77 protein-coding genes (1 of these 77 running past the window's edge) are annotated in these 85,305 nt (G+C 66.2%); 32 read left to right on the top strand and 45 right to left on the bottom strand.

The window, feature by feature from the left end; all coding sequences use genetic code 11:
* Nucleotides 1-93: 93 nt before the first annotated feature.
* Nucleotides 94-342, bottom strand: a complete 249-nt coding sequence (locus AC5RWA_RS09500; RefSeq protein ID WP_079596936.1) for a hypothetical protein — start codon at nt 340-342, stop codon at nt 94-96.
* Between the two features lie 105 nt (nt 343-447).
* Complete coding sequence (locus AC5RWA_RS09495; protein WP_079596937.1) at nt 448-1,266, bottom strand: Cof-type HAD-IIB family hydrolase; 819 nt, start codon at nt 1,264-1,266, stop codon at nt 448-450.
* 116 nt (nt 1,267-1,382) lie between these two features.
* On the opposite strand from AC5RWA_RS09495, the gene AC5RWA_RS09490 reads away from it, so the two are divergent.
* A complete protein-coding gene (locus AC5RWA_RS09490; protein WP_494057405.1) occupies nt 1,383-1,814 on the top strand; it encodes a LexA family protein in 432 nt (143 codons plus the stop codon).
* A 36-nt stretch (nt 1,815-1,850) separates the two neighbouring features.
* The gene (locus tag AC5RWA_RS09485) at nt 1,851-3,149 is read left to right on the top strand and encodes a Y-family DNA polymerase (RefSeq protein ID WP_494057404.1); all 1,299 of its coding nucleotides are present in this window, start codon (nt 1,851-1,853) and stop codon (nt 3,147-3,149) included.
* A 42-nt stretch (nt 3,150-3,191) separates the two neighbouring features.
* Here AC5RWA_RS09485 and AC5RWA_RS09480 read toward each other — a convergent pair whose 3' ends face one another.
* The 6 genes from AC5RWA_RS09480 to AC5RWA_RS09455 all read right to left on the bottom strand — a co-directional run bounded on the left by AC5RWA_RS09480 (nt 3,192) and on the right by AC5RWA_RS09455 (nt 11,276).
* Complete coding sequence (locus tag AC5RWA_RS09480; protein WP_494057403.1) at nt 3,192-4,028, bottom strand: alpha/beta fold hydrolase; 837 nt, start codon at nt 4,026-4,028, stop codon at nt 3,192-3,194.
* Between the two features lie 76 nt (nt 4,029-4,104).
* The gene (locus tag AC5RWA_RS09475; protein ID WP_494057402.1) at nt 4,105-5,064 is read right to left on the bottom strand and encodes a lipid kinase; all 960 of its coding nucleotides are present in this window, start codon (nt 5,062-5,064) and stop codon (nt 4,105-4,107) included.
* Between the two features lie 194 nt (nt 5,065-5,258).
* The gene (locus tag AC5RWA_RS09470) at nt 5,259-6,860 is read right to left on the bottom strand and encodes an APC family permease (protein ID WP_494057401.1); all 1,602 of its coding nucleotides are present in this window, start codon (nt 6,858-6,860) and stop codon (nt 5,259-5,261) included.
* Between the two features lie 119 nt (nt 6,861-6,979).
* Nucleotides 6,980-8,533 carry an aldehyde dehydrogenase family protein gene (locus tag AC5RWA_RS09465; RefSeq protein ID WP_494057400.1) on the bottom strand — a complete coding sequence of 518 codons (1,554 nt, stop codon included), beginning with the start codon at nt 8,531-8,533 and terminating at the stop codon, nt 6,980-6,982.
* A gap of 31 nt (nt 8,534-8,564) precedes the next feature.
* Entirely contained in the window at nt 8,565-10,277 is a 1,713-nt protein-coding gene (gene betA, locus AC5RWA_RS09460) for a choline dehydrogenase (protein ID WP_494057399.1), read from the bottom strand.
* A 414-nt stretch (nt 10,278-10,691) separates the two neighbouring features.
* Nucleotides 10,692-11,276: a TetR/AcrR family transcriptional regulator gene (locus AC5RWA_RS09455; RefSeq protein WP_079596944.1), complete on the bottom strand. Its 585-nt coding sequence runs from the start codon at nt 11,274-11,276 to the stop codon at nt 10,692-10,694.
* Between the two features lie 261 nt (nt 11,277-11,537).
* On the opposite strand from AC5RWA_RS09455, the gene AC5RWA_RS09450 reads away from it, so the two are divergent.
* The 8 genes from AC5RWA_RS09450 (at nt 11,538) to AC5RWA_RS09415 (ending at nt 20,023) form a co-directional block, all read left to right on the top strand.
* Nucleotides 11,538-12,716 (top strand): ABC transporter substrate-binding protein, encoded by a 1,179-nt coding sequence (locus AC5RWA_RS09450; protein WP_494057398.1) that lies wholly within the window; start codon nt 11,538-11,540, stop codon nt 12,714-12,716.
* Nucleotides 12,717-12,951: 235 nt separating this feature from the next.
* Nucleotides 12,952-13,971 (top strand): VOC family protein, encoded by a 1,020-nt coding sequence (locus tag AC5RWA_RS09445; protein WP_079596946.1) that lies wholly within the window; start codon nt 12,952-12,954, stop codon nt 13,969-13,971.
* Nucleotides 13,972-13,977: 6 nt separating this feature from the next.
* Nucleotides 13,978-14,937 (top strand): fumarylacetoacetate hydrolase family protein, encoded by a 960-nt coding sequence (locus AC5RWA_RS09440; protein ID WP_494057397.1) that lies wholly within the window; start codon nt 13,978-13,980, stop codon nt 14,935-14,937.
* Entirely contained in the window at nt 14,934-15,971 is a 1,038-nt protein-coding gene (locus tag AC5RWA_RS09435; protein WP_494057396.1) for a cyclase family protein, read from the top strand. The genes AC5RWA_RS09440 and AC5RWA_RS09435 overlap by 4 nt, the downstream gene beginning before the upstream one ends.
* A gap of 63 nt (nt 15,972-16,034) precedes the next feature.
* Entirely contained in the window at nt 16,035-17,159 is a 1,125-nt protein-coding gene (locus tag AC5RWA_RS09430; RefSeq protein WP_494057395.1) for an FAD-dependent oxidoreductase, read from the top strand.
* Nucleotides 17,156-18,235 carry an amidohydrolase family protein gene (locus AC5RWA_RS09425; RefSeq protein WP_494057394.1) on the top strand — a complete coding sequence of 360 codons (1,080 nt, stop codon included), beginning with the start codon at nt 17,156-17,158 and terminating at the stop codon, nt 18,233-18,235. Before AC5RWA_RS09430 ends, AC5RWA_RS09425 begins: the two co-directional genes overlap by 4 nt.
* A gap of 11 nt (nt 18,236-18,246) precedes the next feature.
* Nucleotides 18,247-19,245 (top strand): fumarylacetoacetate hydrolase family protein, encoded by a 999-nt coding sequence (locus tag AC5RWA_RS09420; RefSeq protein WP_494057393.1) that lies wholly within the window; start codon nt 18,247-18,249, stop codon nt 19,243-19,245.
* A gap of 1 nt (nt 19,246) precedes the next feature.
* Nucleotides 19,247-20,023 carry an SDR family NAD(P)-dependent oxidoreductase gene (locus AC5RWA_RS09415; RefSeq protein ID WP_494057392.1) on the top strand — a complete coding sequence of 259 codons (777 nt, stop codon included), beginning with the start codon at nt 19,247-19,249 and terminating at the stop codon, nt 20,021-20,023.
* 89 nt (nt 20,024-20,112) lie between these two features.
* Here AC5RWA_RS09415 and AC5RWA_RS09410 read toward each other — a convergent pair whose 3' ends face one another.
* The 8 genes from AC5RWA_RS09410 to AC5RWA_RS09375 all read right to left on the bottom strand — a co-directional run bounded on the left by AC5RWA_RS09410 (nt 20,113) and on the right by AC5RWA_RS09375 (nt 29,136).
* Nucleotides 20,113-20,895: an SDR family NAD(P)-dependent oxidoreductase gene (locus AC5RWA_RS09410; protein ID WP_494057391.1), complete on the bottom strand. Its 783-nt coding sequence runs from the start codon at nt 20,893-20,895 to the stop codon at nt 20,113-20,115.
* A gap of 112 nt (nt 20,896-21,007) precedes the next feature.
* The gene (locus AC5RWA_RS09405; RefSeq protein ID WP_079596954.1) at nt 21,008-21,571 is read right to left on the bottom strand and encodes a DoxX family protein; all 564 of its coding nucleotides are present in this window, start codon (nt 21,569-21,571) and stop codon (nt 21,008-21,010) included.
* A 53-nt stretch (nt 21,572-21,624) separates the two neighbouring features.
* On the bottom strand, nt 21,625-22,593 hold the full coding sequence (locus AC5RWA_RS09400) for a LysR family transcriptional regulator (RefSeq protein ID WP_494057390.1): 969 nt from the start codon (nt 22,591-22,593) through the stop codon (nt 21,625-21,627).
* 49 nt (nt 22,594-22,642) lie between these two features.
* A complete protein-coding gene (locus AC5RWA_RS09395) occupies nt 22,643-23,863 on the bottom strand; it encodes an MFS transporter (RefSeq protein ID WP_494057389.1) in 1,221 nt (406 codons plus the stop codon).
* A 193-nt stretch (nt 23,864-24,056) separates the two neighbouring features.
* The gene (locus tag AC5RWA_RS09390) at nt 24,057-25,625 is read right to left on the bottom strand and encodes a GMC oxidoreductase (RefSeq protein ID WP_494057388.1); all 1,569 of its coding nucleotides are present in this window, start codon (nt 25,623-25,625) and stop codon (nt 24,057-24,059) included.
* Nucleotides 25,626-25,641: 16 nt separating this feature from the next.
* Nucleotides 25,642-27,123: an MFS transporter gene (locus tag AC5RWA_RS09385; protein WP_494057387.1), complete on the bottom strand. Its 1,482-nt coding sequence runs from the start codon at nt 27,121-27,123 to the stop codon at nt 25,642-25,644.
* Nucleotides 27,124-27,310: 187 nt separating this feature from the next.
* Complete coding sequence (locus tag AC5RWA_RS09380) at nt 27,311-28,099, bottom strand: hypothetical protein (RefSeq protein WP_494057386.1); 789 nt, start codon at nt 28,097-28,099, stop codon at nt 27,311-27,313.
* Nucleotides 28,096-29,136 carry a Gfo/Idh/MocA family protein gene (locus AC5RWA_RS09375; protein WP_494057385.1) on the bottom strand — a complete coding sequence of 347 codons (1,041 nt, stop codon included), beginning with the start codon at nt 29,134-29,136 and terminating at the stop codon, nt 28,096-28,098. Before AC5RWA_RS09375 ends, AC5RWA_RS09380 begins: the two co-directional genes overlap by 4 nt.
* A gap of 106 nt (nt 29,137-29,242) precedes the next feature.
* Between AC5RWA_RS09375 and AC5RWA_RS09370 the strand changes: the two genes are divergently transcribed.
* Nucleotides 29,243-30,505, top strand: coding sequence for an ROK family protein (locus tag AC5RWA_RS09370; RefSeq protein WP_079596961.1), 1,263 nt, complete (start codon nt 29,243-29,245; stop codon nt 30,503-30,505).
* A gap of 41 nt (nt 30,506-30,546) precedes the next feature.
* Here AC5RWA_RS09370 and AC5RWA_RS09365 read toward each other — a convergent pair whose 3' ends face one another.
* A complete protein-coding gene (locus AC5RWA_RS09365) occupies nt 30,547-30,963 on the bottom strand; it encodes a hypothetical protein (protein ID WP_494057384.1) in 417 nt (138 codons plus the stop codon).
* A 68-nt stretch (nt 30,964-31,031) separates the two neighbouring features.
* On the opposite strand from AC5RWA_RS09365, the gene AC5RWA_RS09360 reads away from it, so the two are divergent.
* Complete coding sequence (locus AC5RWA_RS09360) at nt 31,032-32,078, top strand: apurinic/apyrimidinic endonuclease family protein (protein WP_494057383.1); 1,047 nt, start codon at nt 31,032-31,034, stop codon at nt 32,076-32,078.
* Nucleotides 32,079-32,131: 53 nt separating this feature from the next.
* Here AC5RWA_RS09360 and AC5RWA_RS09355 read toward each other — a convergent pair whose 3' ends face one another.
* The 11 genes from AC5RWA_RS09355 to AC5RWA_RS09305 all read right to left on the bottom strand — a co-directional run bounded on the left by AC5RWA_RS09355 (nt 32,132) and on the right by AC5RWA_RS09305 (nt 43,002).
* Nucleotides 32,132-33,136: a sugar phosphate isomerase/epimerase family protein gene (locus tag AC5RWA_RS09355; protein ID WP_494057382.1), complete on the bottom strand. Its 1,005-nt coding sequence runs from the start codon at nt 33,134-33,136 to the stop codon at nt 32,132-32,134.
* 12 nt (nt 33,137-33,148) lie between these two features.
* Complete coding sequence (locus tag AC5RWA_RS09350) at nt 33,149-34,315, bottom strand: Gfo/Idh/MocA family protein (RefSeq protein WP_494057413.1); 1,167 nt, start codon at nt 34,313-34,315, stop codon at nt 33,149-33,151.
* A 17-nt stretch (nt 34,316-34,332) separates the two neighbouring features.
* Nucleotides 34,333-34,731, bottom strand: coding sequence for a C-glycoside deglycosidase beta subunit domain-containing protein (locus tag AC5RWA_RS09345; protein ID WP_163167123.1), 399 nt, complete (start codon nt 34,729-34,731; stop codon nt 34,333-34,335).
* A gap of 8 nt (nt 34,732-34,739) precedes the next feature.
* Nucleotides 34,740-35,798 (bottom strand): sugar phosphate isomerase/epimerase family protein, encoded by a 1,059-nt coding sequence (locus AC5RWA_RS09340; protein WP_494057381.1) that lies wholly within the window; start codon nt 35,796-35,798, stop codon nt 34,740-34,742.
* A gap of 20 nt (nt 35,799-35,818) precedes the next feature.
* Nucleotides 35,819-36,922, bottom strand: coding sequence for a sugar phosphate isomerase/epimerase family protein (locus AC5RWA_RS09335; protein WP_494057380.1), 1,104 nt, complete (start codon nt 36,920-36,922; stop codon nt 35,819-35,821).
* Entirely contained in the window at nt 36,919-37,314 is a 396-nt protein-coding gene (locus AC5RWA_RS09330; protein ID WP_079596967.1) for a C-glycoside deglycosidase beta subunit domain-containing protein, read from the bottom strand. The genes AC5RWA_RS09335 and AC5RWA_RS09330 overlap by 4 nt, the downstream gene beginning before the upstream one ends.
* A gap of 85 nt (nt 37,315-37,399) precedes the next feature.
* Nucleotides 37,400-38,959 (bottom strand): c-glycoside 3-oxidase CarA, encoded by a 1,560-nt coding sequence (carA, locus tag AC5RWA_RS09325; RefSeq protein WP_494057379.1) that lies wholly within the window; start codon nt 38,957-38,959, stop codon nt 37,400-37,402.
* A complete protein-coding gene (locus tag AC5RWA_RS09320) occupies nt 38,949-39,731 on the bottom strand; it encodes a TIM barrel protein (protein ID WP_494057378.1) in 783 nt (260 codons plus the stop codon). Before AC5RWA_RS09320 ends, carA begins: the two co-directional genes overlap by 11 nt.
* 128 nt (nt 39,732-39,859) lie before the next feature.
* The gene (locus AC5RWA_RS09315; RefSeq protein ID WP_275728303.1) at nt 39,860-40,696 is read right to left on the bottom strand and encodes a carbohydrate ABC transporter permease; all 837 of its coding nucleotides are present in this window, start codon (nt 40,694-40,696) and stop codon (nt 39,860-39,862) included.
* Nucleotides 40,697-40,699: 3 nt separating this feature from the next.
* Entirely contained in the window at nt 40,700-41,659 is a 960-nt protein-coding gene (locus tag AC5RWA_RS09310) for a carbohydrate ABC transporter permease (protein WP_494057377.1), read from the bottom strand.
* Nucleotides 41,660-41,712: 53 nt separating this feature from the next.
* Entirely contained in the window at nt 41,713-43,002 is a 1,290-nt protein-coding gene (locus tag AC5RWA_RS09305) for an ABC transporter substrate-binding protein (RefSeq protein WP_494057376.1), read from the bottom strand.
* A gap of 235 nt (nt 43,003-43,237) precedes the next feature.
* On the opposite strand from AC5RWA_RS09305, the gene AC5RWA_RS09300 reads away from it, so the two are divergent.
* On the top strand, nt 43,238-44,182 hold the full coding sequence (locus AC5RWA_RS09300; protein ID WP_079596973.1) for a LysR family transcriptional regulator: 945 nt from the start codon (nt 43,238-43,240) through the stop codon (nt 44,180-44,182).
* 73 nt (nt 44,183-44,255) lie between these two features.
* Here the strand turns inward: AC5RWA_RS09300 and AC5RWA_RS09295 are convergent, their stop codons facing one another.
* The 4 genes from AC5RWA_RS09295 to AC5RWA_RS09280 form a co-directional block, all read right to left on the bottom strand.
* Nucleotides 44,256-45,734 carry a C-glycoside deglycosidase beta subunit domain-containing protein gene (locus AC5RWA_RS09295; protein ID WP_494057375.1) on the bottom strand — a complete coding sequence of 493 codons (1,479 nt, stop codon included), beginning with the start codon at nt 45,732-45,734 and terminating at the stop codon, nt 44,256-44,258.
* 33 nt (nt 45,735-45,767) lie between these two features.
* Nucleotides 45,768-47,060: a C-glycoside deglycosidase beta subunit domain-containing protein gene (locus AC5RWA_RS09290; RefSeq protein WP_275728364.1), complete on the bottom strand. Its 1,293-nt coding sequence runs from the start codon at nt 47,058-47,060 to the stop codon at nt 45,768-45,770.
* 79 nt (nt 47,061-47,139) lie between these two features.
* Entirely contained in the window at nt 47,140-48,081 is a 942-nt protein-coding gene (locus tag AC5RWA_RS09285) for a carbohydrate kinase family protein (RefSeq protein WP_494057374.1), read from the bottom strand.
* 97 nt (nt 48,082-48,178) lie between these two features.
* Nucleotides 48,179-48,979, bottom strand: a complete 801-nt coding sequence (locus AC5RWA_RS09280) for an alpha/beta hydrolase (RefSeq protein WP_494057412.1) — start codon at nt 48,977-48,979, stop codon at nt 48,179-48,181.
* A gap of 120 nt (nt 48,980-49,099) precedes the next feature.
* On the opposite strand from AC5RWA_RS09280, the gene AC5RWA_RS09275 reads away from it, so the two are divergent.
* Together AC5RWA_RS09275 and AC5RWA_RS09270 are read left to right on the top strand one after the other, a co-directional pair.
* Nucleotides 49,100-50,680, top strand: coding sequence for a succinic semialdehyde dehydrogenase (locus tag AC5RWA_RS09275; RefSeq protein WP_494057373.1), 1,581 nt, complete (start codon nt 49,100-49,102; stop codon nt 50,678-50,680).
* 13 nt (nt 50,681-50,693) lie between these two features.
* The gene (locus AC5RWA_RS09270) at nt 50,694-51,512 is read left to right on the top strand and encodes an SDR family oxidoreductase (protein WP_494057372.1); all 819 of its coding nucleotides are present in this window, start codon (nt 50,694-50,696) and stop codon (nt 51,510-51,512) included.
* Between the two features lie 20 nt (nt 51,513-51,532).
* On the opposite strand, the gene AC5RWA_RS09265 is transcribed toward AC5RWA_RS09270, so the two are convergent.
* Nucleotides 51,533-52,447, bottom strand: coding sequence for a LysR family transcriptional regulator (locus tag AC5RWA_RS09265; RefSeq protein WP_079596979.1), 915 nt, complete (start codon nt 52,445-52,447; stop codon nt 51,533-51,535).
* Nucleotides 52,448-52,721: 274 nt separating this feature from the next.
* Here AC5RWA_RS09265 and AC5RWA_RS09260 point away from each other — a divergent pair, with 274 nt between their 5' ends.
* From AC5RWA_RS09260 to AC5RWA_RS09230, 7 genes are all read left to right on the top strand, one after another.
* Nucleotides 52,722-53,801, top strand: a complete 1,080-nt coding sequence (locus tag AC5RWA_RS09260; protein ID WP_079596980.1) for a PrpF domain-containing protein — start codon at nt 52,722-52,724, stop codon at nt 53,799-53,801.
* Between the two features lie 72 nt (nt 53,802-53,873).
* Nucleotides 53,874-55,067 carry a type 2 periplasmic-binding domain-containing protein gene (locus AC5RWA_RS09255; protein ID WP_079596981.1) on the top strand — a complete coding sequence of 398 codons (1,194 nt, stop codon included), beginning with the start codon at nt 53,874-53,876 and terminating at the stop codon, nt 55,065-55,067.
* Nucleotides 55,068-55,075: 8 nt separating this feature from the next.
* The gene (locus tag AC5RWA_RS09250; protein ID WP_275728323.1) at nt 55,076-57,103 is read left to right on the top strand and encodes a tripartite tricarboxylate transporter permease; all 2,028 of its coding nucleotides are present in this window, start codon (nt 55,076-55,078) and stop codon (nt 57,101-57,103) included.
* Between the two features lie 43 nt (nt 57,104-57,146).
* Complete coding sequence (locus AC5RWA_RS09245; RefSeq protein WP_494057371.1) at nt 57,147-57,530, top strand: universal stress protein; 384 nt, start codon at nt 57,147-57,149, stop codon at nt 57,528-57,530.
* Between the two features lie 229 nt (nt 57,531-57,759).
* Nucleotides 57,760-59,202, top strand: coding sequence for an SLC13 family permease (locus AC5RWA_RS09240; RefSeq protein WP_079596984.1), 1,443 nt, complete (start codon nt 57,760-57,762; stop codon nt 59,200-59,202).
* A 67-nt stretch (nt 59,203-59,269) separates the two neighbouring features.
* A complete protein-coding gene (locus AC5RWA_RS09235; protein WP_494057370.1) occupies nt 59,270-59,929 on the top strand; it encodes a cyclodeaminase/cyclohydrolase family protein in 660 nt (219 codons plus the stop codon).
* Between the two features lie 77 nt (nt 59,930-60,006).
* Nucleotides 60,007-60,930, top strand: a complete 924-nt coding sequence (locus tag AC5RWA_RS09230; protein ID WP_494057369.1) for an AEC family transporter — start codon at nt 60,007-60,009, stop codon at nt 60,928-60,930.
* Here the strand turns inward: AC5RWA_RS09230 and AC5RWA_RS09225 are convergent.
* The 7 genes from AC5RWA_RS09225 to uriH form a co-directional block, all read right to left on the bottom strand.
* Nucleotides 60,875-63,487 (bottom strand): AMP-binding protein, encoded by a 2,613-nt coding sequence (locus tag AC5RWA_RS09225; RefSeq protein ID WP_494057368.1) that lies wholly within the window; start codon nt 63,485-63,487, stop codon nt 60,875-60,877. The genes AC5RWA_RS09230 and AC5RWA_RS09225 overlap by 56 nt on opposite strands.
* A 38-nt stretch (nt 63,488-63,525) precedes the next feature.
* On the bottom strand, nt 63,526-64,686 hold the full coding sequence (locus tag AC5RWA_RS09220) for an ABC transporter ATP-binding protein (RefSeq protein WP_494057367.1): 1,161 nt from the start codon (nt 64,684-64,686) through the stop codon (nt 63,526-63,528).
* A complete protein-coding gene (locus AC5RWA_RS09215) occupies nt 64,683-66,374 on the bottom strand; it encodes an ABC transporter permease (protein ID WP_494057366.1) in 1,692 nt (563 codons plus the stop codon). Before AC5RWA_RS09215 ends, AC5RWA_RS09220 begins: the two co-directional genes overlap by 4 nt.
* Nucleotides 66,371-67,393 (bottom strand): extracellular solute-binding protein, encoded by a 1,023-nt coding sequence (locus tag AC5RWA_RS09210; RefSeq protein WP_494057365.1) that lies wholly within the window; start codon nt 67,391-67,393, stop codon nt 66,371-66,373. The genes AC5RWA_RS09215 and AC5RWA_RS09210 overlap by 4 nt, the downstream gene beginning before the upstream one ends.
* 89 nt (nt 67,394-67,482) lie before the next feature.
* Entirely contained in the window at nt 67,483-68,469 is a 987-nt protein-coding gene (locus AC5RWA_RS09205; protein ID WP_494057364.1) for a ribokinase, read from the bottom strand.
* Nucleotides 68,466-69,893 carry a uridine transporter UriT gene (gene uriT / locus AC5RWA_RS09200; RefSeq protein ID WP_275728338.1) on the bottom strand — a complete coding sequence of 476 codons (1,428 nt, stop codon included), beginning with the start codon at nt 69,891-69,893 and terminating at the stop codon, nt 68,466-68,468. Before uriT ends, AC5RWA_RS09205 begins: the two co-directional genes overlap by 4 nt.
* Nucleotides 69,894-70,937: a uridine-preferring nucleoside hydrolase UriH gene (uriH, locus tag AC5RWA_RS09195; RefSeq protein ID WP_494057363.1), complete on the bottom strand. Its 1,044-nt coding sequence runs from the start codon at nt 70,935-70,937 to the stop codon at nt 69,894-69,896.
* A gap of 207 nt (nt 70,938-71,144) precedes the next feature.
* Here uriH and AC5RWA_RS09190 point away from each other — a divergent pair, with 207 nt between their 5' ends.
* Nucleotides 71,145-72,131, top strand: a complete 987-nt coding sequence (locus tag AC5RWA_RS09190; RefSeq protein WP_494057411.1) for a LacI family DNA-binding transcriptional regulator — start codon at nt 71,145-71,147, stop codon at nt 72,129-72,131.
* A gap of 49 nt (nt 72,132-72,180) precedes the next feature.
* Nucleotides 72,181-73,287, top strand: a complete 1,107-nt coding sequence (locus AC5RWA_RS09185; protein WP_079596995.1) for a GTP pyrophosphokinase — start codon at nt 72,181-72,183, stop codon at nt 73,285-73,287.
* 8 nt (nt 73,288-73,295) lie between these two features.
* Here AC5RWA_RS09185 and AC5RWA_RS09180 read toward each other — a convergent pair whose 3' ends face one another.
* Entirely contained in the window at nt 73,296-74,222 is a 927-nt protein-coding gene (locus AC5RWA_RS09180) for a LysR family transcriptional regulator (RefSeq protein WP_079596996.1), read from the bottom strand.
* A gap of 130 nt (nt 74,223-74,352) precedes the next feature.
* On the opposite strand from AC5RWA_RS09180, the gene AC5RWA_RS09175 reads away from it, so the two are divergent.
* Nucleotides 74,353-74,688 carry a CBU_0592 family membrane protein gene (locus tag AC5RWA_RS09175; RefSeq protein ID WP_494057362.1) on the top strand — a complete coding sequence of 112 codons (336 nt, stop codon included), beginning with the start codon at nt 74,353-74,355 and terminating at the stop codon, nt 74,686-74,688.
* Between the two features lie 27 nt (nt 74,689-74,715).
* Here the strand turns inward: AC5RWA_RS09175 and AC5RWA_RS09170 are convergent, their stop codons facing one another.
* A complete protein-coding gene (locus AC5RWA_RS09170; protein ID WP_494057361.1) occupies nt 74,716-75,096 on the bottom strand; it encodes a hypothetical protein in 381 nt (126 codons plus the stop codon).
* A gap of 123 nt (nt 75,097-75,219) precedes the next feature.
* On the opposite strand from AC5RWA_RS09170, the gene AC5RWA_RS09165 reads away from it, so the two are divergent.
* The 6 genes from AC5RWA_RS09165 to AC5RWA_RS09140 all read left to right on the top strand — a co-directional run bounded on the left by AC5RWA_RS09165 (nt 75,220) and on the right by AC5RWA_RS09140 (nt 82,782).
* Complete coding sequence (locus AC5RWA_RS09165; RefSeq protein WP_494057360.1) at nt 75,220-75,357, top strand: hypothetical protein; 138 nt, start codon at nt 75,220-75,222, stop codon at nt 75,355-75,357.
* A 95-nt stretch (nt 75,358-75,452) separates the two neighbouring features.
* Nucleotides 75,453-75,878 carry a YciI family protein gene (locus AC5RWA_RS09160; protein ID WP_494057359.1) on the top strand — a complete coding sequence of 142 codons (426 nt, stop codon included), beginning with the start codon at nt 75,453-75,455 and terminating at the stop codon, nt 75,876-75,878.
* 4 nt (nt 75,879-75,882) lie between these two features.
* Nucleotides 75,883-77,136, top strand: a complete 1,254-nt coding sequence (locus tag AC5RWA_RS09155) for an RNA polymerase sigma factor (protein ID WP_494057358.1) — start codon at nt 75,883-75,885, stop codon at nt 77,134-77,136.
* 218 nt (nt 77,137-77,354) lie between these two features.
* Complete coding sequence (locus AC5RWA_RS09150; protein WP_494057357.1) at nt 77,355-79,175, top strand: glycoside hydrolase family 15 protein; 1,821 nt, start codon at nt 77,355-77,357, stop codon at nt 79,173-79,175.
* Nucleotides 79,176-79,824: 649 nt separating this feature from the next.
* A complete protein-coding gene (locus AC5RWA_RS09145; protein WP_494057356.1) occupies nt 79,825-81,630 on the top strand; it encodes a fibronectin type III domain-containing protein in 1,806 nt (601 codons plus the stop codon).
* 51 nt (nt 81,631-81,681) lie between these two features.
* Nucleotides 81,682-82,782, top strand: a complete 1,101-nt coding sequence (locus tag AC5RWA_RS09140; RefSeq protein ID WP_494057355.1) for a phosphotransferase — start codon at nt 81,682-81,684, stop codon at nt 82,780-82,782.
* On the opposite strand, the gene AC5RWA_RS09135 is transcribed toward AC5RWA_RS09140, so the two are convergent.
* Genes AC5RWA_RS09135 through AC5RWA_RS09125 form a run of 3 tightly spaced genes read right to left on the bottom strand, consistent with a single transcriptional unit; the run spans nt 82,779 to nt 84,369 of the window.
* Entirely contained in the window at nt 82,779-83,105 is a 327-nt protein-coding gene (locus AC5RWA_RS09135; RefSeq protein ID WP_494057354.1) for an NAD-binding protein, read from the bottom strand. The genes AC5RWA_RS09140 and AC5RWA_RS09135 overlap by 4 nt on opposite strands.
* Before the next feature lie 49 nt (nt 83,106-83,154).
* Nucleotides 83,155-83,298 carry an NAD(P)-binding domain-containing protein gene (locus tag AC5RWA_RS09130; RefSeq protein ID WP_494057353.1) on the bottom strand — a complete coding sequence of 48 codons (144 nt, stop codon included), beginning with the start codon at nt 83,296-83,298 and terminating at the stop codon, nt 83,155-83,157.
* A gap of 36 nt (nt 83,299-83,334) precedes the next feature.
* Nucleotides 83,335-84,369 carry a LacI family DNA-binding transcriptional regulator gene (locus AC5RWA_RS09125; RefSeq protein WP_494057352.1) on the bottom strand — a complete coding sequence of 345 codons (1,035 nt, stop codon included), beginning with the start codon at nt 84,367-84,369 and terminating at the stop codon, nt 83,335-83,337.
* Nucleotides 84,370-84,605: 236 nt separating this feature from the next.
* On the opposite strand from AC5RWA_RS09125, the gene AC5RWA_RS09120 reads away from it, so the two are divergent.
* Nucleotides 84,606-85,305, top strand: partial view of an extracellular solute-binding protein gene (locus tag AC5RWA_RS09120; RefSeq protein ID WP_494057351.1) — the 5' portion only. It continues 632 nt past the right edge of the window; only the first 700 of its 1,332 coding nucleotides appear in the window; its start codon is at nt 84,606-84,608; its stop codon lies off the right edge, out of view.

The raw sequence follows: 85,305 nt of genomic DNA, 5'->3' as shown, positions 1-85,305 counted from the left end.
AGCCAAAAACAACGCCATCAAAAAACTCAACAGCCTCGGCTTCGACGTCACCATCACACCAGCCACCGCAGCCTAACCCACCCTACTTTCGTATTAGTCCTCGTGGGGCAGGATTTCGATGCCGTCGCCGCAGTGCAGCAGCGTGCGCCCGCGGCCGCCGTCGAGATTGATCCACACCACGGTGTTGTCAGGGGTGATGGCGTCCACCAGGCCGCCGGTCTCGAATCCCGGCGAGAGCAGGACGCGGACGCGGTCACCCTGCCGGAGCTTTTTCCAGTGCGGAGCGGGCGTTGCCCTGCGCAGCGGTGCTTCGGCGGTTTCGTGCTTGACGTTCTTTGCCATCTTTACCCCTTAGTCCAGCAGGAGAGGAGTCTGCTCTCCGGGCTTCACGCTACGGAGCCAAGATGAACGCCAGGTGAGCGGCAGCTGAGAATACGACGGCGGGAATCAGGCCTGCCGTGCGCCGAGCGAAGCGAGCCGTGCCTCCAGGACCTGGGCCACGCCGTCGTCGTCAAAATGCGGCGCGCGCTGCCCGGCGGCCTCGATGGCCTCCGGGTGTCCGCTGGCCATGGCATAGCCGTGGCCGGCCCAGCGGAGCATTTCGATGTCGTTCGGCATGTCGCCGAACGCCACCACCTCGGAGGCGTCGATGCCCAGTGCCCGGGCGTACTCGGCCAGCGTGACGGCCTTGTTGACGCCGGGCAAGGACAGTTCGAGCATCGGGACGCCCGGGGAGGAGTGGGTGGCGGCGGCAAGATGCGCGACGGCGGGGCGCACCTCCGCGAGGAAATCGTCCGGCGTGCCTTCGCGCACGATGGCGAGGAACTTCACTACGGAATCATCGGCAGCAAGCGTGTCGGCGAGCGGCGCGGGGGTGAACTCGGACAGCAGCTCACTGGATTCGTTCTCGATGAAGCCGGGCTCGAGGTGGAACCCGGTCAACGTTTCTGCCGCGAACAGGGCGGCAGGGCGCAGCTGCTTGATGATGCGGCGCAGTTCCAGGACGGCGTCGAGGGCGAGGGTGCGGGCGGAGACCAGCCGGTCGGCTTCGAGGTCCCAGACCACGGCGCCGTTGGAGCAGATCACGCGTCCGGTGTGCCCCAGCTGGTCCTGCAGCGGGTGCAGCCAGCGCGGCGGGCGGCCGGTCACAAAAACGAGTTCGACGCCGGCGTCCCGGCAGGCGTGGAAGGCGCGGACGGTGCGGTCGCTGATTTTTCCGTCGTGTCCGAGGATCGTTCCGTCAATGTCGCTCGCTACCAACCGCATCCTGCCAGTCTACGTGGGATGCGGGGAGGGGTTCCCTTTTGCCGGGAGGGGGGTCGATTGTCGGCGGCCGGCGCTACACTGAATGAATCGAACATATTTTCGAATAAGGGTGTGTTGTGGGCGTTATTGTCGGTCCCCGCGTGATAGATGCGGGCGCCTCGTTGTTCTCGGTGCTGATCTCTCCGGTCGCAGTGGCGGCGGGCTTTCCGTCGCCCGCGCAGGACTACTTCGACGGCCGGATCGACCTGAACGCGCACCTGATCAAGGACATCACCAGCACGTTCGTGGTGCGGGTGACCGGGGACTCCATGGAGGGCGCCGGGATCAGCCACGGTGACGAGCTGATCGTCAACCGGGCCCTTGAGCCCAGGGACGGTTCCGTGGTGATTGCGGTGCTGGACGGCGAGTTGACCGTCAAGCGCCTGCGCATCACCCCAACCGGCGTGGTGCTCCAAGCGGAGAATCCGAAGTACCCGGACATCAAGGTCCCTGCCCTGTCCGAGCTCACCATCTGGGGCGTGGCCACGAGGTGCCTCCATCATGTGTGAAGGGTATGCGCGCGTTCGGCATGCCGGAGAAAGGCAATGACTAAGCCCGTCCTGATGCGCCGGATGCCGCAGATCGCCCATGTTGACGTGAACTGCTTCTACGCCTCGGCCGAGCGGGCGTTCGATCCCTCCCTGGAGGGCCGGCCGCTGGTGGTGCTGTCCAACAATGACGGATGCGCGGTGACGCGGTCCCCCGAGGCGAAGGCGCTCGGCATCGCGACCGGCGAGCCCTGGTTCAAGCTCGCGCCGCGGGCCAAGGAGTGGGGCCTGGTGGCCAAATCGAGCAATTACGAACTCTATGGGGATATCAGCGCCCGTGTCATGGAGCTGCTCGGCAGGCACTCCGCGTGGATGGAGGTCTACAGCATTGACGAGGCCTTCCTGGGCGTCAAAGGCAACCCGGAGCAGCTGCTGGCCCTTGGCCGGAACATCAAGGACGCCGTCCGCCGCCACGTCGGCGTGCCGGTGTGTGTGGGGATTGCCCCCACCAAGACGCTGGCCAAGCTGTGCAACAAGTGGGCCAAGAACAACGCGGCCTTTGGCGGGGTATGCCACTGGGACAGTGTCCCATGGCCGCAGCGGGAGTCCCTGATGGGGCGGCTGTCCGTGGAGGAGATCTGGGGCATCGCCGGCAGGCTGACCCGGCGCCTGAACGTGATGGGCATCTTCACGGTCCTGGACCTGGTCCGCGCCGATCCCGTGGTGATCCGGGACAAGTTCTCCGTGGTCCTGATGCGGACGGTCCTGGAGCTGCGGGGGACCCCCTGCATTCCCATGGAGGAAGAACGCATCGGCCGGGACCAGCTGATCTTCTCCCGATCCTTCGCCAAGCCGGTCACCACCGCAGCGGGACTGCGGCAGGTGCTGGGCATCTACGGCCAGCAGGCCAGCGCCAGGCTCTCGAAACACGGGCTGCAGGCAAAGGTCCTCACAGCGTTCGCCGCCACATCTCCTTTCCGCCAGCAGGAGCAGGCCTATCCGTCCGTCTGCGTTTCCCTCCCGATGCCGACGGCGGATCCGCTCCTGCTGACCCGGGCCGCGCAGGCGCTGCTGCCCAGCATCCGCGACGGCCTGCAGTACGCCAAAGCGGGGATCATGCTCACCGACCTGCGGCCCACCGGCAACCAGTCGCCGCTGGAACCGTTTGAGAACCGGCATGAAGAACGGGCCATCGGCCCGCTCCTCGAAGACGTGAGCCGGCGCTTTGGCCGCGGCTCCATCGGGCTGGGGCAGGCCGGCATCAAGACGGGGTTGGACTGGACCATGAAGCGCGACATGCAGTCACCGCGGTACACCACCCACTGGGACGAGCTCCCCCTGGTCAAAGCCGCCTGATCCGCGGCTTGGGCAGCCAGTGGAGGAACTGCAGTGGCTCCTTCACCGGTCGGCCCAGCCGGATGGCGGCGGCGCATCGAGGAACGTGGTCACCACCTCACGCACCAGGTCGGTCCGGGCGAGCCCGAAGAAGTGCGTGGTGCCGGGGAACACCGCGAGCTGCGACGCGGGCACACCCTCGAAGTCGCCGTTCACGTCTCCCCCGCGCAGTTGGAGGAATTTCACCGCGTGCTCGAGCTTGACCATGTCGCAGTCGCCCACCGTGAAGAGCGTCGGCGCCTGGATTCCGCGGATGTCGTCGTCGCTCCAGCCAGCCTCGCCCTCGCCGTAGTGTGCCAGCTTGTCCAGCAGGCCCTGCAGGTGCTCGCGGTCCGGATGCGGAGACACCGCAAGGTAGCGTTCCTCCATCGGAGTTCCCGCGATCATGTCCACCGTCATCTCCGCCACAGCTTCGGAGTTGCCGCCGCGGTCGCCCTCCGGCCGGAACGATACCGACGACGCGATGAGCTTGCGCACAAGTTCCGGGTGCTTGATCGCGAGGTGCAGCGCCACCGCACCTCCGACGCTGAATCCGAAGACATCGACCTTGCCGACGGCGAGGTGCTCGAGAAGCCCGATGACATCGGAGGCCAGGTGGTGCGTGGCCAGTGGCCGGTCGATGTCGTTGGTGTGCCCGTGCCCCTGGAAGTCGGCGGCGATCACCAGGCGCCCGGCCGACAGGGCCGGGATCAGTGCGCCGAACTGCTGCTCAATGTCGAACAGCCCGCCGTGCAGGAGCAGCAGCGGGGTGCCGCCGTCGCCATGCAGCTCGTAATACATCCGGAGCCCGTTGACCGGCGCGTAACCGGTTGCGGGCTGGGCTGGCGTTGTATCGGTCATCGTCGAACCTCCTCGGGCCCTGCGCCTGGTCGTGCCATCCTTGCATCGTGTGCACGCGCCCACCAGTGCTGATTCCTCAGGCGGACGGGGCCCCCGGCGTGTGCGGCCCGTCGAACATTGCGCTGTTGCTGGCCTGCGGCACGATGACGTGGACGGCGTTCCGCTGGATGGTGAAGTCCGTGGGCGTGGCGGCCGCGATTTCGCCGTCGAGGTTCACGGGCATGGGCGGCTCGGTGACCAGGCGGACCCGCCGCGTGGTCAGGTGGTACACCCGGTCATGTTCGATAAAGCTTCCGTTCCTGAGCAGCCGTGCAATCTTGACGTGCTCACGGAACGGCGCTGCCAGGATTGCATAGATGTCAAGGATGTGGTCGTCGATTCCCGCCGTCGGCGAGACCGTGTTGCCGCCGCCGTAGTGCCTGCCGTTGCCCACGGCCACCTGGAGCAGGCCCTCGAGCTGCATCGGCTCGTGGTCCCCCTCCGGGAACTCAAGACGGGCGGAGAACGGTTGGTGCCGGGTATACGAACGCAGGGTGGCAATGCCGTACGCCAGCGGCCCGAGACGCCGCTTCAGGCCAGGGGTGAGAGCCTCGGTAACCCGCACGGACAGGCCGGCGGAAGCGACATTGAGGAAGGGCTGCCCATTTGCCCTGCCGAGGTCGATGTCCACCACCTTCCCGCCTGCCACCGCAGCACATGCCTCCGCCAAATTGTTCGGGATCTCCAGCGTGCGTGCGAGGTCGTTGGCGGTGCCCAGCGGAAGAACACCAAGCACGACGCCGGTGCCGGCAACCCTGCCGGCGGCGTAGGAAACCGTCCCGTCACCGCCGCCCACCACCACCAGGTCATGACCGTCAACAACCACCCGGTCGAGTGTCCCGGCCAGTTCGGCCCCCGAGTGAACGTGGTGCACGGCGGAGACCGGCACGCCCGCTTTTTGCAGGGCATGCACCGCCAGCTCCCTGGCAGCCGCCCCCCGGCGTGATCCGGCGTTGATCACCACGGCAGCAGAGCGGGCCTCTCGGGCAACCTTCATGGGGCCATGGTAGGTGGATTACCTTGGGAAGTCCCTCGGGACGGCCAGCAGCGGGGCGGTTTCCCCGGAACCGGCCAAAACCAACACTGACGGGCATCCCTTCGCAGGTTTAGCAAAGGGACGCCCGTCAGGACTGGCAGCGCGTTCGGGGTTGGACGATGCCAAGGGTGGGTAAGGCTACGGGTTGATAAGGGCTACGGGTTGGAAACGGGTGCTGACACCAGCTGGGGCGCAGCTGGAGCATCCGGCCCGCTGACATCCGCAGCCGGGTGTGCGGTTGCGGCGTGTTCGGCCAGGACACCCGTCTGGTGCCTGATTTTCAGGCGGTACAGCAGGGCCCCGCCGCCGGCAACGGTGGCAACGAAGATCACTCCGCCCCACTGCAGGTACCACTCAAACGGGGGCACCGAGTTGTAGATCTCCGGGCGGGGCCAGATGAGGTTCAGCGTCATGGCGCCGCCCCACAGGACCGCGAGGATGTTCACGGGCAGCCCCCACTTGCCCAGGCTGAAGCCCGGCTCGGTGCCGTCATCCGCGAGCGGCCACTTTTTCTGGAACCGCTTGCGGAGCAGCGGAACGGTGACCAGCAGGTAGGACAGGTAGATCAGGACGATGCTGATGCTGGAAAGGATGGTGAAGATGGCGGGCTGGGAGACGTTGACGATCAGCGGAATGATGGCGATGAGTCCGATGACGATCGCCGCCACCGTGGGCGTCTTCCGCTCCGGGTGCACCTTGCTGAGCTGGCGGCTGAAGGGCAGGTTGTTGTCCCTGGCCATGGCGAACATCATGCGGATGGCGGCGGCGTGAACGGCGAGGGTGCAGACGATCACGGCCACCACGATGCACACCAGGAACGCCTTGCCGAAGGGGCCTCCCAGGACGGAGAGCACGATGTACTGCAGGCCGCCGTCGGCAGCGCCCAGCTTCGGGTCGCTGAGGTCGGGCGCGGCCAGGAGTCCGCCAAGGAGAATCAGGCCGCCGAGGATGAAGGACGCCGTGATGGCACGGAGGATGGCCTTGGGGGCGGTCTTTTTCGGGTCCTTCGTCTCCTCGCCGAGGGAGCTGGCCGTGTCAAAGCCATACATCACGTAACCGGAGGCCATGGCGCCGATGAGGAACACCCCGAAGAAGCCAAGGTCGTGGTCCATGCCGTAGCCTTCGGTGCTGAAAAGGACTTCCGGCCCCCGCACCACATGCCAGCCAAGGGCCAGGATGAGGAGCACGGCGGCGGCGAGCTCCACGAAGACGCCGATGCTGTTGATCTTGGTCATCAGCTTCACCCCGAAGGCGTTGATGAGTGTGGAGATGGAGATCATGATGCTGGCGAGCAGCACGCCGTTGAGGGCGAAATCGTAGGTGCCGGTGCCGTCGCCGATGATCTGGAAACCGGACCAGATCTGGGGCAGGGTGAGCTGCAGTGCAAGGGCCACGGCTCCGAGCGCCACGATCGAGGAGATGAGCAGCAGCCAGCCCGCCAGCCAGGCGAACGTCCCTGACGAGAGCCGCTTGGCCCAGTTGTAGACCGAGCCGGCCACCGGATACCGTCCGGCGAGCTCGGCGAAGCAGAGCGCCACCATGAGCTGGCCGGCGAAGACGAGGGGCCAGGACCACGCGTAGGCGGGACCGGCCATGGAAAAACCAAAGTAGAACAGCTGGAACACGCCGGTGAGGATGGAAATGTAGCTGACTCCGGCCGCGAAGCTGGCGAATTTGCCGATGCTGCGGTCCAGGGTCTGGGCATAGCCGAACTCGTCCATGCCGCTTGAATCAGTACTCTTGCTGGGTTCGAACATCTGAACTCCTATGTGGAAAAGCACGATGGTGATGACCCATGGCCGCCATTGGACACGGGTTATATCGGCGGCCGGGCGCCGCGCCTGCGGCGCCCGGCCAAGTCCCCCAAATGCTGGTGCTAGCCGGCGGCCCCCACCCCGGCGTCATCGGCAGGTGAGCCAAACCAGCCGCTGGGCGCGGGCTGGATGTTCTGCCAGATATGTTTTGCCTCGCGGTATTCGTTGAGGCCGGCGCTGCCAAGTTCACGGCCGATGCCGGACTTCCCAAAACCGCCCCACTCCGCCTGCGGGACGTACGGGTGGTAATCATTGATCCATACTGTTCCGTGCCGCAGGGCGCCCGCAACGCGCTGTGCTTTCGAGGCGTCGGACGTCCACACCGCACCCGCCAGGCCGTACTCGGTGTCGTTGGCGATGGCAACGGCCTCCTCCTCGGTCCGGAACGTCTCGATGGTCAGCACCGGGCCGAATGACTCTTCCCGCAGCACACTCATGCCGGAGCGGCAGTTGCCAAGCACCGTGGGCGGGTAGAAGAACCCGTCCGCAAGGGGCCCGTCGTCGGGAATGTAGCCGCCGCACAAAAGCTCCGCGCCTTCCGCGATGCCGGCCTGGACGTAAGCGTGGACCTGGTCGCGGTGCCTGGCCGAAATCAGCGGACCCGTTTCCGCGGTGGGGTCAAAAGGCCCGCCCATCCGGATCTTCTGGGCGCGTTCCACCACCTCGGCCACGAAGCGCTCCGCAATGGTCTCCTCGACCACGAGGCGCGCCCCTGCCGAGCAGACCTGCCCGGAGTGCAGGAACACGGCGGTCAGGGCATTGTCGACGGCGGCGTCCCAGTCGGCGTCAGCGAAGACGACATTGGGGTTCTTCCCGCCGAGCTCGAAGGCGACCCGCTTCACGGTCTCCGCGGCCGCCGCCATGATGGTCTGGCCCGTGGCCAGGCTCCCCGTCAGGGAGACGAGGTCCACGCGCGGATCGGAGCTGAGGAGCGGGCCCACCCGCGACCCGGATCCCGTGACCAGGTTCGCGACACCGGCCGGAACACCGGCCTCTGCCAGGGTCTCCATGAGCAGGATGGACGTGGACGGGGTGAGCTCGCTGGGCTTGAGGACGAAGGAATTTCCCGCAACGAGTGCCGGCGCCACTTTCCAGGCCGCCTGCAGGAGCGGGTAGTTCCAGGGCGCGATGAGGGCACAGACGCCGAGCGGTTCATAGACCACGCGGCTGATGGCGTTCGGCCGCCCCGTATCGATGACCCGGCCGGCATCGAGGCCCGCTATCTTGCCGTAGTAGCGGAAGCAGGAGGCGATGTCGTCAATGTCGTATTCGGCCTCGACGAGGCGCTTGCCTGTGTCCAGTGCTTCGGCCCGGGCGTACGCCGCCTTGTCCCGCTCGAGCAGCGCGGCGACGCGAAGCAGGACCTCGCCGCGTTCGATGTCGGTCAGCCGGCGCCACGCACCGCCGTCGAACGCGGCCCGGGCACTGGCGATTGCCCGCTCCGCGTCCTCTACGGTGGACGAGGCGACTACCGCCACTTCCTGCCCGTCCGCCGGGCAGCGAACAACGGTTGTCCCGCCGTCGGACGCCTGGTGCCAGGCACCGTCAATGTACAAGCCCTTGATGGCGTCCTGCGCTTGTCCTGCGTCGCGTACCTGCTCAGCGGTGGCGGTCATCGTTTCTCCTTTTCGAGTCCATCAATCATGCCTATGCCTTAGCCGCAGGGGCAGCCGCAGCGCCGGTGCCGTTACGCTCCAGCGGGCTGATGCCGTGCCGGTAGAACTCGGCATGCTGCGGCGCCAGCGGGGCCTTCCCGGCGATCAGGTCGGCTGCCTTCTCGGCGAGCATCATGACGGGGGCGTAGATGTTGCCGTTGGTCACGTACGGCATGGCCGAGGCGTCCACAACCCGGAGGCCCTGTGTTCCGTGGACGGACATGTCGAGCGGGTTCACCACTGCCATCGGATCGGACTCCGGCCCCATCTTGGCCGTGCAGGAGGGGTGCAGGGCGGTTTCCGCGTCGCGGGCCACCCAGTCCAGGATCTCGGCGTCGGTCTGCACGGCCCGGCCGGGTGAGAGCTCACCGCCGTTGAAGGGCCCCATGGCGGACTGGCCCAGGATGTCGCGGGCCACGTGGACGGCCTCGACCCATTCACGGCGGTCCTGGTCCGTGGACAGGTAGTTGAACACCATGGATGGATGCACCGTGGGATCGGTGGACTTGATCTTGAGGGTGCCACGGGCGTCGGAGTACATAGGCCCGATGTGCACCTGGTAGCCGTGCTTGGCATCCGCCTTCTGGCCGTCGTAGCGGACGGCAACCGGGAGGAAGTGGAACATCAGGTTCGGGTACGCGACGTCCTCGTTGGAGCGGACGAAGCCGCCGCCTTCGAAGTGGTTAGTAGCGGCCGGGCCCTTGCGGCCGAAGAGCCACTGCATGCCGATCCACGGCATGCGCCAGACGTCCAGGGCCGGCTGCATGGACACCGGCTGGGTGCAGGCGTGCTGGATGTAGACCTCCAGGTGGTCCTGCAGGTTCTCGCCGACGCCGGGAAGGTTGACCACGGGGTTGATGCCCAGGGAGTTCAGGTGCCCCGCTTCGCCCACGCCGGAGAGCTGCAGCAGCTGCGGGGTGTTGATGGCGCCGCCGGACAGGATGACCTCGCCGGCGTTGACCACGTGGGTCTGGCCGTTGCGGCGGTAGGTGACGCCGGTGGCCACCGTGCCCTTGAAGTTGACTTTGGTGACCATCGCCCGGGTCAGGACGGTGAGGTTCGGGCGGCGTGTATTGGGGCGGATGTGGGCCCGGGAGGCGGAGAGGCGCTGGCCCTTGTGGACGTTGCGGTCGAAGGCCGCAAAGCCTTCCTGGCGGTAGCCGTTGACGTCGTCGGTCAGGGGGTAGCCGGCTTCCTGGGCGGCTTTGAAGAACGCCTGGAAGAGCGGGTTGGTGGCCGGTCCGCGTTCCAGGACCAGCGGGCCGTCGTGGCCGCGCAGTTCGTCATCCGGGTCCGCTGCCAGGGCGTTTTCCATTTTGTTGAAGTAGGGCAGGCAGTGCGCGAAATCCCAGGTATCCATGCCGGCGTCGGCGCCCCAGCGCTCGTAGTCGAGGGGATTGCCACGCTGGAAGATCATGCCGTTGATGGAGCTGGAGCCGCCCAGGACCTTGCCGCGGGCGTGTGCTACGCGGCGGCCGCCCATGAAGGGTTCCGGGTCGGATTCGTAGCGCCAGTCATACAGCGGGTTGCCGCTGGGAAAGGTCAGCGCGGCAGGCATCTGGATGAACAGGTCCCAGGGGTAGTCGCTGCGTCCGGCCTCAAGAACCAGGACGCTGCTGTTGCCCCCTTCGCTCAAGCGGTTGGCGAGCACGGAACCCGCGCTTCCGCCGCCGACGATGACATAGTCGTAGTGGGTTTTTGTCATGCTGGAAACTCTCTTTCTACCTGGTGCAGGCCAGCCGCTGAGGGCTGGTGGTCCTTCTTCCGGAAGCCGGCAATACACGGCGATGCCCCGGAAAAGCGTTGGAAATCCCTGAAGTGGTGGATGCGGACCGCTGATGAATCAGCGCTGAATCAACGCGGTGCCGGAAATCCATGAGCTGTGGTGTACGTCATACTCATGCACAGTAATCCACATTGAACAAGTGTTCAATAGTCCGACTGGACAAACGTTCAAGATTTAACGCCGATGAAACATCGCGGGGTGAAATGAAGGCGAAAGGCCGCGCCTGGACATCGAATATGACGGGCGGCTGTCATGAACGCGGAACCGCAGCGGCAGGGCGCAGCGATGGAAGTGCGGACGGCTTCGATCCGCGAAAGGGGGTAAAGCGGGCCGCTAAGCGGCGAAGGCGATTTCTTCGGTCCGGGCGATGCTCCGGCGGATGGAATCCTTGTCAACGCCAAGGAGCGCGGTGAGCCACATCCCGTTTTGCACCACGACGATGTCTGCGGCCCGCTCCCTGCATTCGTCATTGGAAAGCCCGGGCCTGGCATTGCCGATCAACGTCGCGAGCCCCTGGAGGTAGCGCTCAAACGCTGCCGCGTTGATGGCTGCGAAGTCTTCATGGGCCTGTGCCAGCGCCCATAAATGGAGCCGCAGGGACAGATATTGTGTGGTCAGCAACTCCGGGCCCGCGACACGCTGGAGGGCCTTCTTCAGCTGCTCGTCCGGCGGCGAGTCCGGGTCGGGTGTGACCAGCATCAGGTCATGCTGGTCGATCCGGTGCAGGGCCGCGCGGATCAGGCTCGACTTGTCTTCGTAGTAGTAGTTCACCAGCCCGAGGGCGACGCCCGCTTCCCGGGCCACCGCGCGCATATTGACGCCTGAGATGCCGTGGCGCGACAGCAGGGCCAGTGCCGCTTCGAGAATGCGGGACTGCCTGTCAACCTGTTCGCCGGAGTTCACGGTGCTGGTATCCACTTGGCCAGACTATGGGCAATACCGTGGCGGCGCATCCCGCAGCAGGGCCGGAACGGCATCAGCGGCATCTCAACCTCGAGGCGACGCCCACCCATCAGCCAACAGACCGAAAAAAGACGCTCCGCGACGTTTCTTGACGCGCCGCTACGCCGCGTTGAGCGTTCGCGTCGCCCCGTGAACCCCTGCTACACGAATGATTGTGGCGCTGCCGGCCGCTCCGTAATCTCAACTCAGCATCCGCCCCAGCAAAGGAATTTCCCGATGACTACTCCCCAGGACAAGAGTCCGCAGAACCAGGAAAGCTCCACCCGCACTGTTGCCGGCCAGTCGGCACCCAAGCGTCCCCTCGGCCTGAAGATCGGCATCGCCGCCGGCATCCTGGCCCTCATCGGCGGCGGTGCCGCCGTCGCCTCCGCGGTGAACAGCAACAACAGCACCGCGGCAGCGGAGCAGAGCGCATCGGCCGGCAACCCCGCCGCCGAGCTGAAGCTGGGCTACTTCGGCAACGTCACCCACGCCCCGGCCCTGGTGGGCGTCAGCCAGGGCTACATTGCAGAGGAACTTGGCGACACGAAGCTCAGCACGCAGGTGTTCAACGCCGGCCCGGCCGCCATCGAGGCACTGAATGCCGGTGCCATCGACGCCACCTACATCGGCCCGAACCCGGCCATCAACTCCTACGTCAAGAGCGCCGGCGAATCGGTGCACATCATTGCCGGTGCCGCGGCTGGTGGCGCCCAGCTTGTGGTCAAGCCCGAGATCAACTCGCCCGCAGACCTGGCGGGCAAGACCCTCGCCTCCCCCCAGCTGGGCGGCACCCAGGACGTTGCGCTCCGCGCGTGGCTGGCATCCCAGGGCTACAAGACCAATGTGGACGGCAGCGGTGACGTAGCCATCAACCCCACGGAAAACGCCCAGACCCTGAAACTGTTCCAGGACGGAAAGCTCGACGGCGCGTGGCTGCCGGAGCCCTGGGCCTCGCGCCTTGTGCTGACCGCCGGCGCCAAGGTCCTGGTGGACGAAAAGGACCTGTGGGACGGATCGCTGTCCGGCAAGCCCGGCGAGTTCCCCACCACCATCCTGATCGTGAACCAGAAGTTCGCCGCCGAACACCCGGACACCGTCAAGGCCCTCCTCAAAGGCCATGTGAAGTCGGTCGAGTGGCTGAACAAGGCTGCCGACGCTGAAAAGGCCAGCGTCATCAACGCAGCGCTGAAGGAAGCGGCCGGCGCCGAGCTGAAGGCGGACGTGATCGACCGCTCCCTGAAGAACATCGTGTTCACCGTGGACCCGCTGGCCGGAACCTACGAAAAGCTCCTGGCAGACGGCGTCGCCGCCGGAACCACCAAGCAGGCCGACATCAACGGCATCTTCGACCTCACCGCGCTCAACGGCGTAACGGCTGAGAAGACCTCCGCGGCCGGGCTCGGCAAGGAATAACGCAACGCTCTCACCTTTCGCATTATTTTGGCCGACGCTCTCTCACTTTCCTGAGGAAAGTGAGAGAGCGCCGGCCGTTAAGGCGCATCAAGTGAGAGAGCGTTGATTTTGAGGTATCAGCGCAATGGATAGTTGCTATTGAAAACTGCCGCTTCTCCAAATATATGAAGTCCCTCACAGTAGTTACAGGACCTGCACCAAACCGACCGCAGCCAGTAACCAGAAGGACTTCAACGTGGAAACTCCGCTCTCCCATCTTGCCCACCTCGAGATCACCACCCCGGACGTCGAAGCCTCGGCACGGTTCTACGAGGAAAAGTTCGGCATGCGCATCATCGACCGCGTGGACGGCAACGTCTACCTGCGCTGCTGGGGCGACTACTACCGCTACAGCCTGGTCATCACGGAAGGACCCGAAGCGTCCCTGGGCCGGATGGCCTGGCGCACCAACTCCCAGGCGGCCCTGGAAGCCGCAGCCGAGCGCATCGAAGCAACCGGCGTGCAGGGAACCTGGACGCCCGGCGGCCACGGCTTCGGCAAGGCTTACGAGTTCACCGGGCCCTACGGCCACCACATGCGCCTCTTCTATGAAGTGGAGAAGTTCGTCGCCGAGCCGGGTTTCGAGTCCACCTACCCGGACCGGCCGGAACGCCGCAGCAGCCACGCCGCCGCACCCCGCTTCCTTGACCACGTCACGGTGGCATCCTCCGATGTCCGCGGCTTCGCCAAGTGGTACAACGAGGCCCTCGGCTTCCGCGTCATGGCCTTCGTTGACCTGGACGAAGCACCCATCACCGTCTTCTCCGTCCTCACCACCAACGAAAAGTCCCACGACCTGGGCGTCGTCCTGGACACCTCCAGCCGCGCCGGACGCGTCAACCACATCGCCTTCTGGGTGGACGCCACCGAGGACCTGCTCCGCACCGCGGACGTCATGATGGAAAACGGCACCCCCATGGAATACGGCCCCTCCATCCACGGCGTGGGCGAGCAGAACTTCCTCTACTTCCGCGACCCGTCCGGCCTGCGCGTCGAACTGAACTCCGGCGGCTACCGCAACTACGTCCCGGACTGGGACGCCAACACCTGGAAGCCGTCGCTGGGCTCCAACAACTTCTACAAGAACGGCGCCATGCCGCACTCCATGACCGAATCCTTCCCGCCGGCCGAAGGCTTCACCGCCACCGAAGAAGGTGCCTCCCCCGAGATGAAGGAAGCCCTGCTCAACCCCTACGCCAAGCAGGGACGGGGCTAGAAAGATATGCCTGAAGCAACATATGCTCTGATCCGGTTCCAGGAAGCCGGTGACAGTAAAGCCCGCGCCGGCCTGCTGGTGGGCGACCGGGTCCTGCCGCTGGACGGGGACGTCAACTCCCTGATCGAGCACTGGGACACCACCGAAGCCCAGCTGGACAGCCTCGCCGCCTCCGCCGGCCAGGATGCCGGCCTTGCGCTGGCCGACGTCGAGGTCCTCGCCCCGGTGGAACCGGCCCAGGTCCTGCAGACGGGGGCGAACTACCGCAAGCACGTGATCGACCTCGCCGCAGCGCACCGCGAGCCGGGCGAAGACGAAGAGGAGGTGCGCGCCAAGACGGCGGCCATGATGGACAAGCGGGCAGGCCAGGGCACGCCGTACTTCTTTATAGGGCTCCCGACGGCGATCGCCTCCGCCACGGACGACCTCACCCTGCCTGCCTACTCCAAGTCCCACGACTGGGAGCTGGAACTGGCAGCAGTCATCGGCAGGACCGCGTTCCGCGTCACCCCCGAGGAAGCCCTGGACTACGTCTTCGGCTACACCATGGTCAACGACATCACCACCCGTGAATACGTCTTCCGCAAGGACATGCCGGCCATCGGCTCGGACTGGTACCGCGCCAAAAACGCCCCCGGCTTCCTTCCCACCGGGCCGCTGCTGGTGCCCGCCAAGTTCTTCGGCGACCCGCAGGACGTCCAGGTGACGCTGAAGCTCAACGGCAAGGCCATGCAGGACGAGTCCACGCAGGACATGATCTTCGGCGTCGCCAAGCTCGTCAGCGAAGCCTCCCAGATCATGCCGCTGCGCCCCGGCGACCTGGTGCTCACCGGAAGCCCCGCCGGCAACGGCCAGCACTGGGGCCGGCTGCTGCAGGACGGCGACGTCATGGAAGGCACCATCACAGGACTGGGCACCCAGCTCATCCACTGCAAGGACGAAACCACAAGTGAAGGTGTCCAGTGACCACCCAGGACACAGCACCAACCGCCGCCACCGGGGAATCCACCGATTCCCCGGTGATCCGGCGTGACGACCCGCTCGGCAGCATCCGCACCATGGCCGCGGCCCACAACAACTGGGGCCGCTGGGGTGACGACGACGTCCTCGGGACGCTGAACTTCATCGACGCCGGCAAGCGCGTCGAAGCCGCGGCCCTGGTGAAGTCCGGTGAGGCGTTCTCGCTGTCCCAGCCGTTCGACACCAACGGCCCGCAGAAGGGCTGGCGCCGCCGCACCAACCCCGTCCACACCATGACGGACACCGGGGTGGACGCCGAACGCGGCAACCAGGGCTTCCCGCACGGCTTCGGCGGAGCGGACGACGTGATCGCCATGCCGCTGCAGTGCTCCACCCAGTGGGACGGCCTGGGCCACATCTTCGACCAGGGCAAGGCCTGGAACGGCCGCGCCGCCGGCGACGTAGTGACGTCCGAAGGCGACCTGGTAACGGGAATCGAAACCGCTGCGGCCAAGATCGTCACCCGCGGCGTCCTGCTGGACGTTGGCCGTGCGCTCGGCCCGGACCTGGGCAGGAACGACGGCGAACTGCCGGACGGTTTCGCCATCACCCCGGAGCACCTGGAGCGCACCATCGCACTGCAGGGCCCAAGCTCAAAGGTGGGCCGGGGCGACATCGTGGCAATCCGCACCGGGCAGTACACCCGGGTCCGCCGCGACGGCTGGGGCGACTACGCCGGCGGTTCCGCCCCCGGCCTGTCGTTCACCACGGCGCCGTGGCTGCACCGCTCCGAAATCGCCGGAATCGCCACGGACACGTGGGGCTTCGAGGTCCGTCCCAACGAGTTCGACGCCGCCTTCCAGCCCCTGCACCAGATCGCCATTCCCAACCTGGGGCTGTTCCTGGGCGAGATGTGGGACCCGGACGGCTTAGCGGAAGCGTGCGCCGCAGACGGCAGGTACGACTTCCTGCTGACTGCTGCCCCGCTGCCCATCACCGGAGCTGTGGGATCGCCCGTCAACCCGATCGCCGTCCGGTAGCTTTTCAGTTAAAACAGCAACAAAACCACCAGCAGTAACGCCGTCAATACAAAGGAGTCAGCGATGGCAGCAGTACAGAACGTCGGAATCGTCGGGGCCGGAGCCGCGGGACTGACCGCAGCCATCCTCCTGGCCGACGCCGGAATCCAGGTGGAAATCCTGGAGAAGGCGGAAGCACCGCAGACCCTTGGCTCCGGCATTACCCTGCAGGGCAACGCCCTGCGGATCCTCCGCCAGCTCGGCGTCTGGGAGCAGGTCGAGGCGAAGGGCTACGGCTTCAGCACCCTGGGCCTGCGCGCCCCGGACCCGGCCGGCACCGTCATCGCAGTCCTTGACGACATCCGCACCGGCGGCGACGACCTCCCCGCCACAATGGGCATGTACCGCCCCGACCTGACCGCCATCCTCCGCGAACGGGCAGAGAACGCGGGCGCCCGGATCAGCTACGGCAAGACGGTCACCGGCATAACGGACGACGGCGGGTCCGTCACCGTGAGCACCGACGACGGCCGCAGCGCCACCTACGACCTCCTCATCGGCGCCGATGGACTGCACTCTGCCGTCCGCAAGGCCATCGGCATCGAGGTTGAACCCCAGCCCACGGGCATGGGCATCTGGCGCGCCTTCGTGGAACGCCCCGAAGAGGTGGTCCGGACGGACCTGACCTACGGCGGACCCTGCTTCATCGCCGGCTACTGCCCCACCGGCCCTGACACCATCTACGCCTACCTTGTGGAGAAGGCACAGGAGCGCAAGCACGAGGACGGCCCCCGCATTATGGCTGAACTCGCCGCGGCGTACGGCGGCCCCTGGAACGAGATCCGCGCCAACCTGGACCACAGCGCCCGCATCAACTACACCTGGTTCACCACGCACCTGGTTGACGGGCCCTGGAACCGCGGCCGCAGCGTCGTCATCGGCGACGCCGCGCACAGCTGCCCGCCCACGATTGCGCAGGGTGCTGCGATGGCGATGGAGGATGCGGCTGTGCTGGCCGAGCTGCTTATCAGTGCCGACGACGTCACCGAGACGCTCTGGAAAGAGTTCACCGACCGCCGCCTGGACCGGGCAAAGGCAGTTGTCGATGCGTCCGTCCAGTTGGGCCAGTGGATGCTCGACGGCGTCCGGGACGCCAACGTGCCCGGCCTCATGCATTCAATTTCCAGCCTCGTTAAGGAGCCGGCATGAGCACCCGCACGCCAGATCCGGGAACCCCCACCGTTGACGTCCACGCCCATATCCTGCTTCCGGCCCTGCAGCAGCTGGTGGCCGAGGCGGCTCCCGAGGGCTTCGGCGCCCAGCAGGCTTTGGAGGTGCGGCGCAACGGACCCGAATCGATGACCGCTTCGGGCCGGATGATCAAGGAGCGCTGGCCGCAGCTGACGGACCTGGACCGCCGGCTCGCGGACATGGATGCCCAGGGTGTGGACGTGCAGCTGGTTTCGCCGTCGCCGTCGCACTTCTACTACTTCGCCGGCGAGGAACTGTCCCTGCAGGTAGCGAAGCAGGCCAACCAGGCCGTGCGGGACTTCGTTGACCGTGCCCCGGCGCGGCTCAACGGGCTGGGCCTGGTCCCGCTCCAGCACCCCGCCTTGATGGTGGAAGCCCTGGAACATGCGGTGCTGGAGTGCGGACTGCTCGGCGTCGAAATCGGATCGTTCGCCGCCACCCCGGACGATCCGGAACGCAGCACGGTCGAACTCTCCGACCCGCGCCTGGAACCGTTCTGGAGCCGGGCCGAGGAGCTGGGCGCCCTGGTGTTCCTGCACCCGTTCGGCTGCTCGCTGGATGAACGGCTGGACCGCTTCTACCTCGCCAACACCGTGTCCCAGCCCGCGGAGAACGCGGTGGCGCTGTCCCACCTGATCTTCAGCGGCGTCCTGGACCGGCACCCTGAGTTGAAAGTGCTGGCGGCGCACGGCGGCGGCTACCTGCCCACCAAACTTGGCCGCTCCGACCACGCATGGAAGGTCCGGCCCGAGGCACACGCCTGCGCCCAGCCGCCGTCGTCCTATCTGAAAAAGCTGTACTTCGATTCCCTGGTGCACAGCGCCGCGGAACTCCGGGCGCTCGTCGCCGCCACGGGCCCGGAGCAGGTGCTGCTGGGCTCGGACTACCCGTTCGACATGGGCTCCGACCTTCCCGTGGACGAGGTCCAGGCTGCCGGCCTCCCGTCCGACGGCGAGGCCCAGGTTTTGGGCGGCAACGCACGCACCCTGGGCATCATGGCAGCGGCCGCCCTGTCCGCCCGACCCACTGCTTAAGGAACACCCTCATGGTCAAGATCGCACGCTGGAATTACGACGGCGGGACGCAGTCCGGCTTTGTGGACGGCGGACACTGCTTCGCGCTGCCCGCCGGCCAGGGCGTCCAGACGCTGTTGGACGCCGGACTGGATGAAACCCTGCGCGTTGCCCAAGAAACCGTAGGTTCCGCCCCTGCCGTTCCGCTTGCGGAGGTGCAGCTGCTCGCCCCGCTGGTGCCCGCCACCATCCGGGACTTCGTGGCGTTCGAGGAACACGTTGAAGGCGTGCGGAAGAGCATCGACGGCGTGGCCGGCGTGGTGCTCGAATGGTACGAGGCGCCCACGTTCTACTTCACCAACCCGCACACGGTGACCGGCACGGGCGAGGTGATCGGTATTCCGGCAGGCTGTGAGGACCTGGACTTTGAAACGGAAGTCGCCGCCGTCGTCGGACGCGTCCCCGGGAGCGATGGCAGGAACCTGACCGCCGCGGAGGCGCACCGGCACATCTTCGGCTACACCATCCTCAACGACTGGTCCGCGCGGGACCTGCAGCGGCGGGAGATGAAGGTCAGCCTCGGCCCCTGCAAGGGCAAGGACTTCGCCAACACGCTGGGCCCCTGGATCGTCACGGCGGACGAATTCGAGGACCGGCACGACGCCGAGAGATTCCTGCCCATCTCCATGGCCGTCGAAGTCAATGGCGAGCCTATCGGCCAGGACCTGCTCTCCAACATGGGCTGGCCCTTCGCCGAGCTCGTGGCCTACGCCTCACAGGACTCGGTGGTGCGGCCCGGGGACGTCCTGGGCTCCGGCACCTGCGGCAGCGGCTGCCTCGCCGAGCTGTGGGGACGCAACGGTTCCAAGACTCCCCCGCCCCTGGCAACCGGCGACGTGGTGAGGATGACGGTGGAAGGGATCGGCACCATCGAGAACACGGTGGGCGCCAGGCGCGAGGCCGTGACCCGTGTGGCAGCCCGCCCGAGGCCCCGCAACCGGGTTGCCGCTGCGGCTCCTTCCGGCGTCTAGGGTGGTTTCGCTCCAGCTTGAAGGGCGGACCGTGGTGGTCACCGGCGCAGGCCAGGGGCAGGGCGCGGCGGAAGCACGGCTGCTGGCGGAGGCGGGGGCACGGGTCATCGCCACGGACCTCACAGCCGAAGCCCCGGCCGGACTGGCGGATGCGTCCCCTGCATTGGGCGGTGAGCTGTTATACCGGCGGCTGGACGTCAGTGACGAGGCCGGTTGGTCCGGCCTCGCAGCATGGATCCGGTCGCAGGGCTGGCAGGTGGACGGGCTGGTCAACAATGCCGGGATCACCCTGCGGAGCAGGCTCCTGGATGCCTCCATGGCGGATCTGCAGAAGGTTTACGACGTGAACGTGGCCGGCAGCCTGTTGGGAATCCAGGCACTGTCCCCGCTGATGGGCAGCGGCTCTTCGATCGTCAATGTTGGGTCTGTTGCCGGGCTGACCGCCCATTATCCGGTGGCGTACACCGCGAGCAAGTGGGCGCTGCGCGGGCTCTCCCAGGTGGCGGCCATGGAGCTCGGGCCTCGCGGGATCCGCGTCAACACCGTCCACCCCGGTTTCATAGAGACCCCCATGACCGCGGGCGCCAAGCCGGAGTTCCGGCAGGCCACCCTGGCGGAGACCCCGCTGGGACGTTCCGGAAGCGTGGAGGAGGTGGCCCGCGTCGTGCTCTTCCTCCTCAGCCCGCTCTCATCCTTCGTGACGGGCGCCGAGATCCCGGTGGACGGCGGCCAGTCAGGCCACGGCGGCGCGAAGTCGGTCTCCGACGCCCTCCGCTAGCCCCGAATCCCAACTAAGTAGCGCGATGTGTCGTTCTGAGGGCCCAAAACGACACATCGCGCTACCTAGTTGGGGGCCACCGCAGAAACTTAGCCAGGCAGCACGGCCGACCAGCCGCCGTCGACCATCAAATTGGCGCCGGTGACGTAAGAGGCTTCGTCCGATGCCAGGAACAGCGCGCAGTTGGCGACTTCTTCCGGCGCTCCGATCCGCCCCAGCGGGATGCTGCCCGCAATGCTCCGCATGGGGTGGTCCGCTGCCAGCAGGTTGCCCTCGGTGGCCGCGGTGCGGATCATGCCCGGGCTGACGGCGTTGACGCGCAGTCCATGCGGAGCGCCCTCGGCCGCGAGCTGTTTGGTCATGGCCACCACGGCGCCCTTTGTGGCGGTGTGGGCCAGCCGGCCGTTGGTCATGGACCCGGTGACTCCCGCAGTCGAGCCCACCAGGACAATGGCACTGTTTACGGCCTGGATCAGCTGCGGCCAGAAGTACTTGACCGGCAGGAACACCACATCCATCTCGTGTTCAATGTTCCATTTCCAGTCGGCAAAAGTGAGCTGCTCCACCGGGGCAAACCGCGTGACGGCGGCGTTGGCATAGAGAATATGGACCGGGCCGTGTTCCGCGGCGACATCCGAGGCCCACCCGGCCACTGCGGCCTCATCCGTGAGATCCACCCGGCTGCTGCTCATCCGGCCCCCGGCGGCGGTGACCGACGCAACCGTGGCCGCGGCGCCGTCGTCGTCCATGTCGCAGCCCACCACCACCGCTCCTGCCCGGGCGAAGGCGAGCGCCGCCGCCCTGCCCTGGCCGCTGGCCGTTCCGGTGATGACGGCGGTCTTGCCGGCCAGGCGCTGGCTGGAGACAGGCATAAAGGGTCCTTCCGAAAGCGTGTTTCTTCGACTTTCGCAGGGATGGGCTGGCCGGGGAACGGTCCTTTGGGTCTAGGTGGTATCTGCCGCGTGGATAGTCACAGGGCCGGGTTCATCCTGCTTCGGCGGCGGTGCCTGCGCCAGGGGCTGCAGCGTCTGCGGCGAGGGCTTTGCGCCGCCGGGAAACCTGGACGGCGATGGCGGTGGGGATGGCGGCCAAAGCGGTGATCCGCATCCAGGGCCGGTCCAGGACATGGCCGGTGAGTGCATCCAGGGAGAAGGGACCTGAGCCGCCAATGGTGAACGCCGCTGCTGCCAGGCCCAGCACCGCGGGATATTCGAGGCCGCCCTCTTGGGCGAAGAAACCGTTCGGGGCGTGGACGCTGGCTGCTACGCCCATGGTGGTGGCAGCAGCGGCGCCGGCGGCAGGGGTGGCCAGGCCCAGGGCCAAGGCGAGTCCCGCTCCTGCTTCACCGACGCCCGCGAGGACGGCGCTGGGTTTTGCCGGGCGGAACCCCATGGCGTGCATGCCCTTGCTGGTGCCTTCAACGCCTCCCCCGCCGAACCAGCCGAAAAGTTTTTGGGATCCGTGCGCGATGAGCACCCCTCCGAGACCAACGCGGAACAGGGTCTGGGCGGCGGCGGCCGCCTCAGGGCTGGTGGTTACATTGCGCATAACAGTCCTCCTTGGGTTGCTGAGTCGCTGCCCGGCTCGGTGTGAGCACGATTCTACGTCTGCGCTGCCTCCCGCGCCTGGACAGTCACGGGGTGGGCGTTGACGGGAAAGAGTTCGTGGAGCCGGGCGCAGGAGCGCTGGACCACGGACCGCAGCCACACGCTGGCCGGGTCCTCCGCCTGGGACGGGTGCCAGTACATGGCCTCCACCAGTGACGCTTCGGTTCCGCCGGAGAACTCCAGCACAACGATGTCCGCGCCGCGCTGGGCCCGGGCCGCCAGCATCCGCGGGACCATGGCCACCAGGTCCGTCCCTTCGACCAGGAGCGGCAGGGACAGGAACCCGGCCACCACCGCAGCCACTCGGCGCTGGATGCCCCGCGATTCGAACAGCTTGTCTGCCGGGGTGCTGATTCCTTCGCCGAAATAGCCGACGGCGTGGGGAACGGAGGCCAGGTCCTCCAGCGTCAGCCGCGTCTGCTGGAGCAGGGGGTTGCCGGCGTCGGCAATGGCCACGAAGCTGTCACGGAACACCTGCTTGCTGGCACCCTGCATGTGGTACCCGGTGGGCCCCACGAGCAGGTCGATCTTCGAATAGTCGGCCATCTGGCCCTGGATCCCGGAACCGGCGGTGGGCACGAAGTCCACTGACACGCCCGGGGCTTCCTGACGCAGGATGCCACGCAGCGGACCCACGATCAGCGCCGCCGCATAATCCGAGGCGGCGATAATGAACTCCCGCTCGCTGGTGGCGGCGTCGAAACCGGACCGCACGCGTGTGGCCCGCTGGATGTGAAGCATGGCTTCATCAACCAGCGGGACCAGGGACTGCGCGAAGGGCGTGAGGTCGTAGGTGCGGCCGTTCCGCACCAGGAGTTCGTCGTCGAAATGGCGCCGGAGCCGGGCCATCGCAGCACTGGTGGCGGGCTGGCTGAGCTGGAGCCGCTCCGCTGCCCGGGAGATGTTCCGCAGTTCAAGCAGGACCTGCAGGTGGGGCAGCAGGTTCAGGTCCAGGTTCTTCATACCCACAGGTTATCCATGCCCGCAGTGCGGCCTTTGCGATGCCGGGATTCTAATGGCTGACGGCCGCCATCCGGGGTCCCCGGACCAGGACAGCCAGGAGGGCCACCGCGCACGCGATTCCCAATCCGCCCAGGGCAAGGCTGAGGCTCCCGGTTGCCGCCGCGGCCGCGCCAAGGACAATGGGCGTCAGGAACTGGCCGATGAACAGTGTCCCGGTCCAGATGCCGGTGCCACGCCCGCGCTGCTGGAATTCAAGGCCATTGACGGCCCAGGTCAGCAGGGTGGGCAGGAGCACTCCGGTTCCGGCGCTGGCAACCACCGCCCCCGCGATGGCCAGCGGCACGGTCCCCGCGACGGAGACCAGGGAAAGTCCGACGGCGGCCAGCCCGAAGGCGAGCGCCAGCAGGTTCCGCGTGCCGAGCTTCGCCAGGAAGCGGAAGGAGATGGCACCTGCCGCGGTGGCCAGGGAAGCGATGGCCGCAGCCAGTCCAATGAGGGCGGCATCGCCCACGCCCAGTCCCGTGATGACGTACGGCAGGTGGACGATGAGTGCGTAGAACACGATACCGCCGAACAGCGTCACTGCGGCCGGGGCACCGATCTGCCGCCATGGCACCGGCGTCCTTTCCGCCGTCGTGCGCTGGCTCTTTGCCGGCTCCCACAGCTTGAAGACCATGGGGATCACGATGACCGCGCTGACTGCGTAGAGCCAGAACGGTGTGCGCCAGCTGATGCTGCCCAGGGCGCCGCCGAGGGCGAAGAATGTGGTGGCCGCGAGCGCGCTGACCATGGTCTGCAGGCCGAGGTATTTGTTCCGCTGCCCGCCCGCGTAGTAGTCGGTGATGAGCGTGGTGCAGCAGGTCATGATGGCCGCTTCCGCAATTCCGACGCCCACCCTGGACAGTGCGATGGACTCGAGCGTGTCCAGCCACAGCGGCGCGGTCCCGAACGCTGCGTAGGCCAGCATGGAGAAGACCAGCAGCTGCTTGCGGCCCACCCTGTCGGCAACGTGGCCGGCAAGCGGTGAGAAGAGTGCGACGAACAGCGCGGGCAGCGTGAGGGTCAGCGGCACCAGGATGGCAACACCCGGGGTGTCCGCGAACGCCTGGTTCAGGGTGGGGAGGATGGGCGCCAAAAGTACGGCGCCCAGCACCGGCATGCAGCTGCCGGCTACCAGGAGGGTTGCCTGCAGCCGCCCTGCCGTGCGCGGCGCGGAGGAGCCCGGGGCCCCATTCCTGGTCCCGGTGTCCGTGAGCTGAATATTCTCCATTGAATTTTCCTTAGCCTCTTGATGGTCACGGAGGGATCAGCGCGGTTCAGGCGCTGAAGAGTGACTTCCCTCACTGTGGCAACCGTTGGACTATCGGGGAATCATGGATTTGGGATAGCTGATATCCACGGAACGGATGGCAGGACGAAGCTGCGCCCGTGCGGCTGTTTCCGCGCGGGAACCTCCACGCAGATCAGGCCCCCAGTTCTTCTGCCACCTTCCGTGCGCCGCGGACCGCAATCGCCACGCTCATCAGGGTGGGGTTCATCGCCGTCGCCGTTGGAATCAGCGCATTGCCGCCCACCACCAGGTTCCTGTAGCCCCAAACACGCGACCACGGATCTGCCACCGAGGTGCCGTCGTCGATGGCGCCCATCCGCATGGTGCCCTGGTAGTGGAGGCTCGAACCGTTGGGCATCAGGCGCGGCTCGGCAACAAAGACGCCCAGGGCCTTCCCGGCGCGGCGCAGCCGCTCGGTGGCCTGGGCGATTTCCACGTTTTCCCGCTCGGTGAGCTCGTATTCGATGGTCATGTTGGGGAATCCGCGGTAGTCCGGCTCGTTGTCGTCGAACGTGACCGCATCTTCATACCGGGGGTGCTTGCGCATGCCGTAGCCCATGTTGACGTAGCCCCACGGGTTCTGTGAGTACGGGGTGCCGGGCTCCATGGGGAAAGGCGTGGTCTCCGAGTACATGACCTGGACGGAGAAGGGGTGCTCCGGCTCGGAAAACGGGATGCGGTTGACCGCGGCAACGGGGTCTGCCGGGTTCAGCGCACGCCGGGCGAGTTCGGCGTCGAGGTCCGCCTCGGTGGCGAACCGCCCCATCTTGTCGGCATCCAGGGCAACCGTGGAGATGACCACCGGATGTTCGGTGAGGTAGTGGCCCAGCGCTGTCAGCCGGATCCCGGAGGCCCACAGGAGCTGCGGGGAGCGGAAGGCATCGGCGGCAACCACAACCATGTCCGCTGCCACAAATGACGTGTCCCCCGTCCGCAGGTCCTGGACGGTGACCCCGGTGACCCGGTGCCCGTCCAGTTCCACCCGGCGGACCAGGGTGAGGTCGCGGAGTTCGAACTGCTTCGAGAGCGGACTGTCCCTGTCTACAAGCGGACCGAGGACGACGTCGGCACCCGCCCAGCGCACGGACCCGTCAGGCTGCGGATCCCCGGCCACGGGTAGGGTGCCCACCCCATAGCCTTCCGGCAACTCCGCACCGAACTCTTCATCCAGGAGGGACCGGATGGCCTCGCCGACTTTGGAATCGGCGAACGCGGCGCTGTGGACGTGCAGCAGCTGCTTGGCGTCCTTAATCAGCCCGTCCCATTCGTCGTCCGCGATGAAGGGGATCTTTTCGCTGAAGGCGGGCGACGGCGTCGCGCAGGTCCAGTGCGCACCCTGGCCGCCGACGTTGGTGGCCGCAGCCGCTGCCGGGAAGGATGGGGCATGGGCGGAGCCGGCGCCCCCGAAGTCCAGCAGGTGGGTGCCCTGGCGGGCGGTGAACATCCCCTCGGTGACGGTTCCGGCCGGGATGCCGAGCGATTCCCGGTACGCGCCGGCCTGCGGCCCCTGGGACATTTCCCGGGCACGGGCCTTTTCGGCGGCATCCGGGATGTTGCGGACGCTCTCGCCCGGGACTTTGGTGAGTTGCGGCCCGGCTTCGAACATGATGACCCGGGCGTTCGGGACCTGCTCCACGAGCAGCCGGGCGTAGGTGGAGCCGATGGGCCCGCTGCCGACGATGGCGATGGTGGGGTTGGACATGATGTCTCCTTTGAAATCAGGCCGAAAGGGATTCGGAAGGTGAGGGGGCGGCGGGAACGGGTTCGTCGGAGAGGCGGCCCTGCGGAAGCAGGACAGCCGCTGCGATTCCCACCACATAGGCGGCCGCCAGGGCGATGAAGACCGGGGTGAAGACCGAGCTGTAGATCTGCGCCACATTGGCCTGGACGTCCGGCGCGGCCCCGTGGACCAGCTGCGGGGTCAGGGTTGAAGCGTCGAGGCCTGCCGGCAGGAGGGCGGCCACGCCGAAGCCGATGACGCCGCCGATGATCGCCGTCGCCACTGTTGATCCCACCTGGCGCACCAGGTTGACGGTTGCAGTGATGGTGCCTGTCTGGCTTGCCGGGACGGCTCCCTGGACCACGGCGACGATCAGGCTCATGAAGGCACCGGTGCCAATGCCCACCACACCCATCACCACCATGGGAACCCACAGCGGAAGCCCGGCAGGCAGCAGGGCCATCGCGAACAGCCCGGCGGCCCCCAGCGAGGTCCCCAGGATCGGGAAGATCCGGTACCGGCCGGTCCGGCTCGCCAGCCATCCGGTGAGCAGGTTGCTGATCAGCATGCCGAACACGGTGGCGATGGGAACGAGGCCGGACACGGTGGCCGTGGCCCGGTAGGCCATCTGGACGTACGTGGGGAGGTAGGCAGTGATGGAGAAGAGCCCGACGCCGATAATCGCCGAGAGCGCGGTGCCCGCCGCAATGGTCCGGTTGGCAAAGACGTGGAGCGGCACGATGGGCTCGGGGGCGCGGCGCTCGATAAAAAAGAACGCCACAAAGCCCAGGATGCTGACCGCGAGCGCAGCAGCTGTGGCAGGGCCTGCGCTGCGTTCCGCAGCCCAGGTGACTGCGAGTACGAGGGCCACCAGCGAGGCAGTGAAAACTGCCGCACCGGCAACGTCAAAGTGGCGGGGGGCGGGGCCTGGCTCCAGGTGCGGCACAGCAATCAGTGCAAGGGCCAGGGCCGCCGCACCAACGGGGATATTGATCCAGAAAACCCACTGCCAGCCCCAGTAGTCAGTGATGGCGCCGCCAAGCACCGGCCCCACCAGGATGGCGATGGGGAAGGCCGCACCGATGATGGCCATGTAGTGGGGGCGTTCACGCTGGGTGGTGACGCGGGCAATGATGGTCTGGGACATCAGCTGCAGGCCGGCGGAGCTCATCCCCTGCAGGACGCGCGCGGCGATGAGCCACGCCATGTCCGTCGCGAAACCGCAGGCCAGGGAGGCGGCGAGGAACATCACCAGCGAGCCGAGGAAGATCCGCCGGGCGCCCAGGACATCACCGAGCTTGCCGAGTACCGGCAGCAGCACGGTGCTGGCGAGGGTGTATCCCACCACAACCCAGCTCATCAGCTTCAGCGCGCCCAGCTCACCGGCGATGGTGGCCAGCGAGGTGGATACCACTGTGTGGTCCAGGGCCCCGAGGAAGGAGACCGTGAGCAGGGAGATAACAAGGAGACGGAGTCTCAAAGGCGAAAGTGGCATAGTGATCTACCCGAACGATCGGGCCGTCGACGCGACGTGGTGTGCCTCCGGCGCACCATCACGCCGGAGAACGGGTCCGGCAGGAACCCCGGCGCCACTTCCATGATACCCGACTTTAGTCGTAAAACAACATAAGAGTGTAGGAATCAAGCATGGAAGAATGGCGGTGCTCCTAAACATGGCGCAGTGCCCATGCCAGGGCCATGTCCTGGAGCAGCTCATCCAGGTCAGCTTCCTGCTTGCCCGACAGACAGGCGTCGAGAGCCCGGCGGAGCGCCAGGCGTGCTGATGATTCGTAACGCTCAGGTGCCCGCAACGCCCCATCCCCCGTGAAGGTCTCCACCCGGGTCAGCCCGGTCGGCTGGTCCACGGTGACTTCAGTCCGCACCTCACCAAGGGCCAGCACGTGGAGCAGGCCTCCTTCATGAGGTCCACCGACAGGAGTCCCCAGAACGGTGGCGGGGGCAGAACCGGCACCCTCCGAATCCAGCAACGCCATCCTGCCCTGCGGTGTGGACATTCCCACGCTCAGCGCCAGGGGCGTCCCGGCAAGGCACCGGGCCCAGCCGAAGCCATCGAGGATGACGCCGTCCAGGCCGGCAACCGGAGCGGCGCATTCAACGGTGACCAGGCGGGCAGCACTGCCTCGCCGTGCCCGGACCGCATCAGCCGCAACATCGGGACGCAGGCGGGGCCGCTCAACGATCACCGGAATGTCACCCGGCCACGCGTAGGAGGCAAAAGCATCCTGCTGGAGCATTGCCGGATCGGCAAGCACCACCGCCGACGCTCCCCCGGCCCGGGCGGCCAGCACGCCCTGCCACCAATCCCCCACTCCCGGCACCACCACCACCGCACCCCGCATGTCCTCCGCGAGTGCAGCACTGACGGGAAGCTCGGCAACAGCGGCGGCGTAGGCCGGCAAGGCGGTGACGACGCCGAATGCGCCATCCCGGCTCATTGCGTCACCCCTGCCAGGACTTTGGCTGCCGCAGCGTCTGCCAGCCCGATGGCAAACAGCGAGTCCGCCAGCAGTTCGTCGTACTCCACGGGGGCATCACCTTCCAGGAGCGAGGCAAGCAGGCGCCACTCGGCCACATAGCCGTCTTCCTCATCGCGCGGGTACTCCGTCCACTGCCCGTCCACGCTGCGCACCCGGACGGCAGCGCTTCCGGCATGGACGAAGGCGGGCGGAAAGTCCACCTCGATGCGGTCATGGGTGGTGGCGATGTTCATCCGCCAGAGGGCATCCGGCCCTTCCCGCAGCATGGTGAGTGCCAGCTGGACCAGGACTCCGCCGGCCCGGTAGCCCACCTGGTAGCCGATGGGCGCAACGATCCTGGCGTAGAGAATGTCATCGATGCCGGGCGCGATGTCCCGCACGGCAGGAAGATCATGGATCGCGAGCCCGCTCAGAAGCTGCCGCAGGACATCTGCCGCCACCGCGGGGTTGCCAAGGTCGGGGCGCCCCCGCCGGGCAGTCTGCAGGGAACCGCCCTCGGCCACGAGCCGGTGGTACCTGTCGTTCGGAGGCAGCGCCAGGGTCACGGAGATGGCCTGCACCCGGCCTTCCAAGGCGACAAGATGGTGTTTTGCGCGCCCCCAGGCAGCATCAAACAAGTGGTTCGTTCCCACCAGCAGGAGTGTGCCCGCGGCCCGGCATGCAGCAATGACGTCATCGGCTTCCTGCCTGCTGGTGGCCAACGGCTTCTCGCAGAAGATGGCTCGCTTGCCGGCGGCCACCGCGCCGAGGATCTGGCGGGCATGTTCAGCGGGCGGGCTGCAGACGGCCACCACATCCACCGCCGGATCGGCGAGGAGGTCCGCCTCCCCCTCCGACCAGCGTGCGCCGAGCCTTTCCGCAAGTACCTGCGCGCGGCCGCTCCCCGCGTCGGCAATATGGACCACCTTGTACAGGTCCCCCAGGCGTCCCAGCACCGGCAGATGCAGGGCGGCAACGCCGGGCCCGGCTCCCAGTATTCCCACATTCCAAGGCATCGTCGCCTCCTCACTTTTGTCTCTATTATTCATAAGTAAGGACGCTTCTGGCTATAGTCGTGCTTAACCGCACCTTAGTCGGCCGATCTATGTGAGAATTGTTGGCATGACCACAGACTCCACCCTCCGCTTTGGAGCACAGACGGATGAAGTGACGAGCCTCCTGCGGATCGTCAACCTGGTGCGAACGGGCGAGGCCACCACGCGGCCCGAAATCGGCAAGGTTACCGGGCTCGGCAGGGGCGTTGTCAGTCAACGCGTCGATCAGGCCATCTCGATGGGCTTCCTCGGCGAGGGCGACTTCGGAGCCTCCTCCGGCGGCCGCGCACCCCGGACCCTCCGCTTTCGCGCAGAGCAGGGACACATCGTGATCTGCGCCCTTGGGGCGGCTCATATCAGGGTTGGCGTAGCCGCGCTCGACGGCGACATCCTGGAACACACGCACCGCACCTGGGACATCGCGCAGGGTCCGGAGAAAACCATCGAGGCCGTCATGGCCCTCGTGGAAAAAGTGCTCGGGCAGCACCCCGCCGTGCCGGTCTGGGGTGTAGTGGTGGGCCTTCCCGGGCCCGTGGACTTTGCCTCGGGCCAGCCCGTGGCACCTCCCATCATGCCCGGCTGGAACGGCTTCGACGTCCGCACGCCCTTTGAGGAACGGTTCACCGCGCCCGTGTGGGTGGATAACGACTCCAACCTGCTTGCCCTCGGCGAACGCGCCCGCCGGCGCGACTCACTCGCGGACCTCATCTACTGCAAGATCGGCTCGGGCATCGGAGCCGGCCTGCTGTCCAAGGGCAGGATCCACCGCGGCGCCAACGGTGCGGCCGGCGACATCGGCCACGTCCGGGTTTCCGACTCCGATGTCCAATGCCGCTGCGGCAAGACCGGCTGCCTGGAAGCCGTTGCCGGCGGCTGGGCACTGGTCCGGGACGCAGAAGAGGCCATCAAGGAAGGCGTGAGCACTTCCCTTGCCGCGCTGGCGAAGAAGGGAAGGCTTTCCCTCGAGGAGATCACCCTTGCCGCCCAGGCGGGCGACTCCCTGGCCATCACCCTCGTCCAGAAGTCGGCGCGCGTGGCGGGCGAGACTATCTCGGCGCTGGTGAACATGTTCAACCCCGGGGTTATTGTCATCGGCGGTGCCATGGGTTCCGCCGGCGAGGTTTTCCTTGCCGAAGTGCGCCAACGCGTTTACGAACTGTCGCTGCCGCTGGCCACCCGGGACCTCACCATCACCCTCTCCGTCAACGATGAGCGCGAACCGCTGCGGGGAGGAGCCGAGCTGGCCCGCGAGCAACTGTTCGACATCACCTTCCCGCGCTGGTTCGCGGACGGGCGGCCGTCGCCGGAACGGGTTGCCCTTTCCGCTTAACGTTCCGCCGCCTTTAGGTTCCGCCGCGGAAGGACCCCTCCTCAGGCCACGTCTCGGGACACGCTGGGGACCGGCGCCCGGTCAAGCTCCAGGCGGGCCTCCAGGTGGAATGGGAGGACCAGCGGAGAGCCGGGACGTGCCTGCAGGTAGGGCACCATCAGCCAGAAGTCGACGGTGACGGCGTGTGGCCCGCGCGGGAGTTTGCGCCGGCCCGCCAGGACGAGCCTGTCCTGGACGAACCACCAGCCGGACTCTGCCTGCAGCGCATCAGGGTGTACGGCGCGGGACCCGAGTATCACCGCCAACTCCCCCGGCGCCAGCGGACCGCCGTCGACGTCCACGGACAGGCCGGCAACGCTGGACAGTGGCATTGAACGGATCCACGGCAGGCCAAGGCGGAGCTCAAAGCCTCCCGGAGTGGCAGTCAGCGCATCTTCGCGCAAAGCGGTTTCCAACATGGCTTCCATCCTTTATCCTGAATCTGACATAAGTTTGTCATTAACAAGCATAAAGGGGAAGACGCCCTATGGCTCCTGAAATTCCAAGCGGCTGGACGTTCTGCGCCAGCTCCTTCAACTGGACCCCGGATGTCATCGCCGCCCGGCGGACGGCGCAGGACATCGTCACCGGCATAGCGGACTCGGTGGTGAAGACAGTAGAGCTCGAGCCCGGGCTGGTGTGGCGGTCCTTCCCCGCTCCGCAGAACGACGAGGTGGACGGCCTGCGGGAAGCCCTGGCGGCAAAGGGCGCATCCATCAGCATCGTTGGGGCCAGCCTGGACGACTTCACGTCGCCCACGGACCGCCGCTCCCTGCAGCAGCGCCTGGACTTCCTGGTCCCCCAGATCCATGCCGCGCACCGTGTAGGAGCCCGCGGAGTCCGGCTCCCGATCGGACAGGCGGGGACCGAACTCCTCACGCTGGTCCAGCCGCTCCTGCACGAGCTCGACCTGGTGCTGTACGAGGAAATACAGGGGCAGCAGGCTCCCGGAAGCCCCGCCGTCGAACCTGCCCTGGAGGCGATCGCCGTGCTCGGTGATGACCACGTACGGGTGCTCGTGGACATCAGCATGCTGATGCCGGCCCTCCCCGTCACCTACCTCGAGGAGCTGCGGCACGGCGGCGTTTCCCCTGATCTGCTGGCGCGCCTGGAGAATGGCTGGCGGGATCCAGCCACCCTCGACGCCGTCACCGCCCTGCTCCGTTCAGGAAACGTGCCGCCGCGGATCCACACCCTCTTTATGAACCTGATCATCCGCTTTGGCCGCAGTGACGCTGCCGACCTGCAGGGCATACTTCCCCTGGTGGGCGCCTTCCACCTGAAGTTCTGGGACCTTGACGACGACGGCGGGCGGGTTTCGCAGCCGCTGCGGGACCTGGGCGCCCTCCTGCGCCGCAACGGCTTCAGCGGCACGCTGACCAGCGAGTGGGGCGGCCACGAGTGGCTGCAGGACGACCCCACCGACATGACGAGGCGGCACCTGGCGCTGGCGGAAGCAGCACTGGTCGAACCTTTCCCATCGGCGGTTGAGCCCGTCGAAACCCTGATTTCGACAGGCTCAATCACCGGCTGACACCACAAAAGGACCGGTCCTGGATGTCCAGGACCGGTCCTTTTGCTTTGTACTTATTTCGTGCTGAAGGCGGCGTCGAAAGCTGCCGCGGAGGGCTCGTAGCTGGAGAGCCTGCGCACAAAAGCTAGTGCCTCGGGGGCGCCGTCCAGGCGGTCCATGCCGGCGTCCTCCCACTCCACGGACAGCGGGCCGCGGTAGCCGATGGAGTTCAGCATCCGGAACGCGTCCTCCCAGGGCACGTCGCCGTGGCCGGTGGAGATGAAGTCCCAACCGCGCCGCGGATCAGCCCATGCCAGGTGGGATGACAGCCGCCCGTTGCGCCCGTTGCTGAGCCGCTTCTTCGTGTCCTTGCAGTGCACGTGGTAGATCCGGTCCTTGAAGTCCCAGAGGAACCCGACGGGGTCGATGTCCTGCCACACCATGTGGCTCGGATCCCAGTTCAGCCCGAAGGCCTCGCGGTGCCCGATCGCCTCCAGTGCCCGCTGCGTGGTCCAGTAGTCGTACGCGATCTCGGACGGGTGCACCTCATGGGCAAAGCGGACACCGACTTCGTCGAAGACATCGAGGATGGGGTTCCACCGGTCGGCGAAGTCCTGGTACCCGGCGTCGACCATCTTTTCGGAGGCGGGCGGGAACATGGCCACGTACTTCCAGATGGACGAGCCCGTAAACCCGGTCACCGTCTTCACGCCCAGCTTCGCGGCGAGCCGCGCGGTGTTCTTCATTTCCTCGGCGGCGCGGCGGCGCACTCCTTCAGGATCGCCGTCGCCCCATACGGCGTCCGGCAGGATGCCGCGGTGCCGTTCGTCGATGGGGTCGTCGCAGACGGCCTGCCCCTTGAGGTGGTTGGCAATGGTCCATACCTTCAGGCCGTGGCGTTCCAGGATGTCCAGCTTGCCCTGCACGTAGGCGTCGTCGTCCCAGCGCCAGGGGTCCAGGTGGTCACCCCAGCACGCGATTTCAAGCCCGTCGTAGCCCCACTCGCCTGCGAGCCGTGCCACCTCCTCGAATGGCAGGTCAGCCCATTGGCCGGTGAACAGAGTGATAGGTCGTGCCATGTATTTCCCCTCCTACGGGACCTGCGCCGGAACGTCAGCGGCAACACGGGTCCAGGCTGAATCATTGTCGGAACTGCGTTCGACGGCGTCGAGCACCCGCTGCACCCTCAGCCCGTCAGCGAATGTGGGATGCGGGTCCGTGCCGGCCACAATGCCCTCCACGAGGTCCTTGACCTGGTGCGAGAATCCGTGCTCGTAGCCGAGCATGTGGCCTGCGGGCCACCACCCGGAGACGTAGGGATGCTCCGCTTCGGTGACCAGGACCTTCCGGAAGCCCTGGCGGTCACCGGGCGCCGTGCGGTCGTAGAACTGGACGCTGTTGAGGTCCTCCAGGTCGAAGGCAAGGGCGCCCTTGTCCCCCGAGACCTCGATCTGCAGCGCGTTCTTCCGTCCGGTGGCGAAGCGCGAAGCTTCGAACGACGCCAGGGCCCCGGATTCGAAGCGGCCGGTGAAGATGGCGATATCGTCCACGGTCACCTTGCCCTTGCCCACGCCGGCCGTGCCGGAAAGCCCGCTGCCGAAATAGAGCAGGGGGCGCTCCTTGACGATGGTGTCAATGGTTCCGGAGACCTTCTCCAGGTTCAGCCCGGTGACGAACTGGGCCAGGTCAATGGCATGGGCACCGATGTCCCCCAGCGCGCCGGAACCGGCGTGCTCCTTCTGCAGGCGCCAGGCCAGCGGCACGTCAGGATCAACGAGCCAGTCCTGCCGGTACGAGGCACGCACCTGGTTGACCGTCCCCACAGCACCCTCAGCGATCAGGTTGCGCAGGAAGGTGACGGCCGGGACCCTGCGGTAGGTGAAACCCACCATCGCCCGGATGCCCTTTGCGGCCGCCCGCTCCGCCGCTTCGGCCATCGCCTCGGCTTCGGCCACCGTATTGGCCAGCGGCTTCTCGCAGAGCACGTGCTTGCCGGCTTCCAGCGCCGCGATCGCAATCTCTGCATGGGAATCACCCGGGGTGACAATGTCGACGACGTCGATATCGTCCCGCGCGACCACCTCGCGCCAGTCTGTGGTTGACTCAGCCCAGCCCCACTTGTGGGCAGCCGCGGCCACCGCGTCGGCGTTCCGGCCTACCAGAACCGCCATTTCCGGCTCCGCCGGCAGATCGAACACGCGTGGGGCCGTGCGCCAGCCCTGGGAGTGGGCGGCACCCATAAAGCCGTAGCCGATCATGGCCACGCGCAGGGTGTTCACGCCAGCACTACCTTGCGCTCAACCGCCACCCGGTTTCCGACGTAGCGCATGGGTGCGATCTGCATGTAAAGCAGGCGGAGGGTAAGGATGACTTCGACGTCGATTTCCTCGCCGGCGTCGGGGATGCGGTCCAGCGGGATGATCACATCGGGCTTATCGGCGACGAACCACAGGGTTTCCCACTGTTCGGGAAGTTCCGCGATGGAGTAGGACTTTCCCTGGAGTTCGAAGCGGAGGGCTTCCTTGGGGATCGCCACGCCGTTAACGGTGGCCGCAACATCGTCCACGGCGGACAGCCAGAGGCTGCGGTACCAGGGCAGTTGCACGGACACCGAAATGCCCTCGGGGTGCCTGCGGACGTCGGCGTCCTGGAACAGGGAGTTGTGGGTTGCCATGGCTTTCCTTACTTCGCAGTCTCGACGAGGGCCGGGTTGGAAACAGTTGCATCAACGGATTCTTCGATGGCGCGGCGCATCAGCGCGTGCTGCTTCTTCACCAGGTCAATGGGGTCCGATTCGCCCAGGTCGGCGAAGGCGTGGCCTTCCCATTCGCTGGAGAGGAATCCTTTGTAGCCGCCCTTGACGAACTGGCGCACGATGCGCGGGATGTCCATGGCGGGCTCGTTGCCGTTCTCGTCGATGTCGTAGAACTTCGCGTGCACGTGGAACATCTGCGGCATGATGTCCAGCCATTCCTCCGGCGGCACCAGCCCGTGCATGTTGAACGCCAGCCGGGTGAAGGGGCCCAGCCGGGCGGGATCGAAGTTGTTGTCGCGCAGGTAGTCCTCGAACTCCTGGTTCCGCTCCTGCATGGGCAGCGGCTTGCGCCAGATGTCCTGCATGACCGCAAAGTGCTCCTGGGGCAGGCCCATCTGGGTCAGGGTGCGGAACAGCGTGGGCGACAGGCTGTGCATGGTGGAACTGAAGTCTGCCGTGAAGCCCAACCGCTCGCTGCCGAGCTCCTCATACATCTCGCGGATCTGCAGGATCTTGGGATCGTTCGGGCCCTGGGGCGCGTGGATCTCGTAACCGAGCTTCTGGTCGTACTTCTCGGCCAGCGGAAGCAGCCGGCGGAGCAGTTCCTTGCCCGCGGACCGGATAACGATCTTGTTGAAGCCCAGCGTGTTGGCGGTCTTGAGCTGCCTGGCGAAGAAGTCGTACTCCTCGTCCGGCGTCATGTCCCTGTCCTTGCGGCGGCCCATGTCCAGGTTGGTGCCCACGGCACTGGGGGTCAGACCGTAGCGGTCCATGCTGTCCCGCCACAAGCGGACAAAGTCCTCGTCCACATCGGGGTAGGTGCGCAGCATCTGGGCGATGTTGAACTCGACGCCGGGGCCGAGGCCTTCATCGGCGACGGCCTTGATGAGCGTCTCCGGCGTGTAGAGCCCGGCGGCGAACTCGGAGGTGAGTGAATAGAGTGTGATGCCAAGCTCGATGCCCGAGCCTGCGATGCCTTCTGACATGTGTGTTGTTTCCTTCGTTGTCAGCCGCGAACGGGCTGGGCGAGGTGGCGGCTGAGGATGCGGCGCGCTTCTGAGGCGTCGGTGATCATGGCCGAGCCGGCGTCAGCCGCGGCAGAGCGCTGGACGGCCTGCTCGGCGCGGATGATGTCGAACGGGTCCTGCCAGTTGTTCCAGTGCCAGCCTTCGTATTCACTGGAAATGGCACCGGTGTAGCCGTTTTCCACGAGCTGGCGGACCAGGCCGCGCACCGGAACCGAGGGCTCCTCACCGTTTTCGTCGATGCCGAAGAACTTGCCGTGCACGTGGCGGACCCACGGCATGATTTCCAGCCAGGTGTCCAGCGGTGCGGGACCGAACAGCCCCGTTCCGTTGATGCCGAAGTCGATCCCCAGATCCGGCCGGCCGTTGCGGGCGGCCAGGCCGATGAAGGCACCGAAGCGCTCACCATGGACCTTCTGGGTGTTGGGCGGACCTTCTGCGTAGAAGCCGTTCCACAGCTCAACAACCTGCCGGAGCAGGTCCTCGGATGCGCCACGACGGCGGTAGGCCTCCAGCAGGGAGGGGGCAAAGCCGGTGATGGTAGCACCCCAATCGGCGGTGAAGCCCAGCAGCGGGGAATCGAGCTTTTCGTAGCGGTCGCGGAGGGCAAGGACCCGCTCGTGGGCGCCGTGCTGGTCAGCGTGGACTTCGAGGGCCAGGGTAACGCCGTACTTTTCGGCGACCGGCAGAAGGCTTTCCATGGCGTCGGGTGTCAGCGAGATCTGCACGCGGGCAATCGGGAAGCCGAGCCTGGCTGCCACCTCGATCTGCTTGCGCATGTATTCGACCAGCTCGTCGTGGTTCATGAGCCGGTCCCGGCGGATCCCGGTGTCCACGTTGACTGCGAGGGACGTGGGGACCAGGTCCACCTCAGCCACCAGGTCGCGGAACTGGCCCACGAAAGCGTCATCGATGCGGTCCGGGAAGCCCCGGAGGCTGGAGAACCCAATGACCTCAAGCCCCGGACCAAAACCCTCGGCCGCTACCTTGCGGATCAGGCCATCGAGGTCGTACTGCCGCGCGTGGAAGGCGCGGGTGAAGCTGTAAAGGGTGACGCCCTGGATCGGCGTTCCGAGGCTGGTCATCGCGATGCCACCTTCATGGTCTTGGTGTCGTGCTCTTCGATGTGCAGCACGCCGTGGTCGGTGATGATGTACGGGATGTAGAGCTTCAGGTCCACCCGGACCTCGTGCTCTCCATCGGCATCCTGGACGGGAAGGTCGCCGGAGAGGATGGCCGAATCCAGCGGGTACCACCATTCGCCGGTCTCATCCACGAGCTCCTCGAACCTGAACGTCCGGTTGTTCATGGTCCAGCGCAGGCTGTCCTCGGGAGCGGCAACGCCGTCTATGGTCAGTGCTGCGCCGGCGATGCATGAGCCCGGAAGGGCCCGGTACCAGGGGATGCGGACTTCGACGGCGGTACGGCCGTCCTGGGTACTGAGTGTTCCCTGCTCGATTATGCGGTCGGCGATCATCGAGACCTCCTTGTCTGCGGCATGCCTTGCCGGTGAATGAAATGCCTGTGAGTGAACGAAAACGCGGCGTCTTGCCACTTATTCATTATTTAGCCATTCTAATGTCTGATTCAGACATAAGTAAAGCGTCGTTCAGTTCTTTTGCGATTTTGCGGGCTCCGCGCACGGCGAGCGCAACCGCCGTCAGCGTCGGATTGCATGCCGTGGCGGTGGGGATGACGCCGTTGCCGGCCACGAAAAGGCCGGGGACCTGCCACACCTGGCTGTCGGGCGAACAGACGCTCCCGCCGTCGTCCGTTTCTCCCATCCGCGTGGTGCCCTGGTAATGCAGGGACGCTCCGGGCGGCATCACGAATGGACGGTCGTCGAGCGGTTCACCCACCGCCTTGCCCAGGCGGACGATTTCCTGCTTCGCGCGCTCCACCACCTCGTGGTCCCGCTCTGTGAGGCGGTAGTGGATGCGCATGGCGGGCATTCCGTAGGCGTCACGCGCGTCGTCGTCGAACGCCACCCGGTCATCGCGCTGCAGGTCCTTGGCGCAGAACAGGCCCAGACCCACGATCGATCCCGGAACAATGGGATCATCGTCGGCCAGCGGGACCGGAGACGCATCCAGCTGCATGATCTGGCCGTGGAAGGGTGCCTCGTCCATGTAGGGCACCCACGCCACGCCGCTCTGCTCGCTCAGGGCACCGTCAGCGGCCGGCGTTACATGTTCGGCCGAGACGCCGCGCAGCCTGCTTGCGAACACCACCTGGGCCTGGTCGTTGAGGTAGCGGCCCAGGGCGTCGGGCCTGATGCCGGAAGCCCACAGCAGCTGCGGCGTGCGCAGCGCGTCACCTCCCACCACAACATAGCGGGCGGCGACGTGATGTGTTTCGCCGCTGCGGCGGTCCTGGACCTCGATGCCGGAGGCAATTCCGTCCTCCGCCAGCACCCGGCTCACCAGCGATTCGTCGAAGAGTTCAAAGTGCGGGTTTTCCCGGGTCACGTCACCCATCACGACGTCGGAGCCTGACCAGACGAGGCCGCCGTCCTCCCGCCGGTGGACAGCAAGCGGCATGGGCTGGACGCGGAATGCAGGGTCACGGCCCTCGTCCAGGACGGCCGACAGGCGGTTGATGACGAGGTCCGAGAAGGGTGCGTCGTCGAAGGCGTGGGTGGTGACGCCCAGCAGGCGGTCGGCCTCGTCGAGAAGCTGCTCCAGGTCCGGCAGGAACGGTATGCGTTCCGTGCCTCCGGGCCGGGGACAGGCGGCGGTCCAGTGCGCCGCCATGCCGCCCACGTTGCTGGACATGGCCGCGACGGGCATGCCGTCCTCTCCCGGGAAGGCGTAACCGTCCGGCAGGAGATAGGTGCCTGCCCTGGCCCGGCGCTCCCCGCTCTTGGCTGCGCCGGGGGAGGTGATCGTTTCGGCCCCTGCCCCAGGTCCCTCGGAAGCGCGCTGGGCAACGCTGCGGCGGCCGGGGTCGGCGATGTTCTTGACGTGCGCCCCTGGCGGATTGCTGACGGTGGGGCCCACTTCGAACATGGCGATGGTGGTGCCGGGGGCTTCCTCGCTGAGGATCCGCGCATACGCCGATGCTGTGGGCCCGCTGCCAACGATGGCGACGTCGACGCGTGCGGGATAACGGCTACCGGCCATGGCCCGCCACCAGTTCCTGGATGCGCCGGACGGACTTTGCCGAATCAATGGTCGGGTAGTACTCCAGCCCGATCGGGCCCGTGTAACCGCTGTTCTGCAGGTCCCCGATCCTGGCAGGCCAGTCGATGGAACCCGACCCGGGCTCCCCGCGCCCCGGGGCATCGGCGATCTGCACATACTTGACGAGATCCCCGGCGTTGGCCAGTTCGGCAACCACGTCCTCGCCCTCCACCGTGGAGTGGTAGAGGTCGTAGAGGACGCCGAAGTTCGGCGAGTTGACGCCCCTGGCGACGTAGACGGCTTCCGAAGTCCGGTCCAGAAGGGCTCCGGGGTGGTCAACACGGATGTTCACCGGTTCGAGGACCAGGGTGATGCCCGAACCCTCGATGTGCGCCACGCCGCGGGTGAAGATCTCGATCAGTTCGTCCAGCTGGTCCTGCCGCTTGCGGCCGCCAAAGCCGGTGCCGCTGCCCACCACAATCCGTGGGCAGCCGAGCTGCCGTGCCACCTCGACGCCGGCATCGAGGCCGGTGTAGAAGGGCGCGTGGTCCTTGGGCGGGATCATGAACTGCATGCGCGGTTCGGCCAGTTGTGCGGTGAGCTGGACTCCGGTTTCCTCAAGGGCTGCCTTGAGGGCTGGAATGTCCTTGCCGGTGGGCCCCCACATTTCCACGGCGTCGAAGCCGGCGGCGGCTGCTGCGCGGACCCGGTCTGCGGCGCTGTCGCCTGCTTCCGAGAACAGGAGGTCGATATTGGGCGCAAGTTGGTACATGGATTTCTCCTTGAAGTAAGAAAGGTAAGCTGGATTGTGGGCCGTCAGCGCCCGGATCCACCGGTTTTTGGGTGTGAAAGGCCGCCGCACAGCGTTCGAGGCGCTGCGCGGTGGTCAACCGTTGCGGGTCAGCCCTTCAGGCCGCCGGAGAATCCCTGGATGAAGCGCTTCTGCGCGAACAGGAACAGGGCGAGGATGGGGATCATGGACACGATGACGATGGCGAAGATCGAGTTCCACTGGGACACCAGGGAGCCGATGTAGTAGTACATGGCCACCGGCAGCGTCTGGTTGGCGGAGCCGCCCAGGAAGATCAGCGATGTGAAGAAGTCGTTCCACACGATGAGCCCGGCAAAGATGGTCACCGTGCCGGTGGCGGGAGCCATCATGGGGAACACCACCTTGGAGAAAACCTGGGACTTGCTGGCGCCATCGATAGTTGCCGCTTCTTCGTAGTCCGTGCCGAGGCCGCGGAAGAAGTTTGCGTAGAGGAAGATCGAGAGCGGCAGGAGCATGCCGGTGTAGAGGACGATCAGGCCCCAGGCCGATCCGGTAAGTCCAAGGGCGCGTGCACCCATGTAGAGGGGGACGGCGCCGAGTTGGCCGGGCAGGATGATGGCGACCAGGAAGAGGTAGTACGCGCCCTTGCTCCAGCGGCGGGTGCTCCGTGAGATGACGTATCCGGTGACGGAGCCGAGGGCAATGAGTCCCACAATGCTGCCAGCGGTGATGATGAGGCTGTTGACCAGGCCCAACACCACGTTGGAGTTGCCGGTGGCGGTCAGGACGTCCACGAAGTTGCTGAAGTCAGGGCTTGTTGGCGGAGCCAGGGCCGAGGTGGTGAACAACTCGGTGTCCGGCTTCAGGGCGGTGGTCACCAGGAAGTAGAACGGCGCGAGGAACAGCAGGGCGAGTGCCCACAGGCCGACTTCGCGGAGCAGGGTGAGTTTGGTGTAGCGGAACATGGCTTAGTCCTCGGGGTTCGAACGCGTCAGCCGCTGCTGGAGTACGGCGAAGATCAGGATGATGGCGGCGAGCACCAGGGCCAGGGCGGCACCGCCCCCGAAGTTCCCGAGCGCAAAGGCCTGCTTATAGACCTGGGTGGCCAGCGTTTCCGTGGCTCCCGCGGGTCCGCCGCCGGTGAGCGCCATGATGGGGTCGAAGACTCGCAGTCCCTGGACGATTCCCAGCGTGGTGGCTATGGCGACGGCGGGTCGGATGGCGGGCAGGGTAACGTTCCGGAACCGCTGCCACAGGTTGGCGCCGTCAATGGCGGCCGCTTCCTCGACTTCCACCGGGACGCCGGCCAGGCCGGCCATGAAAATCACCATGGCAAAGCCGGTTGACGACCAGACCAGTACCACCAGGACAGTCCAGATGGCCCACTGCGGGTCGGCCAGCCACGGCTTGGCCTGGTCGCCGGCGCCTATTGCCGTCAGGAGGGCGTTGAACGGACCGTCGAAGTCGAAAATGTATTTCCAGATGTAGGCCGTGGCCAGCGGGCTGAGCACCACCGGCATAAAGAAGAGGGTCCGGAGGATGTAGCGGGTCTTGAGGACCCGGTTCAGGCCCAACGCAATGACCAGTCCTGCGATATTGCCCAGGAGAACCGAGCCGAAGGCCAGGAAAAGGGTGTTGGAGAGGGCTCCGACTTTCGTGGGGTCCTTGAAGATGGCCTCGAAGTTGGCCCAGCCCGTGATTTTGAACGAGCCGATGCCCGTCCAGTTGGTGAAGGCGAAGAATCCGCCGATTCCGGTTGCCACGTAGTGGATGGCAACCACCAGTGCGATTCCCGGCAGGGCCCACCACCAGTGTCCGAACTCCAGGCCGCGGCCCCGGGGGCGGGCGTTCTGTCCCGCCCCCGGAGTGCGCCTGCCTCGCCGGGGTGCTTCTGCTGCTTCGCTTTTCGGTTGCATCGTCGCAGTCATGGTATTCCTTGCTTGTCCCTTTGAGTGGTCGGAACGTTGATAGTGAAGAACGGCTACTGTCCCCAGGCGGCGTCCATGGCCTGCAGGACCTGGTCAGGGGTCTTCTGGCCGGTGATAATTCCCTGCACGCCGGTTGCGAGGGCGTCGTAGACGGCGGAGTTCGGCCACTGGCTGTTCGGCAACGGCCCGTATTTTCCATCCTTGATCAGGTCGCCGACGTTCTTGTACGCGCCGCCCTCGAAGTCGTAGCTGTCGATGCCACTCACCGGCAGCGCGCCGTCGATCTCTGCGAACGCCTTGGTCTGCTCCGGTTCGGCAGCCCAGGCGAGGAACGCCTTGGCGGCGTCCTTGTTCTTGGAGGCGGCGTTGATGGAGAAGGCGTAGTTGGCGCTGGCGTAGACGTAGTCGTTGCCAGAGCCCTTTTCAGCCGGCAGTGCCCGCACGCCGAATTCGGAACCGGCAGCGGCGGACTGCAGCTGCTTCCAGCTCGTGGCCGGAATGAATCCTGCCAGTGACGTACCGCTGGCAAGGCCCTTGGTAATGGCGTCGAAACCGGCGCCGGCGGCGCCCTTCTGGAAGCAGCCTGCGTCCTTCAGGGTGTTGACTGCTTCGAGTGCCGACTTCCAGCCGTCCGAGCCCGCGAAGGTGACCTCATTGGCCCCGCGCTTGTCGTTCCACTGGGGGTCTTCCGCGTAAACGCGGGAGGCTGCCAGGGACATCGCGGTAAGGCCCGTGTTGGGAGGCGCCGCGCCGGCAAGGGCGAAGAGGGATTTCCCGGACGATTCGAGGGACTTGCACTGCTGTTCAAGAGCCGCAAAGTCCGCGGGGAACTCGCCGGCCTCCTTGACCGCAACCTCGTTCGCGACCAGTGCGGACACGGTAATGGCCGTTGCCTGGCCGAAGACCTTGCCCTCCGGGCCGAAGCTGCTGGCGCTCCCCTCAGGCAGGAGCTCTTTGGCGGAATCGTCCAGGGGCTCAAGGAACCCGGCCTCCGCCAGGGGAAGGATGCTGCGTCCCTGGCCGCTGCCCGGCGAGGTCACCACAATGTCCGAGGCGTTGCCGGCCTGGAGCTGGGTCCGCAGGGTCTGGTCATAGGAGTCGTTAGGCTGGGGGTTGAACGTGATCTTGACGTTCGGGTTGGTCTCCATGTACTTCTCGGCGAGTACCTGAAAGGGGCTCTCGATGGTGTTGGAGGTGGCGAATGACAGGGAGAATTCCTGCGAGCCGCTTGAAGAGGCGTTGCTGCCGGTGGAGGCCGAGCAGCCGGTAAGGACGAGGGCTGCGATGGTGGGGACGGCGAGGGCGCCGGCCTTCAGGCCCGAATAGCGACGGTGCTGTGTCATGTCCAGCCTTTCTGACTTCGTTGTCGAAATTATCCGGGAGCCGTGACCCCGGTCACTCACCAGTATGCGGGAGATGTGCAGAAAAAGCACATAAGTCTTGCCGATGACAGACATAAGTTGAACGGGGGTCTGCAGAAGCAATCCGCATCGGAGGATGTGATGCACATCGCAGAACCTATTGATGCCACTGATACACTGACTGGACGAAAGTTCACCGTTGAAAGATCGACGTGCCGTGACGAATAATGTCCTGCTTTCCCGGCTCGACCTCAACCTGCTGATCTCGCTGGATGCCCTGATTACCGAGCGGAGCGTGACGAGGGCGGCCGAGCGGCTCCACCTGAGCCAGCCGGCGCTGAGCGCCTCGCTGGCGAGGCTCCGGTCCCATTTCGGGGATCCCATCCTGGCCCGCCGGGGCAATGCCTATGAGCTCACGCCCTTCGCGCTGCGGCTGGCAGAGCACACCACAACGGCGCTGGAGGCCGCCCGCCGTGTCTTCGAAAGCCAGGCGACCTGGGAGCCGAGCGAATCAGAGCGCGAGTTCTCCATTTACGGCTCTGATTACGGCTTTACCACGATCGGACGGGTGGTTTCGGAGCTTGCGGCCGAGCGCGCCCCCGGGGTCCGGTTCCGGTTCATGCTGCATAACCCGATGGTGGTGGAGGATGCCGCAAACCGCCTGCGTTCGGTGGACGGCATGGTGATTCCGCACGGCTTCCTGACCGGGCTCCCCTACCTTGACCTGTGGCGGGACGGCTGGGTCGCCGTCGTCTCGTCGTCCAATGACGCCGTTGGCGAGAACATCACCATGGAGAATATCGCCGAACTTCCCTGGGTGATGACCTACCAGACCCGTTCGGCGTCAACGTCGGCAGAACGCCAGATCATGCAGCTCGGTGTTGAGCCGCGTGTGGATGTGGTGGTGGAGAGCTTCCAGTCCCTGCCGCACTTCGTGGTGGGTACCAACCGGATCGCGCTCATCCAGGCGGCGCTGGTGCCGTTCGCGCTGCGCGTCGGCGGGGTGCGGATCCTGCCGCTGCCCTTCGATGCCACGCCCCTGGTCAACGCCCTGTGGTGGCACCCCGTCCATAACCGGGATTCGGAGCATGAGTGGATGAGGGAGCTCTTCACGGAGGCTGCCGGCATTGTTGCAGCGGCCGCGGCCCAGGAAGCCCCGTAAACAAATGCGCGCTTAAATGCCTCGGTGCCCGCCGGATGGACCGGCGGGCACCAAAGCATTCGGGATTGCAGGGTCAGGCGGATGCCAGGACAGACCGCATGCTCTTGCGTATGAGGTCGTGCTGCTTGCGGACCAGCAGCAGCGGATCCACCTCACCGAGCTCGGCGAAGGCGTGGCCCTCCCACTCGCTGGACCAGTAGCCGCGGTACCCGCCCTCGACGAATACCCGGACGAGTTCCGGATAGTCGATGGCCGGTTCGTTTCCTTGCTCGTCGATGTCATAGAACTTCGCGTGGACGTGCATGATCTGCGGCATGATGTCCGCCCACTCCTTCGGGCTAACGTGGCCGTGCATGTTGAAGGCCAGGTGCGCGAAGGAACCTAGGCGGGCCGGATCGAAGTCCCGTCCACGGAGGTAGCCGATGAACTCCTCCTGCCGGGCCCGCATTGGGGCGTCGGTAGCCCAGATGGCCTGCAGCGTGTGGATGGCTTCGTCGTCGAGCCCGGCGCGGCGGACGGCCCGCAGGAGCGTCGGGGACATGCTGTGCATGGTGGAGGAGAAGTCCGCCACGAAGCCCAGCAGCGGCGAATCGAGTTCCGCGTAGACGTCGCGGACCTTCATGATTTCCGGCGAGTTGGGGCCCAGCGGTGCGTGGATCTCGTAGGCGAGCTTGAGTTCGAGGTCCTCGGCGAGCGGCAGGAGCCGGCGCAGCAGCTCCGGCTTGGCGCTCTGGATGCGGACCAGCGGGAAGCCGAGTTTCTTGGCGCCATGGAAGAGCGTCTCGGTGAACTCATACTCCTCGTCCGGAGTCATGTCGCGGTCCCGTCGGCGGCCCATGTCCAGGTTGGCGCCGAAGGAGCTGGCGGTGAAGCCGTGCTTGTCGAAGGCCTCCTGCCAGGAACGGGCGAAGCCATCCGTCACGTGCGGGTAGGTGGGCAGGACCTGGGAGGCCACGATCTCGATGCCGGGGCCGATGCCCAGCCCGGCCACGCGGTTCAGCAGGCCGTCGAAGTCGTACCAGCCGGCCCTGAACTCGGCGCTGGCGGAGTACAGGGTAAGCCCGAGCGAGAAGGGATCGTCCTCAGCCTTCGGCGGAGGTGGGGCCACCGCCGTCGTCAATGCAGGAGCCGCGGCCACCCTGTCCGTAACGGTCAGCTCGAGTGTCTGGTTCACGAAGTTGGGGACGTACATGCCGGGGCCGCCGTCCTGGCCCGGGGCGATCTGCATATAGGGCAGGCGCAGCTCCCCGATCAGCTGGACCGTGTGCTGGCCGCCCAGGGCCACCGGGGTATCCCGCTTGGCGATCAGCAGGGGGTGCTCCTGCAGGTACCAGAGGGTTTCGCTCCGGGCCGGCAGGTCGGCGAGTGCGTAGCGGACGCCTCCGAGTTCCAGGGCCAGGTCATCGGCAGGAACGTCCTGTCCGTCAATGGTGAGCCGCAGGCTGGAGACCGAGGAGAGCCACAGGCTCCGGTACCACGGCAGCGTCAGGGCCAGGGCAAGGCCGTCGGGATGGGTGCGGAGGCTTGAATCGTCAAGAAGTCCGTTGGGCATGGCTGTTCTCTTTGCTGGAGGAGGAATGGGTTTTTATTGAAGTCCGGCGGTGATGCGGCGGATCAGCGCGTGCTGGCGCCGCACCTGTTCGATGGCCCGCCAGGGCGTGCGTTCGCCTTCGTATTCGCTGGAGAGGTAGCCGGTGTAGCCGGCGTCCTTGATCGCCTTGAGCACCGGCAGCCAGGGAATCTGCTGGTCTTCGAGTTGCTCGTTGATGTCGTGGAACTTGGCCTGGATGAACACCACGTACTGGGCGATTGCTGCGAAGTCGGCGGGGTCGACGCCGATGCCGTCCAGGAAGGCGGGCCGGGTTGCGCGGGTCTCGCCTTCGCGCAGCGGGATGGGCCGGTCCTGGAATATTCCGGTGTCGATGAGCAGGCCGAAGTTCTTGGTTCCGGTCCGTTCGATGAGGCCAATGTAGTCGTCCACGACGGGGTGCTTGATGGGTGTGGGTGAGTGGATCTCGGGGCAGATGATGATCCCCAGCTCGTGCGCCAGGTCGAGGGAGCGTTCCACGGACTCGGTCCAAATCGGGTCCGGAACCAGGTCGCTGGATACAACGCCGATTTTGGGCCGCACAAAGCCGAAACCCAGCCGGTGGGCAAGCCGCAGGTCACGCTGCAGTGCCTCGGCACCCTCGGCAGCCGTCATGCTCCGCCCCGGGTGCAGCCGGGTATCGATCCAGGATCCGTAGCTCGTGGGCTCCAGGGAGTACTTTTCGAGCAGGCTGAACCAGTTGTCGGTCCATGCCGGGGTGGGTTCGGGGTAGCCGGGCACGTGGCCTTCACCGAGGATCTCGACGCCGGTGGCACCCACATCCGCCACGGCCGCCAACGCGGTTTCCAGGTCCATCACCGTGCCGTAATCGCCCATGAAGCTGTAAAGGGAAACGCCGTAGCGGAAGGTACCGCCGCCGCCTTCCGGCGCCAGCGTTACTTTCCGGCTGACCCGGTGGGTGGTGGGCTGGTGCTCAACAGGGATGTAGGACATCCGCAGCCGCAACTCGATGCTGATCTCGTGGACGCCCTGCGGCAGGCCGCCGTCGAGCGGAACGGTGACCACTGCCGCCTCCTCAAGGGGCCAACGGACGCCGTCGCTCTCCCAGAGCTGCCGCAGGGTGTAGGTCCGCCCGCCCAAGGTCCACAGCGGAACGTCGGGTCCGACGTCAACGAGGTTGCCCACCCGGACGGCGATGCCGTCAATGAGGGACGCGGCCATGCCGCGGTATGAAGGCATCCGGACCCGGAACTGGAAGCCGGTCACGCGTCCGCCCTCGGTGACGTTGCGGAAGCCGACGGACTGGATGAGGTCTCTTTCGAGAAGCATCATTGCTCACTCTCTCTAGGTGCAAAACCAGCGTAACAGCATTATGTCGGTTTCACACCTAAGTTTGTGAGTATCCTGCCTAACTCTCCCCGGGTGCCCCGTTCAGCTCGGCCCGCGTGGGCGGGTTGGCACCGGGACGCGACACGGTGACAGCAGCAGCCCGGGCAGCGTGGGACAGGAGTTCGGCGAGGCCTTCGGCGGGAAGTTCCCGGAGGTCCTTGCGGTTCTGCGCACCGTCCAGGCCGCGGTCCACCAGGCCGGACAGGAGCGCCGCCATAAACGAATCCCCGGCACCCACGGTGTCCGCCACCTCAACCTTTGGCGCATCCACCTTGGCCTCGCCGGCCCGGGTGATTCCCCACGGCCCGTCAGCGCCGCGCGTGACCACCACCATGGCCGGCCCTTCCGCACCGCCCAGGGTCAGCCAGCGGCGCGCGGCGTCCAGCACGTCCATGTCCGGGTACAGCCAGGCCAAGTCCTCGTCGGACGCCTTCACCACGTCCGCCAGGGACACAAACTTCTCCGCATGGCGCCGCGCGTAGGCCACATCGGTAATGATGCTGGGCCGGCAGTTGGGGTCGAAGCTGATGGTGGCGCGCGGGTGGGCATATTCGACGGCGGCGAGCACGTCGGTGGCGCCCGGCGCCAGCATCGTGGCGATGGAGCCGGTATGCAGCAGGGTGGTGCCCTGCAGCATAAAGGCGAGCCGGTCAGCGATGCCGGGAAGCTGCCAGGTGAGGTCGAACGTGTAGGTGGCGGCGCCGTCGTCGTCAATCAGGGCGGTGGCCACGCTGGTGGGCAGCTCGTCCGGGCCCAGCGGCAGCATCACGGAACTGGCGCGCAGGTGTGCCGCCACCGAGTCGCCGTACGCGTCGCGGCCGTACCGGCCGATAAACTGCACGGGGTGGTCCAGGCGGGCCAGGCCCACCGCCACGTTGAGGGGGCTGCCGCCCACGTGCGCTTCGATTCCGGAGGCGCGCTGGACAACGTCGACGAGGCCTTCGCCAATAACTGTGAGCATGCTCATACTCTGCCAGAGGAGCGGCTGGCCGGCACGTTGCTAAGCACGATGACGGTAATTCCTGCCGACTGGCCGGGCTGACTGATGCTCTGACCCGCTATGGCGCCAGCAGCTCCTGGACCAGCTCCCGGCACTTCACGTAGGCCGGGGCGTGGGGATCGATGAGCGCGAAGTGGTCCCCGGGTACCGTCACCAGCTGCGCGGGCACCTTTCCGCCGCGGCTTGCCTCCACATACGTGTCGGACATGGCCAGCGGCACATCGTCGTCCTCTGTCGTGTGGACGGCATAGACGAGGATGTCCAGCGGCAGCGCGGCCATCGGATCCGCGTACCGGTGCCGTCCGGGAACGTCCGACGACGGCCCGCCCAGCAAGTTGGCCACGGCACCGTTGCTGAGGTTGAGCCTTTCAGCTTCCGCCAGATTAAGGACACCGGACTGGCTCACCACTCCGGTGAGGCGGACGCCGTCGGCTGTGGCCACGACTTCGCGCTGTTCGGCCTCCAGCCCCAGCCGGCCCAGCCGGTCCCGTCCTGCCGCCCACACCGCCAGGTGGCCGCCGGCGGAGTGCCCCAGGGCGACAACCTTTCGCAGGTCCAGCGCATGCCGGCCGGCAAGGTCGCGGAGTTTGTCGATCCCCGCCAGCACGTCCTCGAAGGTGTGCGGCCAGCCCCCGCCGTTTCCGGCCCTCCGGTACTCCAGGTTCCAGGCCGCCATGCCGTGGCTGGCAAGGTCCAGGGCAATCGGCTCCCCCAGTTCCGCACCGTACGTCGAGCGCCAGTACCCGCCGTGGATCACCACCACCACGCCCCGGTGTGTCCCGCCCCCGGGCACCTCCTGCAGGAAAAGCTCGCCCCACTGGCTGGGGTCGTCGCCGTAGCCATACCTGTTCCGCTGCACTGCGTCCTCCACGTGCCGAGCCTACACGGAGGGCTTTGCTGCATTACCGCCGAGGCAGGTGCCCCCGCCGGACGGGCAGGGTTAGGCTCAGGAGGAAACTGCAGGCAAAGGAGACGCAGCATGAGCAGCAGGACCGGCCCCGCCCGGACGCCGGCAACAGCCGGCCGGAAGCCATCCGCACCCGGAGATCATTCCCGTCTTTCCGCGCTCGTGGCCGCCGCCCCCGGACGGCCGGGGCAGGTGTCCTTTTCTCCCTTCGACGGCGGCGCTGTGGGTGAAGTGCCTGTCTGCACTTCCGGTGACGTCAAAAACGCCGTTGCCGGCGCGCGGGCAGCCCAGCGGAAGTGGGCCGCCGTTTCCATGAGGGAGCGCAGCGCCGTCGTCCGGCGTTTCCATCAACTGCTTCTCGAACGGGAGACGGAGATCCTTGACCTCGTCCAGGCCGAGAGCGGCAAGTGCCGGCTCAATGCGTTCGAGGAACTTGCCGACGCAGCCCTCACCGCGGCCTACTACGGGCGCACAGCCGAACGGTACCTGCGCCCCGCACGGCGGAGGGGTGCGGCCCCGGGCCTGACAAGGGCCGTGGAATACCGAACTCCCAAGGGCGTGGTGGGCATCATCAGCCCGTGGAATTATCCGCTGACCCTCGCCGTCTCGGACGCAATCCCCGCCCTGCTGGCGGGCAACGCGGTTGTCCTCAAACCTGATTCGCAGACCCCTTTCACCCCGCTGCTGGCCCTGGAACTGCTGCGGGAGGCCCGGCTTCCGCATGACCTGTTCCACATCGTCACCGGGGACGGACCCCTATTGGGACCGGCGCTCATCGCCGGGATTGATTTCCTGATGTTCACCGGCTCGTCGGAAACTGGGAAACTGGTGGCAAAGCAGTGCGGCGAGCGCCTCATTGGTTTCTCCGCGGAGCTGGGCGGGAAGAATGCCATGCTGGTCCTCGCGGACGCGGACCTGGAAAAGGCCGCCCGGGGTGCCGCGCAGGGCTGCTTCTCCAATTCAGGGCAGCTGTGCATCAGCATGGAGCGGATCTACGTGCACCACGGAGTCTTCGCGGGATTCCTGGCTGCCTTCACGAAGGAGGTGGAGGCGCTTCGCCTGGGTACTGGTCCGGGCTGGGACATCGACATGGGTTCACTCACCGGCCAGCGGCAGCTGGACCGGGTCACCGCCCACGTCCAGGACGCCGTCTCGAAGGGTGCCAGGATTGTCACGGGCGGCCGCGGCAGGCCGGACCTTGGCCCGTTCTTCTACGAACCCACCATCCTCACCGGCGTGACGGAGGACATGACCGTCGCGCGTGAGGAAACGTTTGGACCCGTCGTCGCCGTGTACCAGGTGAAGGACGACGACGAAGCCGTCGCCTTGGCCAATGACTCCCGCTACGGACTGAACGCCAGCGTTTGGTCCGCCCGCCACGGACAGAAAGTGGGGCGGCGGCTGCTGGCCGGGACCGTCAACGTGAATGACGGGTACTCGGCTGCATGGGCCTCCCACGATGCGCCGATGGGCGGGATGAAGGACTCCGGTGCCGGGCGGCGCCACGGCCGGGCGGGAATTCTGAAGTACACCGAGGCGCAGACCGTCGCAATTCAGCGGATCTTCCCCATTGGCCCGGCGCCGGGAATGACAAACAAGCGGTACACCCGGCTGGTCAAGGGCGCGATACGCCTGATGGGCCGGTTCTCCTGATGGGACCCGGCTGATGGGCCGCGGCACTTCCCTGTCCGGCAGGACCGTGCTGGTCACAGGGGGAGGCAGCGGCCTGGGCCGGCGGATGGCCATCGGTGCCGCCCGGCGGGGTGCCCGCGTGGTCATCTGGGACGTCTCCGCCGAAAGCGGCAGCTCCGTCCGGGAGGAAATCCGCGCCGCGGGCAACCTTGCGGAAGCGCAAACCGTAAACGTGGCGGACAAGGATGCTGTCAAGCAAGCAGCAGCGGCTGCCGGGCAGGTGGATGTGCTGGTCAACAATGCGGGGGTGGTCAGCGGCCGGCAGCTCCTCGACGCGACCGACGACGACATCAGACGGACGTTCGACGTCAATGTCCTGGCCCTCTACTGGGTGACGCGCGCGTTCCTGCCCGGGATGGTGGACCGGGGCCGGGGCGCCGTAGTAACCATCGCAAGCGCGGCGGGCCTGGTGGGGGTGGCCAAACAGACTGACTACTCCGCCAGCAAGTTCGCGGCCTTCGGCTTCAACGAATCCTTGCGCGCTGAGCTGCGGAACGGAAGGACCGGAGTGTCAACCTTGGTGGTCTGCCCGTACTACATCGACACGGGAATGTTCGACGGCGTGCGCACCCGGTTTCCCAGGCTGCTTCCCATCCTGAAGGAAGAAGAAGTAGCGGCGGGGATCCTGGACGCCATAGAAAGCGGACGGCAGAAACTGGTGCTGCCGCCGCTCGTGAACTTGGTTCCGGCAGCGCGGATGCTTCCCGTCGGAGCGTTCGACCGCCTGATGGATGTCCTGGGCATCAACCGGACCATGGACCAGTTCACCGGGCGCGCCCGTGATGCCTTATAGCCCCAGCCACATTGGTTCCGTCACCGGAAGTCGACACTCTTGTCTTTGGCTACCTCCAGCAGCGTCGTCTGGAAGGCGATCTCGGCCGCGGCCCTGACCCTGTCATGCCGGTGTGCCAGGAGCACCCGGCGGGAGGGGGCACTCGAGCCCAGCGAGACGATGCTGACACCTGGGTGCTTGTTCACCACAGCCGTCCGGGGGGCAAGGGCTATGCCCAGGCCCACGCTGACCATAGCCTGGGCCTCCTGGTAGTCATTGGCATGGAAGGAAATCCGCGGTGAAAATCCTGCAGCCTGGGCGCTGCGGTGGAGCACCTCGACCACCGGGTGCTCCTCTTCCCGGACAATCCACTCCTCATTCGCCAGGTCCGCCATGTCCACCTGCTTGCGGCGGGCGAGCCTGTGGTCCTTGCCCACGATGAGGGCCGTGGCATCCTCGAAGACGGTTGTCAGGGCGAAGTTTTCCGGGCTCAGGCGGTTCCATTCGTAGTCCCAGAGCAGGGACATCCCCACTTGCCCGTTTTCCAGCATCTCAATGAGGTCATCAAAGCGGCTGCTGCGTACGTGCAGGGTGATCGCCGGGTACTGCGCCTTGAACCTGCTGATGACCAACGGCAGGAACGAACCACCCAGGGTGGGAAACGTCCCCATGGTGAGGCTGCCCCGGTTCAGCCCCGCGATCTCGGCAAGGTCCGCTTCCGCCGCTGCCATCTGGCGGAGGATCCTTCGTGTGTGCGCCGTCAGGACATGGCCTGCGTCCGTGGGCACCATTCCCCTGGCCTGCCGCTGCAGGAGGGGCTGCCCCACTTCGGCCTCGAGGCGCCGGAGCTGCTGCGAAACGCCGGAGGGGGAATAGACGTGCTTCTCTGCCGCGGCAGTGATCGAACCGAGCTCCACAACATCCAGCAACAGTTCCAGTCTCCGAACGTTCAGCATGGCGGCCTTCCTTGAAGTTTTCGTTATACCCCCCTAACAATTTTAGCCACTTACTTCATCCAGTGCGGCGCGGCGCGGGGTGCCGTCGCGGTCCCCGCCCGAAAAGACCCAGTCCACGTTCCTGACGCGTGGCTTCAGGGTGCTACGAATGAAGTAAAAGTGCAGGGATATGCAGTTTTTAGCGTTTGTAATTCATCTGGGATGGGCATCACACTGGGTTAGCCGACAGGGCAGATCGCCCGTATTCCGGCGCCGGGAAGGTGTGAAAGCAATCATGGTAAAGATCCCTGCCGCTTGGATGCGTGGCGGAACCAGCAAGTGCTGGGTCTTCGAATGGGACAGCCTGCAGGTCCCGGGGAAGACCGTGGATGAGGTCCTCCTGCGGCTCTACGGGAGTCCGGACAACCGCCAGATCGATGGTGTTGGCGGCGGTACATCGACCACCAGCAAGGCCGTCATCCTGTCCCGCTCGCTCTCCGATGAAGCGGATGTGGATTACACCTTCGCCCAGGTGGGCATCGAGGAACAGCGCGTCGACTGGGGCAGCAACTGCGGCAACTGCTCGGCCGTCGTCGCCCCGTATGCCATCGAACGCGGCTGGGTGGAAGCGGGTCCTGAGACCACGCTGGTCCGCACCCTGAACACCAACACCAACCAACTCATCCTGCAAAAGGTCGATACACCCGGCGGCGAACTGGGTTACTCCGGCGACCAGGTCATCCCCGGTGTACCGTTCCCAGGCATGCCGGTGGGAATGGGCTTCTTCGACCCCGCCGGACGGACAACGGGAAAGCTCTTCCCCTCCGGGGAGCCAATGGACAAGGTCACCTTTGACGGCAGGCAGGTGCCGGCAACGCTTATCGACGCCGGCGCTCCCGTTGTCATCGTGGAAGCCGAATCCGTGGGCCTGACCGGCCACGAAACGGCAGCAGAGATCGACTCGCGGACCGAACTGCTGGTGCATCTCGATGACATGCGCCGAGACGCTGCGGTGCAGATGGGACTGGCCGGAAGCCGGGCGGAAGCCGAACGCGCCATTCCCAAACTGGCCCTCGTGGCCAGGGCCGGGCAGTCCGACGAAGCGGACCTGGTGGTCCGCATGCTGTCCATGGGCCGCCTCCACCCGGCCCTTGCCATCACGGGCAGCGTTGCTCTGACCATGGCGGCCCAGCACACCGGAACCGTGGCGGCGAACCTCATCACCAGTGACGTTTCACAGGGCGTCACCCTGCGGACCCCTGCCGGCCTGGTCCAGACCTGGTCTGAAGCCAGGGACGGGGTCCCCGTTGTCGGTGCGCTGCGCAGTGCCCGGCGGCTTGCCGACGCGGAACTCCTGCTGCCGGACACCTGGTAAAGCGCCCCATTACAAGCACGCCCCCTCCGGCTGCCCCCACAGCTGGCACGGCACATGATTAAGGACCCCTCAATGACGAGTCAAAAGTCTTCCCTGGAACCTCCCGAAGGCCTCCAGGAAACAGCGGCCACGGAACAGCCCGAACCGGCCAAGCACAGCCGCCGCATGGTGCTGGGAGCAGTAGCCTCCTTCGCCGTTCTTGGCCTGGCAACAACCGTGCTGGGCGAAGGGCTCCTGAACCCGCCCTCCAGCACCGAAGACGGGAACTACAGCGGCGAAACCGTTGAATTCCTGATTCCCCTGGCCTCCGGCGGCGGCACCGACACCTGGGCCCGCTTCATCGGTACGGAACTGACCAACTACATCCCCGGCCGCCCCGGATTCGCGCCCGTCAACGAACCCGGCGGCGAGGGCATCTCGGGCACCAACAAGTTCGCCCGCTCGGCAAAGACCGACGGTACCGAGATCCTGGTGGGCACCGCGTCCACCGTGGTTCCGTGGGTCCTGGGCCGCTCGGCCGTGAAGTACTCGTTCGAGGACCTGAAACCCGTGGTGGTCAACGGCACCGGCGGCGTCATCTACGCCCGGACCGAAGCCGGCGTCAACGGCATCGGCGACCTCATCAACAGGGACAAGCCCCTAGAATTCGGAGGCATCAGCGCCACCGGGCTGGACATCACCACCCTCGTCGCCTTCGATCTGCTCGAAGCGGACGTGACCTCCACCTTCGGCTTCGAAGGCCGCGGCCCGGTCAACCTGGCGCTGCAGCGCGGAGAGATCGACCTGGATTACCAGACCACCTCCGCCTACGGCTCCGCCGTGGAGGGCATCGCCAAGGAGGGCAAAGCCACCGTGCTGATGTCCTTCGGGCAGCTGGACGGCTCCGGCGACGTCATCCGGGACCCCAACTTCCCGGATGTGCCCACGGTCGTCGAAGCGTACGAGCAGCTGCACGGCAAGAAGCCCTCAGGGGAAAAGTTCGAGGCGTACAAGACCCTGCTCGGCCTGACGTACACCTACCAAAAGGGCCTTTGGGTCCCCAAGGACACGCCCGAGAAGGCCATCACGCTGCTGCGTGAATCAAACGAAAAGCTCGGCGCCGACCAGGGCTTCCAGGCAAAGGCAGCGAAAGTCCTGGGCGGCTACCCCCTGGTAGCGGACGCGGACATGGCCAACCGCGTCAGGGACGCCTACACCGTCAGCAGCTCCGTCAGGTCCTACGTCAAGGACTTGCTCGAGAGCACCTACAACATCCACGTTGAATAAGGACCATCATGCTTGACTCCGCTATGGCAGCGCTGGCATCACTCGCTGACCCGTCCCTGCTCATCATGCTCCTGATCGGCACAGTCGCCGGCCTCATCATGGGCCTCATCCCCGGCCTCGGCGGCACAGGCGCCGTCGCCATCCTCCTGCCCATCACCTTCGGCATGGAACCGCCACAGGCCCTGGCACTCCTCATCGGCGCACTCGCCGTGGTCCACACGTCAGACACGGTCTCGGCCGTGCTGCTTGGTGCCCCCGGCTCCGCCTCAGCCAGCGTGACAATGCTCGACGGCTACTCCATGGCCAAAAAAGGGCAGGCCGCCAGGGCACTGACGCTTGCGTTCCTGTCCTCCATGGCGGGCGGCATCATCGGCGCCGTCGGCCTCACGCTCGCCATACCCCTCGCCCGGCCGCTCGTGCTGTCCTTCGCAAGCCCGGAACTGTTCATGCTGACAGTCCTCGGCGTAGCCCTCGCCGCCGTTCTCTCCCGCGGCAACATCATCAAGGGCATCTCCGCAGGCCTCCTCGGCCTGGTCCTCGGCATGGTGGGCACCTCACCCACAACGGCCGAGGAGCGCTTCACCTTCGGCAGCCTGTTCCTGGGCGACGGACTGTCACTGGTAGCCGTGGCCCTGGGCATCTTCGGCCTGGCCGAAATCGCCTCACGGGCCAGCCAGCGCCGCGGCCAGACGGAGAACATCACCGTTGGCGGAGGCTGGGGCAAGGGCATCCGGGAATGGCTGTCCCACTGGACGCAGGTCATCCGGGGCGCACTCATCGGCATCTGGGCCGGCGTGCTGCCCGGCGTCGGCGCCACGGCCGGAACATGGCTGGCCTACGGCCAGGCCGTTGCAACCGCCAAGGACAAGCGCCAGTTCGGCAAGGGCGACCCCCGCGGCATCGTCGGCCCCGAAAGCGCCAACAACTCCGTCGAAGCCGGCGACCTCATCCCCACCCTTCTGTTCGGCATCCCCGGCGGCGTCCCTTCGGCAATGCTCCTGGGCATGCTGCTTACCTACGGAATCCAGCCGGGCCCGTCCATCATCACCGAACACCTGGACCTGATGTACCTCATCGTGTGGTCCTTCGCGATTGCTTCCATCCTCGGGGCCCTGTTCTGCTTCCTCAGCGTCAAGCAGCTCGCCAAGCTCACCAAGGTCCCCTTCGCCGTCCTGGCTGCAGGCCTCGTGGCCGTTATGCTGCTCGGTTCCTTCCAGGAAGGCGGCCAGCTCGGCGACCTCTGGGTGATGATCATCCTCGGCGTTTTCGGCTGGCTGCTGAAGTCCACCGGATTCCCCAGGGCGCCGTTCCTCATCGGGTTCGTCCTGGCAATCCCGCTGGAACGCTACTACTTCCTCACCGACAGCCTCTACAACGGACTGGACTGGATGGCCCGCCCCGGCGTGCTGGTCTTCCTCGCCATCCTCATCCTGCCCATCCTCTGGGCCTTCATCAAGTTCATCCGCGCCCGCAGGAACACCAACCTCGACGACGGACACCGGGACGAGCGCCCGGAAGATGACGAAAGCCCGCTGAAGGACTCCACCTGGTCCCTCGCCGCCGCAGGCATCTTCGCCGCCGCCTTCGCCGCAGCATTGATTTCCTCGGCGTCGTTCTCTCCCGAGGCCCGGCTGGTGCCCCAACTGGTCAGCATCGGAGGCCTGGTCTTCTCCGGCATACTGCTCTTCATTGAGATCCGGACAAGGCTTCGCGGCAGGACGCCTAACGCAGGTCAGACCATCTCCGAGGAGGCAGAGGGAATCCTTGCCACACAGCCCGCGAAGGCAGGCTGGACCCTCGACGCAAAGTTCGCGTTCAAGACCTTCCTATGGATGACAGGGTTCCTGGCCCTCACGGCCGCCTTCGGATACCTGATCGCAGTCACGATCTTCATCCCGGCCTTCCTCCTGATAGTCGCAAGGGCCCGGCTCAAGACGGCGGTGGTCTACACAGCGGTGCTGTACGTGGTGCTCCTCGCACTCCCGTCGCTCCTTCCCATCGACCTGCCCCAGGGCTGGCTCAACACACTCGTCTAGGAACCAGCATGCCCACCACCAAAAACGACGGAAGAGAAAAACCATGACGGTTCTCGTTGCCTACGCCCCCGCCCCGGAGGGCCGCGAAGCCCTCACCCAGGGGATCGCCGAAGCAGTGCTCAGGAAAGCGGACCTCCTTGTGGTCAACGTTGGCCGCGGCCATCACGGCCTGGAGGCGAATGAGCTGAAGGACATTGAAGACCGGCTGCAGGCAGCAGGGCAGGCACTGCATCTCGAATCCTCGGTCCTCGCAGACCCCGGTGACGCGGTCATCCAGATCGCCCAGGACCGGAACGTGGACATGATCGTCATCGGCCTGCGGCACCGCTCCATGGTGGGGAAACTCATCCTGGGAAGCACCGTCCAGCGCATCCTGTTGGACGCCACCTGCCCCGTACTCGCCGTCCGCGCAGACCGGCTCAACTGACCATCCTGCTCAACCAACCACACGGCGGGACCGCCTCCATCCGGTCCCCCACTGGCTGCCGGTAATGCCGGCAGGCATGTCCCACCCCGCATTCCATCGCAACAGGAACCCCGAAGGACGGGCGCGGGGCGGGACAGCACCAGAAGGAGGCAGGGAGCCAACCAGTCACCCTGCCTCCTTCGCACGCCCCCAGCAGTTGCAGCGGGGACCCGATCCACGAGGAGACCACATGATTAGCACCGAGCAACAGACCGCCGCCCCGGAGGGCGATTCCCGGGAGCACAGTCCCGGGCCCCGGCCCCGCCGCCGTATCCTACTGATTGCGGCTGCCGGTTTCGCGCTTCTGAGTCTGGTGGCCATCGTGCTGGGAGGGAACCTCTTCACCCCGGCGGCCACCACGGATTCGGAGCCGACCATGACCGCGACCCAGATCGTCCCGCTCGTCGTCCTCGTGGTGATGTTCATCGTGGCCACCAAATGGCCGCTGAACATCGGCGTGATGGGCCTGGTGGCATCCTTCGGCATCGGCTACTTCATGCTCGGAATGACGGACCGGGAAATCCTTGCGGAATTCCCTGCCAGCATCGTCCTGACCATCATCGGTGTCACCTACTTCTTCAGCATGGCCCAGCGGAACGGCACCATCGACATCATCGTCCAGAGCTGCGTCCGCCTTGTCCGGGGCAAGACGCTGGTGCTTCCCTGGGTCTTCTTCCTGCTGGCCGCGGCGCTGACGGCGCTGGGCACCTTCTCCCCTGCCGCCGTCGCACTGCTGGCACCCGCGGCGATCGGATTCGCCTACGAGTCGCGCATCCATCCCGTCCTGATGGGCGCCTTCATCATCAACGGAGCGCACGCGGGCGGCTTCTCCCCGCTGTCCGTGGCGGGCGTGCTGGTCCATGACATCGCGCTGGACAACGGCTTCCCCATTTCCCAGGGTGCCCTCTTCACGGCCAGTTTCGCCCTCAACCTCATCCTGTCCGTCCTGACAATCGTCATTTTCGCCCTCTTGGGCCGCCTTCGGGACGGCGAAAAGGGCCAGCACGCCGACCTGGTAGTACCGGTCACCATCAGGCCGCACGGCCAGCAGATCCTCACCCTGGTGCTGATCGTTGCGATGCTCGTCTGCACCTTGGGCTTCCGCATGCCCATCGGATTTGTTGCCCTCTCCGCGGGACTCCTGCTAGCCCTCATCAACATCAAGGAACACCAGACGTTCATCGGCGGCATTTCCTGGTCCACGGTCCTGCTGGTGGCCGGCATGATCACCTACGTCTCCCTGCTCCAGCACGTCGGAGTCATCGACACCCTCGCCGAGCAGGCCCTGGCACTGGGAGCACCGCTGCTCATCGCACTCGTCCTTTGCTACGTGATAGGCGTCGGCTCGGCCTTCGCCTCCTCGACGGCGCTGCTCACCGCCTTCATCCCCCTGGCCGGCCCGCTCCTGGCCACGAGCACCCTCAGCGCCTCCGGAACGGTGGCAGCACTCGCCATTGCCGCCACCGTCGTCGACGTTTCCCCCTTCTCCACCGACGGTGCCCTTGTGGTGGCCAACGCCCGCGAAAACGACAGGCAGCGCGTCTACAAGCAGCTGATGATCTACGCCGGAGCCGTGGTGCTGACCGCCCCGGCACTGGCATGGGTCCTGCTGGTGCCAACAGGCATCATGTAAGCATCGCCGAAGGCCCCGGAATGGACCTCCCCGTTTGGCCGGGACCGTTTCTGGGCACGATGTTGTCATGGATGCTGCGGAAACTATTACTACCCAAGACTCCACGGTCGATGAATGGACGGAGGCCCTGGCCCAGTCCACCGGATCCCCGGGCGGTGGCGCCGGGTCCGGGCTGATGCTTGCCGTGGCGGCGTCACTGACTTCCATGGTTGCCGGTTACACGGAACCGAAAGAGCACGAGGGCGCGGAAGTGGCGGAGATCCGGGAGCGGGCCCAGGCCCTCCGGCGGGAGGCCCTGCAGCTCGCCGATGAGGATGCGACGGCGTCCCAGGCCTTTGGTGCCGCGTTCCGCCTGGATCCGGGTCCGGACCGGGAGGAAGCCATCCACCGCGCGTCACTCGACGCCGCCAAGTCATCGGCCGTGCTCGGCGAGCGCGCCATCGAAGCCGTCGATGACCTGGCCTGGCTGGCGGCCAACGGCAACCCGGCGCTCATTGCCGATGTCGTCGTCGCGTTCGGGGCACTGCGTGCGGCGGTGGCCGGGGCGCGGACCAACGTCAGTTTCGACCTTGCGTCGCTGCGGTCCGCGGGCGCCACCCTTGAGCAGATCCGTGAACAGCACCAGGACCTGTGGTCCGCTGTGGAACGCCTCAGCACCGCGCTTGACCGGATCGACGGACTGACGGCCCGGATTGATCACCGCGCGGCCCCCACCGATAGCATCTGATGGAGCGGGCTCCCCATTCGGTCGCCCGGCGGGACGAACCACCGCAGTGACGGCGGACCGACATTGAGGACAGTATCTTGGATGGAGTCTTAAAGGGCTTCTTTGTGGTGGGCGCGGTCATGCTGGTGGGCTACATCCTGGGCAAAACCAACGCCCTGGGCCCGCACGGCACAAAGGTGCTCTCCACCCTGACGTTCCTGGTGGGGCTGCCCAGCCTGATGTTCTCCCTGATCGCCTCCCGGCACATCTCCGACGTCCTCAGCACAACAGGCCTGATCTCGGTAGCCACGGCGGCAGCCATGATGGCCGTGTTCGCCATCATCGGCGCCATCGCCAGATGGGGCGTCCGCAGGACAACCATCGGAGCACTGGCCACCGGCATCGTGAACTCCACCAACCTCGGCGTCCCGCTGTCGTCCTACGTGCTGGGCAGCGCCACCTACGTCACGCCCATCATGCTGTTCCAGCTCGCCGTCATCACCCCGATCGCCCTGACCATCCTGGACCTCAGCGATCCCGACGCGGAAAAGCCCTCCATCGGGCGCATCCTGGCCACGCCCTTCCGCAACCCCGTGACGGTGGCGGCCGTCCTTGGAATCATCGTCAGCGCCGTCGGTATCCAGGTTCCCGAACTGATCCTGGATCCGCTGTCGCTGATCGCCCAGGTGACCGTCCCCCTCATGTTGATCATTTTCGGCATGTCGCTGCACGGCCTGTCGCCCCGCGGCACCAACGGCGACGGTGCGCCAACCACGGTGGCCGTGATCCTCAAATCAGCCGTCCAGCCCGCCCTGGCGTGGGTGCTGGCCGTGTTCGTGTTCCGCCTGGATGCGTTCAGCACGTTCGTGGTCACCGCCTGCGCCATCCTCCCCACCGGCCAGAACGTGGTCCTGTACGCCGTCCGTTACCGGGTGGGGCAGAGCCTCGCGCAGTCGACGGCGGTAATCACCTCGGTTCTAGCGGTGCCCCTGCTGCTTGGCGCGGCCTGGCTGTTGAACTGAACCGCCTGGCCCAGAGCCGCCCGGCTGCAGCGGGCAGCCACCGGCACAGGGCCCAGTAGCCCACCCCCAGCACGAGGGACCCGACGACGGCCAGGACCGGGTTGACGGGAAGCAGCAGCGGGTAGACCAGCCAGTGGGTGAGGTAGATGTACAGCGACGCCGCGGCCAGCCAGCCGATGACCCGGCGCAGGAACGCGGGCACCGGCAGCGCCGGCACCCACACCAGCAGCAGGATTCCTGCGGCGACGGTGACATCCCTGACGCTGCTGCCAAAGAAGCCCGGCAGGGTCACCAGGGTGATGGCGGAGACAGTGATCCTGTGGAGGTGGGTGCGGGCCCGCGCGAGTGCCCAGCCGAGCGCGAAGATCCAGAAGACGGGCGGGGGTTTGGGCAGGCCGGGATCCACGATGTCGTACCGGCTCAGCAGCGCGATGGCCACCAGACCGAGTGCGAAGGCGAAAGGTGCCCGGCGCTCCAGCCGGTCAACCCAGGGCACGGCCATGAGCGCTGCCACGGCCAGCAGGATGTACACCAGCAGTTCCACGAACCAGAAATGCCACTGCGTGGTCACCGCCTCAGGCCCCACCATGGCGTTGAGCAGGAAGATGTTGGCCACCGTGTAGTGGTCCGTGAGGAGGTAGGCCACGGCGATGAAGGCCGTGGAGGGCACCACTATCCGGGCAACGCCGCGGAGCTGGCGGCGCAGCCGGGTAGCCCGCTGGTCGGCCAGCTGGAACCGTGCAAAGTTGTAGCCGGCCACCGCGAAGAGCAGGTGGGCGGTCTGGAACATGATCAGCTCCACGTGCGTGGCCACAATGCACACGATGGCGACGGCCCGGAGCACAATCGAGGTCTCCAGGAAGGAGAAGGGGCTCCGCCGCCGGGGCTTCCGGCGGCGCTCCAGTTCCCGCACCGGCAAGAGGTGCCAGTCGGCGGGAAGCTGTCCCAGGACGCGTTCCAGCTGCACGGAGACCGCCACGTAGGACAGCGAGTCGCCGTCAAGGGAGACGAACGTGTCATCGTCCCCCACAACGGGACATTCCAGGGCTTCGGCGAAAATGGTCCGGACGTCGTCGGCGCGGCCGGCGGGGGCTGGACCCGCCGGAGCGGCTTGGGCTGTTGCCGCGTCATCCGCAACCGCGGCGCTGGTTGCACCGGCGGCACCCGCAGCAGCGGGCTGCGGAGCAGCAAGGCCCAGGACCCCCGGGTAGTCCACCTTGCCGGTGGCCAGGCGCGGCAGGGCTTCCACAGTATGGATCACGACGGCGGCGCGGGGCAGCCCCAGCGTGCCGGCCAGGGTTTTGGCGAGGATTCCGCCGTCGTGCCCGCCTTCGACGGCGATTACCAGGCGGTCGTCCGTGCCGGCGGCGGCCGCGGTGATCCCCATGTCGGCAAGGATCCGCTCTACCTGCCCGAGGTCCACGCGCAGACCCACAATCTTCACGAACCGGCTGCGCCGCCCCACCACCTCATACAGGCCGTTGGGCTGCCGGCGGGCGAGGTCGCCGGTGCGCAGTTCGTGGACTTCCCGGCCGAGTGCGAGGTCCGCGGGATCCTCGGCGTACCCGAGCATGACGTTGGGGCCGCTGTAGACCAGTTCCCCGTCTGCCAGGTCCTCCACCGGGTCGATGCGGAAGGATCCGCCCGGCACGGGGACGCCGATGGTTTCGGCATGGTCGGCGGCCAGGTCCGGCGGCAGGTAGGCCATCCGGGCGGTAGCTTCCGTTGCCCCGTACATGACAAAGAGGTCCCAGCCGCGGCGCTGCCCGGTTTCCGCCCAGGAGCGCACCTTCTCCGGTGCCAGCCGCCCGCCGGCCTGCGTTACGTAGCGCAGGTGCGGCAGGTCCTCGTCCGCGAAGCCGACCCGGTCCAGGAGGTCGAAGGTGTAGGGAACGGCCGCGAAGGAGGTGGCCTGCCGATCCCGGAAGAGATCCCAGAAACAGGGGTCCACCACCGAGAGGTCCGTGAGCACCAGCCCTGCCCCGCGGATCAGGTGGCTGTTCACAACTGACAGGCCGTAGCAGTAATGCAGGGGCAGCGTGGTGGCGGCCCTGTCATCGGCCCCAATGCCCAGGTACTCGGCGATGGCCTCGGCGTTGGCTGTGAGGTTGGTGTGGGAGAGGCGCACCAGTTTCGGCGAGCCCGTCGAGCCCGAGGTGCTGAGCAGCAGCGCCAGTTCAGGATGCAGGTGGTGCCGGGAGCCGTTGCGCCGCTCCTCGAGCACGGGCACCCCGTGGCCGTCGCCGGAGCGCAGCAGCACGTCCGGGTCATAGGCGCCCATGAGGGACGCGAGGGCTTCCGGTTTGTCGGCCGGGGCCAGCAACAGGACGTGGCCGGCGGACAGGGCTGCGAGGTAGGCCACCAGCGAGTCCAGGTCGTTCTGCGCTGCCAGCACCACCAGCCGGCGTGCCGTTCCCAGGCGGGCGGCGGCGTCGTCAACGCGGGAGGCAAGCTCCCGGTAGGACAGGACGCCGTCAGCGCTGAGCACTGCCGGGCGGTCGCCGTGGCGGGCGAGGTCGGTGAAAGCGGCCCGGGCGAGGTCTGGCTGCGCGGTCATTGCGTCACCGGGGCGATATATGTGGACATAAAACTGGCCTAACTTAGCTGGACGGGCTCGGGCGACCGTTGATGCAGGGAGCTGCCCGGGGGCGGGGAAGTGATGGCGTGGTCGCCCAGCAGCAGCGTGGGCGTGGTCCCTGCCGCTACGGTCACGGCCACCGCTGTTCCCACGGGGTGGCGGACGGTGTGGGGCTGCCAGGAGCGCACGGTGCGTCCCGAGGCCAGCCTGACGTAGTGAAGGACAAAGGCGCCGTGGTACTCGACGGCCGAGACGCGCGCCTGGGAATCGGGGTCCGGGCGCAGCGCCACCTCGTGCGGCCGCAGCACCACGTCCACGTCCGCCTCGCTGTTGGCCCAGCCCGGCACGGTGGAAACGACGCCGATTTCGCAAGTCAGGAGGGCGCGGTGCACATGGGCGGGGAGGAAGTCCGCGTCACCCATGAAGGAGGCCACAAAGCGGGTGGCGGGCTGCTCGAAGACCTTCTCCGGGGTGTCCGCCTGTTCGATCACGCCGCCGCGCATCACCACCACCCGGGTGCCGACTGAGAGCGCCTCTGTCTGGTCGTGGGTGACGAGGACGCCGGTGGTGCCGGCCTCACGCAGCGTTGCCACGGTGTCCCGGCGCACCTGCGCGCGCAGCGACTCGTCCAGGCTTGAGAACGGCTCATCCAGGAGGACGACGGCGGGGCGGGGCGCCAATGCGCGGGCGAGCGCCACGCGCTGCTGTTCGCCGCCGGAAAGCTCGTGCGGGTACCGGCCCGCAAAGTGGGCAAGGCGCACCAGGTCCAGGACTTCCCCGGCCCGCGCTTTGCGCTCACCACGGCTCAGCCGGTCCAGCCCGAACTCCACGTTCTGCGCCACGGTCATGTGCGGAAACAGTGCGTAGTCCTGGAAGACGAGCCCTACCCGGCGCCGCTCGGGTTCCACGAAGCGGCGCTTGTCCGCCACGACATCCCCGGCCACCCTGATGGTGCCGATGTCCGGCCGTTCCAACCCTGCGGCGAGGCGGAGGGTGGTCGACTTGCCGCAGCCGGACGGCCCGATCACGGTCACCAGCTCGCCGGCCGGTACTGACAGGTCCAGCGTATCGACGCCCACGGCCGAGCCGTAGTCTTTGCTGACGCCTTCGAAGACGAGCGCTGCCGGAGCACCCTCCGTGCCGGCAGGATGCTTTTCACGTGCCACACGAATGGTCATGCCGAGGCCTTTCCAGGTGTTTCATTGCGGCGGGCTTGCCTGACGAGGACCAGGACGGGGAGGACGGCGGCCGCGACGATCACCAGTGCGGGCAGCGACGCCTTTTCCCAGAAGTTTTCGCGGGCAAGTTCGTAGACCCAGACGGACGCCGTGGTGAAGCCGAAGGGCCGGAGCAGCAACACGATGGGCAGTTCCTTGACGGCGTCGATTGCCACCAGCATCAGGGCCACGGCAATCCCGGAGCGTGCCAGGGGAACATGGACCCGCGCCAGGATGCGCCGCGGGCCGGCGCCCAGGCTGAGCGCCGAGAAGGTGAGGGTTGCCGGGATTTTCGCGAAGCTGGCGTCCACGGCCTGGTAGGCGGGGGCGAGGAAACGGATCACGTAGGCGTAAAGGATGCCCAGGACCGAACCCGTGACCAACAGCCCGGTGCCGCCGGGAACGCCTGCCGCCTCGAGGGCATCATCCAGTGCCGCGAAGGAGATGAGGACGCCGATGCCCACCACTGCGCCCGGCACGGCGTACCCGAAGGTTGTCAGCTGCGCCGCGGAGGAGACAAACCTGCCCCCGCTGAGGCGGACGCCGTGCGCTACTGCCACGGAGAGGAACACGCAGGCCGCAGCGGTGACTGCCGCGACCAAAAGGGTGTTGACGATGTACTCGCCGAAGCGCGGATCCGCGAGGAAGCCGGGGTTTTTGACGGCCCCGCCCACGGCCCATCCCAGCAGCTGGAGGACGGGGATCAGGAAGCCTGTGCTGACGGCTGCGGTGCACAGAGCGGCGGCAGCCCAGCCGCGGCCGCCGTGCAGTGTGGTCGGCTGCAGGCCCTGTCCCCTTCCGCCCTGCCGGTGATAGCGTGCCCGGCCGCGCAGGGCCCGCTCCCCCGCCAGGACGGCGACGGCGAACAGCAGGACCAGGACGGCCAGCTGGGTTGCGGCGTGGAAGTTGAAGGTGCCCTTCCAGACCAGGTAGACACCCACGGAAACGGTCTGGACGTTGAAGTACTGCACCGTCGCGAAATCGGTGAGCGTCTCCATCATCACCAGGGCCATGCCGGCGGCCAGCGACGGCCTGGCGAGCGGCAGCAGGACCCGCCGGAGTGCGCGCCCCCGCCCTGCACCGAGGGTCCGGGCTGCGTCGTACGTGCCGGATGCGTGCTCACTGAGCGCGGTGCGCGCCAGGAGGTAGACGTAGGGGTAGAGGGACAGCGACATCACCAGCACCGCGCCCGGCAGCGACCGGACGTCGGGGACCCAGACGTCCGGCCCCAGTACGGCACGCAGGGCGGTCTGCACCGGCCCGGAGACGTCGAACACGGAGAGGAAGACGAAGCCCAGGATGTAGGCGGGTACGGCCAATGGCAGGACCAGCAGCCAGGCGAAGACATTGCGCAGCGGAAAGCGGTAGGCGGTGACGAGCCATGCCAGGCCGCCGCCCACCAGGAGGGAGCCCGCTGCCACTCCCAGCATCAGGAGCAGTGTGGTGAGCACCATGCCGGAAAGTCCCCGTGGCGGTGCGGTGTCGCCCACGCTGCCCAGGCCATCAACAACCACGGCGAACACGGGGGTGGCAACCACCACGGCCACCAGGACCACGAGTGCGGACCACGCCGGGCGTCCGGCACCGGCCGTCCGGCGGGGACGGCGTTTCGGCGTCCCCGCTTCAGCGAGGACCGCCGTTTCGGTCACTTGTATCCGGCCTCGGCGAGCAGGTCCACGGCCGCGGCGTTGAGGTCGCCGTAGGCTTCGGCGTTCAGCGGCATCCGCTTGAAGTCACCAAATCCTGCGATCACCGGCTCGGGTTTGGCTGCCGGGTTCACCGGGAATTCGTGGTTCGCGTCGACGAAGGCGTTCTGGCCCGTGGTAGCGAGCCACTCGATGAGCCGCTGCGCGTCCCCGGCGTTGTCGGAGCCTTCCACCACGCCCGCGCCGGAAATGTTGACGTGCGTCCCGGCGCCTTCCTGGCTTGCCCAGTAGAGGTCCACCTTGAAATCGGGTTTGTCCTCCAGCGTCCGGGCCAGGTAGTAGTGGTTGTTGATCCCCACGTCGCAGGTGCCGGCGTCGATCGCCTCAAGCAGCAGTACGTCGTTGCTCATGATCTGAACGTCGTTGGCCACCCAGCCCTTGGCAATCTCCAGGGCCTTCTCCCGGCCGTGCAGGTCGATCAGGCTCGCGACGAGGGACTGGGTGTAGGACGAGGTGGCGTCACGCATGCACAGCCGCCCCTTCCACTTCGGATCCGTCAGCCCGGCGTAGGTGTCCGCCGCGTCGAAGTCAGCGGGATCCACGTTCTGGGGGTTATAGGTGACGGTGCGTGCCCGCATGGCCAGCCCGAACCAGCGCCCCTGCGCGTCACGGAGGTCCTCCGGGACTGCTTCATTGAGGGCGGCTGAATCAATGGCGGCGAGCTCATCCTGGCGCGCCGCATTCCACAGGTTGCCGGCGTCCACCGTCATAAACACGTCAGCCGGGGAGTCTTCCCCCTCGGCTTTCAGGCGCTCGAGAAGCTCCGCGTCGTCACCGCTGATGAACTCCACGGTGATGCCCGTTTCGTCCGTGAACTGCCCGAACGCACCCTCCAGGTCATAGTGGCGGGCTGAGTAGATCTGCAGGTCGGCAGGTTGTCCACCGATGATGCCGCAACCGGTCAGGGCGGATGCCAGTACTGTCAGGCCTGCGGCGGCGGCGAGTAAGCGTCGAGTGGGCACGTTGGGGCTCTTCTCAGGGGGCGGCTCCGGGACCGCACGGCAATTTGGCAAGGTAAGGCTATCTTAATTACCTGCCCGGCCTGTAACTGTTAAGGGCCGTGACTGCCCAGCAGGCGCCGTTGGACGTCGGTTACTTCCGGGTAGGCCGCCTGCGTGCCTTTCCGGGTGGTGGCCAGGGCCGCGGCCACCGAAGCGAACGCGGCAGCATCGGCGAGCGCATCCCCTGCGGCCAGGCGCACGGCAACCGCGCCGGTGAAGGCATCTCCGGCCCCCGTGGTGTCCACCGCGTCCACCTTCGTGGGCTTGATGAACGTCACCCGGGCGCCAGGCCCGGCCAGCGAGTCCAGCACCACGGAGCCCTGCGAACCCAGCGTCACCAGCACCTGCCGGATCCCCCGCTCCGCGAACCGCTCCCGCACGGCGTCCCACTCTGCGGCGGGGGCCGCAGCGCCCGGCACGGACGCCCCGCCGCCCAGGAACAGCGCTGCCTCGTGCGCGTTCACCAGCAGGACATCGGCGAGCCCGGCCAGGGCGGCGGGGACCTCCGCGTACGGCGAGAGGTTCAGCAGGACTGTCGCGCCGGCGTCGTGCCCTGCCTGCGCGGCCGCCACCACCGTTTCCATGGCGACTTCAAGGCAGAGGCTGACGACGGCGGCGCCGTCCAGGACGTCGCCTGCCTCGGCGACGTCGGCCGGGGAGAGGGTGCCGTTGGCGCCGGCCGAGATGATGATGTTGTTCTCGCCATTCGAATCAACGGCGATGACCGCGACGCCTGTGGGCTCGCTGGACGTCCGGACGTGCCCCACGTCCACCCCCGCCCCGGCAACCGAGGCGAGCAGCATGTCGCCGTTGGGGTCCTCCCCCACGGCACCGACGAGGCTGACCCGGCCGCCCAGCCGGCCCGCGGCGACGGCCTGGTTGGCGCTCTTGCCGCCCGGGTTCACGGCAAAACCGTTGCCGTGCACCGTCTCGCCGGGCAGCGGGAGGCGTTCGCAGTAGATGGTCAGGTCCGCGTTCAGGGAGCCGACGACGACGATCCGGCCGGTCTTTCCGACGCCGGTGGTTCCGCCGCTCATTCAGCCACCTCGGCCTCGACCGGCTTGGGGATCAGCAGCGAGGCGGCGAACGCGGCCACGGTCAGGGCCAGGCCCACCACCACAACGGTCAGGTAGGACGCCTGCGCATCGCCGAGTGCAGACGTCGCCACCAGCACGGCGGGCAGGATGAGGAAGCTCAGGCCCGCGCCGAGGTTGAAGGCGCCGGCGTTCATGCCGGGCAGGAAGCCGGGGTTGCCCGCGGGCGAGAGGACAACGCCGAGTCCATTGAGCATGATGTTGACCGTACCGGCGTACATGATGCCCAGCAAGACCGTGCCGGCGATCATCAGGGGCAGGCTGTTGAGGCCGAGGAACGCGATGATGGCGAGCGCGGCAACACTCCCGAGGAGTCCGATGCGCAGCACTTTCGTGTAGCCGAGCACCGGTGCCAGCTTCCCGCTCAGCGGGCCCACCAGCCAGCCGAGCAGCGCGTACGGGGTGAGGATAATCAGCGACATCTCCGTGGGGCCGATGCCGAAACCGGGCTCGGCGGCCTGCACGTAGGCGGGTACGATGCCGTTGATCACGGCGAAGATGCCTGTCATGGTGAGGGTGGTGGTGAGCAGCGGCGCCCAGGTGGCACGCTGGCGCAGGTGCACCGTCTCAACCATCGGCTGGCTGGCCCGCTTTTCCGTCCGCCAGAAGGCGAGGAACGCGACGGCGGAGACGGCCACGAGTGCGAGGCTCAGTACGAGGGTTCCGGAAGAGAAGGCGCCCACCAGCTTGGAGCCTTCGTTAAGCGCTGTCAGCAGAGCGCCCACGGCCACCACGATGAAGAACACACCGCGCCAGTCCATGGTGGTGCCGGCCGCCGGCTTGCTTTCAGCGGCGAGGAAGGCGATCAGCGCGGTGGCCACAACAGCAAGGACCACCATGAGCCAGAAGATGCTGCGGAAGCCGTAGTGCTCCGCGAAGTAGCCGCCCACGAAGGAATCGACGCCGGCCACGCCGCCGTTCACGGCGGTGATGAGGCCCATCAGGGTGCCGTATTTACGGGGGTTGCTGACGGCGGAGCGCAGCATGATCAGGCAGAGCGGCACGGTGGGTCCGCTGACGCCCTGGATGATGCGGCCCACGAACAGCCAGGTCACATCCGGTGCCAGGGCTGCGATGACGGAGCCGGCGGCCATCAGCAGCATCATGCCCAGCAGGACCTTCTTGCGGCCGATGATGTCGCTCAGGCGGGGCAGGAACAGGGAGAACAGGGCGGCCGCCGTGAAGAACCAGGTCTGCGACAACCCGATGACAGCCTGGTCCGTTTTAAGTTCTTCGCCCATGGTGACCAGGGCGGGGCTGAGCATGGAGGCATTGAGCTGGAAGGCCACGCAAGCTGCCAGCAGCGCAATCATGAGCGCGGTGACATTGCCGCGGCCGGTCTTGGGTGCGGTGATCGTGGCAGTCATCTACTTGACCCCTCCGGCGGTGAGGGCCGCGCCGTCGCGGCTGTCGGCGTCGGACGGCTCGCCGATGCGGACCAGCGCGTCGGTGACCAGGTCCCAGAACTTCGTGTGGTCCAGGTCCACCGCAACGCTGGTGTGGCAGTCAGCCGGGGCCGGGGCACGGAAGTCCGCCACGGTCATGCCCAGGGTCAGGGTGCCCTGCAGTTCGATGTTCACCGGCACCTTGCGGGTGCTGACGATGCTGGGATCGATGACGTAGGCCACGGCGCACGGATCATGCACGGGCGGGAAGTCAAAGCCCTGCGCGTCCTTGTAGGTGTGGGCGAAGAAGTCCATCAGTTCCGTGACGAACTTCGCGGGTTTGGTGCCGATGGCCGCGATCTTTTCGACGACGTCCGGGGTGGCGAGCGCCTGGTGGGTCAGGTCGAGGCCCACCATCACCACGGGCCATTTTTCGTTGAAGACGATGTGGGCGGCTTCGGGGTCGATGATGATGTTGAACTCGGCCACCGCGCTCCAGTTGCCCACGTGGTAGCCGCCGCCCATGAGGACAACTTCCTTGACGCGCTCCACGATGCGCGGTTCCTTGCGGGCGGCCAGGGCGATGTTGGTGAGGCCGGCGGTGGGAACCAGGGTGACGGTGCCCGGCTCGTGCGCCATCACGGTGTCGATGATGAGGTCGACGGCGTGGCGGGGGTCCAGTTCGATGGTGGACTCGGGGAGGGCGGGGCCGTCCATGCCGGACTCGCCGTGGATGTCCGGCGCGGTTTCGATGCTGCGGACCAGGGGGCGGGCGCAGCCGGCGGCGAAGGGGACGCCGGTGATGCCGGCGATGGTGCCGACGGCCAGGGCGTTGCGGGTGACCTTTTCCAGTGTCTGGTTGCCCACCACCGTGGTGACGGCCAGCAGGTCGATGGCGGGGTTGCCGTGCGCGAGCAGCAGCGCCACGGCATCGTCGTGCCCGGGGTCGCAGTCCAGGATGATTTTGGTGCGTCCGGCCTGGCTTACGGGCTGGGGATTTGGTTCCACGATGGTTCTCCACGTCATTGGGGTCCCGCCTGGGGTGGCAGGAGGCTCAGCATTCCGGAGTGATCATGGCACTGTTTCGGCGGTCACGTCAAACGCTTAACGTACGCGACGTCAAACGCTTGATGCCATGCGGCGCTGAAAGTGTTGTGATGCTACTACGATCGAGGTATGGAATCCGTGGAACAGGTGCAGCAGCCAGCGCGCCACCGGCGGATCACGGCCGCCATGGTTGCCGAGCGCGCCGGGGTCTCGGTGGCCACTGTGTCACTGGTGGCCAACGGCAAGACCGCAGGCCGCGTTTCGGAGGACAACATTTCGCGGGTGCGGGCCGCCATTGCCGAGCTGGGCTACGTGGTGGACGGCATCGGCAGCTCCCTGGCCAGGGGCGTCAGTTCCATCGTGATCCTGGTGGCCCCGGACATTTCCAACCCGTTCTTCGCCAAGGTCATCGCCGGGGTCCGCGAATCGCTGGGCCCCAGCTACCAGCTGCTGCTGTCCGTCACGGACTCGGGCGAGTTTCCGAAGGCAGCCGACGTCCGCAAGCTGATGTCCCTGCGCCCGGCCGGGCTCCTGGTTGACGCCCCGAATGCCGACTTCCTCGAGGACCTGTCCGTGGCCGGGCCCCTGGTGCTACTGGACGCACCCGGGATGGAGTCGTTCGCGCCGGCCGTGAACCTGGACGTGGCCTCTGGAGCGCGGGAACTGGCCGCGCATCTTGCCGACGCCGGGCACCGGCGGGTGGCCTACCTGGACAGCGTTACCGGGACCACTACCTTCGCCATCCGCCGCGACGCTTTCCTGGCCGAGGCGGCGGCGCGGGGCATGACGGTGAATTCCGCCGACGTGCGGAGCACAACCATCGACGTCGGAGCGGCAGCGGCTGCCTTCGCCCATGCCTGGCCGGACTGGCAGCGGAACGGGATCACCGCCGTCGTCTGCGCCACCGATACGCACGCCTACGGCGTGCTGCAGGAAGCGCGCGTGGCAGGGGTGAAAATCCCGGAGGAGCTGGCCGTGGCCGGCTTCGACGACCTTCCCTACTCCGCCACCAGCAGCCCCGGCCTCACCAGCGTGCACCTGCCCGCCACTCCTTTGGGCCTGAAGGCCGGTGAACAGCTGCGCCGGCTGATGGAGGGACGGGCGCTGGAGCCGACGGACCTGACCCTGGAAAGTTCCCTGGTGGTGCGGGGTTCAACGCTCGCGGGACGCTGAAGGTTACTGCCGCCGTCGTTCTGTCACAGCCCGGCCGTAAGCTGGGAGCATGCCGAGTCACTGGGAAAGCCTGGACGCGCCGCTGCGCGAATCCGTGCAGCACAACGTGGAGATTTACGAGCGCGTCCGCCCTGCCCTGAAGCTGGTCACGCGCGATGTCCTGCTGATCCTGCGGGACATGCTGAAGGACTCCGAAGTTACCCCGCTGTTCGTGACCGGCCGGACCAAAACCGTGGAATCGTTCAAGGAAAAGATTTCCCGGACGGAGGAACCGCTCGAGCCGGGCGGACCTCCGGTGCTGAAGTTCCCGGACCCGTTCCGCACGCTGAATGACATGGTAGGGATCCGTGTCATCACCAAACTGCCGGCGGAAAATGCCGCGGTGGCCAACATCATCAAGCGCCAGCGCCAACTGTTTGACTGCCGGGGGGACCGGGAGAAGGACATCGGATCCATCGAGTCCGGCACCTACGGGTATTCCAGCCGCCACCTGATCCTCCGGACCATCCAGAACGAGGCGGTCAAGGAGTACCAGCAGGTCTTCAACCCGGACATCGCGCCCAACGGCAGCTACTTTTTTGAATGCCAGATCCGCACGATCTTCGCGCACGCCTGGAGCGAGATCGAGCACGACATCCGGTTCAAGGCGGAGGACCCAAGGGCGTGGACCCCGCATTTCGACCGCCAGTTCACCGCGACGGCGGCCATGCTGGAAACCGTGGAAACTGCGTTCGCCGACCTGCACGAACGGTACGAGGAAGTGCGCAGTTTCTGGGACACGGACGGCGAGGGGGCGGCGCCGTTGACCCCCAACCGGATCCGCGACGTGTGGCGCACCCTGCTGCCGCACGTGGACCGGAAAGTGGACGACGACTGGGGCTGGGCTGCCGAGCTCCTCGCCGCCCACGGCCTCAACCAGACCATGCAGCTGGCCGGGCTGCTCAGTGCCAACCGCATCACCGAGGTCCGCAAGGCGCTGGACCACCGCTACTCCCCCGGCCCGGACCGGCTGCTGGATGACCTGCTGCTGTGGCAGTACGGCACCAAGCACATCGACCTCACCGCAGAACCGGCCGACGCCGTCCCGCACCCGCGGCGGGACAGCCTCCTGCGGCGGCTCAAACAGATCGAACGGTACCGGCTGACGAAGAAGTAGGGACGCCGCTAGGAAGATGTAGAGCGCGTGTCGAAGGCCGCGGCCGATTCCCGCAGAAGGCGGGCCACCGTGTCCACGGGCGTGCCGGCGGACCGCCGCCTGTCGAAGCGCCGGAGGACGATGCGCCGCGTACCCAGCCCGGGGACGTCCAGGACGTCAACCCCGTCCTGGACAACGCCCGTCAGCGCCAGGGTGGGCACGATGGCTGCGCCCTCGCCGGCAGCCACCAGTGCCAGCGCGGTCAGCGTGTCCTGATACTGATGCACGGTTTCCATGGGGACACCCGTTGACTGGCGGAGCCGGCCGAGCACCGAGGCGTTGGCGGCTGACGGCTCGACGCCGAGCCACGGAAATGGCAGGCGGCCAAGGTCAATGTTCTCGGTGGTAAGGAGGGCGCCGGCGGGAACCACCAGTTTCCAGGGCTCGTCCAGCAGGGGCTCCTCGGTCATTCCGGCGGACAGCGAACGTTCACCGGACGTCGTCGAATCGAGTTCCACCACCACGGCGTCCAGGGCACGCTGCCGGAGGAGCCGCATGAGGGCGGGGAAGTCGTCCTCAATCATCCGGATCTGCAATTGCGGGTACTGGACTCGCCACTCAGGGAGGCGCGGGATCACCACGGTGCGGACAAAGCTGGTGAAGCCGCCGACGCGCACCACGCCTGCAATGGTGGCGCCGCCTTCGATCCGGGCGCGGGCGACGCTGAGGGCGCGTTCAATCTCTTCTCCGGCTTCGGCTATCGCCAGGCCGGCGGGTGTCAGCACCGACCCTTTGGGTGTGCGCAGGACCAGCGAGTGCCCTGTTTCCTCCTCCAGTTTGTTGAGCTGCTGGGAGACCGCAGAGGCCGTAATTCCCAGCTCATCAGCGGCGGCGAGCACGCCGCCGGTACGGGCAATCGCAAGGAGCACACGGAGCCGGCGCGGATCGATATCCATGTTAAGCAGTTCTAAACCATGTCTTCAGAGGAATGCAATTGATCTAAAGCTTGGGCCTGCTCATAATTGCTGCTAAAGGGCTAGTTACGCCGGGTGACTATCGGCTGGGCATCAACTGTGAAGGGACATCATGGAACTGCTGTGGGAAATTGCGGGCTGGGCAGGCGCGGTTGCAATACTCAGCGCGTACCTCGCCGTATCCATGGGTTGGCTCAAAGCCGGCAAGGGCTTCCAGATCGCGAACCTCCTCGGTTCCTGCGCCTTTATCGTGAACGGTGCATTCCACGAGGCATGGCCGTCCGTGGTCACGAACATCGCCTGGTTCATCATCTCAGCGGTAGCGCTGTTCCGCATGCGCTCCGGGGACGAGGCTGCGGCTACCGGGGGCGAAGCACCGAAGACGCAGTTCCCTGGCGTCCCGGAGACCGGCCAAATGGCCATTATTGACGCGCCGCGCGCAGCGTAGCTTCACCTGCCCCCAACGGCAGGCCGCCTAGTCCTGCCCAGCGGCGGCCAGCTTCTCGGACCGGTCAACTGACCGGCGGATACCAACTATTCGGACGGCGACTCCGATAAGGACGAGGCTGATTCCCAGCGTCATCAGAATCCAGACCGGTACCGTAGCTGCATCGATATTCCGGTAGCACTCCGCCGCCAACCCGGTAGTCCGCATCTGCACGTCGGCCATTTCGGCCGCGGTGCTGTTCGGAAGCAGCGGACTGCCGCACAGCGGCCCCACCGTCTTCAGCCCGATAACAAAACTGAGGATGTGCAGGGCGAACCCGACGGCGACTGTCAGAAGCCAGCCGCGCCGCTGGCTAAGCTCCTGATTAATGTCCCTGGTCGCATCTCCCGGAGAATCTCGAACCTCCATACATAGAGCTTAACGGGAGTCCCGCCTGCCGTGGTGGCGTCCTTGTTGAGGTTGACGCGCCCGTGTAGTGGGAAGGGCTACACGTACTGCGTTCATTTATGGATAACCCCTAGGATGACCCTCATGACATCTGATGACGAGAAGGATCCTCCTGTACCCGCCGATCTGGTCGGGGCACCGAAGCGCATCCACCACGAGCGCGTTGCGGGAGAGAATGACCGATCCGACCGCAAGACCCCTGCGGAGGAGCCGACGGACTGAAAAAAATACTCCTGGCCTTGTCGATCTGATGCCGGCCCGTTCGACGCGATAGTAGAAGGACGCATCAGGCGTTCTCAGTAAGAAGGAGAAGAACCGTGAAGTTCATGCTGATTATGCGCGCTACCGAAGAGGCAAAAAAGGCCTACGAAGCGGCGGACATTGAACAGATCATCAATGCCATGGGCGCCTACAACGAATCGCTCATGAAGGCGGGAGTGCTGCTCGCCGGTGAAGGGCTCCCCGACGATATGAGCGAGGCTTTCGTTGTTGATTTCTCAGGCGAGAACCCCATTGTCACCGACGGCCCCTACGGGGAGACCCATGAACTGTTCAATGGTTTCTGGATCATCCAGACCGCCAGCAAGGAAGAAGCTGTGCAGTGGGCCAGCCGCTGCCCGCTGGGCCCGGGCAACAAGCTCGAAGTCCGCCGCGTCACCGATATGAGCGACTTTGAAGACTTCTCGGACAACGAATTCCTCCAAAAGGAAGCCGGCTGGCGTGAGGAACTCAACCAGCCCTAGCCGCATGGCCGACACACCCTCAAGCACCTCCACACCGGCGATCCAACGCACGCTGGACGCCGTGTGGCGGATCGAAAGCGCGCGGATCATCGCAACGCTTGCCAAGATGACCGGCGACGTCGGCCTGGCGGAAGATCTCGCCCAGGAAGCCCTGATCGACGCCCTCACGCAGTGGCCCGGGTCGGGCGTCCCGGATAATCCGGGCGCCTGGCTTACGGCCGTGGCAAAACGCAAGGCGATAGATAACTGGCGCCGCCGGGACCGGCTCGACGAACGCTACCGTGCAATCGCCCACGACCTCGCGGAGATGACCGAGGACCAGTGGCAGCCCATCCCCGATGACGTGCTCAGGCTGGTCTTCATCGCCTGCCACCCGGTGCTCTCCCGTGAGGGGCACGTCGCCCTGACCCTTCGCACCGTGGGCGGGCTGACCAGCGGGGAGATTGCCCGGATGCTGCTGGTTCCCGTCGCCACCGTGCAGCAGCGCATCGTACGGGCAAAGAAAACCCTGTCGGCCGCCCGGGTGCCCTTCGATACCCCTGAGCCGAACGAGTGGAACGCGCGGCTGGGCTCGGTGCTGGCGGTGCTGTACCTCATCTTCACCGAAGGCTATGCCGCCACAACGGGTCACCAGTGGATCCGGACCGACCTCGCCAACGAAGCGCTGCGCCTTGGGCGTGTGCTTGCCGGCCTGCTTCCGCAGGAGCCCGAAGTTCACGGCCTCGTCGCGCTGATGGAGTTCCAGGCATCCCGGTTCGCCGCTCGCGTCCGCCACGACGGCACCCCGATCCTGCTCGCTGACCAGGACAGGTCACGCTGGGACAGAACGCAAATAGGACGTGGCCTGGCATCACTGGCACGTGCCGATGCGCTCGGCCGCGGAAGGGGCAGCTACTGCCTTCAGGCGGCCATCGCTCAATGCCACGCGACCGCCCGCAGCTTCGAAGAAACCGACTGGAACAAAATAGTGCTGCTCTACGAGGCCCTGGGACGGCTGGCACCCAGCCCCGTCGTCGAGCTGAACCACGCCGTAGCAGTGTCCATGGCCACCGGCCCTGCAGCCGCCCTGAAGATCGTGGACCGCCTCGTTGCCGGAGGCACCCTCCGCCACTCACACCTGCTGCCAAGCATCCGCGGAGAGCTGCTCTCCAAACTCGGAAGAACCGACGAAGCCAAAACCGAACTGTTGCAGGCCGCCGCACTCACCGCCAACGAACAACAAAAAGCGGTTCTCCTCGCCAAGGCAGCCACCCTCTGATCATTCCAAGCGGACTTCGGGCCATGTTGGCTGCAATGGTGCAGTCCAGCGCTGAAGCTGATAGTCCGGAAATCACCCCCTGCCGCAGCACAGCTGAACGGCAATGGTTCCAGGGCAAATGGCGGTGCACTTGCCGGGGTAGCGCCCGCTTCAGCGTTGGGATCGGCTGGTTTCATCTTCGTACTGCGGGGCAATGCTGAATGTGAAAAAGTGTGGACATGGCTGCACTCATCGAGGATTACGCGTTGCTTTCGGATCTTCAGACCGGTCCTCTCATCTCCCGGGAAGGGAGCGTGGACTGGCTTTGTTTCCCGCGCTTCGATTCACCGTCTGTGTTCAGCCGCCTTGTAGGTTCTGATGAACACGGTCACTGGCTGTTAGCCCCCAGCGATTCAGGTGCAACCGTTATCGACCGGCATTACGTCGAATCCACGTTTGTGCTGCAAACGGTCTGGGAATCTTCCAGCGGGCGCATCCTGGTGACGGATTTCATGCCCTTGGGAGACAGCAGTTCCTCCCTGGTCCGCCGTGTCACAGGTTTGGCCGGCAGCATGGAAATGCGGCAGGAACTCCGGATCCGGCCAGGATATTCCACCGTCCTGCCGTGGATGAGCCGTGTTATCGACAGTGGGCCGACGGCATCAATGGTTCTGTTGGCAATGGCAGGTCCGGATGCTTTCGCACTGAGAGGACCCCACCTGCCACAAGCGCATGCGCACGGACATGAAGGAACGTTCCTCATCTCCGAAGGCGAGACGGTGGATTTCGAACTAGCGTGGTTCCCTTCGCACCGCCCCGTGCCGGCCGCGACGGACGTTGACGCCGCCCTCGAAGTAGCTACCGAGTATTGGAGCCGGTGGGGAAGCCACTGCAGGCAAGACGGCGCCTATGGAGGCGCCGTTAAGCGGTCATTATTGGTACTTCGCGCCCTCACGCACATGGAAACCGGCGGCATCGTCGCAGCGCCCACCACGTCCCTTCCGGAGGACTTCGGTGGACCGCGGAATTGGGACTACCGGTACTGCTGGTTGCGCGACGCAGCCCTGACATTGGAGTCGATGCTGACCCACGGCTATGAAACAGAGGCCCTTCAGTGGCGCAACTGGCTCCTTCGCGCCCTCGCCGGTGACCCTGAGCAAATGCAGATCATGTACGGGGTCGGGGGCGAGCGAAAACTTCCGGAACGCGAACTTACCCATCTTCCTGGCTACGCCGACTCTAAGCCAGTGCGCATTGGCAACGCCGCCGTATCGCAGTTCCAAGCGGATGTTGTTGGTGAAGTAATGGTGGCCCTGGAGCGACTGCGTATGGCCGGAGGAAAAGAAGACCATTTCTCCTGGGCACTTCAGCAGGCACTCTTGGGCTTCGTCGAAAAGCATATCGATGACAGGGACTTCGGGCTTTGGGAGATGCGCGGCGAAGCACAACACTTCACCCACTCCCGGGTCATGATGTGGGCCGCCTTCAACAGCGCGGTCCGGGCGGTACGGCTGCACGGGCTGATTGGCGATGTTGAGAAGTGGGAGCACCTTCGTGACCGGTTGCGTGAGGAGATCATGCGCCAGGGATTCAACAGGAGCACCGGCTCATTCACGCAAACCTACGGTGGAACTCAAACAGACGCAGCGTTACTGGTGATGCCCCAGGTCGGTTTCCTTCCGTACAACGACGAACACATGCTCGGCACGGTCGCACGGTTGGAGCAGGAACTCCTAACCGGCGACGGCCTTTTGCTCCGCTACCGGACAGAGAGCGGCGTTGACGGTCTGGAGCCGGGAGAACACCCTTTCCTCGCATGCTCATTCTGGCTGGTGGAACAATACGCACGCACAGGCCGGCACGGCGAGGCAAAGACCTTGATGGACAAACTCGTGGGGCTCACAAACGAGCTCGGCCTGCTGAGCGAAGAGTACGCAAGCGATGAAGGTCGGATGGCCGGCAACTTTCCCCAGGCATTCTCACACTTGACCCTCGTCAGGGCGGCCGACGCCATGCACGGGGTGGACCGGCTCAGCCTGGCTGTCAAAGAACCGGAGTGAACACGGTCTCCCCCAGCCCGCCCCTACCCTCGGTGAGCACAAGTGATTTTTCCCGGAAACAGGCCTCGCCAAGGTTTTTGCAACCTGGTTTTCCAGCGTTTCTCCAACTCGGGTTCCTGAGAGTGGTTGCTACCACTCGTTGAGGCGACGCGCTTGCGAGACGCGTTCATGCAGGTTGCGACGGGCCCTGAGTAAGTCGCTGCCAAAAAGCGCTCCGTTGCAAGACTGACGACTGGTTATCCGGGGACGCTGCGTCCCTTACTTGAGCACGGGCTTTGCAACGGTGTGGGGCCGGGGGCGTGTTGCCAGAGCGGGTATTGCAGCCTGGCGGTGCCAGCGGAGCGGTTCAACCACTGTAAAAAGCCAAGCTATCCACAAGCCCCTCCACGGATCCTTTCCTCACAGGCGTCAGTCCTGCAGCTGAACTATTCCGGGGCCATGAGAGCTCCGTTAAGGAAAGGGACTTCTAATGAGCTTTCGAAGGCAAGCTTCTCCCGGGAAGCCAGGGAACTCGTCCTCTCGCAGACGTATCACTGGTTTGCTCGCGGGAACCACCACGCTGGCACTTGTGGGAGCCGGCGCGTCCGCTGTGATGGCGGCGAACCCCCCTGTGGGCCCCGGCAACATTGAAATTTTCACGAAGCGCGACATGGTCGCTATCGAGGGATACGCTGCGCAGGCGGGACAGGACGCAACCATCCGCGTGTCCCGCGGCGGTAACCTCATCGGCGTCGCACGCGGTGTGGTCGATGCCACAGGCTTCCTTGAGGTCAATCACCCGGGAGGTGTTTGCTGGGATGTGGTTACACCCAACATCTCAGGAGGCGACGAAGTCACAGTCGAGTTTGGGGACGGCAGTTCAGACGGAGCCCTGGCAGGCACGGCGGTCATCACCTCAGTCGACGCTGTTGACGGGACGCCCACTCCGGACGCCGGTGACGTCGAAGGCAAGGTTGTGGTCAAGGGCAAGTACGGCGCCGACGTCGACACCGCCCGCATGGCGGTGGAAATTGTCAACCCCGACATGAGGGACATGGGCATCGGCGAGCGGGCAATCGGCTGGCCCGACGATGAGGTACCTGCCGGCTACACGGTCGAAGGCACTGCGGCGAACGGCGAGTTCACCGTGACGTACGGCTTCTTCTCCGAAGCCGAGCGGGACGCCGCTATGGCTGGCGACCCCTCCGTCGCCAGCTGGCAGGCAGAACCGGTTGGCGTTGAAGCCCAGCTCGGCCTCACCATCTCTGAATTCAAGGAGATTGACGGCCCAGGCTTCGGCGGATGCCCGGCTGGGCCCTCCGGGCAAGCACCCAACCAACCAACCGAGGCCTTCGCCAGCGCGGCAGGCAAGAACAGCATCACCGCCACCTGGTCACCCGCCACTGTTCCCGCGGACGCTCCTGCCATCACCGGCTACGAAGTGATCGCCGAGGACACTGTTCTAGGCCAGGAAGTGAGCATCAAGGTCGGAGCCGAAGAAACAAAAGCAACCATCCGCGGCTTGGTGGACGGTCAGGTGTACCCGGTCAAGGTCGTGGCACTGAACGGACAGGCAAGTACCCCTGCAGCCGCCGGCACGGTTACCGCGACGTCTGCCGAGCTGCCTCCAGCGGCCTCCGCACCCACAGCCCCGGGCAACGTGGCGGTGAACGACGGTTCCCTGCTCGGTTCAGCGGATGTCACGTGGACCGCGGCCGCCGCCAATGGCTCGGCTGTCACCGGGTACACCGTCGAGGCGCGGTCGGGCGATGCGGTAGTCGCAACGGCTGACGCAGGAAGCGGTGCCACTTCAGCCAAGCTCGAAGGGCTGGCACCCGGAACGGAATACAGCTTCGTCGTCACCGCCAATAGCGGTGCGGGTAACACCGCAGCTGAACCAGTGGCCTTCTCCGTGAAGGCAGGGGCACTGACTGCGCCGGCCGCACCCAACGTCGTTCGGGTGACCACCGGCAACGGCAGCGCAACTGTCGAATGGCAGGGTGCAGCCGCAGGCAATACACCGGTTACCGGTTATGTCCTGACGGCCACGCCGGCAACAGGAACAGCGATCACGGTGGAGACGGACGCGGCAGCGCGTAGTGCTGCGCTGAGCGGCTTGACCAATGGCACCACCTACACCCTCAAGCTGGTCGCTAAGAGCGCCGCAGGCGATAGCGCTCCGGCAACCTTTGGTACCGGCGCTTCGTCAACCGTGACTCCCGCGGACCAGCTCACGGCCACGGCCGAGTTCCGAGCTGACAAGCGGGAATGGCGGATCGGCGGCAGCGCCAGCATCACCACCGGCAACACGATCACTGTCACCAATGCCAACAATCTGCGGATCGGCACCGCGGTGGTCGCCGCTGACGGTACGTGGACGATCCGCGCCCGTAACTCGACCGCGGGAGTGACGCCCACCGTCAAGGTAACGTCCTCCGCGGGCGGATCCATCACGGTACCCGTCAGTTCAAGGTAGCCAAATCCACTAGCAGCCAGAGAACGGTTCTTCGAAGAAGTCCCCCGTCCCATGAGGGACGGGGGACTTCTGTCGTTGTTGGAGGTTCTATGGCCGCGAAAGTGTGTTCAACGAACACATGTCCAGACGGTGAGGTCCGTCAAGATGGTAGGTATGTTGCCTTTGAGCCGGATCTTCGCGTTGAGGGAAACGGTGGACCAAGAGTGGCGTTCCCCAGTTGCCGACGCTGTGGGCGAGTGCTGGGGCTTGCCGGTGGGGGCTCTCCGTTTCTGGCGTTCGTCCGCGGTCCACGTGTTTGTCGCCCCGCCAGGAGCTGACTCCCGAGGTGTGCTGTACGCGCGGTTCGCGCCCGCGGACGGCCCCGCGGGGTTCCGTCTTGCCGAAGGCGTCCGGTTCCATGCCCGTCTTGCAGCCGCTGGTGCTTCTGTTGCGCGGGTTGTCCCCTCCCGAACAAACAGGATGGTCGAGCGGGTCGGTACGCCGCTCGGCGACATGTACGCCTCGGTCCTGGGCAAGGTGGACGGGGACGAGCTGGACGTTGAGGAGCTCGACGGCGGTGCTGCCGCCGCCTGGGGAGCAGCGCTGGGCGCCTTTCACCAGGCCGCTGGCCTGCCGGCCATGCGAGCCCAGACACAGCGGACGGATCCGTTCGCCGCCTTGGCATCTGCCCGTGCTGCACTGGAAGATCCTGAACTAGCGGAGGTTGCGAGGACGCTGAGCACAGTACTAACGGCCAGCCCTGCCACGCCGCTCGTTCTTGGTCACGGGGACTTTGAACTCGACAACCTGCGCTGGGCTGACGGATGGCCTACCTGCTTCGACCTGGACGAATTTGGGGCCATGCCGGCGGCAGCAGATGTGGCATCCGCAGTACGGGACCTGCTGGGCCCGCGCCCCGGGTCCCTGGAACATCCGGAGCTCCTAACGGCATTCCTCCAGGGCTACCAACGCACATCGGGCCAAACCATCGAGCCGCAGGAGCTCATATTGCCCCGGGCAGCCTTCGCCGCGCAGCAACTGCTGCAGGCAACTGAAGTTCTGGATATGAACTCCCGCTCCGTCGCCTGGCTCCACGAACTGGACGGGTCCTTGCGGGCCCATTACCAGGTTCAGCACGACCTTCTGCTGATGACCGCGGACGTATTAATTTAGCCAAGGTCTCTTGGAACTCCCAACGTCCGCCCGGTGGGGACAAGGAAGGAAAAGATCCTCACATCGGGCTGGTTCTGGGCGCTGCCGCCACCTGTGAAGTCACCGTCAATCCACTTGTGCCCTTTGGCGCACCACAGCACCTCGGAGTCGGCCAGTCCGGCCCGAAGCAGTTCGAGCATCACCGATGGATCGAGTCCCCCTCCGCGCGCGAGAAGCATGGCTTCGGAAACTGCCGTGACCGTGCCGGCGACCAGGATCTCGTTGCAGGCTTTGGCGAGTGCTCCCGAACCTCCCGAACCCATGTGCCGGAGGGTGCTGCCCATGAATGGGTGACCGCGCGAAGTGCGTCCTCGTCCCCGCCCACCATGATGCTCACGGTGCCGTTTCGGCGCCCACGGTGCCGCCACTGACGGGGGCGTCCAGGATTCGGACGCCGTGTTCGTGAAGCATCCGTTCGGGCAACACGGTGAGAACGATGTCGGCGGCCGCATCAAAAGGTGAGGTCGCAACGCACACGGCAACCGCCTTGCGTACATACGGGGGGTGGAGAGCTCAGGCGGGAGGGGCGGTGGAATCCCGGACAATCAGGTGCGTGGCAAGTTCGACGCGGTGGGAGTCCAGGACTTCCCCGCGCGCCTGGCGCAGCAGTGACCGAAGTGCCGCCCGGCCCATCTCCTCCAACGGCTGGGCCACGGAGCTGAGTGACGGCACCGATTCCTCACCCTGCCTTGTCCCGTCGAAACCGATGAGGCTGATGTCCTCGGGAACCCTGACCCCTCGTCGGCCCGCTTCACTCAGGACACCCAGTGCGATGGCGTCGCTTCCGGCGAAGATGGCCGTAGGCCGCTGGTCCAGCTGGAGCAGCGCTTGGAGTCCGGCAACGCCACTCTCGCGGCGGAACCTGCCACCGGGCACGATGTACTGGGGATCCACCGTGACGCCCCGGGCCATCAGGGCGGCCATGTAGCCGTGCAGCCGGGCCTGGTTGCATTCAGCCTTTTCTATCCCGCCGATGTACGCGATCCGCCGGTGCCCCAGGTCAAGCAGATGTTCGGTCGCGGCCTTGCCGCCGGCCCAGTTGGTTGCCCCGACGCTCACCACATCCGCTGAGGGCGGGTTGAGCGGGTCAATGACAACGACGGGAATCTTGCGTCGGCGGAACGCCTGCAGTTGCGCCTCGCTGAAAGCGGACGTCACCACGATCATTCCCGCCCGGCCCTCGTCCAGCATGCGCTGCGCACGGCGCTCAGGGGTGCGCAGGTTCGAGGGTGACGGGCCCGTGACGCTGACCATGATCTCGACGTCGGCAGCGGCGGCAAACTGCAGGATTCCGTTGAGGACCTCGATCATGTAGGCGGAGTCCAGGACGTCGATGACCACCTCGACAACAATGCCGGCCTCCCCGGCCGAGCGGCGCTGCACCGGGGACTGGTACCCTGCCTGCTCGAGAGCCGCCAGGACGCGGGCACGGGTCTCCGGCGCCACGTCGTCGCGGCCGTTCACCACCTTCGAAACGGTTGGGGCCGAGACGCCGGCCTGCAGCGCGACCATGGCAAGCGTCGGCTTGGCCTGCTCTGGAATCTTCATCGATCTCACGCTTCGCAACCTTTCGAAATTTTCGTGAGCTTCATTCTGCAGAAGCAGCAGCGCAACGGTCAAGGGAAACCCGTCCTCGGGCAGAAAATTTCGGTCCAAATCTCTTGACCTCCACCATACAGCCACTTTAGTTTAGAGCGTGATCTAAATCACCCTTTCGAAATGTTTCGAACTGGTCAGGCAGAGACCCGCACCTTGCAAAGAAGCAAACCCCAGATGGAGAAGCAATGAAGCAGCCCCAGACGTCCCGCCGCTCTTTCCTCGCCCTTGCCGCCCTCACTCCCTTCGCTGTCGCAGCGACCACTGCCTGCGGCACTTCCGGACCGGGCGCCTCCAGCGCCGGCGGGGGCGCCAGCATGTGGTACCTGTCCGGCGAGCCGAACCAAACCACCATGCAGAAGGCCGTGGACGCCTTCAATTCGGCGAACCCCGACAACAAGATCGAAGTAACCTACTTCCAGAACGACGCCTACAAGACCAAGATCAAGACCGCCATCGGCGCCGGCCAGGCCCCCACCATCATTTACGGCTGGGGCGGCGGCACCCTGAAGACGTACGCCGAGGCCAACCAGGTGGACGACCTGACCGGCTGGTTTGACGAGAACAAGGACCTGAAAGAGAAGTTCTTTCCGGCGTCCTTCGGTGCAGCCACCGTCAACGGCAAGATCTACGCGCTTCCCAACCAGTACGTGGCCCCGATCGTCCTGTTCTACAACAAGGAACTGTTCGAAAAGGCCGGCGTGCAGCCGCCAAAAACCTGGGACGACATCATGTCGCTGGTCAAGACCTTCAACGGCATGGGTGTGGCACCCTTCTCACTGGGCGGACAGTCGCGCTGGACCTCCATGATGTGGCTGGAATACCTGCTGGACCGCATCGGCGGCCCCGGCGTCTTCACCGCGATCTTCGAAGGCAAGCCCAACGCCT

It is taken from the genome of Arthrobacter sp. 210 2 (genome assembly GCF_059093025.1).
This window is presented reverse-complemented; position numbering and strand designations above follow the sequence as displayed.

Coding starts and splice junctions, on each gene's coding strand:
- AC5RWA_RS09330 (WP_079596967.1), bottom strand. CDS start 37,314: ATGATCGCCGACCGCATAATCGAGCAGGGAACACTCAGTACCCAGGAC.
- AC5RWA_RS09395 (WP_494057389.1), bottom strand. CDS start 23,863: ATGGAGAATATTCAGCTCACGGACACCGGGACCAGGAATGGGGCCCCG.
- AC5RWA_RS09245 (WP_494057371.1), top strand. CDS start 57,147: ATGACGGTTCTCGTTGCCTACGCCCCCGCCCCGGAGGGCCGCGAAGCC.
- AC5RWA_RS09425 (WP_494057394.1), top strand. CDS start 17,156: ATGAGCACCCGCACGCCAGATCCGGGAACCCCCACCGTTGACGTCCAC.
- AC5RWA_RS09135 (WP_494057354.1), bottom strand. CDS start 83,105: ATGGGCAGCACCCTCCGGCACATGGGTTCGGGAGGTTCGGGAGCACTC.
- AC5RWA_RS09260 (WP_079596980.1), top strand. CDS start 52,722: ATGGTAAAGATCCCTGCCGCTTGGATGCGTGGCGGAACCAGCAAGTGC.
- AC5RWA_RS09400 (WP_494057390.1), bottom strand. CDS start 22,593: ATGAAGAACCTGGACCTGAACCTGCTGCCCCACCTGCAGGTCCTGCTT.
- AC5RWA_RS09450 (WP_494057398.1), top strand. CDS start 11,538: ATGACTACTCCCCAGGACAAGAGTCCGCAGAACCAGGAAAGCTCCACC.
- AC5RWA_RS09375 (WP_494057385.1), bottom strand. CDS start 29,136: ATGCCTTGGAATGTGGGAATACTGGGAGCCGGGCCCGGCGTTGCCGCC.
- AC5RWA_RS09365 (WP_494057384.1), bottom strand. CDS start 30,963: ATGTTGGAAACCGCTTTGCGCGAAGATGCGCTGACTGCCACTCCGGGA.
- uriH (WP_494057363.1), bottom strand. CDS start 70,937: ATGACGTGGAGAACCATCGTGGAACCAAATCCCCAGCCCGTAAGCCAG.
- betA (WP_494057399.1), bottom strand. CDS start 10,277: ATGACAAAAACCCACTACGACTATGTCATCGTCGGCGGCGGAAGCGCG.
- AC5RWA_RS09285 (WP_494057374.1), bottom strand. CDS start 48,081: ATGCTCACAGTTATTGGCGAAGGCCTCGTCGACGTTGTCCAGCGCGCC.
- AC5RWA_RS09295 (WP_494057375.1), bottom strand. CDS start 45,734: ATGCCCAACGGACTTCTTGACGATTCAAGCCTCCGCACCCATCCCGAC.
- AC5RWA_RS09265 (WP_079596979.1), bottom strand. CDS start 52,447: ATGCTGAACGTTCGGAGACTGGAACTGTTGCTGGATGTTGTGGAGCTC.
- AC5RWA_RS09380 (WP_494057386.1), bottom strand. CDS start 28,099: ATGAGCCGGGATGGCGCATTCGGCGTCGTCACCGCCTTGCCGGCCTAC.
- AC5RWA_RS09290 (WP_275728364.1), bottom strand. CDS start 47,060: ATGCTTCTCGAAAGAGACCTCATCCAGTCCGTCGGCTTCCGCAACGTC.
- AC5RWA_RS09315 (WP_275728303.1), bottom strand. CDS start 40,696: ATGTTCCGCTACACCAAACTCACCCTGCTCCGCGAAGTCGGCCTGTGG.
- AC5RWA_RS09235 (WP_494057370.1), top strand. CDS start 59,270: ATGGATGCTGCGGAAACTATTACTACCCAAGACTCCACGGTCGATGAA.
- uriT (WP_275728338.1), bottom strand. CDS start 69,893: ATGACTGCCACGATCACCGCACCCAAGACCGGCCGCGGCAATGTCACC.
- AC5RWA_RS09340 (WP_494057381.1), bottom strand. CDS start 35,798: ATGTCAGAAGGCATCGCAGGCTCGGGCATCGAGCTTGGCATCACACTC.
- AC5RWA_RS09350 (WP_494057413.1), bottom strand. CDS start 34,315: ATGATCGGCTACGGCTTTATGGGTGCCGCCCACTCCCAGGGCTGGCGC.
- AC5RWA_RS09170 (WP_494057361.1), bottom strand. CDS start 75,096: ATGGAGGTTCGAGATTCTCCGGGAGATGCGACCAGGGACATTAATCAG.
- AC5RWA_RS09270 (WP_494057372.1), top strand. CDS start 50,694: ATGGGCCGCGGCACTTCCCTGTCCGGCAGGACCGTGCTGGTCACAGGG.
- AC5RWA_RS09140 (WP_494057355.1), top strand. CDS start 81,682: ATGAGGGACGGGGGACTTCTGTCGTTGTTGGAGGTTCTATGGCCGCGA.
- AC5RWA_RS09175 (WP_494057362.1), top strand. CDS start 74,353: ATGGAACTGCTGTGGGAAATTGCGGGCTGGGCAGGCGCGGTTGCAATA.
- AC5RWA_RS09470 (WP_494057401.1), bottom strand. CDS start 6,860: ATGTTCGAACCCAGCAAGAGTACTGATTCAAGCGGCATGGACGAGTTC.
- AC5RWA_RS09475 (WP_494057402.1), bottom strand. CDS start 5,064: ATGAAGGTTGCCCGAGAGGCCCGCTCTGCTGCCGTGGTGATCAACGCC.
- AC5RWA_RS09220 (WP_494057367.1), bottom strand. CDS start 64,686: ATGACCATTCGTGTGGCACGTGAAAAGCATCCTGCCGGCACGGAGGGT.
- AC5RWA_RS09145 (WP_494057356.1), top strand. CDS start 79,825: ATGGTCGCTATCGAGGGATACGCTGCGCAGGCGGGACAGGACGCAACC.
- AC5RWA_RS09180 (WP_079596996.1), bottom strand. CDS start 74,222: ATGGATATCGATCCGCGCCGGCTCCGTGTGCTCCTTGCGATTGCCCGT.
- AC5RWA_RS09480 (WP_494057403.1), bottom strand. CDS start 4,028: ATGACCGATACAACGCCAGCCCAGCCCGCAACCGGTTACGCGCCGGTC.
- AC5RWA_RS09420 (WP_494057393.1), top strand. CDS start 18,247: ATGGTCAAGATCGCACGCTGGAATTACGACGGCGGGACGCAGTCCGGC.
- AC5RWA_RS09405 (WP_079596954.1), bottom strand. CDS start 21,571: ATGCGCAATGTAACCACCAGCCCTGAGGCGGCCGCCGCCGCCCAGACC.
- AC5RWA_RS09185 (WP_079596995.1), top strand. CDS start 72,181: ATGCCGAGTCACTGGGAAAGCCTGGACGCGCCGCTGCGCGAATCCGTG.
- AC5RWA_RS09440 (WP_494057397.1), top strand. CDS start 13,978: ATGCCTGAAGCAACATATGCTCTGATCCGGTTCCAGGAAGCCGGTGAC.
- AC5RWA_RS09125 (WP_494057352.1), bottom strand. CDS start 84,369: ATGAAGATTCCAGAGCAGGCCAAGCCGACGCTTGCCATGGTCGCGCTG.
- AC5RWA_RS09155 (WP_494057358.1), top strand. CDS start 75,883: ATGGCCGACACACCCTCAAGCACCTCCACACCGGCGATCCAACGCACG.
- AC5RWA_RS09165 (WP_494057360.1), top strand. CDS start 75,220: ATGACATCTGATGACGAGAAGGATCCTCCTGTACCCGCCGATCTGGTC.
- AC5RWA_RS09255 (WP_079596981.1), top strand. CDS start 53,874: ATGACGAGTCAAAAGTCTTCCCTGGAACCTCCCGAAGGCCTCCAGGAA.
- AC5RWA_RS09335 (WP_494057380.1), bottom strand. CDS start 36,922: ATGACCAGCCTCGGAACGCCGATCCAGGGCGTCACCCTTTACAGCTTC.
- AC5RWA_RS09205 (WP_494057364.1), bottom strand. CDS start 68,469: ATGAGCGGCGGAACCACCGGCGTCGGAAAGACCGGCCGGATCGTCGTC.
- AC5RWA_RS09310 (WP_494057377.1), bottom strand. CDS start 41,659: ATGACTGCGACGATGCAACCGAAAAGCGAAGCAGCAGAAGCACCCCGG.
- AC5RWA_RS09465 (WP_494057400.1), bottom strand. CDS start 8,533: ATGACCGCCACCGCTGAGCAGGTACGCGACGCAGGACAAGCGCAGGAC.
- AC5RWA_RS09320 (WP_494057378.1), bottom strand. CDS start 39,731: ATGTACCAACTTGCGCCCAATATCGACCTCCTGTTCTCGGAAGCAGGC.
- AC5RWA_RS09225 (WP_494057368.1), bottom strand. CDS start 63,487: ATGACCGCGCAGCCAGACCTCGCCCGGGCCGCTTTCACCGACCTCGCC.
- AC5RWA_RS09250 (WP_275728323.1), top strand. CDS start 55,076: ATGCTTGACTCCGCTATGGCAGCGCTGGCATCACTCGCTGACCCGTCC.
- AC5RWA_RS09190 (WP_494057411.1), top strand. CDS start 71,145: ATGGTTGCCGAGCGCGCCGGGGTCTCGGTGGCCACTGTGTCACTGGTG.
- AC5RWA_RS09360 (WP_494057383.1), top strand. CDS start 31,032: ATGGCTCCTGAAATTCCAAGCGGCTGGACGTTCTGCGCCAGCTCCTTC.
- AC5RWA_RS09150 (WP_494057357.1), top strand. CDS start 77,355: ATGGCTGCACTCATCGAGGATTACGCGTTGCTTTCGGATCTTCAGACC.
- AC5RWA_RS09390 (WP_494057388.1), bottom strand. CDS start 25,625: ATGTCCAACCCCACCATCGCCATCGTCGGCAGCGGGCCCATCGGCTCC.
- AC5RWA_RS09240 (WP_079596984.1), top strand. CDS start 57,760: ATGATTAGCACCGAGCAACAGACCGCCGCCCCGGAGGGCGATTCCCGG.
- AC5RWA_RS09370 (WP_079596961.1), top strand. CDS start 29,243: ATGACCACAGACTCCACCCTCCGCTTTGGAGCACAGACGGATGAAGTG.
- AC5RWA_RS09305 (WP_494057376.1), bottom strand. CDS start 43,002: ATGACACAGCACCGTCGCTATTCGGGCCTGAAGGCCGGCGCCCTCGCC.
- AC5RWA_RS09345 (WP_163167123.1), bottom strand. CDS start 34,731: ATGGCAACCCACAACTCCCTGTTCCAGGACGCCGACGTCCGCAGGCAC.
- AC5RWA_RS09485 (WP_494057404.1), top strand. CDS start 1,851: ATGACTAAGCCCGTCCTGATGCGCCGGATGCCGCAGATCGCCCATGTT.
- AC5RWA_RS09430 (WP_494057395.1), top strand. CDS start 16,035: ATGGCAGCAGTACAGAACGTCGGAATCGTCGGGGCCGGAGCCGCGGGA.
- carA (WP_494057379.1), bottom strand. CDS start 38,959: ATGGCCGGTAGCCGTTATCCCGCACGCGTCGACGTCGCCATCGTTGGC.
- AC5RWA_RS09410 (WP_494057391.1), bottom strand. CDS start 20,895: ATGCCTGTCTCCAGCCAGCGCCTGGCCGGCAAGACCGCCGTCATCACC.
- AC5RWA_RS09355 (WP_494057382.1), bottom strand. CDS start 33,136: ATGGCACGACCTATCACTCTGTTCACCGGCCAATGGGCTGACCTGCCA.
- AC5RWA_RS09495 (WP_079596937.1), bottom strand. CDS start 1,266: ATGCGGTTGGTAGCGAGCGACATTGACGGAACGATCCTCGGACACGAC.
- AC5RWA_RS09500 (WP_079596936.1), bottom strand. CDS start 342: ATGGCAAAGAACGTCAAGCACGAAACCGCCGAAGCACCGCTGCGCAGG.
- AC5RWA_RS09275 (WP_494057373.1), top strand. CDS start 49,100: ATGAGCAGCAGGACCGGCCCCGCCCGGACGCCGGCAACAGCCGGCCGG.